88 protein-coding genes, 3 rRNA genes and 1 riboswitch (2 of these 92 only partly in view) are annotated in these 115,343 nt (G+C 72.5%); of the genes, 46 read left to right on the top strand and 45 right to left on the bottom strand.

Translation table 11 applies throughout. The features are described 5' to 3' along the window. A protein-coding gene (locus ACI1MP_RS29710) for an FtsX-like permease family protein (RefSeq protein ID WP_404869883.1) crosses the window boundary here: on the bottom strand, positions 1 to 2,361 show its 5' portion. It extends 885 nt beyond the left edge of the window; 2,361 of the gene's 3,246 nt are visible here — the first part of the coding sequence; its start codon is at positions 2,359 to 2,361; its stop codon lies beyond the left edge, outside the window. A gap of 150 nt (positions 2,362 to 2,511) precedes the next feature. On the opposite strand from ACI1MP_RS29710, the gene ACI1MP_RS29715 reads away from it, so the two are divergent. Then, positions 2,512 to 3,228 (top strand): ABC transporter ATP-binding protein, encoded by a 717-nt coding sequence (locus ACI1MP_RS29715; protein ID WP_380341319.1) that lies wholly within the window; start codon positions 2,512 to 2,514, stop codon positions 3,226 to 3,228. A gap of 68 nt (positions 3,229 to 3,296) precedes the next feature. Here the strand turns inward: ACI1MP_RS29715 and ACI1MP_RS29720 are convergent, their stop codons facing one another. Beyond that, complete coding sequence (locus tag ACI1MP_RS29720) at positions 3,297 to 3,896, bottom strand: hypothetical protein (protein ID WP_100589336.1); 600 nt, start codon at positions 3,894 to 3,896, stop codon at positions 3,297 to 3,299. Positions 3,897 to 3,983: 87 nt separating this feature from the next. Here ACI1MP_RS29720 and ACI1MP_RS29725 point away from each other — a divergent pair, with 87 nt between their 5' ends. The 3 genes from ACI1MP_RS29725 (at position 3,984) to ACI1MP_RS29735 (ending at position 11,523) form a co-directional block, all read left to right on the top strand. Next, positions 3,984 to 5,573, top strand: a complete 1,590-nt coding sequence (locus ACI1MP_RS29725) for a hypothetical protein (protein ID WP_380341315.1) — start codon at positions 3,984 to 3,986, stop codon at positions 5,571 to 5,573. 469 nt (positions 5,574 to 6,042) lie between these two features. Beyond that, a complete protein-coding gene (locus ACI1MP_RS29730; protein WP_100589337.1) occupies positions 6,043 to 6,924 on the top strand; it encodes a hypothetical protein in 882 nt (293 codons plus the stop codon). A gap of 51 nt (positions 6,925 to 6,975) precedes the next feature. After that, positions 6,976 to 11,523 carry a hypothetical protein gene (locus ACI1MP_RS29735; RefSeq protein WP_404869885.1) on the top strand — a complete coding sequence of 1,516 codons (4,548 nt, stop codon included), beginning with the start codon at positions 6,976 to 6,978 and terminating at the stop codon, positions 11,521 to 11,523. Positions 11,524 to 11,582: 59 nt separating this feature from the next. On the opposite strand, the gene ACI1MP_RS29740 is transcribed toward ACI1MP_RS29735, so the two are convergent. The 3 genes from ACI1MP_RS29740 to ACI1MP_RS29750 all read right to left on the bottom strand — a co-directional run bounded on the left by ACI1MP_RS29740 (position 11,583) and on the right by ACI1MP_RS29750 (position 16,769). Continuing rightward, a complete protein-coding gene (locus tag ACI1MP_RS29740) occupies positions 11,583 to 14,414 on the bottom strand; it encodes an acyltransferase family protein (RefSeq protein ID WP_404869886.1) in 2,832 nt (943 codons plus the stop codon). Between the two features lie 14 nt (positions 14,415 to 14,428). Further along, positions 14,429 to 16,093, bottom strand: coding sequence for a glycosyltransferase family 2 protein (locus tag ACI1MP_RS29745; protein ID WP_404869887.1), 1,665 nt, complete (start codon positions 16,091 to 16,093; stop codon positions 14,429 to 14,431). Positions 16,094 to 16,394: 301 nt separating this feature from the next. Further along, a complete protein-coding gene (locus tag ACI1MP_RS29750; RefSeq protein WP_380344005.1) occupies positions 16,395 to 16,769 on the bottom strand; it encodes an ArsR/SmtB family transcription factor in 375 nt (124 codons plus the stop codon). 127 nt (positions 16,770 to 16,896) lie between these two features. Here ACI1MP_RS29750 and ACI1MP_RS29755 point away from each other — a divergent pair, with 127 nt between their 5' ends. Beyond that, positions 16,897 to 17,991 carry an NADH:flavin oxidoreductase/NADH oxidase gene (locus ACI1MP_RS29755; protein WP_404869888.1) on the top strand — a complete coding sequence of 365 codons (1,095 nt, stop codon included), beginning with the start codon at positions 16,897 to 16,899 and terminating at the stop codon, positions 17,989 to 17,991. 69 nt (positions 17,992 to 18,060) lie between these two features. Here the strand turns inward: ACI1MP_RS29755 and ACI1MP_RS29760 are convergent, their stop codons facing one another. Next, positions 18,061 to 18,396, bottom strand: a complete 336-nt coding sequence (locus ACI1MP_RS29760; protein WP_380343993.1) for a hypothetical protein — start codon at positions 18,394 to 18,396, stop codon at positions 18,061 to 18,063. A 164-nt stretch (positions 18,397 to 18,560) separates the two neighbouring features. Then, on the bottom strand, positions 18,561 to 19,259 hold the full coding sequence (locus ACI1MP_RS29765; protein ID WP_100589345.1) for a FadR/GntR family transcriptional regulator: 699 nt from the start codon (positions 19,257 to 19,259) through the stop codon (positions 18,561 to 18,563). Between the two features lie 169 nt (positions 19,260 to 19,428). Here ACI1MP_RS29765 and ACI1MP_RS29770 point away from each other — a divergent pair, with 169 nt between their 5' ends. After that, positions 19,429 to 19,953: a gluconokinase gene (locus ACI1MP_RS29770; protein ID WP_404869889.1), complete on the top strand. Its 525-nt coding sequence runs from the start codon at positions 19,429 to 19,431 to the stop codon at positions 19,951 to 19,953. A 66-nt stretch (positions 19,954 to 20,019) separates the two neighbouring features. Further along, positions 20,020 to 21,420, top strand: a complete 1,401-nt coding sequence (locus tag ACI1MP_RS29775; protein WP_380343985.1) for a gluconate:H+ symporter — start codon at positions 20,020 to 20,022, stop codon at positions 21,418 to 21,420. 80 nt (positions 21,421 to 21,500) lie between these two features. On the opposite strand, the gene ACI1MP_RS29780 is transcribed toward ACI1MP_RS29775, so the two are convergent. The 6 genes from ACI1MP_RS29780 to ACI1MP_RS29805 all read right to left on the bottom strand — a co-directional run bounded on the left by ACI1MP_RS29780 (position 21,501) and on the right by ACI1MP_RS29805 (position 28,578). Continuing rightward, positions 21,501 to 23,084 (bottom strand): glycerol-3-phosphate dehydrogenase/oxidase, encoded by a 1,584-nt coding sequence (locus ACI1MP_RS29780; protein ID WP_380343982.1) that lies wholly within the window; start codon positions 23,082 to 23,084, stop codon positions 21,501 to 21,503. A 76-nt stretch (positions 23,085 to 23,160) separates the two neighbouring features. Next, positions 23,161 to 24,684: a glycerol kinase GlpK gene (gene glpK, locus ACI1MP_RS29785; RefSeq protein WP_404869890.1), complete on the bottom strand. Its 1,524-nt coding sequence runs from the start codon at positions 24,682 to 24,684 to the stop codon at positions 23,161 to 23,163. Between the two features lie 258 nt (positions 24,685 to 24,942). Then, positions 24,943 to 25,707: an IclR family transcriptional regulator gene (locus ACI1MP_RS29790; RefSeq protein WP_404869891.1), complete on the bottom strand. Its 765-nt coding sequence runs from the start codon at positions 25,705 to 25,707 to the stop codon at positions 24,943 to 24,945. Between the two features lie 102 nt (positions 25,708 to 25,809). Further along, on the bottom strand, positions 25,810 to 27,015 hold the full coding sequence (locus tag ACI1MP_RS29795; RefSeq protein ID WP_404869892.1) for a serpin family protein: 1,206 nt from the start codon (positions 27,013 to 27,015) through the stop codon (positions 25,810 to 25,812). Positions 27,016 to 27,061: 46 nt separating this feature from the next. After that, a complete protein-coding gene (gene mmuM, locus ACI1MP_RS29800) occupies positions 27,062 to 28,009 on the bottom strand; it encodes a homocysteine S-methyltransferase (RefSeq protein WP_404869893.1) in 948 nt (315 codons plus the stop codon). 53 nt (positions 28,010 to 28,062) lie between these two features. Then, positions 28,063 to 28,578: a carboxymuconolactone decarboxylase family protein gene (locus ACI1MP_RS29805; protein WP_380343971.1), complete on the bottom strand. Its 516-nt coding sequence runs from the start codon at positions 28,576 to 28,578 to the stop codon at positions 28,063 to 28,065. 341 nt (positions 28,579 to 28,919) lie between these two features. Here ACI1MP_RS29805 and ACI1MP_RS29810 point away from each other — a divergent pair, with 341 nt between their 5' ends. Next, the gene (locus ACI1MP_RS29810; protein WP_100589351.1) at positions 28,920 to 29,459 is read left to right on the top strand and encodes an EF-hand domain-containing protein; all 540 of its coding nucleotides are present in this window, start codon (positions 28,920 to 28,922) and stop codon (positions 29,457 to 29,459) included. Positions 29,460 to 29,585: 126 nt separating this feature from the next. Here the strand turns inward: ACI1MP_RS29810 and ACI1MP_RS29815 are convergent, their stop codons facing one another. The 6 genes from ACI1MP_RS29815 to ACI1MP_RS29840 form a co-directional block, all read right to left on the bottom strand. After that, positions 29,586 to 30,038 carry a DUF6917 domain-containing protein gene (locus ACI1MP_RS29815; RefSeq protein WP_380343967.1) on the bottom strand — a complete coding sequence of 151 codons (453 nt, stop codon included), beginning with the start codon at positions 30,036 to 30,038 and terminating at the stop codon, positions 29,586 to 29,588. Further along, entirely contained in the window at positions 30,035 to 30,970 is a 936-nt protein-coding gene (locus ACI1MP_RS29820) for a Gfo/Idh/MocA family protein (RefSeq protein WP_404869894.1), read from the bottom strand. Before ACI1MP_RS29820 ends, ACI1MP_RS29815 begins: the two co-directional genes overlap by 4 nt. Further along, positions 30,967 to 32,106: an Ldh family oxidoreductase gene (locus ACI1MP_RS29825; RefSeq protein ID WP_404869895.1), complete on the bottom strand. Its 1,140-nt coding sequence runs from the start codon at positions 32,104 to 32,106 to the stop codon at positions 30,967 to 30,969. Before ACI1MP_RS29825 ends, ACI1MP_RS29820 begins: the two co-directional genes overlap by 4 nt. Positions 32,107 to 32,197: 91 nt before the next feature. After that, on the bottom strand, positions 32,198 to 33,538 hold the full coding sequence (locus ACI1MP_RS29830) for a M20/M25/M40 family metallo-hydrolase (RefSeq protein WP_404869896.1): 1,341 nt from the start codon (positions 33,536 to 33,538) through the stop codon (positions 32,198 to 32,200). After that, positions 33,535 to 34,521, bottom strand: a complete 987-nt coding sequence (locus ACI1MP_RS29835) for a sugar phosphate isomerase/epimerase family protein (RefSeq protein WP_404869897.1) — start codon at positions 34,519 to 34,521, stop codon at positions 33,535 to 33,537. Before ACI1MP_RS29835 ends, ACI1MP_RS29830 begins: the two co-directional genes overlap by 4 nt. Further along, positions 34,518 to 35,600, bottom strand: a complete 1,083-nt coding sequence (locus ACI1MP_RS29840) for a hypothetical protein (protein ID WP_404869898.1) — start codon at positions 35,598 to 35,600, stop codon at positions 34,518 to 34,520. The genes ACI1MP_RS29835 and ACI1MP_RS29840 overlap by 4 nt, the downstream gene beginning before the upstream one ends. 408 nt (positions 35,601 to 36,008) lie before the next feature. Here ACI1MP_RS29840 and ACI1MP_RS29845 point away from each other — a divergent pair, with 408 nt between their 5' ends. Continuing rightward, positions 36,009 to 37,172 (top strand): DegT/DnrJ/EryC1/StrS family aminotransferase, encoded by a 1,164-nt coding sequence (locus tag ACI1MP_RS29845; protein ID WP_380343950.1) that lies wholly within the window; start codon positions 36,009 to 36,011, stop codon positions 37,170 to 37,172. Further along, positions 37,169 to 38,320 carry a DegT/DnrJ/EryC1/StrS family aminotransferase gene (locus ACI1MP_RS29850; RefSeq protein ID WP_404869899.1) on the top strand — a complete coding sequence of 384 codons (1,152 nt, stop codon included), beginning with the start codon at positions 37,169 to 37,171 and terminating at the stop codon, positions 38,318 to 38,320. Before ACI1MP_RS29845 ends, ACI1MP_RS29850 begins: the two co-directional genes overlap by 4 nt. Before the next feature lie 52 nt (positions 38,321 to 38,372). Here the strand turns inward: ACI1MP_RS29850 and ACI1MP_RS29855 are convergent, their stop codons facing one another. The 7 genes from ACI1MP_RS29855 to ACI1MP_RS29885 all read right to left on the bottom strand — a co-directional run bounded on the left by ACI1MP_RS29855 (position 38,373) and on the right by ACI1MP_RS29885 (position 50,714). After that, positions 38,373 to 40,022, bottom strand: a complete 1,650-nt coding sequence (locus ACI1MP_RS29855) for a class I adenylate-forming enzyme family protein (protein WP_404869900.1) — start codon at positions 40,020 to 40,022, stop codon at positions 38,373 to 38,375. A gap of 3,315 nt (positions 40,023 to 43,337) precedes the next feature. Continuing rightward, positions 43,338 to 44,909: a CoA transferase gene (locus tag ACI1MP_RS29860; protein WP_404869901.1), complete on the bottom strand. Its 1,572-nt coding sequence runs from the start codon at positions 44,907 to 44,909 to the stop codon at positions 43,338 to 43,340. A 132-nt stretch (positions 44,910 to 45,041) separates the two neighbouring features. Next, positions 45,042 to 45,860 carry a class I SAM-dependent methyltransferase gene (locus ACI1MP_RS29865; protein WP_404869902.1) on the bottom strand — a complete coding sequence of 273 codons (819 nt, stop codon included), beginning with the start codon at positions 45,858 to 45,860 and terminating at the stop codon, positions 45,042 to 45,044. Beyond that, positions 45,860 to 47,419 (bottom strand): protoporphyrinogen/coproporphyrinogen oxidase, encoded by a 1,560-nt coding sequence (locus ACI1MP_RS29870; protein WP_404869903.1) that lies wholly within the window; start codon positions 47,417 to 47,419, stop codon positions 45,860 to 45,862. The genes ACI1MP_RS29865 and ACI1MP_RS29870 overlap by 1 nt, the downstream gene beginning before the upstream one ends. An 83-nt stretch (positions 47,420 to 47,502) precedes the next feature. Further along, positions 47,503 to 49,164 (bottom strand): class I adenylate-forming enzyme family protein, encoded by a 1,662-nt coding sequence (locus tag ACI1MP_RS29875; RefSeq protein ID WP_404869904.1) that lies wholly within the window; start codon positions 49,162 to 49,164, stop codon positions 47,503 to 47,505. A gap of 35 nt (positions 49,165 to 49,199) precedes the next feature. Beyond that, positions 49,200 to 50,186 carry a UbiA family prenyltransferase gene (locus tag ACI1MP_RS29880; RefSeq protein ID WP_404869905.1) on the bottom strand — a complete coding sequence of 329 codons (987 nt, stop codon included), beginning with the start codon at positions 50,184 to 50,186 and terminating at the stop codon, positions 49,200 to 49,202. A gap of 246 nt (positions 50,187 to 50,432) precedes the next feature. Continuing rightward, positions 50,433 to 50,714 (bottom strand): hypothetical protein, encoded by a 282-nt coding sequence (locus ACI1MP_RS29885; RefSeq protein WP_229848435.1) that lies wholly within the window; start codon positions 50,712 to 50,714, stop codon positions 50,433 to 50,435. A 276-nt stretch (positions 50,715 to 50,990) separates the two neighbouring features. On the opposite strand from ACI1MP_RS29885, the gene ACI1MP_RS29890 reads away from it, so the two are divergent. Next, complete coding sequence (locus ACI1MP_RS29890) at positions 50,991 to 51,554, top strand: NUDIX domain-containing protein (protein WP_380343929.1); 564 nt, start codon at positions 50,991 to 50,993, stop codon at positions 51,552 to 51,554. A gap of 217 nt (positions 51,555 to 51,771) precedes the next feature. Here ACI1MP_RS29890 and ACI1MP_RS29895 read toward each other — a convergent pair whose 3' ends face one another. Beyond that, on the bottom strand, positions 51,772 to 53,442 hold the full coding sequence (locus tag ACI1MP_RS29895; RefSeq protein WP_404869906.1) for a phytoene desaturase family protein: 1,671 nt from the start codon (positions 53,440 to 53,442) through the stop codon (positions 51,772 to 51,774). A gap of 246 nt (positions 53,443 to 53,688) precedes the next feature. Between ACI1MP_RS29895 and ACI1MP_RS29900 the strand changes: the two genes are divergently transcribed. Further along, entirely contained in the window at positions 53,689 to 55,734 is a 2,046-nt protein-coding gene (locus tag ACI1MP_RS29900; protein ID WP_404869907.1) for an acetoacetate--CoA ligase, read from the top strand. 102 nt (positions 55,735 to 55,836) lie between these two features. Here the strand turns inward: ACI1MP_RS29900 and ptsP are convergent, their stop codons facing one another. After that, positions 55,837 to 57,507, bottom strand: a complete 1,671-nt coding sequence (ptsP, locus tag ACI1MP_RS29905; RefSeq protein WP_404869908.1) for a phosphoenolpyruvate--protein phosphotransferase — start codon at positions 57,505 to 57,507, stop codon at positions 55,837 to 55,839. Positions 57,508 to 57,536: 29 nt separating this feature from the next. Continuing rightward, positions 57,537 to 57,986, bottom strand: a complete 450-nt coding sequence (locus ACI1MP_RS29910) for a PTS glucose transporter subunit IIA (protein ID WP_380343921.1) — start codon at positions 57,984 to 57,986, stop codon at positions 57,537 to 57,539. 661 nt (positions 57,987 to 58,647) lie between these two features. Here ACI1MP_RS29910 and ACI1MP_RS29915 point away from each other — a divergent pair. The 14 genes from ACI1MP_RS29915 (at position 58,648) to ACI1MP_RS29980 (ending at position 75,185) form a co-directional block, all read left to right on the top strand. Further along, positions 58,648 to 60,164: ribosomal RNA gene (locus ACI1MP_RS29915) — 16S ribosomal RNA — on the top strand. Positions 60,165 to 60,443: 279 nt separating this feature from the next. After that, positions 60,444 to 63,549 (top strand): 23S ribosomal RNA (locus ACI1MP_RS29920). A gap of 97 nt (positions 63,550 to 63,646) precedes the next feature. Next, positions 63,647 to 63,763 (top strand): 5S ribosomal RNA (gene rrf / locus ACI1MP_RS29925). The 16S, 23S and 5S rRNA genes sit together here, the layout of an rRNA operon. A 100-nt stretch (positions 63,764 to 63,863) precedes the next feature. Then, positions 63,864 to 64,475 carry a CDP-alcohol phosphatidyltransferase family protein gene (locus tag ACI1MP_RS29930; protein ID WP_189272793.1) on the top strand — a complete coding sequence of 204 codons (612 nt, stop codon included), beginning with the start codon at positions 63,864 to 63,866 and terminating at the stop codon, positions 64,473 to 64,475. A 125-nt stretch (positions 64,476 to 64,600) separates the two neighbouring features. Continuing rightward, positions 64,601 to 67,096 (top strand): sugar phosphate nucleotidyltransferase, encoded by a 2,496-nt coding sequence (locus ACI1MP_RS29935; protein WP_380344262.1) that lies wholly within the window; start codon positions 64,601 to 64,603, stop codon positions 67,094 to 67,096. Between the two features lie 125 nt (positions 67,097 to 67,221). Further along, complete coding sequence (locus tag ACI1MP_RS29940; RefSeq protein WP_380344263.1) at positions 67,222 to 68,256, top strand: DUF881 domain-containing protein; 1,035 nt, start codon at positions 67,222 to 67,224, stop codon at positions 68,254 to 68,256. Further along, complete coding sequence (locus tag ACI1MP_RS29945; protein ID WP_043908904.1) at positions 68,253 to 68,585, top strand: small basic family protein; 333 nt, start codon at positions 68,253 to 68,255, stop codon at positions 68,583 to 68,585. The genes ACI1MP_RS29940 and ACI1MP_RS29945 overlap by 4 nt, the downstream gene beginning before the upstream one ends. A 10-nt stretch (positions 68,586 to 68,595) precedes the next feature. After that, positions 68,596 to 69,540 carry a DUF881 domain-containing protein gene (locus tag ACI1MP_RS29950; protein WP_404869909.1) on the top strand — a complete coding sequence of 315 codons (945 nt, stop codon included), beginning with the start codon at positions 68,596 to 68,598 and terminating at the stop codon, positions 69,538 to 69,540. 502 nt (positions 69,541 to 70,042) lie between these two features. Next, complete coding sequence (locus ACI1MP_RS29955) at positions 70,043 to 70,585, top strand: FHA domain-containing protein (protein ID WP_043908899.1); 543 nt, start codon at positions 70,043 to 70,045, stop codon at positions 70,583 to 70,585. A gap of 65 nt (positions 70,586 to 70,650) precedes the next feature. Continuing rightward, on the top strand, positions 70,651 to 71,391 hold the full coding sequence (locus ACI1MP_RS29960; protein ID WP_043908897.1) for a MerR family transcriptional regulator: 741 nt from the start codon (positions 70,651 to 70,653) through the stop codon (positions 71,389 to 71,391). A 90-nt stretch (positions 71,392 to 71,481) separates the two neighbouring features. Continuing rightward, positions 71,482 to 71,955 carry a bifunctional nuclease family protein gene (locus ACI1MP_RS29965; RefSeq protein ID WP_043908895.1) on the top strand — a complete coding sequence of 158 codons (474 nt, stop codon included), beginning with the start codon at positions 71,482 to 71,484 and terminating at the stop codon, positions 71,953 to 71,955. Between the two features lie 342 nt (positions 71,956 to 72,297). After that, positions 72,298 to 72,975: a MerR family transcriptional regulator gene (locus ACI1MP_RS29970; RefSeq protein ID WP_100589931.1), complete on the top strand. Its 678-nt coding sequence runs from the start codon at positions 72,298 to 72,300 to the stop codon at positions 72,973 to 72,975. 64 nt (positions 72,976 to 73,039) lie between these two features. After that, positions 73,040 to 73,753, top strand: a complete 714-nt coding sequence (locus ACI1MP_RS29975) for a vancomycin high temperature exclusion protein (protein WP_380344270.1) — start codon at positions 73,040 to 73,042, stop codon at positions 73,751 to 73,753. Between the two features lie 37 nt (positions 73,754 to 73,790). Then, positions 73,791 to 75,185 (top strand): DNA polymerase IV, encoded by a 1,395-nt coding sequence (locus tag ACI1MP_RS29980; protein ID WP_404869910.1) that lies wholly within the window; start codon positions 73,791 to 73,793, stop codon positions 75,183 to 75,185. A 199-nt stretch (positions 75,186 to 75,384) separates the two neighbouring features. Here ACI1MP_RS29980 and ACI1MP_RS29985 read toward each other — a convergent pair whose 3' ends face one another. Both ACI1MP_RS29985 and ACI1MP_RS29990 read right to left on the bottom strand, forming a co-directional pair. After that, positions 75,385 to 76,854, bottom strand: coding sequence for an MFS transporter (locus tag ACI1MP_RS29985; RefSeq protein WP_380344276.1), 1,470 nt, complete (start codon positions 76,852 to 76,854; stop codon positions 75,385 to 75,387). A 156-nt stretch (positions 76,855 to 77,010) separates the two neighbouring features. Beyond that, positions 77,011 to 78,060 carry a DUF2382 domain-containing protein gene (locus ACI1MP_RS29990; protein ID WP_404869911.1) on the bottom strand — a complete coding sequence of 350 codons (1,050 nt, stop codon included), beginning with the start codon at positions 78,058 to 78,060 and terminating at the stop codon, positions 77,011 to 77,013. A gap of 187 nt (positions 78,061 to 78,247) precedes the next feature. Then, a riboswitch (glycine riboswitch) is annotated at positions 78,248 to 78,352 on the top strand. 217 nt (positions 78,353 to 78,569) lie between these two features. Here ACI1MP_RS29990 and gcvP point away from each other — a divergent pair. Then, the gene (gene gcvP, locus ACI1MP_RS29995; RefSeq protein ID WP_380344281.1) at positions 78,570 to 81,440 is read left to right on the top strand and encodes an aminomethyl-transferring glycine dehydrogenase; all 2,871 of its coding nucleotides are present in this window, start codon (positions 78,570 to 78,572) and stop codon (positions 81,438 to 81,440) included. A gap of 99 nt (positions 81,441 to 81,539) precedes the next feature. On the opposite strand, the gene ACI1MP_RS30000 is transcribed toward gcvP, so the two are convergent. Then, a complete protein-coding gene (locus ACI1MP_RS30000) occupies positions 81,540 to 81,914 on the bottom strand; it encodes a DUF1844 domain-containing protein (protein ID WP_100589936.1) in 375 nt (124 codons plus the stop codon). 462 nt (positions 81,915 to 82,376) lie between these two features. Here ACI1MP_RS30000 and infC point away from each other — a divergent pair, with 462 nt between their 5' ends. From infC to pheT, 7 genes are all read left to right on the top strand, one after another. Next, positions 82,377 to 83,093: a translation initiation factor IF-3 gene (gene infC, locus ACI1MP_RS30005; RefSeq protein WP_100589937.1), complete on the top strand. Its 717-nt coding sequence runs from the start codon at positions 82,377 to 82,379 to the stop codon at positions 83,091 to 83,093. Between the two features lie 133 nt (positions 83,094 to 83,226). After that, entirely contained in the window at positions 83,227 to 83,421 is a 195-nt protein-coding gene (gene rpmI, locus ACI1MP_RS30010) for a 50S ribosomal protein L35 (RefSeq protein ID WP_030268653.1), read from the top strand. Between the two features lie 104 nt (positions 83,422 to 83,525). Next, on the top strand, positions 83,526 to 83,912 hold the full coding sequence (gene rplT / locus ACI1MP_RS30015) for a 50S ribosomal protein L20 (RefSeq protein WP_043908885.1): 387 nt from the start codon (positions 83,526 to 83,528) through the stop codon (positions 83,910 to 83,912). A 125-nt stretch (positions 83,913 to 84,037) separates the two neighbouring features. Continuing rightward, positions 84,038 to 84,892 carry an RNA methyltransferase gene (locus ACI1MP_RS30020; protein ID WP_043909513.1) on the top strand — a complete coding sequence of 285 codons (855 nt, stop codon included), beginning with the start codon at positions 84,038 to 84,040 and terminating at the stop codon, positions 84,890 to 84,892. 50 nt (positions 84,893 to 84,942) lie between these two features. Continuing rightward, the gene (locus tag ACI1MP_RS30025; RefSeq protein WP_380344286.1) at positions 84,943 to 86,037 is read left to right on the top strand and encodes an ATP-binding protein; all 1,095 of its coding nucleotides are present in this window, start codon (positions 84,943 to 84,945) and stop codon (positions 86,035 to 86,037) included. Positions 86,038 to 86,183: 146 nt separating this feature from the next. Then, positions 86,184 to 87,305 (top strand): phenylalanine--tRNA ligase subunit alpha, encoded by a 1,122-nt coding sequence (gene pheS / locus ACI1MP_RS30030; protein ID WP_100589939.1) that lies wholly within the window; start codon positions 86,184 to 86,186, stop codon positions 87,303 to 87,305. Continuing rightward, positions 87,305 to 89,815, top strand: a complete 2,511-nt coding sequence (pheT, locus tag ACI1MP_RS30035) for a phenylalanine--tRNA ligase subunit beta (protein ID WP_404869912.1) — start codon at positions 87,305 to 87,307, stop codon at positions 89,813 to 89,815. The genes pheS and pheT overlap by 1 nt, the downstream gene beginning before the upstream one ends. 73 nt (positions 89,816 to 89,888) lie before the next feature. Here the strand turns inward: pheT and ACI1MP_RS30040 are convergent, their stop codons facing one another. Next, positions 89,889 to 90,281 (bottom strand): hypothetical protein, encoded by a 393-nt coding sequence (locus tag ACI1MP_RS30040; protein ID WP_380340907.1) that lies wholly within the window; start codon positions 90,279 to 90,281, stop codon positions 89,889 to 89,891. Positions 90,282 to 90,431: 150 nt separating this feature from the next. Here ACI1MP_RS30040 and ACI1MP_RS30045 point away from each other — a divergent pair, with 150 nt between their 5' ends. Continuing rightward, positions 90,432 to 91,664: a hypothetical protein gene (locus tag ACI1MP_RS30045; protein WP_404869913.1), complete on the top strand. Its 1,233-nt coding sequence runs from the start codon at positions 90,432 to 90,434 to the stop codon at positions 91,662 to 91,664. On the opposite strand, the gene ACI1MP_RS30050 is transcribed toward ACI1MP_RS30045, so the two are convergent. Continuing rightward, entirely contained in the window at positions 91,645 to 92,133 is a 489-nt protein-coding gene (locus tag ACI1MP_RS30050) for a GNAT family N-acetyltransferase (protein ID WP_388001016.1), read from the bottom strand. The genes ACI1MP_RS30045 and ACI1MP_RS30050 overlap by 20 nt on opposite strands. Before the next feature lie 190 nt (positions 92,134 to 92,323). Between ACI1MP_RS30050 and ACI1MP_RS30055 the strand changes: the two genes are divergently transcribed. Together ACI1MP_RS30055 and ACI1MP_RS30060 are read left to right on the top strand one after the other, a co-directional pair. After that, positions 92,324 to 93,139, top strand: coding sequence for a chitosanase (locus ACI1MP_RS30055; RefSeq protein ID WP_404869914.1), 816 nt, complete (start codon positions 92,324 to 92,326; stop codon positions 93,137 to 93,139). A 181-nt stretch (positions 93,140 to 93,320) separates the two neighbouring features. Next, on the top strand, positions 93,321 to 93,707 hold the full coding sequence (locus ACI1MP_RS30060) for a hypothetical protein (RefSeq protein ID WP_100589945.1): 387 nt from the start codon (positions 93,321 to 93,323) through the stop codon (positions 93,705 to 93,707). A gap of 59 nt (positions 93,708 to 93,766) precedes the next feature. Here ACI1MP_RS30060 and ACI1MP_RS30065 read toward each other — a convergent pair whose 3' ends face one another. Continuing rightward, positions 93,767 to 94,630, bottom strand: coding sequence for a 3-hydroxybutyryl-CoA dehydrogenase (locus ACI1MP_RS30065; RefSeq protein WP_063856517.1), 864 nt, complete (start codon positions 94,628 to 94,630; stop codon positions 93,767 to 93,769). A gap of 237 nt (positions 94,631 to 94,867) precedes the next feature. On the opposite strand from ACI1MP_RS30065, the gene ACI1MP_RS30070 reads away from it, so the two are divergent. Continuing rightward, on the top strand, positions 94,868 to 95,686 hold the full coding sequence (locus tag ACI1MP_RS30070) for an SDR family NAD(P)-dependent oxidoreductase (RefSeq protein WP_380340643.1): 819 nt from the start codon (positions 94,868 to 94,870) through the stop codon (positions 95,684 to 95,686). Between the two features lie 36 nt (positions 95,687 to 95,722). On the opposite strand, the gene ACI1MP_RS30075 is transcribed toward ACI1MP_RS30070, so the two are convergent. The 3 genes from ACI1MP_RS30075 to ACI1MP_RS30085 all read right to left on the bottom strand — a co-directional run bounded on the left by ACI1MP_RS30075 (position 95,723) and on the right by ACI1MP_RS30085 (position 98,738). Beyond that, positions 95,723 to 96,733, bottom strand: a complete 1,011-nt coding sequence (locus tag ACI1MP_RS30075; RefSeq protein ID WP_404869915.1) for a ketopantoate reductase family protein — start codon at positions 96,731 to 96,733, stop codon at positions 95,723 to 95,725. A gap of 166 nt (positions 96,734 to 96,899) precedes the next feature. Then, positions 96,900 to 97,778, bottom strand: coding sequence for a polysaccharide deacetylase family protein (locus ACI1MP_RS30080; protein WP_404869916.1), 879 nt, complete (start codon positions 97,776 to 97,778; stop codon positions 96,900 to 96,902). Positions 97,779 to 97,850: 72 nt separating this feature from the next. Continuing rightward, positions 97,851 to 98,738 carry a DMT family transporter gene (locus ACI1MP_RS30085; RefSeq protein WP_404869917.1) on the bottom strand — a complete coding sequence of 296 codons (888 nt, stop codon included), beginning with the start codon at positions 98,736 to 98,738 and terminating at the stop codon, positions 97,851 to 97,853. A 328-nt stretch (positions 98,739 to 99,066) separates the two neighbouring features. Between ACI1MP_RS30085 and ACI1MP_RS30090 the strand changes: the two genes are divergently transcribed. Next, the gene (locus tag ACI1MP_RS30090) at positions 99,067 to 100,437 is read left to right on the top strand and encodes a PLP-dependent aminotransferase family protein (protein ID WP_404869918.1); all 1,371 of its coding nucleotides are present in this window, start codon (positions 99,067 to 99,069) and stop codon (positions 100,435 to 100,437) included. A 7-nt stretch (positions 100,438 to 100,444) separates the two neighbouring features. Here the strand turns inward: ACI1MP_RS30090 and ACI1MP_RS30095 are convergent, their stop codons facing one another. Both ACI1MP_RS30095 and ACI1MP_RS30100 read right to left on the bottom strand, forming a co-directional pair. Beyond that, positions 100,445 to 101,392 (bottom strand): rhomboid family intramembrane serine protease, encoded by a 948-nt coding sequence (locus tag ACI1MP_RS30095; protein ID WP_404869919.1) that lies wholly within the window; start codon positions 101,390 to 101,392, stop codon positions 100,445 to 100,447. A 323-nt stretch (positions 101,393 to 101,715) separates the two neighbouring features. After that, entirely contained in the window at positions 101,716 to 102,885 is a 1,170-nt protein-coding gene (locus ACI1MP_RS30100) for a methyltransferase (protein WP_380340629.1), read from the bottom strand. Between the two features lie 63 nt (positions 102,886 to 102,948). On the opposite strand from ACI1MP_RS30100, the gene ACI1MP_RS30105 reads away from it, so the two are divergent. Beyond that, the gene (locus tag ACI1MP_RS30105) at positions 102,949 to 103,926 is read left to right on the top strand and encodes an ADP-ribosylglycohydrolase family protein (RefSeq protein WP_404869920.1); all 978 of its coding nucleotides are present in this window, start codon (positions 102,949 to 102,951) and stop codon (positions 103,924 to 103,926) included. 85 nt (positions 103,927 to 104,011) lie between these two features. Here ACI1MP_RS30105 and ACI1MP_RS30110 read toward each other — a convergent pair whose 3' ends face one another. Both ACI1MP_RS30110 and ACI1MP_RS30115 read right to left on the bottom strand, forming a co-directional pair. Further along, the gene (locus tag ACI1MP_RS30110; protein ID WP_380340599.1) at positions 104,012 to 105,253 is read right to left on the bottom strand and encodes a beta-ketoacyl-[acyl-carrier-protein] synthase family protein; all 1,242 of its coding nucleotides are present in this window, start codon (positions 105,251 to 105,253) and stop codon (positions 104,012 to 104,014) included. A 195-nt stretch (positions 105,254 to 105,448) separates the two neighbouring features. After that, the gene (locus ACI1MP_RS30115) at positions 105,449 to 106,045 is read right to left on the bottom strand and encodes a TetR/AcrR family transcriptional regulator (protein ID WP_404869921.1); all 597 of its coding nucleotides are present in this window, start codon (positions 106,043 to 106,045) and stop codon (positions 105,449 to 105,451) included. Positions 106,046 to 106,250: 205 nt separating this feature from the next. Here ACI1MP_RS30115 and ACI1MP_RS30120 point away from each other — a divergent pair, with 205 nt between their 5' ends. Together ACI1MP_RS30120 and ACI1MP_RS30125 are read left to right on the top strand one after the other, a co-directional pair. Further along, positions 106,251 to 107,759, top strand: a complete 1,509-nt coding sequence (locus tag ACI1MP_RS30120) for an APC family permease (protein ID WP_404869922.1) — start codon at positions 106,251 to 106,253, stop codon at positions 107,757 to 107,759. 41 nt (positions 107,760 to 107,800) lie between these two features. Continuing rightward, positions 107,801 to 109,396, top strand: coding sequence for an amidohydrolase (locus tag ACI1MP_RS30125; RefSeq protein WP_404869923.1), 1,596 nt, complete (start codon positions 107,801 to 107,803; stop codon positions 109,394 to 109,396). Here the strand turns inward: ACI1MP_RS30125 and ACI1MP_RS30130 are convergent. After that, entirely contained in the window at positions 109,387 to 110,094 is a 708-nt protein-coding gene (locus tag ACI1MP_RS30130) for a MerR family transcriptional regulator (protein ID WP_404869924.1), read from the bottom strand. The two genes, ACI1MP_RS30125 and ACI1MP_RS30130, sit on opposite strands and share 10 nt — an antisense overlap. Before the next feature lie 78 nt (positions 110,095 to 110,172). On the opposite strand from ACI1MP_RS30130, the gene ACI1MP_RS30135 reads away from it, so the two are divergent. From ACI1MP_RS30135 to ACI1MP_RS30150, 4 genes are all read left to right on the top strand, one after another. After that, positions 110,173 to 111,408, top strand: a complete 1,236-nt coding sequence (locus tag ACI1MP_RS30135; RefSeq protein WP_404869925.1) for an erythromycin esterase family protein — start codon at positions 110,173 to 110,175, stop codon at positions 111,406 to 111,408. A 127-nt stretch (positions 111,409 to 111,535) separates the two neighbouring features. After that, positions 111,536 to 113,029, top strand: coding sequence for a hypothetical protein (locus ACI1MP_RS30140; RefSeq protein WP_404869926.1), 1,494 nt, complete (start codon positions 111,536 to 111,538; stop codon positions 113,027 to 113,029). Positions 113,030 to 113,219: 190 nt separating this feature from the next. Next, positions 113,220 to 113,951, top strand: coding sequence for a hypothetical protein (locus ACI1MP_RS30145; RefSeq protein ID WP_404869927.1), 732 nt, complete (start codon positions 113,220 to 113,222; stop codon positions 113,949 to 113,951). Further along, the gene (locus tag ACI1MP_RS30150) at positions 113,935 to 114,465 is read left to right on the top strand and encodes an SMI1/KNR4 family protein (RefSeq protein ID WP_404869928.1); all 531 of its coding nucleotides are present in this window, start codon (positions 113,935 to 113,937) and stop codon (positions 114,463 to 114,465) included. The genes ACI1MP_RS30145 and ACI1MP_RS30150 overlap by 17 nt, the downstream gene beginning before the upstream one ends. Before the next feature lie 52 nt (positions 114,466 to 114,517). Here ACI1MP_RS30150 and ACI1MP_RS30155 read toward each other — a convergent pair whose 3' ends face one another. Continuing rightward, a complete protein-coding gene (locus ACI1MP_RS30155) occupies positions 114,518 to 115,108 on the bottom strand; it encodes a hypothetical protein (protein ID WP_404869929.1) in 591 nt (196 codons plus the stop codon). Between the two features lie 28 nt (positions 115,109 to 115,136). Next, positions 115,137 to 115,343 carry the final stretch of a hypothetical protein gene (locus ACI1MP_RS30160; protein WP_404869930.1) on the bottom strand. Its footprint extends 954 nt past the window's final position, so only the last 207 of its 1,161 coding nucleotides appear in the window; its start codon lies beyond the right edge, outside the window; it ends in the stop codon at positions 115,137 to 115,139.

The raw sequence follows: 115,343 nt of genomic DNA on the forward strand, positions 1-115,343 counted from the left end.
GGTCCCGGCGGGGCCGTCGGTCACCCGGACCGGGGAGTCGGCCGTGGCGCTCCAGGAGCCGGCGGGCGCGGGGACGGGCGTGGCCGGTCCGGCCGCGGTGTCGGAGACGGCCAGGCGGCGGATCGTCAGCTCATTGGCGGCCAGGCTCGCGTTGGAGCCGTACGTCAGCTCGAAGCCGGTCAGGGTCAGCGGTGCGGCGATCGAGCCGAGCGGGGCGGCGGTCTGGGCGCTCAGGTCGACCGAGACGGTGACCTCGCCCCGGCCGGGGAGCTGCGGCATCAGGACGCGGTAGGCCGCCCCGAAGCCGTCCCGCAGGTGCAGCCAGACGTCGGGCGCCGTCGGCGGCGGCATCCAGGCGGGGAACGAGGAGTCGACGGCGCCGACCTGGACCGCCACGGTCAGGTCGATCCGGGTCGGCTTCCCGGGCAGCCGCAGGCCGGCCGGCTGCGGTTCGGCCAGCGGGCCGAGCAGGTCCTCGACCGGCCGGTCGTCGAACAGGTCGGGGCGGACGTGCAGTTCGGCGGCGGCGCGGGCGGTGTCGGTGAGCAGCACCCGGCCCCGCTTGTCGCCGGGGAGCCACTGGTCGAACCCGGCCACCGGCAGCAGCCGGTCGCCGCCGGGCAGCGCCGCGTACCGGCCGCCCTGGCCGAGTGCGGGCAGCGCCGAGCCCTGGATCCGCAGGCCGCCCGCCGAGGCGAAGTCGGCCTGGTCGTGCTGAGAGTCGCGCCAGGCGGCGTGCTGGCCGAGCGCCAGCACGCCGGTGGCGACCGCCAGCACCAGCAACAGCACCGGACCGTTCGCCCGGCCCGGGCGGCGGGCCAGCTGCCAGCCGGCGAGCGCCGGTCCGAGGCCGCGGCCCCGGGCCGCCAGCCGGGCCCCGAGCCGGGCCGCGAACGGCAGCACCCGCAGCACCAGCAGCGTTCCGGCGCCCAGCGCCAGGGTGGGCGCCGCGACCAGCACCGGGTCGATGCCGAGCTGCCCGGAGGCGTCCGCGGAGAGGCCGCCGGTGCGGGCGTCGAGCTGCTGGTAGGCGATCACGGCGAGGACGAGCAGGGTCAGGTCGGCGCCGGAGCGGGCCACCGTGCTGACCACGGCCTGCCGGCGGGACACCACCCGCTCGCCGCCGCGCCGGAGCACGGCGGGCAGGGCGGTGAGCGCGACGCAGGCCAGCGCGCAGGCCGCGGCCACCGGCCAGCGGACGGCGGTGTCGGTGTGCTCCAGCGGCAGCCCGGCCAGCGGGCCCCAAGAGGTGAGCAGTCGCAGCAGCGGCCCGGTCAGCAGGGGAGCGAGTACGGCGGCGGGCAGGGCGAGCAGCAACGCCTCGACGGCCGTCCAGCCGGCCAGCCGGCGCCGGGTCGCGCCCCGGGAGGTGAGCAGGGCGTTCTCCTGGCTCTGCCGCTCCGACACCAGGTGCACCACCAGCAGCAGCGCGGCCGCGGCCAGCACCGCGAGCTGCAGCGCCCCGATCGTCAGGCTGGACCTGGCGACCAGCATCGACGACTGCAACTCGCCCAGCAGGGCGGGCAGTTCGGTCTGCGGCTGGAGGCCGGCGGCGTACTGCTTGGTCAGGTCCGCCAGGTGGTCGGCGCGGGCCCGGACCCGGTCGACGCGCTCCGGGTCGGCGGCGGAGAAGTCGGCGGTCAGCAGCACGCTCCGGCCGCCCTGCGGCAGCGGGCCGGCGGTGAAGACGGCGTCGTCCACCACCATCGGCCCGTAGGTGGTGAAGCCCTTGACCTGGATCTCGCGGCCGCCGAGCGGGTCGAGCCGCCAGTACGGGGCCTCCCGGTCGGCGATCTGGTAGACGCCGGTGATCCGGACGGTGAGCGGTCGGCCGCCGTACCGGTCGGAGAGCGTGACCTGCGCGGGCAGCGCGCCCTCGGTCAGGCCGAGCCGGCGCAGGGCGCTGCCCGGGACGGCCGCCTGGACCGTTCCCGCGGTGTCGGGGCCCGCGGGGGCACCCTCGGCGGTCGGCCACTGACCGGCCGTCAGCTTCAGCCGGCTGCGGTCCGGCGACGCCAGCACCGTCAGGTCCGGGTCGTTGGCGCCCGTTGCTCCGGGCAGCCCGTACGAGCGGCTGTGCGCGAGGGACTGCACGTCGACCGGCAGCCCGTCGAACAGCTGGGCGCCGAGCGCGGCGGCCTTCGCGTCGTCCGCCGTCCGGGCGTCCGCCGCGTGGTCGGAGCGCAGCTCCACACCGACCCGGGTGCCGCCGTCCAGGTTCCGCCGCAGGCCGGCCTCGGCCACGGTGCGGTTGAAGGCGACCAGCGTGGTCAGCACCGTGGTGGTGATCAGCACCGTGAACAGCACGGCAGCCGCCAGCGGCAGCCGCCCGCGCAGTCGTCGCAGGACAAAGCCGAACATGTTTCCCCGTACCCCCGTTCCGGTCAGCGTGTACCGGATGGCGGACGACTCTGTCAGATTCGAACGATCAGCGGAAGGGCCTTGCGCGAACCGTTGTCGTAGTGCGCAGAATCGAGCACCATCACTCAACTGCCAACGGGGGACAACGAGATGACCGAGTCAGCGGCGCCCATGGTGGTGGTCGAGGACCTGTGGCGCAGCTTCGGCGCCGGACCGCGCACCGTGCACGCGCTGCGCGGGGTGTCCTTCACCGCGGCCCGCGGCCAACTCACGGCCCTCAAGGGCCGGTCCGGCTCCGGCAAGACCACCCTGCTCAACCTGGTCGGCGGCCTCGACACCCCGACCAGCGGCCGGATCTCGCTCGACGGCACCGACCTGTCCGGTCTCGACGAGGCGGGACGGCTCGCGCTGCGCCGGGACCGGATCGGTTTCGTCTTCCAGTCCTTCGGCCTGCTGTCGACGCTCACCGCCGCCGAGAACGTCGGCGTCCCGATGCGGCTGCGCCGGCTGTCCGCCGTCGAACGCGAGGAGAAGGTCCGCACCCTGCTCGCCCTGGTCGGGCTGGCCGACCACGCCGAGCAGCGGCCGAGCGAGCTCTCCGGCGGCCAGCAGCAGCGGGTCGCGATCGCCCGGGCGCTGGCCAACGACCCCGCGCTGATCATCGCGGACGAGCCCACCGGCCAGCTCGACTCCGAGACCGGCCTGGCCGTGATGGAGCTGCTCCGCGCGGTGGTCCACTCCCAGGGCGTCACGGCCCTGGTCGCCACCCACGACCCGGCCCTGATGGCCCAGGCCGACCGGGTGATCTCGCTGCACGACGGCACCGTGTCCCGGCCGGAGGCCGAGCCCGAGGTCGCCGCGGGCTGAGCCGGGACGGGTCACCGGCGGCGGGGAGCCGCGGGTGACCCGGTGGGTCGCGGTGACCCGACGGGCGGTCAGGGGGAGGGGACGACCCGGGCGAAGTCGTGGTGGGTGCGGACCGCCTGGTCCCACTCCAGGGCGCGGATCAGGCGGTGCACGATCAGCAGCGGAATGACGCCGAATACACCGAACGACATGTCGACGAATTGCCAGAACAGCGGAATCTCGCGCAGCGGCCCGCAGATCAGCGCGAGCGGGATGACGGCGCCGCAGGCGAGCATCGCCCAGCGGATCACCCAGATGTTGCGGACCGGATCCCGCAGCGGCCCCCAGAACGCGGCCGCGATCACCAGGTGCGCGAAGGCCAGCCAGTCGGTGCCGTAGGCGAGGAACGGGTGGCTGCCGAAACCGTCGGCGATGCCGTCCCGGGTCAGCACGGCCCAGTCGCCGAGGGCGGGGAGCGCGGAGCTCAGACCGGTGGCGTCCAGGGCGCGCACCAGCAGCGTGGTCTCGCTCTGCAGCGGGAAGGCGGTCAGCCCGCTGAGCGCGAGGCAGACGATGAACAGCCAGAGCCAGCGCCTGATCCGGCGTCGGACCAGCGCGGTGTCGGTGACGGTGGTGGGGCCGGGGCCGGCGGTGGTGGAACCGGTCGGGGCGGTGGCGATGTCGGACATGGGGAGTCCCCCTCCATGACGCGGGTGCCGCAGACGGCACGCGGTGTCGCGAGAAGGACTCTAGACCTGAATTTGAACGCGTTCAACATGCCGGAACAGGCTGTCCCAAAGGGGGCGTTTCGGACCTGTCCACGGAAAGCCCTAATCTTGTCCACCGTGACCGCCATCGCAGACCAGCCCACCAGGCCCGCCCCCGGACCGGCCGCCGACGAGGGACTCGCCCGCCGGCTCAAGGCGCTCGCCTGCACCGCGCCACTGCACGACCTGGACAGCCGCAAGGTCAACCTGGCCGGCGAGTACGCCTCGTACACGATGGCCGAGATCGGCCTCGCCGCGATCGACCTGGTCACCCTCAACATGGACTTCGACACCGGAGCCGACCGCGACATAGTGCTCGGCCGGCTCCAGCCCCGGATCGCCGCGCAGAACCCCGGGCGGGCCGTCACCGAGCACGAGCGGGTGGCCCGCTGGGTGCTGGAGTCGCTGATCAACGTCGGCAGCGTCGACCGCGGCTTCCGCGCCGTGTACGGCACCTTCGGGCCGGACGGCGCGTACACCCGCCGCGACTACGACTTCAAGCTGATCGAGGAAGTCCCCGGCCAGGACGGCGGCGTCTACCTGCGCACCACCGACGAGGCGGTCAACGTCCTGGTCGGCGCGCTGGACACCGACGTGACGAGCGCTCAGATCGCCGCCGAGGTCAAGCTGGAGGTGCTGATCCGCCGCGGCCGCCTCGCCGACGCCCAGCTCGCCGCCGAACAGGCCCGCTACCGCACCGTCCAGTACGCCGAGACGCTGCGCCGCGCACTGGAGGCGACCCGCCGCAACGTCCGCGCCGTGGACTGGATGGAGACCGTCCCCGACCTGATCGACGAGGCGCTCGACCACATCGCCGACCGGTACCGGCACGAGAACGCGATCCTCACCAACATCCGCAAGGCCCGCGACGAGAGCACCGACGCCGAGCACAAGCGCCGCGCCGCCGAGCTCGTCGACATCGTCAAGGACTGCATCCGCCGGCACACCCAGCTGCAGACCCGCCTGCTGGAAGCCGGCCCGCTGTTCCGCGCCGAACAGGACCGGCAGGCGTTCTCCGCACCCACCGCGCGCACCGGCATCGACCTGTACGGTCAACTCCTCGCACCCGTCCTCACCCTCCCGCTCGCGGACGCCACCCGGCCCACCGACGCGTTCTTCGCCCGCGGCACCGGCCTGCGCACCCCCGTCTCGGTCCGGGTCGGCGACCTGGTCGACCTGCTGCTCACCCCGCCCGTGGAACGCGAGCACCTCGGCGCCGAACTGCCCGAGCCCGACCTGGTCGCCACCCCCGACGACAGCCGGTTCTCCGAAGCCCAGCTGGAGGCCGCGCTGGACCTGCTGGACCTGCCCGCCGACGCGCCCCGCCGGCTGTCCGGCCTGCTCGCCGACGCCCGCGCCCGCGGCACCGAACTCGCCGAGGACGGCGAGGAACTCGCCTACCTGGTCGCCCTGTTGGCCGTGCACGCGGCCAGTCCGCCGGTCGGCACCGCGTACCGGCAGGGCGAGGAGCGCCTGCTGTTCGCGGTGGACGACGGCACCCGCCTGGACGACCCGGGTTTCGGCGGCGCGGACCTGATCGTCGGCAGCGCCCTGCTGGACGCCGCGGGCATGGCCGCCGACCGCCGGGACGCGAAATGACCGGCCGGGCCGGGGACGGTGCGAGTCGCGCCTGCGGCGCCGGCAGCGCGAGCGGGACGGGTTGCGCCTGCGGCGCGGGCATTGCCGGTGGCGCGCATGGTGCCTGCGGCGCAGGCGTCGACCGCCGCACCGGTACCGCCCGCGCGGCTCGCAGCGCCGGCGGCAAGCGCAGCGGGCGCAGCACTGGCGCTGCCTGCACCGCTCGCGGCATGCGCAGCGCTTGCACCGCCCGCAGTATCGGCACCGCCCGCACCGCTCGCGGCATGCGCAGCGCTTGCACCGCCCGCAGTATCGGCACCGCCCGCAGCGCTCGCGGCATCCGTAGCACCACTGGCACTGCCCTTGTCACTCGCATCGCCCGTAGCGCGCACAGCGCCCGCGTCGTCCGTACTGCTCGCGGCACTTGCGTCGCCCGTGGCGCGCACAGCCCTCGCAGCACGCGCAGCATTTGCACCGAAGGAGCACCCGCATGACCACCAGCGCCGAGGCGTGGGCACCGCAGGACGCCGAGCCGGCCGCCCCCGCCCACTCGCCGATCAGCCCGGCGGACGTCGCCGAGGCCGCCCGCCTGGTGTCCTTCGGCCTGCAGGCGAAGCTGCTGCCCTCCCGGGACGCGGAGTACGCCGAACTGGTGCGCCGCTACCGCGACGACCCGCAGTTCGGGCGCCTCGCCGACGCCGTCGCCACCGGCATGGGCCTGGTGGTGCTGGAGGTCTCGCCGCGGGCCGGCATGGCGGTCGCCGCCGCCGAGGACTCGGTGTTCGCCGTCCGGATGGGCGACTACTCGCGCCGCGCCGCCTCCGAGTCCACCGACCGCTTCCTGCACGGCCTCGCGCACCTCGCGGTCGCCGCGCTCGCCTTCCCCCGCCCCGAGGACCTCGCCGACGACGGCTACCTCGGCCGGGTCACCGTCAACGGCGTGGACGCGTTCGTCCGGCAGGCCTGCCGCCGCCTGGAGGAGCGCGCCGAGGCCGAGGGCAGCAACACCGACCCGGCCAGCTCCGCCCCCGGCCTGGAGGCGGCCTGGCGGGTGTGGGCGCGCCGCTCCGCGACCGGCGCCACCAAGGACGCCCGCCGCCTGGCCGGCTCCACCACCGGCATCGTCTCCAAGGCGGTGTCCTTCCTGGTCGACTCCGGCTTCCTGCAGAAGACCTCCGACGACGCCGGCGGCACCTACCGCACCACCGCCCGCTACCAGTTGCAGGTCCGCGACCTGGCCGGCAGCGCCGCCATGGGCGAACTGCTCGACCTGGGCGTCGTCCCGGTCAGCGACGGCACCGCCACCCTGCTGCCGCCCGACGACAGCGACGAGCTGGTCGCCGACGCCGGCCTGCCCTTCCACGCGCTCTGACGATCCGTCACCACACTTTCTGAACTGACCGCTCCAGGAGAACCACCGCACATGTACGAGCTGAACCGGGTCCGCCTGTACTCGATCGGACCGGCGGGCGCCCGCTACGCCGACACGGTGCTCGACCTGCGCGGCGTCGGCGATCCGGTCCCCGAGCCGCAGCCCCAGCAGATCGGCCTGTTCGGCGAGGAGCCCGAGGGCCCGCAGCGCCGCCCCGCGCCCGCCGGCGTGCTGTTCCTGGAGAACGGCGGCGGCAAGTCGGTGCTGCTCAAGCTGATCTTCTCGGTGATGCTGCCCGGCCACCGCAACACCCTGGGTGGCGCGTCGTCCGGCGTGCTGCGCAAGTTCCTGCTCGCCGACGACTGCGGCCACGTCGCCCTCGAATGGCAGCACACCGTCACCGGCGAACTCATCGTGGTCGGCAAGGTCAGCGAGTGGCGCGGCCGCCAGGTCTCCTCCGACCCGCGGAAGTTCGCCGAACTCTGGTACTCCTTCCGCCCCGGCCCCGGCCTCACCCTGGACGCGCTGCCGGTCGCCGAACGGCCCAGCCTGGCCGGCGACCAGAAGGCCCGCGGCCGCCGCCGCACCATGAAGGGCTTCCGCGACACCCTCACCGAGGCCGCCAAGGCCCACCCGCACCTCGACGTCACCTTCGAGGAGATCCACGACCGCTGGAACGAGCACCTCGGCGCGCTCGGCCTCGACCCCGAACTCTTCCGCTACCAGCGCGAGATGAACGCCGACGAGGGCGAGGCCGCCGGCCTGTTCGCGGTCCGCAACGACGCCGACTTCACCGACCTGCTGCTGCGCGCCGTCACCGACACCCGCGACACCGACGGCCTCGCCGACCTCGTCCACGGCTTCGCCGCCAAGCTCGGCCGCCGCGCCGAACTCACCGCCGAACGCGACTTCACCGCCGGCTCCGTCGACCTGCTGCAGCGCATCGTCGACGCCACCGCCGGCCGCGAGACCGTCCGCGAGGGCCACCGCGCCGCCGAACGCCGCACCCGTAGGCTCGCACTCTCGCTGTCCGCGCGCTCCACCGTCGAGCGCGACCGGATGCACGACCTGGCCGTCGAGGTCGCCGCCGCCGCGAGCGCCGTCACCGCCGCCGAGACCGACCGCACCCGGCACGCCCTGATCGTCGCCGAACTCGGCTACCGGCACGCCACCCTCGGGCTGGAGGCCGCGACCGCCGAAGCCGGCCGACTGCGCCGCGAACTCACCGACGCCCGCGCCCAGTTCGCCGCCTGGCAGGCCGCCGAGGCGGTGCTGCGGCACCGCGCCGCCGCCGACCGGGCCGGCCGCGTCGCCACCGCCATCCGGGAAGCCGAACTCGACGCCGCGCCCGCCCTCGCCGCCCGCGACCGCGCCGCCGGCGCCCTCGCCCGCGCCCTCGAAGGCGCCGCGCTGAGCGCCGAGACCCGCGCCGACCAGGAAGAGCTGCGCGCAGGCGAGTTGCAGCAGGACGGCTCGGCCGCCCAGGCCGAAGCCACCGCCGCCGCCACCGCCGCGCAGAAGGCCCGCTCCGAGGCCGAACACCTGCGCCAGCGCCTCACCGAGGTCGAGCAGGAGACCGCCGCCGCCGTCGAAGCCGGCTGGATCGACGACTCCGGCGCCGAACCCGACCCCGCCCGCGCCGCCCTGCACGCCGCCGACGCCGAACGCGCCGCCACCGAAGCCCTCGAACTGGCCCGCACCGCCGCCGAGTCCAGCGCCGTCCGGGCCCGCGAGTCCGCCGCCGCCGAGGCCCGCGCCGAACTCGCCGCCGCCCGCGCCACCGACGCCCGCACCGCCGCCGAACGCACCCTCGCCGCCGAACAGCGCACCGCCGCCCAGCTCGCCGCCGAACCCCGGCTCGCCGAACTGCTCTCCCTCTCCCCGTACCAGGACGGCGCGGACGAGAGCGAGGGCTTCCTGACGCCCCGTCAGCTCGACGCCTCCGCCGAGGACCTGCGCGAACTCCTCGACCAGGCTGTGGCCAACGCCGAACGCACCCTGTTCGACCTGCGCACCGCCGCCGCCGACGACTCCCGGATCCTCGCCGCGCTCGGCGACGGCGGACTCCTCCCGCCCGGCCCCGACGTCCTCGCCACCGTCGAGCACCTCGGCGAACAGGGCATCCCCGCGCTGCCCGGCTGGCGCTACCTCGCCCAGTCCGTCGACCCCGCCGACCACGACGCCATCCTCGCCGCCCGCCCCGAACTCGTCGACGGCGTCGTCGTCACCGACCCCGCCTCGCTCGACCGGGCCCGCGAAGCGCTCGCCGCCGCCGCCCTGCTGCCCCGCTCCACCGTCGCCGTCGGCACCGCCGCCGCCCTGATCGCCCCCATCGAGGGCGAACCCGGCTTCTTCCTGGTGCCGCCGAACCCGGCCATGCACAACGAGACCGCCGCCGACGACGAACGCCGCGAACTGCGCGCCCGCGCCACCGCCCGCGAGGAGCACATCCGCGAACTCGCCGCCCGCCTCGGCGGCGACCGCGCCCTCGCCGCCCGCCTCGCCTCCTGGCACGCCAGCTGCCCGCCCGGCACCCTCGCCGAACTCGCCGAGGCCGCCGCCGCAGCCGCCGACCACGCCGAAGCCACCGCCGCCGAACTCGCCACCCTGCGCGCCGAACGCGCCGAAGCCGACGCCGACCACCAGGCCGCCGCCGCCCGCCACGAGGAGTGCCGGGAGACCGCCCAGCGCACCCGCCGCCGCGCCGACGCCCTCGCCGGCCTCGCCTTCCGCCTCCGCGAACGCGCCAACTGGACCCGCCGGCAGCGCGAACTCGCCGACGACGCCACCGAGTGCGAACGCCGCCAGGCCCTGTGCACCGAACGCGCCCGCACCTGCGACGAGGACCGCCGCGCCGCCCAGCGCGCCGCCGACGACGCCCGCCGCACCGCGCGCACCCTGCGCGGCGAACGCGCCGAGATCGCCGCCGCCGACACCAGCGCCGAGCCCGACGACACCGTCACCCCCATCTCGCTGCCCGCCCTGCGCGAGGCCTACCGGGCCGCCGCCCAGCTCTACGAGAAGGTCGGCGTCGGCGCCGACCTGCGCGCCGAACAGGCCCGCGCCGAAGGCGACGAAGCCGCTGCCGCAGCCGAGTTGGAGCGCCTCAGCAACAAGGTCAAGGCCCGCGCCGAGGAACTCCTCGCCAGCCCCGACGGCGCCGACGGCCCCGCCCGACAGGCCGCCGCCGCCCGCGCCGAAGAGCTCGTCACCATCATCGAGGCCCGCTCCGGCGCCGCCGCCGAGGAGGTCGGCCGCCTGCGCGGCGACGCCGAGCGCTCCGCGCCCGTCAACGGCGAAGCCCACACGGAGCTTCCCGAGGACCTCCTCCCGGCCGACCCCGAGCACGCCCAGGTCCTGCTGCGCACCGCCACCGCGCTGCTCGCCGAACGCCGCGAACGCGTCGACACCGCCCGCACCGAACACGCCGACCTGCAGCGCACCCTGGACCAGGCGCAGGCCGCCGCCACCGACTTCGAGGAACTCGCCGGCCAGCTCCGCGACGCGCTGCGCGACAACGGCGACGAGACCGAGACCGCCGACACCTACCTCGGCGGCCTCGCCGCGGCCCGCGCCGCCGCCGCCGACACGCGGCGCGCCATGCGCACCGCCGCCACCGAACTCACCGGCGCCGAACTCGCTGTCCGGGACGCCTCTGACGCCCTCGTCCGGCACGCCAACGCCGCCCGCTACGAGGCCGTCCGCACCCCCGCCCGCCAGCAGATCCGCGAACTCCCCGCCGCCGCCCTGCCCGACCACGCCGCCGCCTGGGCCGCCGCGTTCGCCCCCCGCCTGCGCGTCCTCACCGACGAACTCGCCCAGCTGGAACGCAACCGCGCCTCCATCGTCGACCGCCTGCGCGGCCTGGTCGAGTCGTCGCTGGCCACCCTGCGCGCCGCGCAGCGGCTCTCGCGCCTGCCCGAGGGTCTCGGCGAATGGTCGGGCCAGGAGTTCCTGCGCATCCGCTTCGACGACCCCGACCACGCCGTCCTGGTCGAACGCCTCGGCGAAGTCATCGACGACGCCACCCAGTCGGCCGTCCGGAAGAACTCCGACCTGCGCCGCGACGGCATGTCCCTGCTGCTGCGCGGCGTCGCCGCCGCGATCGGCCCCAAGGGCGTCTCGGTCGAGATCCTCAAGCCGGACGCGGTGCTTCGCGCCGAACGGGTCTCCGTCGGCCAGATGTCGGACGTCTTCTCCGGCGGCCAGCTGCTCACCGCGGCCATCGCCCTCTACTGCACGATGGCCGCCCTGCGCGCCAACGACCGCGGCCAGTCGCAGCTCCGCCACGCCGGCACGCTCTTCCTCGACAACCCGATCGGCCGCGCCAACGCGACCTACCTGCTGGAACTCCAGCGCGCCGTCGCCGACGCCCTCGGCGTCCAACTCATCTACACCACCGGCCTGTTCGACACCACGGCGCTCGCCGAGTTCCCGCTCGTCATCCGCCTCCGCAACGACGCGGACCTCCGCGCCGGCCTCAAGTACATCTCCGTCGAGGAGCACCTCCGCCCCGGCCTCCCGTCCCCCCAGGACCCGGACGGCCCGACCATCCACGGCGAGATCACGGCGACGAGGATGTTCCGCAAGCCCGAGTAGGGCGGGAGAGGGTGCGAGAACAGGGGCGCGGGAGGGTGCGAAACCGGGGGCGCGTGGGGTTACTGTTTCGCCGAAACGGTGACGGACGCGACCTTCATCGGATGCCCCGGCTCCGTCGCCGTCGTCACCGGACTCCCGTACGCAGTGGGCAGGTTGCCGCCCATCGCGACGTTCAGGATCAGGAAGATCCCGTGGTGCACCGCCTGGTCCCACGCGGCCGGCTCGACCTGGTCGGACGTCACCGCGAAGTACTCCTGGCCGTCGCGCAGCCAGCGGACCTTCTCGGGAGAGGCTGAGCGGTCGACCTCCAGCGTCCAGGTGTGGAACGCGCCCCAGCAGTCCGCGCAGGACTGTTCGCCGGAGCCCAGCCCGTTCGGCTCCTTGCAGGGGCCGCCCGGCGTGGTGCCGCAGTGCATGGTGCCGAAGACGCCGCGGCCGCCGACCGATTCGAGGACGTCGAGCTCGCCGACGCCCGGCCAACCGGTGTACCCGTCACGGAGTTTGCCGCCCAGCGCCCAGAACGCGGGCCAGTACCCGGACGCGGCAGGCCCCTTGACGTCCGGGAGGGCCAACTTGGCCTCCACCCGCAGGACTCCGCCGGCCGGTGCGGCGAAGTCCGCGCGCTTGGACTCGATCCGTCCGGAGGACCAGCGGCCGGCGCCGTCCCGGGTGGGAACGATCTCCAGTGAACCCCGGCCGTCCAGGCGGACGTTCGCGGGGGAGTCGGTCATGGTCTCGATCTCGCCGGTGCCCCACTGCGCGGCGGGGCAGCCGGGGTAGCAGGTGCCCACGTCGTACTGCCAGTTGGCGGGGTCGGGCTTCGCGCCGGCCGGGCCGTCGAACTCGTCGTGCAGCAGGGTGGTCCAGCCGGTGGTGAACACGTTCGCGTCGATGAGCAGTTGGTCGAGCCGGGAGGTCAGGACGACGGCTGCCGCGTTGGTCAGGTGCGAGTCGTCGCGGTACAGCAGGACGTGCTCCAGGACGGCGGGGCAGGTTCGGCCGTCGCCGGGGCAGAGCACCGAGTTGACGCCGATGGTGCGGACGCCGGGGACGCGACCGGCGGCGATCTCCTCGGCCAGCGGGTCGGCCCACAGGCCTTCGCTGCGCGGGAAGTCGCAGGCGGAGGTGGTGTCGGGGTGTCCGGAGACGCAGGCGGGGACGTCGCGGCCGGGGATGGGAGTGTCCTGCAGGTAGACGATCGGGACGCCCAACTCCCGCAGCGGGGCGAGGGTCTGCTCCCAGCCGTGCAGCAGTGTCGCCCGGTCGGCGGTGTAGCGGTTCAGCGTGGAGACGATGATCAGCTTGGGCCTGGGCCCGTCCTTGAGCCGGGTCAGCGCGTTCGTCCGCCAGGTGTCGCACTCGTGGTAGGTGCGTCCCAACTGGGGGTTGGTGACGGTGAGTTCGGGCAGCGGGCAGCCCTGCTTGACGAGTTCCTCGACGGACATGCGGTGCTGGGCGGCGATGCCGAGCAGGGCGGAGAACCACTGGCCGGCGTGCGAGTCACCGAGCAGCACGATCCGGTCGTCGCCGGTGCCGAAGCGGCAGGGCGGGCTGACGGTGTCCGCCGGGTCGACCTCGCAGGCGCCGTCCGGCGGGAAGTCCTGCCGGGCCTGGACGGGGTTGGGCACGGTCGGGCTGTGCGCGGGCGGGGCGGCGGCGAGCAGGGAGCGGCCGTCGCGGGCGCCCGGTGGCAGGCCGGACGGGTCCGGGGGAGTGGCCGGGCCGAGCATCCGGATCGTGCCGGTGCCGACGACCAGCGCCAGCACCACCGGCATCACCACCGCGGTGAGGCCCAACGACAGTCCGCGGCGCGGGATCTCACCGAGCACCCGGCTGCGGCGCAGCGGCTGCTCCAGCCAGTTGAGGGCGGCCAGCGCGGGCAGCGCGGCGGCCGCCGTCAGGGCGACCTTCACGCCCCAGTGCAGGGCGCCCCACTGGGCTTCGGCGAGCACCAGCACCGGCCAGTGCCACAGGTACAGGTTGTAGGAGAGCCGGCCGATCGCGCGCGGCGCGCCGAGCGACAGCACCCGTCCCACCAGGTGCGTCCCGGAGCCGGCCAGGATGATCGCGGCGGTGCCGACGGTGGGCAGCAGCGCGGCGTACCCGGGGTAGGGCGTGCGGGCGTCGAAGACCAGGACCGCGCCGAGTACCGCCGCCATGCCGCCGAGCCCCAGCAACTCCCGTATCAGTCGCGGTATTTCGCGTATCGGCAGCAGTGCGATGACCGCGCCGGCGGCGAACTGCCAGGCCCGGGTGGGCGTGGAGAGGTACGCGCCGGCGCTCCAGTGCAGGGAGAGCCAGAACGAGCCGGCGCCGAGCAGCACGGTCAGGCCGAGCAGGGTGCGCCGCTTCCAGACCCAGCGGGCGGCGAGCGCCATCAGCGGGGCCCACAGCAGGTAGAACTGCTCCTCGACGGCGAGCGACCAGAAGTGCAGCAGCACGCTGGGGTCGCGGCCGGCCGCCAGGTAGTCGGTCTGTTCGGCGATGAAGCGCCAGTTGGCGACGGACAGCGCGGAGGCCAGGACGTCGCGTTCCAGGTCGGCGCGGCGCAGCGGCGCGGTGAGCAGGGCGCCGAGGACGGCGACCACGGCGAGCACCACGGCGGCGGAGGGCAGCAGGCGGCGGGCACGGCGGGAGTAGAACTCGGCCAGCCGGACCTTCCCGGTGGCGGCGCTCTCGCTGCGCAGCAGCCCGGTGATGAGGTAGCCGGAGATGACGAAGAAGACGTCGACGCCGACGAAGCCGCCGGCCAGGCCGGGGACGGCCGCGTGGAACGCGAGCACGGCGAGCACGGCGACGGCCCGCAGGCCTTCGATGTCGGGTCTGAACCTGGGCCGTTCGACGGGTGGTTGCCCGAGAACGACGGTGAACGGGGCGGTGCTGGTGGACACGGGAGGTGGACCTTTCAGCCCAGCCAGGGCAGCATCGGCGCCACCCAGCCGGAGGCGAGCAGGGCGATCAGGGCGAGCGTGCTCGTGACGGCGAGGGCCTCGGGCCAGCGCCTGGGCCGCATCGCCGGGCGTGCCCCGGATTCGGTGTTCTCGGTGGGGTGCGGCCGCAGTTCGGCGTACAGGTCGCGGATCAGCGGGACGCCGGCGTGCAGCTGCACGGCCAGGTACAGGGCCAGGCCCCAGGTGTAGTGCCAGCCGTGCATCGCGGTGGCGACGGCCACGCCGGCGGTGGTGGCGATCAGGGTGCCGGCCGTCCACACCAGGGAGACCAGCAGCACCTTGCGGGCCATGCCGCCGGAGCCGCCGGGCTTGGCGACGCCGGTGGGCACCCAGGCGGCGCTGCGGCCGCGCAGGGTGTGCCAGTAGGCGGTGGCGGCGGCGAAGCTCATCAGCACGTTGGCGCGCAGCACTTCGGTGCGCCAGCGGGTGCGGCTGACCCGGGGCAGCAGGACGTGCCAGAGCCACAGCAGGGAGAGCATCGGCAGCACGTACCAGGCGCGGACCTCGCCGGGGAAGGCGAACAGGATGACCAGCGGCGGCAGCGGTGCGGTGAGCACGTTCACGGCCGCGGCCAGGTAGCCGACGATGCCTTCGTCGAAGCAGCGGCGCATCCGCCAGGTCATCGCCTTGCGGGCGGCCCGGTCGCCGATCAGGTGCAGGTTGCCCATCGTCCAGCGGTACTGCTGGTTGACGAAGCTGGTGGTGGAGTCCGGCGAAGTGCCCTTGGCGACCAGCACCGGCACGTACCGGGTGGTGAATCCCCGTTCGTGCAGGGCGAGTCCGGTGTACATGTCCTCGCTGTGGTCGAGCCGGGCGAAGCCGCCGGCGGCGTCGATCGCGGAGCGCCGGTACACGGCGTTGGAGCCGCAGCAGATCGCCGCGTCGGAGGCGTCCCGGCTGGGCTGCACCCAGCGGAAGAACCACTCCTGGGAGGCGCCGGCGGCGCGCTGCACCCAGCCCATCGAGGCGTCGGTGTCGAAGCACTGCGGGCTCTGGACGATGCCGACCCGGTCGTCGCCGAAGTACGGCAGCAGGTGCTGCAGCAGGTCGGCGCGCGGCGCGAAGTCGGCGTCCAGGATGGCGATGTACTCGGCCCTGCTCAGGGTGAGCGCGTGGTTGAGGTTGCCGGCCTTCTTGAACTCGCCGCGGTTCGGCCGTACGACGTAGTGGTAGCCGAACTCCGCGGCCAGCGCGGCCACTTCGGGCCGGTCGGCGTCGTCCAGCACCCAGACGTCGAGCTGTCCGGGGTGGTCGAGCCGGGCGACGGCGCGGTAGGCGTTCGCGAGGATGTCGAGCGGTTCGCCGCAGGTCGGCAGGTAGAGGTCGACGGACGGCGGTTCGGCGGGCTGCCAGGCGGCGACCAGCAGTTCGTGGCCGGCCCGGGTGAAGCGGCGGCGACGCAGTCCGTTGAGGCAGGTCAGCGCGAGTGCAACGAGGTTGACGCCGAGGACGGCCAGGAACGGCCAGAGCGCGGGCGTCCGGAGGGAGAAACTGAACATGGTGGCCGCGCTGAGCACGAAGGCGAACGCGGAGAGCAGCGGGACCCAGCGACGCTGAGGTCCGAAATACCAGTAGAGCTCCTGATCGGAGGGTGGCGACGGAAGGTGATTGACAGTCATTGGGCCCCCCACGGCCGGTCATTGACACCTGTCGTCGGTCAGATTACCCGATTGGTATAGACCAAATGACCACGTGGGATGAACGCTGGGGCAACTCCGGTGAAGCCCGTGTGACCAGGCATGACCATGTCGGACGGAGGCCCCCGGCATCCGCCGGGCGAGGTTTCCGAGGCGGTTGACGAGCAGGGTGACGAGACGGTTCCACACTTGAACTGGCGAAGGGTCGCCGGATCCCATGGCGGGTACTCGCCGCGGGAATTGACGGATCGTCAGGCTCGTGGCCGGAGGCTCGGTCGAAGGATCAGCGGGCGGCCGGCTTCGAGGTGTCGAGGCACGGCTCGGCGGCGTCGAGCACCGCGTCCAGCAGTCCGGGAAAGCGCGCGGCAAGATCAGCGGCGCGCAGTGTGTTCATCTTAGAGGTGCCGCGACGGTGCTGACGGATCAATCCGGCCTCGCGCAGGACACGGAAGTGGTGCGTCAGTGTCGACTTGGTGACAGGAAGCTCGAACGCCAGGCAGTTCCGCTCGTCGCCGCCCGCGTCCGCGAGCTCGGCAACGATCCGCAGCCGGATCGGGTCGGCGAGCGCGTGCAGCACGGCCTCCAGCCGCAATTCGGCGGCGGTCGGCTCGGGCAGCAGCCCCGGGCACTCCGGGTCGCCCGCACAGTCCTGGTCGATGGTCACGCTGCCATAGTACGAGAACCCTCGTAGTTTGACAGATGTCGTAGTACGGCAGCTATCGTACGAAGCGAAGAGACCGTCGAAGCGACCGTCACGGTCGGGACCACAGGAAGGACGGGCCCTCGTGAGCGCCCTGTTCGAGCCGATCACTCTCCGTTCGCTGACCATCCCCAACCGGATCTGGCTCAGCCCGATGTGCATGTACTCGGCCGCCGCCGAGGGCCCCGAGACCGGCGTCGCCACCGACTTCCACCTCGCCCACCTCGGCTCCCGCGCCGCCGGCGGCGCCGGCCTGGTGATGGTCGAGGCCACCGCCGTCCGCCCCGACGGCCGGATCTCCGCCTGGGACCTCGGCCTGTGGAACGACCGCCAGCAGGACGCCCTCGCCCGGATCGCCGCCCTGATCGGCCAGCACGGCGCGGTCCCCGCGATCCAGCTCGCCCACGCCGGCCGCAAGGCCTCGACCGGCAAGGCCGGCTCGGGCGGCGGGCCGGTGGCGGTCGAGGACGGCGGCTGGCCGGTGGTCGGCGCCTCCCCGATCCCGCTCCAGGACGGTTACCCGACGCCCCTCGAACTGACCGAGGCCCAGATCGCCGACGTCGTCGAGGACTTCGCCGCCGCCGCCCGCCGCGCCCTCGCCGCCGGCTTCCAGGTGGTCGAGGTGCACGGCGCCCATGGCTACCTGATCCACCAGTTCCTCTCCCCGCTCACCAACCACCGCACCGACGGCTACGGCGGCGACTTCGCCGGCCGCACCCGCCTCGCCCGCGAGATCACCGCCGCGGTGCGGGCCGTCTGGCCCGCCGACCTGCCCGTGCTGTTCCGCGTCTCCGCCACCGACTGGATCGCCGACGAGCCGAGCTGGACGGTCGAGGAGAGCGTCCTGCTCGCCAAGGAACTCCACGCCCTCGGCGTCGACCTGCTCGACGTCTCCTCCGGCGGCCTCGTCCCGCACGCGACCATCGTCGCCGAACCGGGCTACCAGGTCCCGTTCGCCGCACGGATCCGCCGCGAGGCGGGGCTCCCGGTCAACGCCGTCGGCATGATCACCGAGCCGGCCCAGGCCGAGCAGGTCCTGACGGACGGCGACGCGGACGCGGTCATGCTCGGCCGTGAGCTGCTCCGCGACCCGTACTGGCCGCTGCACGCGGCGAAGGCGCTCGGCGTGCAGCGCAACTGGCCGGCGCAGTACGGCTTCGCCGTGGGCAGCAGGGGGTGAGCAGGCAGGGGCGCGGGGAACTGCGCGCGGCGGAAGGCATCGGCCGGCAAGGCCGCGGGACAGTGCGACTCACCATCCTGCGCGGCGACCTGGCTGCGAGTGCGCGGCCGGCCGCGCAGTTCCCCGCGCCCCTGGCTTCGTCTTCGCTCCCGTCATCGGATTCGCCGATCTCTGGTCGCGGCTCGCCGCAACCTGGCGGGAGACGACGATGTCGATCAGGCACCAGGCCGTGACGAAGACGCCCATCGCCATCATCGCCAGCGCGGGCACGATCAGGGTGGTGTGCGACCAGGAGGCCAGGACCGCGACTATCACCGTCACCACCGTGAACGCGAACGCGAGGCCTGCCCGGACGGCGGCGGCCCGCACCTCGTCCGGCAGCCTGCTGCGCCGACGACGCGCCATCGCCCACCCCCTGTGCACCCCAGGTTTCCCCGACAGGGGTGAAGGTATGCCGCCACCCGACTGAATTCCACTCAAACCGGGCGTGTTGCGCCGACGGACCGTCAACCCCCCGTCCTGGATCGTATTCCGCCCGGCAAGAGGGCCTGTCGGGCCGGGGCTGACGGTCAGTCCGGCAGGGTGGCGTCCAGCTCCTCCAGCGCGCCGGCCACGATGGTGCGCATCGCCCGTTCGGCCAGTTCCGGATCGCCCGCGCAGATCGCCTCGGCGACGTCGCGGTGGAGCTGCACCGCGTACTCGCGGGGCCGGTGCGGCATCAGACGGTGTTCGGTGCGGCCGGTGAGGACCGCGCCGACGGTGTCCTTCAGATGCGCGAACATCTCGTTGCCGGAGGCGCGCAGGACCGCCGCGTGGAACGCGATGTCGTGTTCGAGGAAGGCTTCGAGGTCCGCGGCCCGGGCGGTGACGGTCAGTTCGACGGCCAGTGCGCTGAGTTCCCGCCGGTCGTCGTCGCTGGCGTTGCGGGCGGCCAGCGCCGCCGCGGCGGGCTCGACCGCGACCCGCAGCGAGCCGAGCGAGCGCAGCTGCGCGGAGCGGCCCGCGCCGGCCAGGCGCCAGCGGATGACCAGCGGGTCGAAGACGTCCCAGTCGGACTGCGGCCGCACCGTGGTCCCGACCCGGCGACGCGGCTCGACCATCCGCATCGACTCCAGGATGCGCACCGCCTCCCGCACCACGGTGCGGGACACCCCGTGCTGCGCCTCCAGCTCCTCGGCGCGCAGCACGGTGCCCGCGGGCAGTTCCCCGGAGGCGATCGCCGGACCGAGGTGGGCGAGCAGTCGGCCGGGCAGGCCCTGGATCTCCATCCCGCCAGCCTATCGGCGAGGTCACGGCGGCCACGGGGGCGGGGGAGCGGTGAAGGGCTCTCACCTGCGATAACGCATATATGTATGACGATTAGGTTTCGGCGGCTTGAATAAGTCATACCTTTGGGTCTACCTTGCCCGTGACCAGGCAAGGACAGGAGCACCACCCATGGCTCTCAGCGTCGAGAACCAGCAGCCGCCCGTCATCGTGGTGATGGGCGTCTCCGGAGTCGGGAAGACCACCGTCGCCCGACTGCTCGCCCACCGTCTCGGCCTCCCGTACGCCGAGGCCGACGACTTCCACCCCGCCGCCAACATCGCCAAGATGAGCGCCGGGACACCGCTCGACGACCACGACCGCGAACCCTGGCTGCGCGCCCTCGGCGCCTGGCTCGGCGAACGGGCCGCGGCCGGCACCGGCGGCGTCGTCACCTGCTCCGCCCTCAAGCGCAGCTACCGCGACCTCCTGCGGGACGCCTGCCCCGAGGCGTTCTTCCTGCACCTGACCGGCAGCCACGAGCTGGTCGGCGACCGCATCGCCCACCGCACCGGCCACTTCATGCCGCCCTCGCTGCTGGACTCCCAGTACGCCACCCTCGAACCGCTCCGGGCGGACGAGAGCGGCACCGTGCTGGGCGTCGACGCCGACCCCGACACCCTCGTCGACCGCGCCGTCGCCGCCCTGTCGAACTGACCCCCGCCCGACCTGTCACACCCGCCGCCGCGCACCCGAGACCCCCGGGGCGGCGACGGCCCGTCAATGGAGACTCGCGTGACCCCCACCCTGCTGGCCGCCGCCGCGCCGGCGCTCCCCCACACGTCCAGCAACGGCCAACTGCTGGTCGCGGTGCTGCTCAGCATCGGCGCGATCGTGCTGCTGATCACCAAGTTCAAGCTGCACCCGTTCCTCGCGCTCACCCTCGGATCGGGCCTGCTCGCCGCCGTCGCCGGCGCGCCGTTCGACAAGCTGCTCAGCAGCTTCTCCACCGGCTTCGGCTCCACCGTCGCCTCGGTCGGCCTGCTGATCGGCCTCGGCGCGATGCTCGGCAAGCTGCTCGCCGACTCCGGCGGCGCCAACATCATCGCCGACACGGTGCTCGCCCGGACCGGCCCGAAGATGCTGCCCTGGGCGATGGCGCTGATCGCCGCCGTCCTCGGCCTGCCGCTGTTCTTCGAGGTCGGCGTCGTGCTGCTGATCCCGATCGTGCTGCTGGTGGCCCGCCGCGGCAACGTCCCGCTGATGCGGATCGGCATCCCCGCGCTGGCCGGCCTGTCGGTGCTGCACGGCCTGGTGCCGCCGCACCCCGGCCCGCTGGTCGCCGTCGACGCCCTCAAGGCCGACCTCGGCGTCACCCTGGCGCTCGGCCTGCTGATCGCCGTCCCCACCCTGATCGTGGCCGGCCCGCTGTTCTCCCGGTTCGCCCAGCGCTGGGTCGGCCCGCTGGAGATCCCCGCCGACACCACGCCCGCCGAGACCGTCAAGCACGAGAAGACCCCGCGGTTCGGCGCCGTCCTGGCGACCATCCTGCTGCCGGTCGTGCTGATGCTCGGCAAGGCCCTCGCCGACGTGGTGATCGACGACCCGAAGGCCACCGTTCAGCGGTTCTTCGACTTCATCGGCTCCCCGCTGATCGCGCTGCTCGCCGCCACCCTGCTCGCCATGGTCACCCTCGGCAGGGCCGCCGGGTTCGACAGGACGAAGATCTCCGCGACGGTCGGCAACTCGCTCGGCCCGATCGCCGGCATCGTGTTCATCGTCGGCGCGGGCGGCGGCTTCAAGCAGACCCTGATCGACGTCGGCGTCGGCCAGGCCGTCAGCGACTGGTCCGGCAAGTGGCACATCTCGGCGCTGCTGCTCGGCTGGCTGATCGCCGTGCTGATCCGCCTCGCCACCGGCTCCGCCACCGTCGCCACCATCACCGCCGCCGGCATCGTCGGCCCGCTGGCCGCCGACATGTCGACCACGCACGCCGCGCTCATGGTCCTCGCCATCGGCGCCGGCTCGCTGTTCCTGTCGCACGTCAACGACGCCGGCTTCTGGCTGGTGAAGGAGTACTTCGGGATGAGCGTCGGCCAGACCCTGAAGTCCTGGTCGGTGATGGAGACGGTGATCTCGGTGGTCGCGATCGCCCTGATCCTGCCGCTCAGCCTGATCATCTAGCGAGCGACACCCCCCAGACCGCGACGCCCTCCGGATCCCGCTTCTCTCTCCCGGAGGGCGTCGTCGTGTCCCCGGACGCCTCAGCGCGCCAGCAGCTCCGCGGTCCGCTTGCGGACCTCCTCGGTGTCCAGCCCGCGCACCGTCAGCGTGGTGCGCCGACGCAGCACGTCGTCCACCGTGTACGCCCACTCCTGCTCGGCCGCGTACGCCACCTGCGCCCAGATGTCCGGCCCGCCCGGGTGCACCCGCTCGCCCAGCTCGGGCCGCTCGGCGATCATGCGGGCGATCTCGAACGACAGGGTGCCGTAGTGGGTGGCCAGGTGGCGGGCCACCAGCGGGTCCATCCGGGAGCCCGGCTCGCGGTCCATCAGCAGGCGGTGCGCGACGGCCTGCGGGGCGCCGATGCCGGGCAGCGGCACGGTCGCCGGGATGGGCGAGACGTCCTCGGCGAGGCCCACACCGCGCGCGTGCTTCAGCTTCTCCAGCACCACCCGGCCGATGTGCCGGTAGGTGGTCCACTTGCCGCCCGCCACCGACAGCATCCCGGCCCGGCCCTCGGTCACCACCGTCTCCCGCTTGGCCGCCGCCGTCGCCCCCGGACCGCCCGGCAGCACCCGCAGACCCGCGAACGCGTACGTGATGTCCTCGCGGCGCAGGTGCTCCTCGCGCACCGCGTGCCCCGCCTCGGACAGGATCTGGTCGATGTCGGCGTCGGTGGCCCGGACGTCCAGCGGGTCGCCGGTGTACTCCTCGTCGGTGGTGCCCAGCAGGACGTGGTCCTCCCACGGGATGGCGAAGGACACCCGGTACTGGTCGATCGGAATGGTCAGCGCGGCCCGCCACGGCGCCTGCCGGCGCAGCACCACGTGCGCGCCCTTCGACAGTCGGATCGACGGCGCGGCGCCCGCGAACTCCATCCGCCGCAGGTGGTCCACCCACGGGCCGGTGGCGTTCAGCACCAAGCGGGCGTCGATGCCGAACTCGGCGCCGTCCAGGCGGTCGCGGACCTCCGCGCCGGTCACCCGGCCGCGGGTGAAGCGCAGCCCCGTCACCTCGGCGTGGTTGAGCACCACCGCGCCCGCGTCGACCGCCGCGCGGACCGTCATCACGGCCATCCGGGCGTCGTTCATCTGGTGGTCGCCGTACACCGCGACGCGGCGCAGGCCCTCGGTGCGCAGCCCCGGCACCGCGCGGGCCGCCTGACGGGGGGAGACCACCCGGCCCAGACCGTCGCGGAACGCCGACAGCGCCGAGTACAGGAACACGCCCGCGCCGAGCTTGGGCGCCGAGTGCGGGCCGCCCTCGTAGACGGGGACGAAGAAGGTCAGCGGGTTGACCAGGTGCGGGGCCACGTCGGTGGCCAGCGCCCGGCGCTCCTTGTGGTTCTCGGCGACCAGCCGGACCGCGCCGGTCTGCAGGTAGCGCAGCCCGCCGTGGACCAGCTTCGAGGACGCGGAGGAGGTGGCGTTCGCGAAGTCCCCGGCGTCCACCATGGCCACCTTCAGCCCGGCCTGGGCGGCGGTCCAGGCGGTGGCGGTGCCGAGGATGCCGCCGCCGATGACCAGCAGGTCGTAGCGGGCCCGGCCGAGCAGCTCGCGGGTGGCGGCGCGGGAGGCGACGCGGCCGGCGGCGCGCTCGGCGCCCAGGGTCGGGATGCTTGCCATGGTGTGTGCGGCGGGCCCGGTTTCGCGGCCGGTCCGCGTCTCCTTCCGATCGGGAATGCGGACTCTGACTGAGGTGTCAGAGTTGCGGCTGCTCGTCGTCCTGCTCGATCCAGCCCATGGTGCGCTCCACCGCTTTCAGCCAGTTGCGGTGCTCGTGCTCGCGGGTCGCGTCGTCCATCCGGGGCGTCCACTCGGCGGCCCGGTGCCAGTTGGCGCGCAGGGTGTCCAGCCCGTCCCAGAAGCCGACCGCCAGGCCGGCCGCGTAGGCCGCGCCGAGAGCGGTGGTCTCGGCGACGTACGGGCGCTCCACCGGGACGTTCAGCACGTCCGCGATGTTCTGCATCAGCAGGTTGTTGGAGGTCATGCCGCCGTCGACCTTCAGCGCGGTCAGCGTGACGCCGGAGTCCTTCTGCATGGCGTCCACCACCTCGCGGGTCTGCCAGGCGGTCGCCTCCAGCACCGCCCGCGCCAGGTGGCCCTTGGTGACGTACCTGGTCAGGCCGGTGATCACGCCGCGCGCGTCGGATCGCCAGTACGGCGCGAACAGGCCGGAGAACGCGGGCACGAAGTACGCGCCGCCGTTGTCCTCGACGGTGCCCGCCAGGGTCTCGATCTCGGCCGCTGTCGAAATGATCCCGAGCTGGTCCCTCAACCACTGCACCAGCGAGCCGGTGACCGCGATCGACCCCTCCAGGGCGTACACCGGCGGCCGGTCGCCGATCCGGTAGCCGACCGTGGTGAGCAGCCCGTGGTAGGAGTTGACGATCCGTTCGCCCGTGTTCAGCAGCAGGAACGTGCCGGTGCCGTACGTCGACTTCGCCTCGCCGACGTCGAAGCAGGTCTGGCCGAACAGCGCGGCCTGCTGGTCGCCGAGCGCCGCCGCGACCGGCACGCCCGCCAGCACGCCGACCGCCTCGCCGTACACCTCGGCGGAGGAACGGATCTGCGGCAGCATCGCCATCGGCACGCCGATCGACTCGGCGATCCGCTCGTCCCACTCCAGGGTGTGCAGGTTCATCAGCAGCGTGCGCGAGGCGTTGGTGACGTCCGTGACGTGCCGGCCGCCGGTCACACCGCCGGTCAGGTTCCAGATCAGCCAGGTGTCCATGGTGCCGAACAGGATGTCCCCGGCCTCGGCGCGCTCGCGCAGGCCCTCGACGTTGTCCAGCAGCCAGCGGACCTTCGGCCCGGCGAAGTAGCTCGCCAGCGGCAGCCCGGTCTCCCGGCGGAACCGGTCCTGGCCGACGTTGCGGCCCAGCTCCCGGCAGAGCGCCTCGGTGCGGGTGTCCTGCCAGACGATCGCGTGGTGCACGGGCTCGCCGGTGTGCCGGTCCCACAGCACCGTGGTCTCGCGCTGGTTGGTGATGCCGACCGCCCGGATGTCCTCCCGGGTCAGCCCCGCCTTGTCCAGCGCGCCGCGCACCACGGCCTGCACCCGGGTCCAGATCTCCGCCGCGTCGTGCTCGACCCAGCCCGGCTGCGGAAAGATCTGCGCATGCTCCTGCTGCTCGACGGCGACGATCCGGCCGTCCGCCCCGAACAGGATGCACCGGCTGGACGTGGTGCCCTGGTCGATCGCGGCGATGTAGCTGGCAGTCATGCGGTTCCTCGGCTCGGCTCGGCTCAGGGGGTCGTCAGGGGAGCGGGGCTGACCCTTCGTCAGTCCCCGTGCGCGCAGGTCCGGCAAACCAGGCGGGCGGCGCGGAACGCCCGGACCCTCCAGCCGTCGTTCGACAATGTCGACCGACGTTTGGAAGCCAACAGCAGCCGGACGCCCGACGTCAAGGCGTTGTGACCCGCGACGCCCCGACGGCCACCCACCGACGCCGAACGATCACCCGCTGCCCACGGCACCCCCTCAGAACCGGTGCGCCCCGAGGTCGCGGGAGATCGCCCGGGCCGCCGTCCGCACCGACGCCACCAGCGACGGCCGCACCGCACCGCCCTCGCACACCGTCTCCACCGCGCCGCTCACGCACACCGCGCCCACCGGGTTGCGCCGCCGGTCCTGGATCAGTGCCGCCACCGACGCCACGCCCTCCCAGGTCTCCTCCACCGCGTCCGCCCAGCCCCGCTCCCGCACCAGCGCGCACTGCGCGTCCAGCGCAACCGGCTCGGTCACCGTCCGCGGCGTGAACGCCTCCCACGGCCCGTCCCCCAGCTCGCCGCGCGCCACCGGGTCGTACGCCAGCAACACCTTGCCCAGCGCCGTCGCGTGCAGCGGCTGCATCGAACCGACCTCCAGCACCTGCCGCGAGTCGTCCGGCCGGAACACGTGGTGCACCACCAGCACCCCCCGCTGGTGCAGCACCCCCAGGTACACCGTCTCGCCGGCCGCCCGCGCCAGGTCGTCCGCCCACACCAGCGCCCGGGCCCGCAGCTCGTGCACGTCCAGGTAGCTCTGGCCGAGCCGCAGCAGCTCCGCGCCCAGCTGGTACTTGCCGCTGTCCGGGTCCTGCTCGACGAAGCCCTCCTGCTGCAGGGTGCGCAGGATGCCGTGCGCCGTGCCCTTCGCCAGCCCCAGCCCCGTCGCCACCTCCGACAGGCCGAGCCGCCGCTCCCCGCCCGCCAACAGGCGCAGGATCGCGGCCGCCCGCGACAGCGACTGGATCGCACCGGGCACCGGCCCACCTCCACTGACCACCGGTCGGCCATGCCGACCCCACCTACCGTGCTCCGACCGTACTACCCCGCCGCCACCACCCGGACGCCCGGCACCGGACGATCAGGCCGTCGTCGCGGCCGGCTCCGCCACCCAGCCCGCCAGCAGCACCAGGCCCGAGGCGCGGTGCACCGCCAGGAACGCGAACGGCCGGTCGAACCGCGCGGCCGCCCGGCGCACCCGGAACCGCTTCGGGGCGGGCATCGCGCCGCCCCTTCGCATCGACACCGCCGTCACCGCGCCGCCCTTGAAGCCCTCCGCCGAGAACTCCGCCACCGCCGCCTGCCGCGCGCCCGAGACCTTCAACGGAAGGCTCCGGCTGATGCCCCGGAACCAGTCCTCGTGCGCCGTCGCCGTCCGCAGCCCGAACAGCTCGGCGGCCGCCAGCAGGTCGTGCTCGGCGCGGACGGCGAACCCGGCCGTCCGCAGCGTGCCGGTGTTCCCCGGCACGGCCGAGTCCACCGAATCCAACTCCAGCCCCGGCCAGGACTCCCCGTCCGACAGCCCCTTCAGCGGCATCCGCCACGACTCGCCCGACACCAGCTCGAACCCGGCCGCCACCACCGCGCCCGGCGCCGCGTCCGGCTCGCCCAGCACCAGATGGACGTCCACCTCGCCGTCCCCGACCACCCGGACCTCCGTGACCGGGCCCGCCGAGGTCTCCGACACCGAGATCCGCTCGAACAGCTCCGGACCCGACACCTCCAACTTCACGAACTCCCGCCACGACCACGGGCCTTCGAGCACCCGGAAGCGGCTCGGCACGAACCGCTTCGCCCACCTGGTCCGCACTGTGACCGCGGACGCCAGCACCAGCAGCACCTCGGTCAGGTCCACCGGCATCCGCTGGATCAGGCCACCGGTCTGCTCCTTCGCCCACTGGTCCAGCACCGCCCGGTCGGTGTCGGTCCCGCCCGTCAACCGCCCCCACAGCGAAGGGCCCAACTGCCCCAGCCAGCCGGGCTCCACCTCGACCTGCTGAGCCGTCCACAGCCCGAGCGCCGCCGCACAGCCCGGCGTCCGCCGCACCAGCGCCAGCAGCTCCCGGGCCGCCGCCGGGGCTTCCTCGGCCGGCACCCCCAACGCCCGCTCCAACTCGGCCCGCACCGGCCCGTCGGCCCCCGCCGCCAGCATCGCCAACAGCGGCCACACCCCCACCGCCGTCCACACCTGCCCGGCCTCGAACGCCAACTCCCGCCCCCAGCGCGCCCCGAGACCGTTCACCAACCCGACCGCCTGCACCGCAGCCCCTCTCCGTCCGTCGATCACCGCCCCATCCTCCCGTCCCGCGCCGGGACTCGCAGTAAATCGAGGGTCACCCGGAGAGCACCGCCGCCAGCTCCGCGATCCGGCCCGAACCCACCCGGCAACAGCCGCCCACCAGCCGGGCGCCCGCCGCGACCCAGCGCGGCGCGTCGGCGGCGTCGAAGGCGGCCGGACCCGCCCAGTCACGGGCCGTCGCGTCCCAGCCCTCGCCGCTGTTCGGGTACGCCACCGCCGGGCGGCCCGTGACCTCCACCGCCAGCCGCACCGCCGACGAAACCTCCTGCGGCGCGCAGCAGTTGACGCCCACCGCCACCACCTCCGGGACATCCGCCAGCAACGCGAACGCCTCCGCCAAGGGCTCCCCGCCCCGGGTCCGGCCGTCCGCCGCGCCGAACGAGAACCACACCGGCACGCCCAACCCCCGGACGCACTCCGCCAGAACGGACGCCTCCAGCAGATCCGGCACCGTCTCCACCGCCAGCACATCCGGCCCCGCCGCCGCCAACACCTCCAGCCGCGGACGGTGGAAAGCGGTCAACTCGGCGGCGGACAGGCCGTAATGGCCCCGGTACTCGGAACCGTCCGCCAACACCGCCCCGTACGGCCCCACCGACGCCGCCACCCAGCGCGCCCGCCCGTCACCCGACTCCGCCGACGCCTCCTCGGCCGCCTGCCGCGCCAACTCCACACTCGACGCCAGCAGCCGGTCCGCCGTCGCCGCACCCACACCGCGCCCCGCGAACCCCGCCCGACTCGCCTGGTAGCTCGCCGAGGTGGCCACCTGCGCCCCCGCCGCGAAGAACGCCCGGTGCGCCGCCACCACCTGCCCCGGATCGTCCAGCAGCAGCCGCGCCGACCACAGCGCATCCGACAAGTCGCATCCCTGCGCCGCCAGTTGGGCGGACAGGCCGCCGTCCAGCACCACCGGACCGGCCGCCGGCGCGGACGCGAAGCCCGCGGTGGCGCCGGGAACGTTCGAGCCGTCGACCGCTGCCATCCCTCCAGCCTGCCGCACCACCCGCCGCGCGGCGAACCCGTGGCACCCGGGCCTCAGCCCCCGGCCGCCGGCACCGGCCTGGAGGTGACCGCGATCCGGTTGTACGCGTTCACCACCGTCGCCGCCCAGGCCACGAACGCCGCCTCCGGATCCGACAGCACCGCCCTCGCCACCCGCTGCGCCCGTGCGCCCTCCGCATGGTCGGGGAGCCGGGTGACCGCCTCCGCGAGCGCCAGGGCGGCCTGCTCGCGGGGCGTGAACAGCGGGCCGGACTCCCGCCAGGCCGCCAGCCCGTCCAGCCGCTCGGCCGACTCGCCGGCCTTCCGTGCGGCCGAGGTGTGCAGCTCCACGCAGTACGTGCAGCCGTTCAGCTGCGAGCAGCGCAGCCGCACCAGCTCCAGCAGCAGCGGCTCCAGCCCGGCCGCCGCCGCGGCCTGCTCGACGGCGCCGTGCAGCGCGTGCACGGCGGCGAAGGCCTGCGGGGCGAGTTCGATCAGCGGAAGCGGCGGGAGCGTTCCGGCTGCGGCGGTCTTGGTCGCGGCCGTCCTGGTCGCGGAGGTGTCGGTCACGGAGCGAGGCTATGGCTCCCGTGCGGGCCCGCGGCCGTCGACTCGCGCGGCGATCACCCACCCGGGAGACAGGTCTCGAAACCGTTGACCGTGTCCCCAAATCGTGGTGCAGGCCTTGGAGTTCAACGGCCATCGGCCTGACGGTCGGTCAATACGCGAGGTATGTCACCCGGTTGGCGGTACGCAGCCGAACCGGAGCGCGTCTCGCCGGTAGTGTGACGTTCCGTGGCCGACCGCACCGATTGTGTGATGGCCACTCATTCGAACCCCGGCGGGCGACACCCCGTCGGCCCTGTCCCTGGACCGGCCGCCGCCCGCCACAGACTCACGTGGAGACATCGATGACCAGTTCCGTGCAGGCCGACCGTACCCAGAAGCGCTTCGACCTCTGGGACGTGAACGGCGACGGCCAGATCGACCGCGCCGACTGGAACGCCGAGGCCACCCGCATCCTGCAGGCCTTCGGCGAGGCCCCGACCTCCCCGGCCGGCCGCCAGCTGACCGAGGCCTACCTCGGCATGTGGAGCTTCTTCGCCGACAAGGCCGGCATCGACGAGCACGACGGCGCGCTCACCCCCGAGCAGTTCAACCACATCGCCGAGGAGCACGTCCTGGAGAACGGCGGCGCCGGCTTCGGCCGCGTCGTCAAGCCCACCATCCAGGCCATGGTCGAGCTGGTCGACGTGGACGGCGACGGCCAGGTCAACCCGGCCGAGTTCAAGACCTGGCTGGACGCCATCGGTGTCGAGGGCGTCGTGCCTGCCGAAGCGTTCCGCCAGATCGACACCGACGGCGACGGCCAGCTGTCCGTCGACGAGCTGGTCCACGCCGTCCGCGCCTACCACGTGGGCGAGCTGGACGTTCCGCTGCTGGGCCGCTGAGCCCCCACCGCGGCGAGGCCGGTGACGGTCTGACGCAGTTCGGGCCCGGAACGGGGAAGGCGCCCCCCGATCCGGGCCTTTCAGCATGCCGCGAGGACGTCGCCGCCCGCCCGCAGCTCCGATCGCTCAGAACTCCGGGGCCGCCGGGACGAACCGCACCGGCAGTTCCGGCCGCAGGTCCAGCTTCTCGCCGGTGAGCAGCCGGTCGGCCGCGATCAGCACGTTGTAGTGGTTGGGGAAGTGGCAGGCGTCGAAGCCCAGCACCGTCCCCACCCGGTGCTCCCCGACGAACACCTCGTCGCCCCGGTCCAGCACCCCCGCCGCCGAGATCTCCGCGAAGCCGAGGAACCCCACCCGGTCGATCCGCGCACCCGGCGCCGTGTCCCGCTGATCAGTGGTGACCAACTCGTGCACCTCGCCGACCCGGACGCAGCGGCTGGCGAACGACTCCAGGCTCATCCCGCGTTCCGTCCGACTGTGCAGCAGCACCTTCACCAGGATGCCCGTCACCGTCCGCTTCGGCCCGTTCTCCCGTACCGCGCCCGGCAGTTGGGTCGGAGCGTTCCGCTGCCGGATCATCCGCGCACCCCAGCCCGCTCGGCCCGGTACGCCGCCTCGACCACGCACAGCGCATCCACCCCGTCCGGGCCTCGGCCGTCGTCGCCCGCCACCAGGATGCCCGCCAGCAGGGCGGCGAACTCGGTGACGATGCCGACGTACTCGTGCCACAGCGACTGCTTGAACCCGTCGTGCCCGGACAGCAGATCCGCGCGCAGCGTCGAGCCGTCGGCCAACTCCACGGTGACGTCCTTCAGTTCGCCCGGGTACGACCAGTCCAGCTCGATCCGGCCGCGCACCCCGCCCGCGCCCGACAGCTCCAGCACCGCGGACCGGTCCACCCCGTTCCCGTCCCGCCGCACCTCCGCGGAGCCCAGACTCATCGGCCCGGCCAGCAGCCGCAGCAGGTCGTACGCGTTCGGGCCGTTGTCGGCGACGCAGCCGCCGCCGCACCGCTCCGGCTCCAAGTACCAGCGGTCCCGGCCGACATGATCCTCGATCAGCTCGAAGTACCGCGCCGTCACCGACCGGACCGGCGCCGCGCCGTCCAACGTTCGGCGCAACTCCCGCACCGCCGTGTTGTACCGCCGGTGGAACGCCGTGAACAGCGGCACCCGGCGCTCCACCGCCAGGGCCGCCAACTCCGCGCCCTCCGACGCTCGCAGCGACAGCGGCTTCTCCACGCACACCGGCAGCCCCGCCCGCAGCGCGTCCCGACAGATCGGCAGGTGCTGGTCGTTGGGGACGGTCACCACCACGGCGTCCAGCCCGCCCGCCGCCAGCAGTGCCCGGTGGTCCGTGAAACGTCCGACGCCGTCGGGGAATTCACGCAGCAGCTCCGCGTCCCGGTCGCAGACCGCCGCCAACCGCACCCCCGGGACCTGCTCCAGTGCGGCCAGGTAGAACCGCGAGATCACCCCGAGACCGATCACCCCCACCCGCAGGCCGCTCACCGCGCCACCTCCACGGCCACCGGTCGGACACCGAACTGCTCTGCCACTGCCGCCAGTTCGACCAGCAGCGGGGCCGCCAGCGGCACACCGTCACGGTGCGCCTCGGCCGTCCTCCGCGCCTCGTGCCAGCCCGGGTAGACGACCGGCCCGGCCTGGCCGCCGGCGGGCGGACAGTCCAGCACCGTGGCGAACAACGTCCGTGCATCCGCAGCCACTTGGGCCGGATCGCGAAGCGTCGCCGGGGCGATCGCCAGGGCGAACAGGCCGATGTCGTCGTCCCGGCCGGTCGGACCGCCGTCGCCGTCCAGCGCCGCCGGCTCCGGGCCGAGCCCCGCGCCGGGCAGCATCGCCGCCAGCACCTCCACCATCAGCCCCAGCCCGAACCCCTTGAACTCGGCGCCCGAACCCGACCCCAGCCACAACAGATGCGCCTCGCCCCGGTCGAACGCGGCCGGGTCCGTCACCGGCCGACCGTCCTCGTCGGCCAGCCACCCCGCCGGAATCGTCCGCCCCGCCCGCGCGGCCGCCCGCACCCGCCCCGTCGGGACGGCGGTCGTACTCATGTCCAGGACGTACGGCGGCAGTTCACCCGCCGGCGCGGCCACGCTCCACGGATTGGTGCCCAGCAGCGCGACCGCGCCACCCGGCGGACGGGCGATCCGCTGCCGTCCGCAGTTCGACGCCAGCAGGCCGACCATGCCGCGCCCCGTCACCCGCGCCGCATGGTGCCCGGCACACCCGAAGTGCGTCGCCCGCCGCACCGACACCAGCCCGACGCCGAACCGCTCCGCCCGGTCCGCCGCCAACTCCATGGCCGCGCCCGCCTGCCACAGCCCGAGCGCGTTCCCCGCGTCCACCAGCACCGCCGCCCCCCGATCGGCCACCACCACCGGCTCGGCCGCCGGATCGGCCCGCCCCTCCGCCAGCAGCGGCAGATAGAGCCGGGACAGATTCACCAGCCCGTGCGAGTCCATCCCCGCCGCGTCCCCGTAGCACAGCGCCTCCGCCGCCGAGCGCGCCCGATCCGGCGGCAGTCGGTGCGCGACGAAGACATCGGTGGTGAAACGGATCAACTCGGCGTACGGGACGCGAACGGTACGGGCGGTGGAAGTGGGCGCGGACGCCACGGAGCTCATGGGCGGCGGTCTCCTGGAGGTGGGAACGACGGGTGGTCGAGTGGTGCTGATTCGGTCGTGCGGCTGCCGTCCTGCCGGGGGATCGGCACGGTCAGTGGCGCGGCCGGTGACGGGCGAAGGCCACCAGCAGGCGGGCCACCGCCGAGGCGAAACCGTCGAGTTGGGCGAGCTCGGCGAACTCGCCCGCCGCGTGCGCCCGGTTGGCACCGAGGTCGCCCGGGCCGAGCACCACGGTGAACGCGTCCGGCAGGCCCGCCGTCCAGATCGCGTCGCAGGTGAACGCCGGTTCGTGGTCCGGGAACCGGTGGATGCCGGCCTGTCGGGACAGCAGCTCCTCGAAGGCGGGATGCCGGTTGTCCAGGACGGGCAGGCCGCGCTTGGGCCAGTCCAGCCGGGTGATCCGCGCGCAGTCGGCGGCCGTCCGAACGAACTCCGGCAACCCGGCGAACTCCCGCCGGAACGCGGCCAGTGCGGCATCGACCGCCGCCTGCACGGTCTGCTCCGCGCGACGGCCCGAACGGGCATCCCGATAAGGGAGGTTGAGCAGCAGCTCGCCGGACCCGTACACCCGGTTGTGCAGCGGACCGGTGCTCAGGCCCGCCACGCACACCGGGTCGCGCGGAGCCGGGACGGTGCCCAACTCCCGGGCCAGGTACTGGGCGAGGAAGCCGAGCAGCACCGTCGCGTTGTGACCCTCGCCCGGACAGTCGTCGATCGCGTCCTCGCCGCGGACCCGGAGCCGGGCAGTGGCGGCCGCGGTGGCCCGGGGCAGATACCGCAGCCCCGTCGGCTCGCAGAACACGTTCAGCGCGCCCACGTACCCGGCCTCCACCAGCGGACGGGTGCCGAACACGCCCATCGCGCCGCCCTCTTCGCCCGATACGGCCTGCACCAGCACCCCGACCGCAGTGCCCACCCGGGGCTCCGCCGCGACCGCCGCCCGAATCCCCGCCAGCAACGCCACCGCCGGGCCCTTGGCGTCGATCGCACCCCGCCCGGTGAACCGCCGCCCGTCGAAGCCGACCGGCTCCAGGCCCGCCACCGTGTCCAGGTGCACGTTGAACATCACCGTCGCCGACCGGGGCAGCTCCGCGCCGAGCCGCAGCACCAGACTCGGCTGACACGCCAAGAACGCTGCGTCGTCGGCCCGTTGGCGCACGGTGAGCGGCACGTCCGGCCGGTCGAGCTCCGCCGCGCGGGGTGCGCCGCGATGCACCTCGGCCAGGCCGGCCGCCTCCGCCGCCCGGGCGTACACCGTGAGCGCCTCGGGGAGCCGCGGGGGCGGTGCGCCGGGGCCGGTCTCCAACGGGCCGGCGGTCGGCAGGGCCAGCAGATCGAGCAGCAACTCCCGATCCTCGGACCGGAGTCGGGCCCCCATGGCGGCCGGAGTGCGGGCGACGCCGACAGCGGTGGGCGCGGTCTCCCGGCTCACACGACACCGCCGATGCGTTCCAGGCCGCCCGGCACGGCGCGCCAGCCGGCCGCGAACGGCAGGATCTCGTCCGCCACCAGCGCGCTCAACGCCCGCCCGGCGGCGACGAATCCGCTCACGGCGGTGCCGTCCGCCGCCAGGCCCTGGTGCGGGCGGGTGGCGAGGTGGGGCTCCAGCGACCAGCCGCCGCTCCAGCCCCGGTCCACCAGGAAGCGCAGGCTCTCCGCGAGCCGCGCCACCCCGGTGCCCGGCAGCACGTACTCGGTGCGGTTGCCGCCGCCCACCGCGTCCTTGATGTGCACGTGGGCGACGTGGTCGACCACCTCGCGGAGCATCAGGTACCCGTCGTAGCCGTGCGGGACGCCGTTGCCCACGTCGAACAGCAGGCGCAGCGCCGGGCTGTCCACCGAGGTGACCAGGTCGAGTTGGCGTTCGGCGGAGGCGCCGGCCCAGCCACTGCAGTTCTCGTGCAGCAGGGTCAGGGCGCTGCGGCCGGCCAGCTCGGTCAGGCGGGTCAGCCGTTCCAGCGCGCGGCGGCGCCAATCCGCCTCCGACAGGCCGGCGTTGGGGTAGGACATGACCCGGATCCGGTCGGTGCCCAGCAGCGCGGCGCGGACGGCGAGAGCGGAGAGCTCCGCCAGGTCGCGGTCGAGATCGTCGGTGATCCGGCTGGCCCAGTTCCCGATTCGGGAGGCCAGGCCGGTCACCCGGGTGCCGCGGGCGGCGAGCGTCTCGGCGATCCGGCGGACCCGGTCGAGCGGCAGCTCGGCGATCCACTTGCCGTCCACGGTCCGCAACTCGAGGTCGTGCCAGCCGAGTTCGTTCAGCGCGTCGAGCTGCCCGGGCAGGTCGGGGGCGGCCTCGTCGCCGATGCCGCCGAAGCTGATCGCGGCGAGTGCCTCCCCCGGCGGGCGGAGCCGACGACGGCCGAGCGGCGCCCCGGGCGGAGTGGTGTCGACGGTCGGTGCGGCCGGGCCGGTCATCGGGCGGCCGCCGGGCGGCGCTGGGCATCCCGAGCCCGGGCATCCCGAGCCTGGGTGTCGCGGACCTGGGTGCCGCCGACCTGTGGCTCGCGGGCCGGTGCATCGCCGACCTGTGCGTCGCCGACCTGTGCGTCGCGGGCCTGCGCGGCGATCGTCTTGGCCTGGTCGAGCAGCCGCACCACCTGGGAGTTGACCGCCAGGTCGGGGTGCGGGTGGTGGGCGCCGCCGGCCGCGCCGCCCGCCGCGAAGTAGGCGTAGACGCGGTGCAGGAAGGTGCTCAGCGAGTCGTCGTGGAGCAGCTCGGTGCTCTCGCCCTGGTGATCGATGACGGTCAGCCGGGCGTAGGCGTCGGCCTCGCTGCCGGGGAAGTGGCCGATCAGGGTGCCGTGGGCGAGTTCCAGGGTGACCCGGCGCTCGCGGACGGGGGAGGTGAGGTCGGAGCGGATCCGGGTCCACGCGCCGCTCTCGTGCTGGAGGTTGAGCCAGGCGGTGCCCAACCGGGGCAGCACCTGCCCGCCGACCACCATGTCGGTGCCGCCCGCGCCGGTGACCCGGCCGGGCCCGGCCAGCGAGAGGCAGAGGCCGAGGGAGTGTGGCAGCTCGATGTCGAACGCGGTGGGGTGGCCGTCGCCGGCCAGCGAACGGGAGAACCGCGGCTTGCGCTGCACCACGTGGATGGTGCGCAGCGGGCCGTACGCGCCGCTCGCCAGTGCGGCGCGCAGCCGGTCGGTCAGTCGACTGCCGAGCCACTGGGCGACCACCACCAGGTCCAGCCCGTGGCGCTCGCGGAGCGCGAGCAGCTCGTCCAGCCCGGCCGCGTCGGCGGCGAACGGCTTCTCCAGCAGGATGCGCCGGTAACCGAGCCGGCCCAGGGTGTCCAGCGCGGCGACCCGTTCGGTCGGCGGGGTGCACAGGTGGACGACGGTCTCGGCGGGGTCGGCCAGCAGGGGTGCCTCCGCGAGGCTGACTGGCCGCAGATCGGCCGCCGCCCCGGGGCGGCGGCGCGGGTCGACCGCGAGTATCGGGGCGGGCGCGAACAGGTGTCCGGAATCGGCGGCGGTGCGCAATCGACGCAGCACCGGCAGATGGAGTCCGCTGCCCGCCCGCCCCATTCCGACCAGTAAGGTCCCGAGTCCGTTCGACATGGCGAGCCGTCCTTCCGTCCGATTCGCGGGGATCGCGTCGCCGGGTATTCAACCAGCACTTGCGACCAGACCTGTCAGAACGTCAACTCACTTACGTATCAAGCCATTCGAACGAGTGAAGCGAACCATTCGGCGCAGTGGACGGCGGTGACGGCGGCATAGATTCAGCGGGGTGCATCGAACCGCTGCGCCGGAGATTCACCTGCGCCCGTACGCCGGTCGCGAATCGGACGGGGCAACCGGAAAGCGCTTTCAATCTCCCTCTGCAGTGCTGATCGGAAAGCGTTTTCCGACTGCGGTCGGCCACCCGTCCGTCACCGCCCACAATCCGATGAGAGTTCCATGGGTGCCTCCTCCGGCGTCTCCTTCTTCGACCAGACCGAGACCTTCGAATCCCTCTGGCCCACCACCCGGCGCCACCTCGACGAACTGATGGACCGCGGCAAGTACTCGCACGGCCCCAAGGTCGCCGAACTCGAGGCCGCGCTCGCCGCCTGGACCGGCGCCCGACACGTCGTCGGCGTCAACAGCGGCACCGACGCGCTGGTCCTGCTGCTGCGCGCGGCCGGCCTGCAGCCCGGCGACGAGGTGATCGTCCCGACGTACACCTTCGCCGCGTCCGCCACCGCCGTGGTACTGGCCGGCGGCCGCCCGGTCTTCGCCGACATCGACCCGCACAGCTACAGCCTCGACCCGGCCAGTGCGGAAGCCGTCCGCACCGAGCGCACCCGCATGGTCATGCCGGTCCACCTGTTCCACCAACTCGCCGACCTGAACGCCCTGCTGGACTTCGCCACCCGCCACCGACTGACCGTGGTCGAGGACAGCGCCGAGGCGTTCGGCATGCGCTGGGACGGCGTCCACGCCGGACTGCACGGCGCCGGCGGCGTGCTGTCGTTCTTCCCCACCAAGACCCTGGGGGCGATCGGCGACGCCGGGGCCGTCCTCACCGACGACCCCGCCCTCGCCGACGCCGTCGCCGCGATGCGCCACCACGGGCGCACCGGCGCCACCGTCGACGACTTCCCCGCCATCAACCGACCCACCGAACTCCTCGGCACCAACAGCAAGATGGACGACATCCAGGCCGCCGTCCTGCTCGCCAAGCTCGACCGCGCCGACCAATGCATCGCCCGCCGGGCCGAGCTCGCCGCCCGCTACACCGAGCGCCTGGCCGACACCCCCGGCCTGACCCTGCCCACCGTCGTCCCGCGCACCGCCGCCACCAACCCCGTCTGGTACGTCTACCTGATCGAGTCCGACCACCGCGACGAACTCGCCGCCCACCTCGCCCGGCACGGCGTCCAGACCGAGACCTACTACCCGACGCCGCTGCACCTGCAGCCCTGCTTCGCCGAACTCGGCCACCGGCCCGGTGAGTTCCCCAACGCCGAGGCCGCCTGCTCGCGCGCCCTCGCGCTCCCGCTCTACCCCGACCTCGCCGACCACGACCTGGACCTGGTCAGCGACCTGGTCCGCGGCTTCCAGCACGGAAAGCACCGATGACCACCACCACGCCCCCACCGATCCCGTTCTTCCCGCCCGACCTCTTCGAGGACGACCGCGACCTGCTGCTGGACGTCGTCCACGAGGTCGCCACCGACCCCGCCCAGCGCTTCATCCTCGGCGAACGCACGGCCCGCTTCGAGGAGTTGCTGCGCACCGACCTCGGAGTCGCCGACGTCGTCGCCTGCGGCAGCGGCACCACCGCGCTCACCCTGATCCTGCGCGCCATGGGCATCACCGCCGGCGACGAGGTGATCGTCCCCGCGTTCGGCTGCGCCCCGCTCGCCAACACCGTCCTCGGCGTCGGCGCCACCCCCGTGTTCGCCGACATCGACCCGCACACCCTGGTCGTCGACCCGGACGCCGCCGAAGCCCTGATCACCGCCCGCACCAAGGCGTTGATGCCCGCCCACATGTTCTCGGTGATGGCCGACATGCCGCGCCTGCGCGCCCTCGCCGACCGCCACGGCCTCCGCCTGATCGAGGACTCCGCCGTCGCCCAGGGCGCCATCCTGGACGGCCGGCCCGCCGGCACCTGGGGCGACGCCGGCCTGTTCTCGTTCGTCCAGGTGAAGTCCTTCGGCGGCCCCGGCGAGGGCGGCGTCGTGGTCACCGACGACCCCGAACTCGCCCGCACCGTACGGATGCTGCGCAACCACGGGCAGGACGGGGTGCACCGCTTCCGGCACCACCTGATCGGCCTGAACAGCCGGTTCGACGAAGTCCTCGCCGCGTTCCAGCTGCGCCGCCACCCCGGCCTCGCCCGTCGACTGGCCCGCCGGGCCGAGATCGCCGCCCACTACACCGAACAGTTCGCACCGCTCGCCGCGCACGGCATCACGCCGCCGCCACCCGGCACCAACGGCCGCTGCTACTACGTCTATTCACTGCTCGCCGAGCCCCGCGACCAGCTCCGGAAGCACCTCGCCGCGCAAGGCGTCGACAGCCACGTCTACTACCCGCGCGCGCTGCCCCACCAGCCCGCCTTCGCCTCCGCAGCCCCCGCCGACGGCCGCTGGCCGAACGCCGAACGAGCCGCCCGCCAGTGCCTGTCCCTCCCGATCTACCCCCACCTGACGGACGCCCAGGTCGAGCGGATCACGGCTGCCGTGCTCTCCTTCGCCGGCGCACCCGCGCCGGTGAGCTGAACCGCAGGGGTCCACCACCTCGCCGCCGTGGTGGACCTCCGCCGTCCTGGCATCAACTCACCACAACCGCCGTCTCCTGCTCGCGAGTCGAGGACGTCGCCAGCTCGGTGAGCGCCAACCGGTCCGGCTTCCCGGACGCACCCAGCGGCAACCGCTCCAGCAGAACCAGTCGCTCCGGCCACTTGTACTTCTCCAGACCGCAGAACTGGCCCAGATAGTCCGTGAGCTCAACGAGTGCCAGCCCGCCCGCGGGCTCCCGCGGCACCGCGCACACGCACATCCGCTCCCCGAGATCCGGATCCGGCACCGGCACGCACACCGCCTCCACCAGCCCCGGGTGCCCCTCCAGCAGGCGCTCCACCTCCGACAGGCCGATCGACACCCCGCCCCGGTTCACCATCTGCTTGATCCGCGCCACCACCCGCAGCGACCCGTCCGCCTCCAACACCCCCCGATCGCCGGACCGCACCCACCCGCCGTCCACCCGCAGCCGGGCGTCCAACTCCGGCTCCCCGACGTGGCACAGCGGACTCATCGGCCCCCGCGCCTGCAACTCGCCCGCCACCCCCGCCGGCACCGGACGCCCGTCCGGCCCGCACACCCGGAACTCCGCCACCGCCGGATCCGGCCGCCCCACCCGCAGCACATCGGCGTCCGAACTCGTCCACCGGGTATGACAGTTCACCCCGTCACTCGCCCCGTACACGTTCACCACCGGACGTCCGAACCGCTGCAACGTCGCACCCAGCACCGCCGACGACAGCATCGCGGAACTCGACACCACCGCCTGCAAGGACGACAAGTCCTCACCCGGAGAAGGCGATCGATCCGCCAGGCGACGCAGCATCGTCGGCACCGCCGCCAGGTGCGTCGGCCGCCAACGCCCCACCGCCGCCAGCGCGTCCGCCGGATCGAACCGCTCCCGCAACACCACCGTCGCCCCGCACCGCAGCAACGACACCACCGCCAACGAGCCGTACGCCGTCGCCGGATGCACCAACAGCAACACCCGCGGCGGCGTCCCGTCCGCAGTCCCCAACGCCCGCTCCACGTAGCGTCCCCGGCCCCCCGTCAACGCATTGTGCGAGTACGCGATCAGCTTCGGTGCGGACTCCGACCCCGAGGACACCAGAATCCGCACCGGCGCCTCCGCATCCACCGCCACCGGCTCCCACCCCGCCCGCTCCGGCCACGGCTCCGGCCCCAGCACCACCACCTCGTGCAGCCACGGCAGTTCGGGCCGCAACCCGTCCACCAACGCCTTCCACTCCGGCACCGTCACCACCGCATCCGCCCGCGACGTCCCCAACAGCGCCAGCAGATCCCGCCGCCCGTGCCCCGGCACACACGGCAGCACCACCGCCCCCAACGCCGCCACCGCCAGATCCACCGCCACCGCCCGCCAGTCCGCCGGCACCTTCGTCGCCACCACCGACCCCGGCCCCACCCCCCGCGCCGCCAACCCCGCAGCCAACCCCCGCACCCGCCGGGCAAGTTCTCCGAACGTCACCTCACCCCCGTCGTCCACCACAGCCACCCGCCCCCCATCGACCCTCACCCGCTCCACGAACAACTCGTACAACCCCCGCCCCGGACACCACCCCCGAGCCACCCACTCCTCACGCAACCCTCGCCCCACTTGATCCGGAAACTCCACTCCGGCCACCGAGACCCACGTACCGTCCACAATCACCACTCCCATTCACTGATCGATTCATCCACTGAAAACCCCGCCCCCGGGGTGAGGCCCGACGATCTCCGCGACCGGCACAGGGGTGTCCCTCACTGCCGGGGCATGCCCGTCCCGCAGCTGCTGTGCAGTGCCCGGACGGGGGACGCGGGCAACCGGCCTCGAAACACCGCCGTGTCCGGAGCCGGCCTGTTGCCCGGGCCTACGCAGTCCGGGGCATGCCTGTCCGTGGAGGCTGCGCCGGCGGGGTGCTGCGTAGCTCGCAGGTGCTGTGCGGCGCAGATATTCCGCGCACGGCGGGGCGTCGGCACCGGCCGCGAGGTGGGCGCACCCACGTCGTGGCCACGCGGTTCCGGCTGCGTCTGCCCACCGCCGACACGCGGCTCCGCGGTCCTCGCCGAAGCCCGCAGCGCGCGGTGGGAGGCACCCGGGGGAGTTCGCTCGCCGGGTCGGGCGCGCCCGCTGTCGCCGGCAGCGTGTGGCGGGTCCGTGATGGCCTGCGGCAGCCATCAACTGACGTGCGGGCGCCGACTGGTGAAGAGCTGCTTTGCTCTGCGACCGATGCGTGCGACGGGACGCCCGGTGGGCTGTCGGATGCACCTACGCGGAGCCCCCAGCCCGCTCCACCTGCGCGCCGCTCTCGGACCGTCAGAGTGCAGAAGGCTTTGCCGTCACGCCCCTGCCTTGCGCCCGTCATTCGAGGTACCTGAGCACGGCACACCCACCGTCGCCGGAGTCGGCCACCGGACGCGCTTCCGCCCGCGTCGCAGCCGCATGCTGACGTGACATCCCGCCACCTGCCGGTGCTGCGCGGGGCTCTCGGCAGGCCCCGGCGCACGACGTGCGATCGCCCTGCCCCGCTGGGAGGTCGGAGACAGTCCCGCTGGGGGATGCTCGCCGTTGTCCTCATGCCGGTTGGCGACACGGATCCGGGCTGTTCAATGCCTGCTCGACTGTCGGGCGTACGTAGTGTCCGGGTCCTGTCGCCCGACTGGTGGTCCGGTGCTCCTGGCCGGCCAGGGTGGATGTGCGACCGTTGATCAGAGCTGTCAGCGAGGGTGGACGAGGGCTGTTCCGATGTCGGTGCCGCGCTTGTGGGCGGCGCACAGCGCCGTGGTGAGCGTTCGCGCTGCACACGGCCGACGCGTGATCGGGCATCAGGAGTGCGTCGTGCGGTAGCCGAGGCCCCGGGTCCGCAGGTGCTGCGCGGCCGGTCGGGGTGCATGGGCGATCGCCGACCTGCTCCACGAGGTCCGGGGTCGGCAGCTGGTGACCGCTCGGACGGTTCGCTGCCGATGCCGGGCCCGCCATCGGGCGTCCAGGATGTCCGAGGTCCGGTGCGTCGGCCGGTTCCGTCTGGGCAGGAGTCGAAGGCCGTCCAGGCCCGGGGGCCGCAGCTGTCGCGCGGTTGGTCGCCCGGTGCTCCCGGGCGGCCCGCGTGCATGCGCGATCGTCGATCCGTTCCACGACGTCCGCGACTGTCACTTGCCGGGGCCGGTTCGGTGCCGCGGCTTCGCCGAGGCTGTGCCGTTGTTGCCTTCACGCTGGTGGGCAGTGTGCGGTGCCGTGGTGAGCCGGTGTTCGGTCGGCTGTCGGGCATGCGTGGCGTTCGAGTTCTGTGGCGTCGGCCTGTTCGACCTGGCTGGGCGGCCGCAGCCGTCGAAGTGCCGGGGCCGCGGTTGCTGCGCCGGGAGCCCCTGTACGTGGGGAGTGATGCGGCGCGGCAGCGGCGCCCGGGTGCGTCAGTCGTCCCGGCAGGTACTGTGCGACACCTGCGCGCGTGCCCGGAGTTGCTCCCAACCGGTCCCGGCGAGAAGAGCGGTGGGGCATCAGAGGAGCGCCCCCGAGGCCCGCACCGCCGACCCGCTGCGCCTGCACGGCCGAGCTCGATCGCCGAGGCGCAAGAGACGCCGTGGGCTCGTCCACGCGGTGCCGACGAGCTCGCGGCAGCGTGCCGGACGCCCCTCGCCCCGGGTGTCAGAGCGCGGCACAGCGGTCGTTGCCCAGCGCCATCTCCCCTCCAGGAGCCGGCCGCCGCCGAGCCGCCGAGTCGTCCGCACTTGCTTCGCGGCGGACCCACCGGAGCTCCCGGAGGCGAACCACCCCGAACGCGCAGATGCGGCCCCACTCCACAAGGCCCACTCGTCGAGGCAGGTACAGCGACGCGCCGCCCATTCGCGCCGGAAGGCTGTGAGCAGCGCTCCCGGCACCCAGCGGCCCGACGCGGGACCGGTGGCGAACCTGCAGATGTACGCCTCCGCGTCCCGCAGCGACGGCCACGTCCGCCCTGCCGGACGCCGTCAACTCCGCAACCTCGACCAGGTCCTGTCACCACCACCGCACTCGCGGCACTGCGCCCGCCGCCTGTCGTCTCCGGTGTCAGCGCACCGCACACTCCCCGATCGGTAGGCGGCACGCAGCACCGCTCCCGCCTCCGGGCGGTCCGACGTGGAGCCGGTGACGAGTCGGCAGGTGTACGTCTCTGCGTCGCGCAGTGACGACCACGTCCGGTTCCGCGGCTGCGCCCTTTCTGCCGGGCTCCATCAACCTCGCAACCCCGGCCACGTTTTGCCGTCCCCGCCGCACTGCGTCCGCCGCCCGTCGTCTTCGGCGTCAGCACACCGCACGCCCTCCGATCGGCAGGTGACATGCAGCGCCGCCAGAGGCGCCCCCGCCGCAGGGTGGTCCGACACACGCCCGGTGATGAAGCGGTGGGTGTACGCCCCCGGATTCCGTACCGACGACCGGGTCTGCCTCCACGGCAGTGCCGGACCGAGCGGGCTTCACCAACTCCGCAACCCCGCCAAGGTCTTGCCACCGTCAATCCGCTCGCGCCGCCGCGCCCGCCACCCACCGCCTCCGGCTTCAGCGCACAGCACACCCTCCGACGCCGAGCCCCAGCCTCACCGTTCGCCCCGGAAGAGGCTGGTGGCAGAACAGCATGCCGCCCGAGCCCGCGGCGCGCCGAGCCGGCAGTCGCCCACCTGCCCGCCGCCCCGGGGTGAGCAACGCCATGCCGATCCACTCCCACTTCCGGTGCGGGCACCCCACCACCCGCCCGCCGGCACCGACCCGTCGCACAGCCCCGTCGTCCACCCGAGCCGCCGAACCGCAGCGTCTCGGCTCCCCACCGACCGGGCCCCGTCGACCACGTCCCGCTGCGCCCGGGTCCGTCCGCCACGCCCTCCCCGGGCGGGCAGCAGCGGCACCAACGTCCGTACGTGCAGCGCCTGCGGGCCCGGCCGGCGGAGCCTTTGGGGCGGGACGTCCTTCGGCCCGAGCGTCCGCACAGCGGCCGGGGGCGTCGCTCGCGCCACCGCCACCCGCTCATGTGCGGAACTCCCAGGGGGCGCGTACGACGGCGCACCCCGAGCCGTCCAGCGCCGCGGCGAATCGCGGGTCGCGGGCCAGCGCCGACAGATCCGTACAGACCTCGACCCCGTCCCCGGGGCGACGCTCGGGCGTGCCGACGGCCCCGCACAGCAGCCTCGCCGCCGACAGCAGCGACGACTCCACCCGCTGGGCCCGCCCGGTCCGGGACCGCGCCGTCAGGCCGGCGACGGTCGCCGTCGCGCAGACCAGGCCGCCCAGGACGTCGCACACCGTCAACAGCGTCGCCTGCGGCGGCAGGCCGGGCGGAGCCAGCAGCGCGGCAAGACCGGAGTGCGCCTGTACGGGGAAGTCGGTGTTCACCCCGGGCGCGCCCCCGGACGCCTGCGCGTACACCAGGCCGGGCCGGACCGCGTCCAGCGACTCCGCGTCCAGGCCCAGGTCGGCCACCTTCGACGGCGCGAGACTGTGCAGCAGGACATCGGCCCCACGCACCAACTCTCGTACCGCAGACCGCCCTTCCACCGAACGAAGGTCCGCCTCCAGCACCTCCTTGCCACGGTTGAGCGCAGCGAACCGCGCCGACACCGGTTCTCCGTCGAGCGTCGTCATCGGCGGCACGCCCCGCAACGGGTCCCCACCGGGCGGTTCGACCCGCACCACTCGTGCGCCCAGCAGGTTCAACACCCGCCCGGCCATGGGGCCTTGTACGCGGCGCGCCACCTCGACCACCGTGACGCCGTCCAGCGGGCCCCGCCCGCCCGGCGCGGCCTCGCGCAGTGAGGCCCCGGCTGCGCCCTCCCGCCGCCGCCACGGCACCCCGCCGACCACCGGCGGCCGCGTCTCCGTCGGCGTCACCGTGACGCCGCACCGCTCGGCCGTCGCCGCCACGTCCCGGAACGTCAACCGGTCGGCCGCAGCGAAGAGTTCGTCCGGCAGCGGGCAGGTCGCCGTCCCGTACCGAGCCTGGAACGGGAGCCACGAACGGCCCACCAGCCGTCGGTCGACGCCGAGTTCGGTCCAGAACCGCAGCCAGCCGTCCGGTGTCAGGGTCTCCAGCTCGAACCAGACCCCGTCCGACGAGCGGAACGGCGGACCGCCGACCCCGACCGGCTCCGCGCTGGGCTCCTCCGCCGTGGCCGCTGCCAGGTACTGCGACAGTCCGAGCAGCGCGGCCTGCGCCACCGAGACCTCCGCCTCGCGGTACGGCGCGCCCAACTCCCGGGCCCGCAGCGCCGCGAGAGCGCCGCCGGCGGCCAGCACCCCGGCCGCTACCGACGCGAAGTCCACGCTCAGCAGTCGCGGACGGCCGTACCTGCGCCCGTGGACGTGCATCACCCCGCAGGCCGCCTGGACGTCCGCCTCGCTCCGCAACGGGAGCGCGACCGGTCCCGCCCACGACAGTCGGCAGGACACCGTCCGGTCGATCTCCAGCGTGCCGTCCGCCGGCTCCGTCACCTCCGCCCCGGCAGCCCGCAGCAGGCCGGCCGCCACCCGGGAAGCGACCTGCGGCCGGGTATCCCGGTCCTCCACCACCTCGGACGTGCAAAGCAGTTGATGGCCTGTCACTCGAACCTCCCAGAACCGTCGCGGGCCAGCCGCACCACCCCGCCCCGCCTCACCGAGAGGCCTGCCACATCACACTCGACCGGCCCGTCCGCCCGCCCGAACCGGGCGGCCGGACCAGCGCCCTCCCCACCGTCACGGCCTGCGGCCGTGCACCGCGTACACCACGTTCGAGCAGGCCCGGAACATCGGATCGGTGAACAGGGCGCGCAGCTCGGCGAGTTCGTCGTCCGTCAGGCCCTCTCGCAGCAGGGCTTCACGCAGGTGCCAGGTGTTGTGCACCTGCATCTCCAACTGCGGCGTGCCCGGCCCGAGCGTGTCCAGATGCGGCGACGCCTCCACACCGACGAAACCGGCGCGCACCATCGCCGCGGCGCACTTCCGACCCCACCCCTGTTCCGACCCGCGCGTCCGGAAGGCTCGCAACTTGGCCTGCTGGTACCGCCGGTAGAGGTCACCGGCCCGCTCGTCCGGGACGGTCAGGACCGGCGCGTACTCGGCGTCGAACTCCAGCAGATGCAGCACGCCGCCCGGCCGCAGGGCCGCGAACAGGCGCGCCAACACGGCCTCCCGCTCCGGCAGGTGGGACAGCACCAGCCGGACGTGCACCAGGTCGAACGCGACCTCCGGCAGGGCGTCCCGCACCACGTCGTGGCGAAGCACCGTCAACGCGGGCCGGTCGGCCATCGGCAGCGGAACCAGGTCCGTGGCCAACACCGCACCACCGGGCCCGACTTGATCCGCGAGCCAGACCGCAATGCTGCCGGCTCCGGCCCCCACGTCCAGGCAGCTCATCCCGGGCTGCACCCCGACCCGGCTCAGCTCGCCGATGCTGATCCGGTCCAACCACCCGGCCAGGCAGCGGTGTTGTCCACGCGCATGCGCACTGGCGTTGTCGAACAGGTACGAGCGCCCACCGCCCCCGGACGCCGACTCCCGCACCGCCCCGGCCATCAGACCGCCCCAGCCGTCTCGCCGCCACGGTCGCCCGCCGGGAGATCTTCCGGCCCCGCAGCCTCCGACGCCGCGGCACCAGTCACTGCAGCCTCCTCCGAGGCGGCCTGATCCGACTCCGGAGTGCGAGGCCCGGGCACCGAGACCGGCCCGGCCGGCTCCGCCATCGCCACCGACCCTGACACCGCACCCGACCGCTCCGCCGCGAACGCAAGCACCCGCTCGGCCGCCAACTTGCCCGAACGGACGGCGCCTTCGCTGCTCGGCCGGAGCATCACCCAGTCACCGGCGTACTCCACGGCCCGGGTCGGCCGGGCCAGGAACGCGGCCCGCTCCCGCACCGCCGCCGGCGAACCCTGCGGCAGGCCGAGCCGGAACCGGTGCACCAGTGTGCGAACGGTGGCGTCCCGCAGGCCCGGCAGGAAGCGTTCGGCCTCCGCGCAGACCGTCTCCACCACCTGTTCGTCGGGCTGGTCCAGCAGCTCGGGGGAGATCCACGGGGACGCGAAGACGCTCGCCAGGCCCCGCCCCTCGGGGGCGCGTCCCTCGGCCTTCAGGTGGTCGAGAATCAAGCCGGTGCACAGCCGGCTCTCGCTCTCCGGTACCGACAGCGCGTAGCTGGGAGAGCGGGTCGGACTCGGCAGCGGGCGGTCCAGCAGGCACGCGACCTTGAGCATCGGCGTGTAGGTGCTGGCCGCCAGGTACGGTCGCGCGTCCGCCGCGGCGTCACTGTGCAGCTCCAGCGCCAGCGGCGCGGGCACCGCCAGCACCACCTGCCGGGCCACCACCTGCGCACCGTCGGCGAACTCCAGCCGTGCACCGGCCCCGCCGGGCAGCTCCCGGACCGCCACCACGCGCGAGCCCAGCTCCACCCGGAGGCGCTCCGCCAGGCGGCGGGCCAGGGTGTCCATGCCGTCCCGGTAGGTCATCCAGCGGGCGCCGGCCCCGCCGACCGACATCAGCGTGGCCACCATCGGCGCGATCGCGGAGCTCTCCGGCCGCCAGCCGAAACAGTGACTGGAAAGCGGTTGCAGCATCGCCGCCAGCAGCTCCTCCCGCCCGCTGGAACCGGCGCAGAACTGGCTCAGGGTCAGGTCCCGGCTGGGCGCGGTCTCCGGACGGTCCGGGTCGAAGCCGCGCCAGGACGTGGCCAGTTCCACGGCGAACCGCAGCCACGCCGCCCGGCCCCGCCAGGACAGTCCGGCACCCGTCAACAGGCCCTTCGGGTGGCCCAGATGGGCGTGCGCGCGGCCACCCCGCCAGAGCGCGAAGCCCGGCTCGATCACCGGCACTTCCGACTCCTGGATGCCGACCGCGCGAATCAACTCCCAGGTCGCCTCGTACCCGGCGCCCGCGATGGTCTCCGCACCCTCGTCGAGCAGCCAGCCGTCCACCCGGGTGGACGCCATCCGCCCGCCGACCCGGTCGGCACCCTCGAAGACCCGCACCTCACGCCCGGCGGCCGCCAGTCGGTGCGCCGCGGACAACCCCGCGATCCCCGCACCGACCACCGCAACATCGAGCTCGTCCACGCCCAACTCCTCCATCCGTTCCGCCATCCGCCCGCAACCCCGTCGCGCTACCCGGCCCGCCACCTGACCAGGCCGCCCACCGACCCGTCGGCCTGCTCAGCTCGGCCGGCTCACGTCCACCGGCCCGTTCCGATCGGCGAGCTCCCCGCCAGCACCTGTTCGCGCAGTTCGTGCCGCCGCACCTTCCCGGTGGCCGTGCGCGGCACCGCCTCCCAGGGAACGAGCAACGGCTCGGCCAGCGGCGGCAGATCACGCACGGCGTCCCGCCAGCGCTGCGGGTCGAGGTCGCCTGCGGCGGTGACCAGCACCGGCTGCGGGCGGCCGTCCGCCACCGAGAGCAGTACTGCTTCCTCGACGTCCGGCAGGCGCTCGTGCAGCACGTCCTCGATCTCGACGCAGCTCAGCCCGGGAACCATGTCCACCTCCCGGTCCAGCACGAAGATCCGACCGTCCCGGGTGTGCACCCCGAGGTCGCCGGTGTTGAACCATGGACCGTCGACCTTCTGCGCCCACCGTTCCGGCTCGCCGAGGTAGCCGAGGCACAGCGCACCGGTCCGGGCGTACAGCAGGCCCGTCTCACCGCGCCGCACCGACCGTCCGGGCCGCTCCGGATCGGCCACCTTCACCCGCACCCACCCGGGCACCGGGCGTCCCAGATCACGCGTGGTCGGATGCCGGCCGGTGGGTGCGGAAAGCGTTTTCCGAGTCAGGAACCGGAAGCTCAACGGACCGGTCTCGCTCTGCCCCCAGCCCTGCATCCACAACGGCCGCCGCCGCTGACTCGCGTTCAGGAAGGCTCGCACCGTCGGCGGGTGCATCGCATCGAAGGTCGAGATGAACAGCCGCACATCCCGGAACGGATTCGCCCCTGCCGCCGCAGAAGTCGCCGGTTCCGCCTCCGTGCCCGTCGCCCCGCCGTCGGCCAACTGCTGCCACCGCACATAGGTGGACGGCATCGCCTCCAGCACGGTCGGCGGGTGGCTGCGCAGCAGCGCGGCGGCCGTCGACAGGTCGGAGTCCGGCAGCAGCGCCACCGTGCGCGGGGCGCGCCAGAACGCGCTGACGGTCCAGGTCAGGGCGCGGCCGTGGGCGAAGGAGATCGCGCTGGCGACGGTGTCGTCGCCGCGCACCGACAGCACCGGCCACGGGCGTGCCTCGAACGCGGACAGCCGCCGGATCAACGTCCGGCTGGAGTGCACCACCAGCTTGGGCACCCCGGTGGTGCCCGAGGTGTGAATGATCGCCAGCGGCTCGTCGTCCCCGCGCGAGTGCACCGGCGGGACCGCCCCGCCGCGCAGGTCGTCCGGCGTCAACGCCCCCTCGGCGGGCCCGTCCAGGCACACCGTTCGGACGGCCAGCTTGTCGAGGTCGTGCCCGGCCGCCCGGGCACCCGCCAGGACGTCCCGCTGGGTGACCAGCACGTCCGGGCGCAGCCGGTGCAGCAGCGCGACCAGCCCGTCCGGCGCGACCCGGTCGGACAGCAGCGCCGGCACCGCGCCGAGCCGGGCCGCCGCGGACGCCAGCAGCACGTAGTCCCAGTGGTTGCGCTTCACGATCGCCACCGACGACCCCGGACGTGCCCCCGCGGCCGCCAGCCAGCCCGCGGTCTCCCGTACCAACTCGGCCAGTCCGGCGGTGTTCCAGCAGCTGCCACCGTCCGGCGCCAGGTCCAGCGGACGCCCCAACCGGACGTCCACCGAAGGGCGTTGCTCGGCCAGCGTGTCGAAGAGCGGACCCAGGTCGAGCGGCAGCCGCCGAACCAGGGACGCCACGCCGGCACCGCGCCGGGTCGCCCGGCCCGGCCCCGTCACAGCCCGCCGCCGAACACCGCCACCGCCAGGTCCACACCCACCAGCAGTGCGCAGCACAGCCGGTGCAGGCGGATGCCCAGTCGGCGTGCGATCAGGATGTCACCCCGGACGAAGCCCAGCACCCACTGCCGGGCCCGCAACGCCATCACCGGGGCCATCACCAGCGGGAACCACCACGGCGCGATCCCGGCGACCGCCGAACCCACCAGCAGCACCGCCTCCAACGCCGAACACCCGGCCACGAACCAGGAGTTGCCGCGCGGCGACGCCAGCACCGCGACCGTCTTGCGGCCGACCGCCCGGTCGCCCGGGATGTCATTGGTGTTGGAGTACACGCCGAACAGCAGCGGACCCAGCCCGAACACCAGCGCCTGCACCGCGACGAAGCCGTCGAACCGACCGGTCAGCAGACCGTACAGGGGCAGCACGAAGAGCCAGCCGAGGGCGGCGAGGAAGAACTCCTGGAAGCCGTTGTAGCTGATCCGCAGCCACCACGAGTACTGGAATCCGCACACCGCCAGCGTGACCACCCCGGCCACCGCCCAGGCCGGCCGGGTCGGCGCCAGCGCGACCGCCGCCAGCCAGAACAGCACGCACGCCGCCACCGTCGCCCAGCCGAACCTGATCGCCTGCGGCTCCGTCAACGTGCCTGCCACCAAGGGCTTTCGAGCCAGTCGGCGGGCCGGCGCGTCCGGCCCGTAGTTCACCGCGTCGCTGCCGTCCCGGTAGCCGGTCACGTCGTCGAAGGTGCACATCGCCGCACTCATCGCGACCTCGCCGCCGAGGAACAGCACCAGCACCGCCAGCGTGCTGCCGACGCCCGTTCCGGCCCCCGCATCCGATCCCATTGCCACCACCATCGCGGCCACCAGCGGGACGCTCAAGTAGTAGTCGTAGATGTCGAGTTTGGCCAGCCTGGCGTACGCCCGCCAGGCGGCCGGGGCCGACCCGCGGGCGGTTGCCGCCCCAGCGGCAGCGGACACAGCGACGTGCTCCACGGAAGCAGTCCTCTCAATGGCGGCCGCAACCCCGGAACGTCAGTGCGCCGGGGGGCCTCAGACAACGAGCCGACCGCGCTGACGGCGCGCCAATTCGCCACGACAGGCGAAATAGTCGGCGACCACCATGATGACACAGAGCCACCGGGTTGATGTATTTCTGTGATAAGCGCAAAAGGCGGACGGGCGGCCATTCCGCCACCCGTCCGCCTGCATTTTCGATTCACCCGATCAGGCGGAGAAGCTCCCCGCTCCGCCCGGCACGTGCGTCCCGCGCCCGGGCTGAACCGTCACCGACGGGCCGAGGCAGAACGGATTGCCGTACACCTGCACCGGGCGGTCCGTCTGATTGTTCAACACATGGGCGATGGCGGGGAGTTGCTGGCATCCGGACGGGTCGCGGTAGACGTCCAGCGGCTGCGCCTCGGTGGAGAACACCACGACCTCGCCGCTTGCCGCCCGCGGCGCCGCAGGGGCGGGAGCCGCCAGACCGATCACCGAGGCCGCAGCCACCAGGGAAACGAGAATTGCTCGCACAATAATCCTTAAACATGCTCAACGCCCATGTCTGTCATGGGCCCGCCCCATCGCTATCGCGCCCGCACGCCGGAATTCCAACAGCATGCTCCCCATTCACCCGCTCGGCGGGAGCGCGACGCCGCCGGGCCGCCCGACTCGCACCACCGCGCGCCGCAGAGCGGGTAGCCCGGGCTCCGCTGTCATCCCTCGGTGGGGTCCGGCTTCCGGCTTCGCGCCCGACCCATCACCCGATCGAACTACCATCCCTGCATGACGACCCAGCCGTCCGCCCGCCCCGCCCTGTTCGGTCCGAACACGCACTGCCACTGGTGCGGAACGCCGTACCCGGCCGGCACCGCGACCTGGCCGCGCAGTTGCCCCGGCTGCCAGGAGATCAGCTACCGCAACCCGCTCCCGGTCACCGTCGCACTGCTCCCGATCCACCACCCCGACGGGGACACCCGGCTCACCGTCATCCGCCGCACCATCGAACCCGGCTGCGGCGAACTCGCCCTCCCCGGCGGCTACGTCGACTTCGGCGAGAGCTGGCAGCAGGCCGCCGTCCGGGAACTGCGGGAGGAGACCGGCATCCTGGCCGACGCCGCCGACGCCCGCCTGGTCTCCACCGACTCCGACACCCGCGGCGGCTTCCTCTGCCTGTTCGCTCTCCTCCCGGCCCGCAACCTCGCCGACCTCCCCCCGTCCGTCCCCACCGACGAGACCGAGGGCTGGCAACTCGCCACCGCCGACACCCCGTTGGCCTTCCCCTTCCACACCCGCGTCGCCCGCTCCTGGTTCAACGGGGAGTTCACCCACCCGCTGAGCTCGCGGTAGCGGGGGAGCAGGCAGCAAGGGGAGTAGACAGCAGCGGGAGCAGGCAGCAGGGGGAGCAGGCAGCAGGGGGAGAGGGAAAGCGCTTACCGTTCGGCGGACCGGAGAGCGACCGGACCGGCCGGAAAGCGCTTACCGTTCGGCGACTTGGAAACGGTCGAGCCAGTCGGTAAGCGCTTTCCCTCCTGCCGCCGTCCCCGTCGCCCCACCCGCCCCGCGCCTACCTCCCCAGCACCGCCATGGCCGCGTTGTGTCCCGGAATCCCGCTGACCCCACCACCCCGCACCGCTCCGGCCCCGCACAACAGGACCCGAGCCGCCGAGGTCTCCACGCCCCACCGGCCGGCCCCTTCCGCCAGGCCCGCGCCCACGCCCCCGGTCCCGTCCTCGCCCTCAACCCGGAACGGGAACGCCAGATCCCGGTGGAAGATGTTGCCGCCCGGCAGCCGGAGATCGGCCTCCAGGTCCAATGGGCTCCGTACCTCCAAGCACGGCCGACCGTCCGCATCGACGGCCAGGCAGTCCGCGAGCGGTTCCGCCAGCACCGCGTCGAGCGCGGCCAGGACTCCCTCCAGTGCGGTCTGCCGCGCCCCGTCCGGATCGCCGACGAACAGCCGCGCCGGCAGGTGCAGACCGAACAGTGTCAGCGTGTGCCAGTCGGCCGGCACGTCCGGGCCCAGGATGGAGCGGTCCGCCAGCGAGTGGCAGTAGATCTCGGACGGCGCGGGGGAGGGGAGCCGGCCCGCCGAAGCCGCTCGGTAAGCGTTTTCCAACTCCCGGTACGACTCAGCGATGTGGAACGTCCCCCCGAAGGCGTCCCGCACGTCCACCGCCTGGTCCCGCAGCCGGGGAAGCCGACGAAGCAGCATGTTGACCTTCAGCTGCGCCCCCTCCGGACCACCCTCACCACCCGCCACCCCGGTCCCGGCTCCGGCAGCGACCCCAGATCCGGCCCCCGCCCCAACCCCGGCCGCCGCCCCGCCGCCCGCACCCAGCAGGCGCGCAAGCTCCACCGGTGCCGCGTTGCACAGCACCCACCGCGCCCCGACCTGCCGCTCCACCCCGTCCGCGTCCAGGTACCCGACCTCGGCCGGCCGCCCCGGCCCGCCCGGGTCCACCGCGACGACCTCGCACCCCGTCCGGAACTCCGCCCCACCCGCCCGGGCCGCCTCCGCCAGCGCACCCGTCACCGCGCCCATGCCGCCCACCGGCACGTCCCAGTCGCCCGTGCCGCCGCCGATCACGTGGTACAGGAAGCACCGGTTCTGTCGCAGCGAGGGATCATGCGCATGGGTGAACGTCCCGATCAGGGCGTCCGTCAGCACCACGCCCCGCACCACGTCGTCCGTGAACCGCCGCTCCAGCGACTCGCCCAACGGCCGCTCGAACAACTCCGCCCAGGCCACCGGATCGTCCACCCGCGCTCGCAGTTCCGCCCGCGACGGCAGCGGCTCCGTCAGCGAGGGGAACACCCGCTGCGCCACCCGCCCGGTCATCCCGTAGAACTCCTGCCAGGCAGCGAACTCCCGTTCTCCACCCGTCAGTTCGCGGAACGACTCGGCCGTCCGCCGCCCGTCCGAGGCATCCACCAGCAGCCCGCCGGACCGCCCGTCCCGCTCCCACGGCGTGTAGGAGGAGATCCGCCGACGCCGCAGCTCCACCCGTACGCCCAGCTCCGCGAGAATCCGTCGCGGCAGCAGACTCACCAGGTACGAGTAGCGCGACAGCCGCGCGTCCACCCCGGGGAACGCCCGCTCCGAGACCGCCGCCCCACCCACGTGCCCGAGCCGCTCCAGCACCAGCACCCGCAATCCGGCACGCCCCAAGTACCCGGCCGCCACCAGCCCGTTGTGCCCGCCACCCACGATCACCACGTCATAAGCCACCGTCATCCCGCCGTCCTACCACCCGCTGGCGCCGCCCACCACCCACCGTGCAGACCCCACCGCCGGCCTCTCGCCGCGCACCGACATCGCAGCTCCCACCACCCACGACCGTCACATCGACCCCTGGACTGTCCACCACCAGGGCGAACCCTGGACCCCCGGACGATCACGTGGCATGGTCAGCACCGTCAGCACCCCACGGACGGCCCGCCACAAGCCCAGCCGTCCCCCCACCGGCCTGGAGATCATCACGTGAGCACCCCTCCGACCCCCCAGGACCAGCAGCCCCCGCACCCCGAGCCGCTCTGGCGTCCGGACCCCGCCCGCGCCGCCGCCAGCCGGCTGGTCGCCTTCCAGCGCTGGGCCGCCGAGCACCACGGCGCCCCCGCCGCCCCGCTCGCACCGGTCGCCACCGACACCGAGGCCGCCACCCGCTACGCGGACCTCCACCGCTGGTCCGTCGAGGACCTCCCGCGCTTCTGGACCGCCGTCACCGAGTACTTCGACGTGCGCTTCCACACCCGTCCCACCGCCGTCCTCGCCGAGCCGGCCACCATGCCGGGCGCGGACTGGTTCCCGGGCGCCACCCTCAACTACGCCGAGCACGCCCTGCGCGCCGCCGAGGACCCGGCCAACGCCGACCGCCCGGCGATCCTCCACCTCGACGAGCGCACCGCCGAGCCCGTCGCCACCAGCTGGTCCGAACTGCGCTGCCAGGTCGGCTCGTTGGCCGCCGCCCTGCGCGCCAACGGCGTCCGCCCGGGCGACCGGGTAAGCGCTTACCTGCCGAACATCCCGCAGGCTGCCGTCGCCCTGCTCGCCACCGCCGCCGTCGGCGCGACCTGGACCAGCTGCGCCCCCGACTTCGGTGCCCGCAGCGTCCTCGACCGCCTACAGCAGATCGAGCCGACCGTCCTGTTCGCCGTCGACGGCTACCACTACGGCGGCAAGAACCACGACCGCACCGAGGTGGTCGCCGAGATCCGCCGCGAACTCCCCACCCTCCGCACGGTCGTCCACATCCCGTTGCTCGGCACCCCCGCCCCCGACGGCACCCTGCACTACGACGACCTGGTCGCCGCAGACACCGCGCCGGTCTTCGAACCCGTCCCGTTCGACCACCCGCTCTGGGTGCTCTACTCCTCCGGCACCACCGGCCTCCCCAAGGCCATCGTGCAGAGCCAGGGCGGCATCCTGGTCGAACACCTCAAGCAGGCCGCCCTCCACCTCGACCTCGGCCCGGACGACCGCTTCCTCTGGTACACCTCCACCGGCTGGATGATGTGGAACTTCCTCCTCGCCGGCCTGCTCACCGGAACCACGATCGTCACCTACGACGGCAGCCCCGGGCACCCCGACACCGGCGCCCTCTGGTCGGTCGCCGCCCGCACCCGCGCCACCGTCCTCGGCACCTCCGCCGCCTACGTCATCGCCAGCCGCAAGGCCGACCTGCACCCCGGACGCGACCTCGACCTGTCCGCCGTCCGCTGCATCGGCACCACCGGCTCCCCGCTCCCGCCCGACGGCTTCCAGTGGATCTACGACGAGGTCAAGCCGGACGTCTGGCTCGCCTCCGTCAGCGGTGGCACCGACGTCTGCTCCTGCTTCGTCGGCGGCGTCCCCACCCTCCCCGTGCACCTCGGCGAGATCCAGGCCCCCTGCCTCGGCGCCGCCGTCGAGTCCTGGGACCCCGCCGGCCACCCCCTCACCGACGCGGTCGGCGAACTCGTCGTCACCAAGCCGCTCCCGTCCATGCCGACCGGCTTCTGGAACGACCCCGACGGCGTCCGCTACCACGACAGCTACTTCGACACCTACCCCGGCATCTGGCGCCACGGCGACTGGATCACCGCCACCGACCGCGGCACCATCGTCATCCACGGCCGCTCCGACTCCACCCTCAACCGGCAGGGCGTCCGGATGGGCTCCGCCGACATCTACGAGGTCGTCGAACGCCTCCCCGAGATCGCCGAATCCCTGGTCATCGGCCTGGAGGAGCCCGACGGCGGCTACTGGATGCCGCTCTTCGTGGTGCTCGCCCCCGGCGCCGTCCTGGACGACGACCTCACCGGCCGGATCCGCACCTCGCTGCGCACCGAACTCTCCCCGCGTCACGTCCCCGACGAGGTGATCACCGTCCAGGGCCTGCCGCACACCCTCACCGGCAAGCGACTCGAAGTCCCCGTCAAGCGCCTGCTGGCCGGCACCCCCCTCACCAAGGCGGTCAACCCCGGCTCCGTCGACAACCTCGACCACCTGCGCTTCTTCGAACAGCTCGCCACCACCCGCAAGCACTGACCGACCCGCCCTCAAGGCCTCGAAAGGCCCCGAAAGGCCCCGAGGGGCCGCCGCCAACCCCCACGGTGGCAGCGACCCCTCGGGAGTCGAAGGTCCGGACGCCTACCCTCCGGACAACACCTGCCGCGCCGCCGTGCGGGCCTCCGCCGCGGAATCCGCCGCCCGCGCCGCCTCCGCCGCCTGCCGGCACTCCACCAGCGACGCCTGCGCCAAGGCCGACCGCACGTACGGGATCGCCGCCGCCCCCATCGACAGACTGGTCACTCCGAGGCCCGTCAGCACGCACGCCAGCAGCGGGTCCGACGCCGCCTCCCCGCACACCCCGCAGCTCTTCCCGGCCGCCGTCGCCGCCTCCGCGGCCGACGCGATCAGATCCAGCAGCGCCGGCTGCCACGGATCCTGCAGCCGCGCCAGCGAACCCACCTGCCGGTCCGCCGCGAACGCGTACTGCGCCAGGTCGTTCGTCCCCAGCGACAGGAACTCCACCTCCCGCAGCAGCGATCCCGCCCGCAGAGCGGCCGACGGAATCTCCACCATCGCCCCGTACTTGGCGTCCAACCGCGCCTCCCGGCAGGCCTCCGCGAACGCCCGCGCATCCTCGCGGTCCGCCACCATCGGAGCCATCACCTCCAGACGCGTCGACAACCCCTCCGCCGCCCGCGCCAACGCCCGCAACTGCGAACGCAACACCTCCGGGTGCTCCAGCAACGACCGCAGCCCCCGCACCCCCAGCGCCGGATTCGGCTCGTCCGCAGGAGTCAGGAAGTCCAGCGGCTTGTCCGCCCCCGCATCCAGCACCCGGACCACCACCCGGCCGTCCGGGAACGCCTCCAACACCTTCCGGTACGCCTGGACCTGCTTGTCCTCACTCGGCGCCTTCGCCGAATCGTCCAGGAACAGGAACTCCGTCCGGAACAGCCCGACGCCCTCCGCCCCGTGCTCCAACGCCGCCGGCAAATCCGCCGGACCACCCACGTTCGCCAGCAACGGCACCATGAACCCGTCCGACGTCCGCCCCGGCCCCGAGGACGCCGCCAACGCGGCCTGCCGCTCCGCCGCAAGTCGACGCAGCTCCTCCTGCCGCTCCACCGACGGCTCCACCACCACCTCACCGGTCGACCCGTCGACCGCCACCACCACCCCCTCCGCCAACTCCGTCGCCCGCGGCATCGCCACCACCGCCGGCACCCCCAGTGCCCGCGCCAGAATCGCGCTGTGCGAGGTCGGCCCACCCTCCTCGGTCACGAACCCCAGCACCAGCGACGGATCCAGCAGCGCCGTGTCCGCCGGCGCCAAGTCCCGCGCCAGCAACACGTACGGCTCATCACTGTCCGGCACCCCCGGCATCGGCACGCCCAACAGCCGCGCCACGATCCGGTTCCGCACGTCGTCCAGGTCCGCGACCCGCCCCGCCAGGTACTCGCCCGCCGCGGCCAACAGGGTCCGGTACGCCGCGAACGCGTCGTACACCCCGCGCTCCGCGCTGTTGCCCTCCGAGATCCGCCGATTCACATCCGCGATCAGCTCCGGATCCTGCGCCATCAGCGCCTGGGCCTCCAGCACCGCCTGCGCCTCACCGCCCGCCAGATTCCCGCGCGCGTTCAGATCCGCCGCCACCGCCTCCACCGCGGCCTGCGCCCGGGCCTGCTCCCGCGGCGCCTCCGCCGTCGAGATCTGCGTGGACGGCGGCTCCAGCACCGCCGTCCCCATGTGCCGCACCGGCCCGACGGCGACCCCATGACTCACGCCCACACCGCGCAGCATCCGCTCCATGGCCCGAACCCTTTCGTCCGTCGTCGCCGTCAGTTCCAGACGAACAGCTCGCCGCCGGCCGTGACCTCGCCGGACTCCGCCACCCCGCTCAGCTGCTCCGCGGACGCCTCCAACGCCACGATCGGCGAGATCGGCGACTTCCCCGCAGCCTCGACCACGGCCGGATTCCACTTGATCACCGGCTGCCCCCGCTTCACCCGGTCCCCCTTGTGCACGAGCAGCTCGAACCCCTCCCCATTCAGCTGCACGGTGTCGATCCCCAGATGCGTCAGCACCCCGTGCCCGTTCTCGTCCATCACCACGAATGCGTGCGGGTGCATCGACACCACCTGCCCGTCCACCGGCGACACCGCCTCGATCGGCTCCCGCAGCGGATCGATCGCCGTCCCCGGTCCCACCATCGCTCCCGCGAACACCGGGTCGGGCACATTGGCGAGGCCGACAGCACGTCCGGCGAGCGGCGACGTCACAGTGGTCATGGTGGAGCCTCCCAGGTACGGAGTACATCGCGTGCGGCCGCGAGGCAGCGGCCCGGTGATCGACTGAACCCAAATTACGTCAACTCGGACATTTCATGACGTAACGCCCACGAGTCGCCCGAGTGAAGATCGATCCCGACGTCGACCCCGCCGCACACGAACCGACCGTCGCGCCCCCTCCCCCCCGGGTCGTCCACCCCCAAGTGGTCTAGTCCTCTTGGCCAACGCGCCGCACTCTACGGCATCCGGGTAGGCCCCCCTCGGCCCTGCCCGCACGGGCAGATCGCTGCCGTCCGAGTGATCCATCCCGGCTCGATTAGGCGCTCGACCGCCGACCCGCTATCGTTGCTCAGGTCGCCGCGCAACGGCGGTAAACAGAGCAAGTCGAGAACGTAAAGCCGCGGTCAACGCCGAGGAAACGGTCTGATAAGCTCGAAACACGAACGAAGCGCCCGGAGGGTTCGCAGGAATGCGGCTCAAAGGAAGTGTCCGTTCCTTGAGAACTCAACAGCGTGCCAAAAGTCAACGCCAGATATGTTGACATCCCCGGCCGGTCCTTCTGGATCGGTTGGAGATTCCTTTATGAAGTATCACTAGCGAGGACGCAGTGCGCAGGGCCACCTTATTCCGGTGGTTGCTGTGCCGCTCTTTCGTGGAAGCATTCACGGAGAGTTTGATCCTGGCTCAGGACGAACGCTGGCGGCGTGCTTAACACATGCAAGTCGAACGGTGAAGCCCTTCGGGGTGGATCAGTGGCGAACGGGTGAGTAACACGTGGGAAATCTGCCCTGCACTCTGGGACAAGCCTTGGAAACGAGGTCTAATACCGGATATGACCTGCTCCTGCATGGGAGTGGGTGGAAAGCTCCGGCGGTGCAGGATGATCCCGCGGCCTATCAGCTTGTTGGTGGGGTAATGGCCTACCAAGGCGACGACGGGTAGCCGGCCTGAGAGGGCGACCGGCCACACTGGGACTGAGACACGGCCCAGACTCCTACGGGAGGCAGCAGTGGGGAATATTGCACAATGGGCGAAAGCCTGATGCAGCGACGCCGCGTGAGGGATGACGGCCTTCGGGTTGTAAACCTCTTTCAGCAGGGAAGAAGCGCAAGTGACGGTACCTGCAGAAGAAGCACCGGCTAACTACGTGCCAGCAGCCGCGGTAATACGTAGGGTGCGAGCGTTGTCCGGAATTATTGGGCGTAAAGAGCTCGTAGGCGGCCTGTCGCGTCGGATGTGAAAGCCCGGGGCTTAACCCCGGGTCTGCATTCGATACGGGCAGGCTAGAGTGTGGTAGGGGAGATCGGAATTCCTGGTGTAGCGGTGAAATGCGCAGATATCAGGAGGAACACCGGTGGCGAAGGCGGATCTCTGGGCCATTACTGACGCTGAGGAGCGAAAGCGTGGGGAGCGAACAGGATTAGATACCCTGGTAGTCCACGCCGTAAACGTTGGGAACTAGGTGTTGGCGACATTCCACGTCGTCGGTGCCGCAGCTAACGCATTAAGTTCCCCGCCTGGGGAGTACGGCCGCAAGGCTAAAACTCAAAGGAATTGACGGGGGCCCGCACAAGCAGCGGAGCATGTGGCTTAATTCGACGCAACGCGAAGAACCTTACCAAGGCTTGACATACACCGGAAACTGGTAGAGATATCAGCTCCCTTGTGGTCGGTGTACAGGTGGTGCATGGTTGTCGTCAGCTCGTGTCGTGAGATGTTGGGTTAAGTCCCGCAACGAGCGCAACCCTTGTTCTGTGTTGCCAGCGAGTAATGTCGGGGACTCACAGGAGACTGCCGGGGTCAACTCGGAGGAAGGTGGGGACGACGTCAAATCATCATGCCCCTTATGTCTTGGGCTGCACACGTGCTACAATGGCCGGTACAAAGGGCTGCGATGCCGTGAGGCGGAGCGAATCCCAAAAAGCCGGTCTCAGTTCGGATTGGGGTCTGCAACTCGACCCCATGAAGTTGGAGTTGCTAGTAATCGCAGATCAGCATGCTGCGGTGAATACGTTCCCGGGCCTTGTACACACCGCCCGTCACGTCACGAAAGTCGGTAACACCCGAAGCCGGTGGCCTAACCCGTAAGGGGAGGAGCCGTCGAAGGTGGGACCAGCGATTGGGACGAAGTCGTAACAAGGTAGCCGTACCGGAAGGTGCGGCTGGATCACCTCCTTTCTAAGGAGCACATAGCCAGATCCGAGCGAACGTCTCGGATTGGTTGCTCATGGGTGGAACGTTGACTATTCGGCACACACGGTGATGACCGCAAGTACTGCCCCTCGGGGTGTGGAACGCGGGTTCGGAGTCGGGTGTGTCGGGCACGTTGTTGGGTCCTGAGGGAACGAGTGATCGTTTCTTCTGGGATGCCGGCCTCATGCGAGGCGCCCGCAAGGGTTGCCGAGTTTGGGTGTCTGGTCGTTGTTTGAGAACTGCACAGTGGACGCGAGCATCTGTGGCCAAGTTTTTAAGGGCGCACGGTGGATGCCTTGGCACCAGGAACCGATGAAGGACGTGGGAGGCCGCGATAGGCCCCGGGGAGCTGTCAACCGAGCTTTGATCCGGGGGTGTCCGAATGGGGAAACCCGGCAGTCGTCATGGGCTGTCACCCGCTGCTGAACACATAGGCAGTGTGGAGGGAACGCGGGGAAGTGAAACATCTCAGTACCCGCAGGAAGAGAAAACAACCGTGATTCCGGGAGTAGTGGCGAGCGAAACCGGATGAGGCCAAACCGGCATGGTGTGAGACCCGGCAGGGGTTGCCATGTTGGGGTTGTGGGAAAGTTCTTCAGTCGTCTGCCGGCGGCTGGGCGAGTCAGAAACCGTATGGGTAGTCGAAGGACATGCGAAAGGTCCGGCGTAGAGGGTAAGACCCCCGTAGACGAAATCTGTACGGCTCGCTTGAGCTTCTCCCAAGTAGCACGGGGCCCGAGAAATCCCGTGTGAATCTGGCGGGACCACCCGCTAAGCCTAAATATTCCCTGGTGACCGATAGCGGATAGTACCGTGAGGGAATGGTGAAAAGTACCGCGGGAGCGGAGTGAAATAGTACCTGAAACCGTGTGCCTACAAGCCGTGGGGGCAGCCTTCGGGCTGTGACTGCGTGCCTTTTGAAGAATGAGCCTGCGAGTTTGCGGTGTGTAGCGAGGTTAACCCGTGTGGGGTAGCCGTAGCGAAAGCGAGTCCGAACAGGGCGTTTGAGTTGCATGCCCAAGACCCGAAGCGGAGTGATCTAGCCATGGGCAGGTTGAAGCGCGGGTAAGACCGTGTGGAGGACCGAACCCACCAGGGTTGAAAACCTGGGGGATGACCTGTGGTTAGGGGTGAAAGGCCAATCAAACTCCGTGATAGCTGGTTCTCCCCGAAATGCATTTAGGTGCAGCGTCGTGTGTTTCTTGCCGGAGGTAGAGCACTGGATAGGCGATGGGCCTCACCGGGTTACTGACCTTAGCCAAACTCCGAATGCCGGTAAGTGAGAGCACGGCAGTGAGACTGTGGGGGATAAGCTCCATGGTCGAGAGGGAAACAGCCCAGAACACCGACTAAGGTCCCTAAGCGTGTGCTAAGTGGGAAAGGATGTGGAGTCGCAGAGACAACCAGGAGGTTGGCTTAGAAGCAGCCACCCTTGAAAGAGTGCGTAATAGCTCACTGGTCAAGTGATTCCGCGCCGACAATGTAGCGGGGCTCAAGCACATCACCGAAGTCGTGTCATTGCAGCAATACTCCCAACGGAGGCTGTGATGGGTAGGGGAGCGTCGTGTGCCGGGTGAAGCAGCCGAGGAATCGAGTTGTGGACGGTTCACGAGTGAGAATGCAGGCATGAGTAGCGATACAAGAGTGGGAAACTCTTGCGCCGATTGACCAAGGGTTCCTGGGTCAAGCTGATCTGCCCAGGGTAAGTCGGGACCTAAGGCGAGGCCGACAGGCGTAGTCGATGGACAACGGGTTGATATTCCCGTACCCGCTTTGAAGCGCCAACGCTGAACCAGGTGATGCTAAGGCCGTGAAGCCGGCCCGGAGTCTTCGGACAATGGGACGTGGTGGAGCCGCCGATCCAAGTCTGCAGTAGGTGAGCGATGGGGTGACGCAGGAAGGTAGTCCAGCCCGGGCGGTGGTAGTCCCGGGGTAAGGGTGTAGGACGTTGCGTAGGCAAATCCGCGCAACACATAGTCTGAGACCTGATGCCGAGCCGATTGTGGTGAAGTGGATGATCCTATGCTGTCGAGAAAAGCCTCTAGCGAGTTTCATGGCGGCCCGTACCCCAAACCGACTCAGGTGGTCAGGTAGAGAATACCGAGGCGTTCGGGTGAACTGTGGTTAAGGAACTCGGCAAAATGCCCCCGTAACTTCGGGAGAAGGGGGGCCATTGCTGGTGATGGGACTTGCTCCTTGAGCTGGTGGTGGCCGCAGAGACCAGCGAGAAGCGACTGTTTACTAAAAACACAGGTCCGTGCGAAGCCGTAAGGCGATGTATACGGACTGACGCCTGCCCGGTGCTGGAACGTTAAGGGGACCGGTTAGTCCGATTTCGGTCGGGCGAAGCTGAGAACTTAAGCGCCAGTAAACGGCGGTGGTAACTATAACCATCCTAAGGTAGCGAAATTCCTTGTCGGGTAAGTTCCGACCTGCACGAATGGCGTAACGACTTCTCGACTGTCTCAACCACAGGCCCGGTGAAATTGCATTACGAGTAAAGATGCTCGTTTCGCGCAGCAGGACGGAAAGACCCCGGGACCTTTACTATAGCTTGATATTGGTGTTCGGTTCGGCTTGTGTAGGATAGGTGGGAGACTTTGAAGCCGTGACGCCAGTCATGGTGGAGTCGCCGTTGAAATACCACTCTGGTCGTGCTGGATGTCTAACCTGGGTCCGTGATCCGGATCAGGGACAGTGTCTGGTGGGTAGTTTAACTGGGGCGGTTGCCTCCTAAAGAGTAACGGAGGCGCCCAAAGGTTCCCTCAGCCTGGTTGGCAATCAGGTGTTGAGTGTAAGTGCACAAGGGAGCTTGACTGTGAGACTGACGGGTCGAGCAGGTACGAAAGTAGGGACTAGTGATCCGGCGGTGGCTTGTGGAAGCGCCGTCGCTCAACGGATAAAAGGTACCCCGGGGATAACAGGCTGATCTTCCCCAAGAGTCCATATCGACGGGATGGTTTGGCACCTCGATGTCGGCTCGTCGCATCCTGGGGCTGGAGTAGGTCCCAAGGGTTGGGCTGTTCGCCCATTAAAGCGGTACGCGAGCTGGGTTTAGAACGTCGTGAGACAGTTCGGTCCCTATCCGCTGTGCGCGTAGGAGTGTTGAGAAGGGCTGTCCCTAGTACGAGAGGACCGGGACGGACGAACCTCTGGTGTGCCAGTTGTCCTGCCAAGGGCATGGCTGGTTGGCTACGTTCGGGAGGGATAACCGCTGAAAGCATCTAAGCGGGAAGCCTGCTTCGAGATGAGCACTCCCACCTCCTTGAGAGGGTAAGGCTCCCAGTAGACGACTGGGTTGATAGGCCGGATATGGAAGCCCTGTGAGGGGTGGAGTTGACCGGTACTAATAGGCCGAGGGCTTGTCCTCAGTTGCTCGCGTCCACTGTGTTGGTTCTGAAACCACGAACAGAATCCCGCCCCGCCTTGTGGGGTGTGCGGGTTCCGGTTCGACAGTTTCATAGTGTTTCGGTGGTCATAGCGTGAGGGAAACGCCCGGTTACATTCCGAACCCGGAAGCTAAGCCTCACAGCGCCGATGGTACTGCAGGGGGGACCCTGTGGGAGAGTAGGACGCCGCCGAACAATTTTTCTGGAGAAGCCCCCTGACGGGATGTCAGGGGGCTTTTCTGTTGTAAGGTCAATTCCGCACACTTGTCGTTGGTACCACAGGAGGCTCCGCACAGTGGAGGTCCAGGAGACGCGCGTCCAGACCGACCGGGTCCTTACGATCCCCAATCTGCTGAGCATGGCTCGGCTGGTGGGCGTACCGATCTTTCTCTGGTTGGTGTTGTGGCCGGTCTTCGGGGGGCCGAAGAATGACGGGTGGGCGATTGTCGTCCTGATGCTGAGTGGGGTCAGCGACTACCTGGACGGGAAGCTGGCTCGGCGGTGGGGGCAGGTCAGCCGGCTGGGGCAGTTGCTGGATCCGGCGGCGGACCGGCTGTACATCGTGTCGACGCTGGTGGGGCTGACGTGGCGGGAGATTCTGCCGTGGTGGCTGACGGCGTTGCTGGTGGCCCGGGAGGCGTTCGTCGGGGTGGTGCTGCTGAGGCTGAACCGGGCGGGTTACGGGCCGTTGAACGTGAGCTTTCTGGGGAAGGCGGCCACGTTCAATCTGATGTACGCGTTTCCGCTTCTGCTGCTGGGGGTCGGCGACGGGTGGGTGCACCAGGTTGCGAAGGTCGTGAGTTGGGCGTTCATCTGGTGGGGGACGACGCTGTACTGGTGGGCCGGCGCCTTGTATGCCGTGCAGGCTCGGCAGATCCTGCAGGCGGAGCGTTCGGCTGCCGTTTGAGATCAGCCTGAGACGTTTCACACGGCCTCCACGGTGAGTCGGATCATTTCTTCCGGGTAGACATGCGTCGGACCGGTTTGATGGACCCGCAGGGGTTCACCACCGCGAAGGAGGACGCACCCGTAATGAAAGCCGTTGTGATGGCGGGCGGGGAGGGCACTCGACTCCGCCCGATGACTTCCAGCATGCCCAAGCCGCTGTTGCCGGTCGCCAATCGGCCGATCATGGAGCACGTGCTGCGGTTGCTGAAGCGGCACGGCCTCACTGACACCGTGGTGACTGTGCAGTTCCTGGCGTCGCTGGTGAAGAACTACTTCGGCGACGGTGAGGAACTGGGGATGCACCTCACCTATGCCAACGAGGAAACACCGCTGGGAACGGCCGGCAGCGTCAAGAACGCCGAGGACGCGCTGCGGGACGACTCGTTTCTGGTGATCTCCGGTGATGCACTGACCGACTTCGATCTTTCCCGGTTGATTGACTTTCACCGGGAGAAGGGCGCACTGGTGACGGTGTGCCTGACCCGGGTGCCGAATCCGTTGGAATTCGGTATCACCATCACGGACGACGAGGGCAAGGTCGAACGCTTCCTGGAGAAGCCGACCTGGGGGCAGGTGTTCTCGGACACCGTGAACACCGGTATCTACGTGATGGAGCCGGAGGTCTTCGACTACGTGGCCGCGGGGGAGTCGGTCGACTGGTCGAGCGACGTGTTCCCGCAGTTGCTCAAGGAGGGCAAGCCGGTGTTCGGCTATGTCGCCGAGGGCTACTGGGAGGACGTGGGCACCCACGAGAGCTACCTGAAGGCCCAGGCGGACGTGCTGGAGGGGAAGGTCCAGGTCGAGCTCGACGGGTTCGAGATCTCGCCGGGCGTGTGGGTGGCTGAGGGCGCCGAGGTGGACCCGGAGGCGGTGCTGCGCGGGCCGCTGTACATCGGTGACTACGCCAAGGTCGAGGCCGGCGTGGAGCTGCGTGAGCACACCGTGCTGGGCTCGAACGTGGTCGTGAAGCGCGGGGCGTTCCTGCACAAGGCGGTGGTGCACGACAACGTGTACGTGGGGCCGCAGTCGAATCTGCGCGGGTGCGTGGTCGGGAAGAACACCGACGTGATGCAGGCGGCGCGGATCGACGAGGGGGCGGTGATCGGTGACGAGTGCCTGATCGGCGAGGAGTCGATCATCGCGGGCAACGTCCGGGTCTACCCGTTCAAGACGATCGAGGCCGGCGCGTTCGTCAACACCTCGGTGATCTGGGAGTCCCGCGGCCAGGAGCACCTGTTCGGGGTGCGAGGGGTGTCGGGCATCCTGAACGTGGAGATCACGCCGGAGCTGGCGGTGCGGCTGGCGGGGGCGTACGCGACGACGCTGAAGAAGGGCGCCACCGTCACCATCGCGCGAGACCACTCGCGGGGTGCGCGGGCGTTGAAGCGGGCGATGATCTCGGCGCTGCAGACCAGTGCGATCGACGTCCGGGACTTGGAGAACGTGCCGATGCCGGTGGCCCGGCAGGCGACGGCGCGGGGGAGTGCGGGCGGGATCTTCCTGCGGACCACGCCGGGGGTGCCGGACTCGCTGGACATCCTGTTCTTCGACGAGCGCGGCGCGGACCTGTCGCAGGCCGGGCAGCGGAAGCTGGACCGGGTGTACGCGCGGCAGGAGTTCCGGCGGGCGTTCCCGGGCGAGATCGGCGACCTGCTGCACCCGGCGAGCGTGTTCGACTCGTACGCGACGAACCTGCTGCGGGAGGTGGACACCACCGGGGTGCGGGAGGCCGGGCTGAAGGTGGTGGTGGACGCCGCGCACGGCAGTGCGGGGCTGGTGCTGCCGAGCATCCTGGGCCGGCTCGGGGTGGAGACCCTGACGGTGGCCGGCGGCCTGGACGAGGCGCGGCCGACGGAGGGCGCGGACGAGCGGCGGGCGGCGCTGGCCAGGCTGGGCGAGCTGGTGGCGTCCTCGCGGGCCGCGTTCGGAGTGCGGTTCGACCCGGTCGGCGAGCGGGTGTCCTTCGTGGACGAGCAGGGCCGGGTGATCGAGGACGACCGGGCGCTGCTGGTGCTGCTGGACCTGGTGGCGGCGGAGCGGCGGGCCGGGCAGGTGGCGCTGCCGGTGACGACGACGCGGATCGCCGAGCAGGTGGCGGCGTACCACGGCACCCAGGTGATCTGGACGACGACCTCGCCGGACGACCTGGCGAAGGCTGCGGCGGCGGACGGCACGATCTTCGGTGGCGACGGGCGCGGCGGTTTCGTGGTCCCGGAGTTCTCCGGGGTGCTGGACGGCGCGGCGGCGTTCGTGCGGCTGGTGGGCCTGGTGGCGCGGACGCAGCTGACGTTGAGTCAGATCGACGCGCGGATCCCGCAGGCGCACATCCAGAAGCGGGACATCGCGACGCCGTGGGCCGCGAAGGGCATGGTGATGCGTTCGGTGGTGGAGGCGGCGGGCAACCGCAAGCTGGACACCACGGACGGGGTGCGGGTGGTCGAGGCGGACGGCAGGTGGACGCTGGTCCTGCCGGACCCGGCGGAGGCCGTGACGCACCTGTGGGCGGAGGGCCCGGACGACGAGGCGACGGAGCGGCTGCTGGACGAGTGGGCCGCAGTTGTGGACGGCGCCGGGAGGTAGTGCGGAGACGTTAGGTGGGGGCGGGCCTGCGGGTCCGTCCCCTCCGGTCGTTTGTCACGATCGTGTGCCGAAAGGGTCCTGCGGGCCCGGGGGCTGGTCGTGGGCCGCTGTACGGTCGTGAAACGATGTGGCGCATGCCAGCAACGCCGACGCCGAGTGACCCGAACGGGCGGTTCCGCCGTCCGGACGCCTCGATGTCCCTGCTGACCACGGTGATGGACCACTCGCTGGACGACGGGTACGCGGAGGCGGCCCGGGCGCGCGGGGCGGAGGGCCGGTCGCGGCTGCCGGCGACGGCGAAGGGGCGGCTGGTGCTGGCCCTGGGGCTGGCGCTGGCGGCGACGGTGGTGACGGTCGGGGCGGTGAACACCCAGGAGGCGGCGCCGGTCCTGGCGCAGGAGCGGGACGCCCTGGTGAGCCGGGTGAACGACGCCAACAAGGCGGCGGACGCGTTGCAGCGGCAGGTCGAGAAGGACCGTGACAGGGTCGCGGACGCGCAGGCGCAGGCCCTGCAGTCGGGGGACGACGGCGGGGTGGCGCAGCTGGCGGCGCAGGCCGGGACCGGGGCGATCACCGGGCCGGGGGTCAAGCTGGTGATCGAGGAGGCGTCCGGCGTCGGCTCCGGCGGCAATGTGAGCGACCCGCGGAACGCGGAGGGCTTCGCCAACAAGGGCCGGGTCCAGGACCACGACCTGCAGTACGCGGTGAACGGCCTGTGGCTGGCGGGCGCGGAGGCGGTGTCCGTGAACGGGCAGCGGCTGACGGCGCTGTCGGCGATCCGGGCCGCCGGTGACGCGATCCTGGTGGACAACCGGCCGCTGGTGCCGCCGTACACGCTGCTGGCGATCGGGGACGGGCCGCGGCTGGCGCAGGCGTTCCAGGACAACGAGGGCGGCCACTACCTGAAGGTCATCCAGGACAGCTACGGGATCCGGTCGACGGTGTCCGCGCAGAAGTCGTTGACGCTGCCGGCCGCGCTGGGCGTGACGCTGCGGGTGGCCGGGACGCCGTCGCCGGAGCCTTCGCCCGGGCCGTCGCAGTCGCCCGCGCCGTCGTCGTCGCAGGCCGCGAAGTCGCCGTCCCCGTCGGCGGGGGCGTCGAAGTCCCCGCGTTCGACCGTGAAGTCCACTCCCTCCGGAACAGGAGCAGCTACACCGTGATTGCCGTACTGGGTCTCGTGATCGGCGTGGTCGTCGGTGTGTTCGTGCAGCCGGAGGTGCCGAACGCGGTGGTGCCGTATCTGCCGATCGCGGTGGTGGCGGCGCTGGACGCGGTGTTCGGCGGCGTGCGGGCGATGCTGGACGGGATCTTCGACGACAAGGTCTTCGTGGTGTCGTTCCTGTCGAACGTGGTGGTGGCGGCGCTGATCGTGTTCCTGGGTGACCAGTTGGGCGTGGGTTCGCAGCTGTCCACCGGCGTGGTGGTGGTGCTGGGCATCCGGATCTTCTCGAATGCGGCGGCGATCCGTCGGCACGTGTTCAGGGCTTAGGGGATCGGTTGTGAGCGAGGAGAAGAAGCCGCAGGAGCCGGAGCAGCCGGGCGAGGCGGAGACCGGGAAGCCGAAGGCGCCGGAGCAGCCGGAGGCCGTCGAGCCCGAGGTCGTGCCGGAGCCGGAGCCCGTCGAGCCGGAGCCCGTCGAGCCGGCGGTGGAGCCCGCGCCGGTGGTCGAGGAGCCGGTGACGGCCCGTCAGAGTGCCCCGATACCGGTGGCGTTGCCGTCGGACGGGCGTGAGCGGCTGAAGGCGGCGCTGTGGCCGCCGCGGGTGTCCCGCGGTCAACTGGTGGTGGCGCTGCTGCTGTTCGCGCTGGGGCTGGCGCTGGCGATCCAGGTGCGGTCGACGAACGACCACAGCCAGCTGCGCGGCGCGCGGCAGGAGGACCTGGTGCGGATCCTGGACGAACTGGACGGTCGCCAGCAGCGTCTCCAGTTCGAGAAGACGCAGCTGGAGCAGAACCTGGCGCAGTTGGAGAACTCGTCCAACCAGGCCAAGGAGGCGCAGGAGCAGACCAGGAAGAAGGCGGCCGAGCTGGGCGTGCTGGCGGGGACGGAGAAGGCGGCCGGTCCGGGGATCGTACTGACGATCGATGATCCCCAAGGGCAGGTGAAGGCGGATATGCTGCTGGACACCCTGCAGGAACTCCGAGCGGCGGGGGCGGAGGCGATTCAGATCAACGACGTGCGCGTGGTGGCCGGGACGTATTTCACCGACAACGCGTCGGGCGGCGGTGTGCGGATCGACGGGAAGAACGTGTCGCAGCCGTTCCGTTTCACCGTGGTGGGCAACCCGCAGGATCTGACTCCGGCGCTGAACATTCCCGGTGGTGTGGTGCGCAGCTTGGAGAAGCAGCAGGCGCGGGCGACCATCGTCCAGCAGCAGAAGGTGGTGGTGGACGCGTTGGCCACCCCGCGGCCGTTGCAGTACGGCAAGCCGGCGGCGAAGTGACGGGGCGCGCTCCGTACGGTTCGTCAGCTGCGGGTCGCCCCCGGTGGTGGGTGCCCGCAGGGCGTCGGCGACACTGGGTCTTGTCGATCGTCAGTTTCCGGCCGGATGCCGGGCTTACCGCCACACCGAGCCCTGAACCCTGCCCCGCGGGCGGTTCTGTCACACGCAAGGGGATTCGCCCGTGAGTTTTTTCTCGAAGCTTTTCGGCCGTAACAAGAAGGCGGCGGAGGCGCCGACCGCCCAGTACCGGCAGGACGACGCCGGGGTGCCGCCGATGCGTTCGTCGGCGGACGGGCAGCGTCCGCTGTACCGGGAGGACGTGACCCAGGGGGCCGGCGTGCCGACCGGGCAGTTCGACGCGGGTTACGGCGCGTCGGTTGATTCCGCGGGCAACCCGCGCATAGGTTTCCCGTCAGGACCCTCAACCTCCGGTGGAGGGTTTGCCCCGGACACCTACGCCGGGCACCCCCAGTCGGGTGTGCCGCGCCAGGAGGCTGTGAACATGGCTGGCACCAGCCCGTGCCCGCGGTGCGGGAACCAGAACCCGGCGCAGGCCCGGTTCTGCTCGAACTGCGGTACTCAGCTGCGTGGCGGCGGTTTCCCGGAGGGCGCGGCGGAGACCACGTCGACCATTTCGATCTCCGGCATCGAGTCGTACGACCCGACCGCGACGTCGACGGGCGCCACGCCGACGCTGTCGGCCGAGGTGATGGCGGCGATCGACGCGCTGCCGCCGGGCTCGGCGCTGCTGATCGTGCAGCGCGGCCCGAACTCGGGCAGCCGGTTCCTGCTGGACTCGGACGTGACCACGGCGGGTCGGCACCCGCAGGGCGACATCTTCCTGGACGACGTGACGGTGTCGCGTCGGCACGTGGAGTTCCGTCGGCAGCCCGACGGCGGCTTCTCGGTCGCGGACGTGGGCAGCCTGAACGGCACCTACGTGAACCGGGAGCGGATCGACGAGGTGCTGCTGAGCAACGGCGACGAGGTGCAGATCGGTAAGTACCGGCTGGTGTTCTTCGCCAGTCACCACCGGGGGTACTGACCACTTCTCCGTTTGGAGCCCGAGTGACCCCACAGACTCCGACCCCGTCCCTCGGGTCCTCGCCCGTGCCGGCTTCGCGCCGCGCGGGCGAGGCGCGCCGGCGGGGTGACGAACTGCTGTCCATCGGCGCGGTGCTGGCCTTCCTGCGGGACGACTTCCCGGAGGTGACGATCTCGAAGATCCGCTTCCTGGAGGCGGAGGGCCTGGTCGAGCCGCAGCGCACCCCGTCCGGCTACCGGAAGTTCTCGGCGGCGGACGTGGAGCGGCTGGCGTACGTGCTGCGGATGCAGCGCGACCACTACCTGCCGTTGCGGGTGATCCGCGAGCACCTGGACGCGATCGAGCGCGGCGAGCAGCCGCCGGCGCTGCCGGGTGCGGAGGCGCGCCCGGGGCCGCTGGAGGAGGCGGACCGGGAGCTGGCGGGGTCGTCGGCGACGGGCGGGGTGCGCCTCGGCCGGGCCGAGCTGATCGCGGCGGCGGAGGCGCAGGAACGCGAACTCGTCGAGTGGGAGGCGTACGGGCTGGTGCAGCCCGGGCCGGACGGCGGGTACGACGGCGAGGCCCTGCAGATCGCGCGGCTGGTGGCGGAGCTGGGCCGGTTCGGTCTGGAGCCGCGGCACCTGCGGGCGGTGAAGGCGGCCGCGGACCGCGAGGTGTCGCTGGTGGAGCAGGTGGTGGCGCCGCTGCGCCGGCACCGCAATCCGCAGACCCGGGCGCACGCGGAGGCGACGGCCCGGGAGCTGGCGACGCTGTCGGTGCGGTTGCACGCGGCGATGGTCCAGGCGGGGCTGCGGGCGCTGTCCTGAGCGGGCGGCCCGCGATCGGCGCGTCCGGATCGCGGCGGCCGCTGCCTGCTGCGCTTTCCTATCGGGGGCGCGCGCCATAGGGTTGCTGGTGTGAATGAGCTCGACGTCGTGGGTGTCCGGGTGGAGATGCCCTCCAACCAGCCGATCGTGCTGCTGCGGGAGGTCGGCGGTGACCGCTACCTGCCGATCTGGATCGGGCCGGGGGAAGCCACCGCGATCGCTTTCGCCCAGCAGGGCATGACTCCGGTGCGGCCGCTGACGCACGACCTGTTCAAGGACGTGCTGGAGGCGCTCGGCCAGCAGCTGACCGAGGTGCGGATCAACGACCTGCGGGACGGTGTGTTCTACGCCGACCTGGTGTTCTCGGGCGGCGCCGAGGTCAGTGCGCGCCCTTCGGACGCGATAGCGCTGGCGCTGCGCACCGGCACGCCGATCTTCGGGAGCGAGGAGGTGCTGGCGGAGGCCGGCATCTCGATCCCGGACGAGCAGGAGGACGAGGTCGAGAAGTTCCGGGAGTTCCTGGACCAGGTCTCGCCGGAGGACTTCGGCGGCGGCCCGCAGTAGCCGGCCGTTGCCGTCCATGCCTGTCCTTGCCCGCACCCGTCCCGTCTTGTCCCCGTCCCGGGCGACCACCGGTGACCGGTGGCGGACGCTCTGCTAGCGGGGCAGGCCGTGGGCCGCAACTCGGCTGTGGTAGAAATCCATTCCGCTACCCGCACTTGGGGCACGAATAACCACTCGATGGGGTGAAGTTTGTGCGAGGCCCCGGCGTGGCGATCGTTGACGGTGCTCGGGCGACTGCCTACCGTCAGGTGATGGCCCGCCGGACGGGCCGCCCGCAGCCTGGGCCCGCCGGGTCCGTGCGGGGCCATGGGGGCCTTGAGGCGGAATGGACGGAGGTTGGCGATGAGCGGCACCGGCGACGAGACGCGTTCCGGAGCCCTGTGCGCGGTGCACGTGCCGCGCGCCGGCCGCGGTCCGATCGGGCGGCCCTGGCGGCCCGAACCGGACGGTGACGAGCTGCCCCGAGTCGGCCGGTTCCCGGCCGTCCAGCCCGGGCAGCCCGCGATCGAACGGCTCACCCCCACCTCCGCACTGGTCGGCTACCGCGGCCCGACGGCCTGCGCGGCCGCCGGCATCACCTACCGGCAGCTCGACTACTGGGCCCGCACCGGCCTGCTGGAGCCCTCGGTGCGCTCCGGGTACCCGGCCGGTGCGCAGCGGCTGTACAGCTTCCGGGACATCCTCCTGCTGAAGATCGTCAGGCGGCTGCTGGACGCCGGCGTGTCGCTCCAGAACATCCGGGTGGCCGTCACCCACCTGCAGTCCGCCGACCAGGCCGGCCTGACGGGGCTGACCCTGATGTGCGACGGCGCGACGGTCTACGAGTGCACCTCCCCGCAGCAGGTCGTCGACCTGCTCAACGGCGGCCAGGGCGTGTTCGGCATCGCGGTCGGCGCGGTCTGGCAGGAGTTGGAGGCCACGCTCGGCCGGCTGCACGGCGAGCGCACCGACACCGGCGAGACGCTGGTCGGCCACGACCCGGGGGACGAGCTGGCGCAACGCCGCAACCGCGCGGTCTGACCGCCCGCCGACCGGCGGGAACCGGTCGGGCGGACGGATCGTCAACTCCCCTGTGTGGACGATCATGCAGGGGCTCGGGCGGCGCTGGCGGTGGCTGCTGACGCGGCGGCCGCCCGGCTGGGGCAGCAGGCGCGGGCAGCGCCGCTGGTTCCAGGCGCTGGCGGTGTGCGCGGCCCTGGGAGTGACCCCCGACGCCTGGCTGTTCGTGACCCAGGCCCACAAGATCGGCACCGTGCAGAGCGTGCCGGCCGCGCCGGTCGCGGTGGTGTTCGGCGCCGGCCTGATGGACGGCAGACCCTCCCCTTACCTGGCGCACCGGCTGGACGCCGCACTGGAGCTGTACCGGGCGCGCAAGGTGCAGGCGATCCTGGTGACCGGCGACAACGGCACCCGTGAGTACGACGAGACCGACGCTATGCGGACGTACCTGATCGAACGCGGGGTGCCCGGGGTGCGGGTGGTCGGCGACTACGCGGGCTTCGACACCTGGGACTCCTGCACCCGTGCGCACCGCGTATTCGGCGTCGACAGGGCCGTGCTGATCAGTCAGACCTTCCACGTGCGCCGGGCGTTGGCGCTGTGCCGGGCGGCCGGGATCGACGCGTCCGGTGTCGGCGTGGAGGAGTGGCACGACACCACCTGGCACTACGGCGAGGTGCGGGAGATCGGCAGCGCGGCGAAAGCCTTCCTGAACGTGGTGGTGCGACCCGACCCGACGTTCCTCGGACGGCACGAGGACGGGGTGGCGAAGGCGCTCGCGGACGCGGCGCGAGGTTAGGACCGGGATTGTCGGTGGTGCGCGGGATGATCGAGCAGTGCGATCCGTGCCGAGCATCATCCATCTCGACATGGACGCCTTCTTCGCGGCGGTGGAGCAGGCGTCCAAACCGAGCCTGCGCGGAAAACCCGTCATCGTCGGCGGCCTCGGCGGGCGCGGCGTGGTCTCCACCGCCTCCTACGAGGCCCGGAAGTTCGGCGTGCACTCGGCGATGCCGATGGCGCAGGCCCGGCGGCTCTGCCCGAACGCGGCGTTCCTGACCGGCCGGTTCGAGGCGTACCGGGCCAACAGCGAGATCGTCATGAGCCTGCTGCGGGAGCGGTCCCCGCTGGTCGAACCGCTCAGCCTGGACGAGGCGTTCGTCGACCTGGAAGCCGGGCCGTACGGGCCGGCGCTGGCCGCTGCGACGCCCGCCGAGGGCGCGCAACTGGTGCTGGCGCTCGCCGAGGACCTGCGGGCGGACATCGTGGAGCGCACCGGGCTGACCGCCTCGGTCGGCGCCGCCGCGTCCAAGCTGATGGCGAAGATCGCCTCCGAGCAGGCCAAACCCGACGGGCTGGTGCTGATCGAACCCGGCTCCGAGAAGTCCGTGCTCGCCCCGATGCCGGTGCGCGCGCTGCCCGGCATCGGGCCGGCCACCGAGCAGGCGCTGCGCCGGGCCGGGCTGACGAGCGTCGCGGACCTGGCGGAGGCCGGGTTCGAGGAACTGGTCGGACTGCTGGGGAAGGCGCACGGCGCGGGCGTCTTCCAGATGGCGCTCGGGTGGGACGAGCGGCCGGTGGTGCCGGACCGGGACGCCAAGTCGGTCTCGGTGGAGGACACCTTCGAGGTCGACCTCGCCGACCGGGACCGCATCCTGCGCGAGATCGACCACCTGGCGGCGCGGTGCGTACGACGGCTGCGCGCGGCCGGGCGCTCCGGGCGGACGGTGGTGCTGAAGGTCCGGCGGTTCGACTTCTCGACGCTGACCCGGTCGGAGACGCTGGGCGGGCCGACGGACGAGCCCGAGGTGATCGCCGCGACGGCGCGGCGGCTGGCGATGCAGGTGGACACCACCGGCGGGGTGCGACTGCTGGGGGTGGGGGTCACGCAGCTCGCGGACTACACGCAGGAGGATCTGTTCGCGCAGCTGGAGCGGGAGGAGAAGGGGGAGGCGGACGGCGAAGGAGAAGGGGAGGGGGAGGACGGGATCGAGGAGGCGGAGGGGGTTCCCGGGGAGCCTGCTGTCCGGCGGTGGTGGCCGGGGCAGGACGTGACGCATCGTGAGTTCGGGCCGGGGTGGGTGCAGGGGAGCGGGGTCGGCCGGGTGACGGTGCGGTTCGAGACGCCGTACTCGGAACGGCCGGGGCGGGTGCGGACGTTCGCGGTGGACGACGAGGAGCTGGCGGCTTCGGGGGCACTCCCGCTCAGGCCTCCGGCGAGTGAGGGGTGAGCCGCCTGCTCCGGTCGCCTCCGGGGGTGGGGGCGGGGTGGCGGCGGCGAGTTGGGGGCGGTGGGGGGCTGGGCGCGCAGTTCCTCGCGCCCCCGGTTTCGTACCCGCTCGCGTGAAAATGACGGACACCCCCCGCCGATGCCCGTGGCGGGGGGTGTCCGTGGTGACTCGCGTGTGTCCAGTACGCGAGGGGACGCCGTCAGGCGTCGGTCTTGGCGAGGGCCGGGGTGGGCTGCTCGGTGGGGGTGGCGGCGGGGGCGGTGCGGCGGATGGCGAAGGGGACGACCGCGGCGACCAGGCACATGGCTCCGGCGACCCAGAACGCGTTCTGGTAGGCGTTGAGGGTGGGGAGGTGCACCGGGATGGGGAGCTTGAGGGTGTCGCCGGTGAGGATCGCGGCCATCACGGCGGTGCCGATGGCACCGCCGACGGTGCGCAGGACGGCGTTCATGCCGTTGGCGATGCCGGACTGCTCGGCGGGGACGGCGCCGTTGATGTAGGCCGGCATGGCGGCGTAGGCCAGGCCGACACCGAGGCCGAAGACGGCAGAGGAGAAGTAGATGTCGAACTCGGCGCTGTGGCGCAGGGCCAGGTAGCCCATGGAGACGGCGCCGAGCAGGCCGCCGAGGACCAGCGGGAGACGGGGGCCGCGGCGGGCGATCAGCAGGGCGCCGACGGGGGCGGCGACCATGGAGCCGATCGCGGAGGGCAGCAGCATGATGCCGGCGTGCAGGACGGTGGCGGTGAAGCCGTAGTGGGTGAACTTCTCCGGGGTCTGCGCGAAGTTGCTGATCACCATGAACGAGCCGTACATGCCGAAGCCGATGAGCAGGCCGGAGATGTTGGTGAAGGCGACGGCGGGGCGGGCCATCATCTTCAGGTCGACCAGCGGGTGGGCGACCTTGGACTCGACCAGCAGCCAGATGAGGGCGACGACGGCGGCGACGGCGAACAGGCCGAGGGTGCGGGTGGAGCCCCAGCCCCACTCGTTGCCGCGGCTGACGGCGATCAGCAGGGCGGACAGCCAGCCGGCCAGGGTGAGCGCGCCGAGCGGGTCGGCGCCGCCGTTCTTGTCGACGACCGGGTCGCTGGGCACCCGCAGGACCACCAGCGCAACGGCGGCCAGACCGAAGATCAGGCCCATCCAGAAGATCGACTTGTAGTCCCAGTGCTCCAGCAGCAGGCCGGTGGCGACCAGACCGAGGCCGGAGCCGACGCCCATCGAGGCGGAGATGGCGGCGACACCGGCGGTGACCTTCTGCTTCGGCAGCTCGTCACGGACGATGGCGATCGCCAGCGGCAGCACGCCGCCGCCCGCGCCCTGGAGCACCCGGGCGACGACCAGCAGGCCGAAGGAGTGGGTGCAGACCGCGAGGCCGGAGCCGAGCACCAGGCCGGCCAGCGAGATCAGCAGCACGGGCTTGCGGCCGCGCAGGTCGCCGAAGCGGCCCAGCAGCGGGGTGAGGACCGCCGCGGAGAGCAGGTTGGCCGTCATCAGCCAGGTGATGTCGGAGCCCGACACCTTCAGCTCGGCGGCCAGGCTCGGAAGGATCGGGACGACCGCGGTCTGGACCACGCTGTAGGCCAGCATGGCGAGGATCAGCGCGGGCAGGACCCTGGCGCTGGTGGGCTTGGCGGCCGCGGCGGTGGGCTGTGGTGCCTCACTCACGGGAAATCCTCCGGTTGCTTCATACGGCGATAGTGCAGGAACTGAAGTAACGATCCAGGGGGATGCTTCAATCTGTCAAATATCTAATGGTGAAGCTTTGGCAAAGTCGAAGCCCCGGCCCGCCGAGGCGGACCGGGGCCGGGAGTTGGCGATTCGTCAGACCGGCGACGTCGCCGGGGGCGACGGCTGCGCGTTCCACGGCTGTTGCTGTTGCTGTTGCTGTTGCTGTTGCGCGGCCGCGCCGTCGTCCGCACCCGCGCCCGCGCCGTCGGTCGCGCCGTGCACCTGCACCTGCTCGCGGCGCAGCTCCTCGCGGATCACCTGCTCCTCGGTGTACCGCTCCACCACCAGCCGCACCCGCTCCACCGGGACCAGGTACTTGCGGACCACCGGACGCTCCTCGCGCAGCGTGACCTCCTCCATCGCCTCGGCGATCTCCTGGTCGCTCAGCGCCTCCCGCTCCGCGTCCGACACCGGGAACCGCTCCACCCGCACCCGTTCCCGCACCACCGGCACCCGGCGCTCCACCACCTCGGTGGTCACGTACTTGCGCAGCCGGGTGGTGCCGGTGTTGTGCCACTGGGTGGTGATGTCCAGGCGCTCCTCGCGGCAGGTGATCTCCAGCGCCTTCTGCCGGTCCGCCCGGGCGGCGAGCGGCTCGGCGGGCCGGGCCGCGGGCCGTTCGGTGGGCCGGGCCGCGGGCGGCTCGGGGGTCGGGTCGGGCCGAGTGAAGCCCAGGGGCGCGGGGGCCGGGCCCTGGGCCGGGCCCTGGACCGGGCCGGGGGAGGAGGCGACCTCGCCGAAGTCGCGGTCGGCCACCTGCTCCGAGTGCTCCTTCGGGGCCGGCTCCGGGGCGGGCCCGGCGGTGAACCGGACGGACGGCTCCTCGTCGCCCGAGGTGTTCAGCCCGTAGTAGCGGTACAGCTCCAGCTCCTGCTCCGGGGAGAGGTGCTGGCCCACGCCGAAGTCCGGGGACTCCTTGATCAGTGACTTGTCGTACGGGACGTGCAGCTCGTCGCCGGAGAACTCGCTGGTGGCCAGCGGGACGAAGGCGTCCCGGCCGAAGATCCCGGTCCGGACGGCCGCCCACTCCGGTTCGCCGGTGGCGTCGTCCAGGTAGACCTCGTCGACCGTGCCGATCTTGTCACCGTTCCGGTCGACCGCCTTGTGTCCGATCAGGTCGCGCGGATCGATATCGGTCTGCACGCTGTCCTCCCGCCGCTGCTCCTGGGGGACCCGTCGGGGGAGCGGCCGGAGGAGCGTGCCGGGCCGCTATTCCACACCAAAAGCCACGTAACGGACGGTGTCGCCCCGGGTGCCGCCGTCCGGGGTCGATCGCAGGGCCGTCACGGTGATCGACCAGGTCGGCGCTGGTACCCTGGGCGGCGACCGCCGAGCCCGCTCGGGAGAGTCCCGGCCCCTGATCAAGGGGGTTGCGGGACGCCGAAGGAGCAACCCCTCCCCGGAATCTCTCAGGCATCCGTACCGAGTGGGACCAGGTCACTCTGGAAAGCAGGGCAGGACCGTCGGCACCGAAGCCATCGGACGCTGCCCTCGCCGACGGTGCAAGCCGACCGGGGCACCACCCGGGCGCGCGAAGCTCTCAGGTACCGATGACAGAGGGGGAGGCTGACGGGTTCGTGCGCCCCGACGCCCCACAGCGGCCGGCCGGCGTGCGTACCACCGCCGGTCCGCGACCAGGAGGCCCGACCCCCATGAACGCCCAGCCGACGCTCAGCGACCTTGAGCAGGCCAGCCCCTTCGAGCACCGCCACATCGGCCCCGACAGCGACGCCCAGCAGAAGATGCTGGCCCAGGTCGGCTACACCTCGCTGGACGAACTGTCCGACGCGGCCGTGCCCGACGCCATCCGCAGCCTCACCGCGCTCGGCCTGCCCGCCGGCCGCAGCGAGGCCCAGGTGCTCGCCGAGCTGCGCGAGCTCGCCGGCCGCAACCAGGTCCTCACCTCGATGATCGGCCTCGGCTACTACGGCACCTTCACCCCGCCGGTCATCCTGCGCAACGTCCTCGAGAACCCCGCCTGGTACACCGCGTACACCCCGTACCAGCCGGAGATCTCGCAGGGCCGCCTGGAGGCCCTGCTCAACTTCCAGACCATGGTCGCCGACCTGACCGGCCTGGCCACCTCCGGCTCCTCGCTGCTCGACGAGGGCACCGCCGCCGCCGAGGCGATGGCCCTGGCCCGGCGCGTCACCAAGGTCAAGGGCGGCGTCTTCCTGGTCGACGCCGACACCCTGCCGCAGACCCTCGCCGTGATCCAGACCCGCGCCGAGCCGACCGGCGTCGAGGTCGTCACCGCGGACCTGTCGAACGGCATCCCCGCCGAGATCGCCGAGCGCGGCGTCTTCGGCGTGCTGATCCAGTACCCCGGCGCGTCCGGCGCGGTCCGGGAGATCGAGCCCGTCATCGAGCAGGCCCACCAGCTCGGCGCGATCGTCGCCGTCGCCGCCGACCTGCTCGCCCTCACCCTGCTGCGCTCGCCCGGCGAGCTCGGCGCCGACATCGCCTGCGGCACCTCGCAGCGCTTCGGCGTCCCGATGGGCTTCGGCGGCCCGCACGCCGGCTACCTCGCCGTCCGCGCCGAGTACGCCCGCAACCTGCCCGGCCGCCTGGTCGGCGTCTCCGTCGACGCCGACGGCAACCGCGCCTACCGGCTCGCCCTGCAGACCCGCGAGCAGCACATCCGCCGCGAGAAGGCCACCTCCAACATCTGCACCGCGCAGGTGCTGCTCGCCGTGATGGCCTCCATGTACGCCGTCTACCACGGCCCCGACGGCCTCGCCGACATCGCCCGCCGCACCCACCGCTACGCCGCCGCGCTCGCCGCCGGCCTGCGCGCGGGCGGCGTCGAGCTCGCCCACGACGCGTTCTTCGACACCGTCACCGCCGTGGTGCCGGGCCGCGCCGACGAGGTCGTGGCCGCCGCCCTGGCCGGTGGCGTGAACGTGTACCGGGTGGACGCCGACCAGGTGTCGGTCTCGTGCGACGAGACCACGACCCGTGAGCACCTGGCGGCCGTGTTCGCCGCGTTCGGCATCTCCGCGGAGATCGCCGAGGACGCCGACGCGCTGCCCGCCGCGCTGCTGCGCGAGGACGAGTACCTCACCCACCCGGTGTTCCACAGCCACCGCTCCGAGACCGCCATGCTGCGCTACCTGCGCCGCCTGTCGGACCGGGACTACGCGCTCGACCGCGGCATGATCCCGCTGGGCTCCTGCACCATGAAGCTCAACGCGACCACCGAGATGGAGCCGATCACCTGGCCCGAGTTCGGGCAGCTGCACCCGTTCGCGCCGGTCGACCAGGCCGAGGGCTTCCTGACCCTGATCCGCGGGCTGGAGCAGCAGCTCGTCGAGGTCACCGGCTACGACGCCGTGTCCATCCAGCCGAACGCCGGTTCGCAGGGCGAGCTGGCCGGCCTGCTGGCCGTCCGCGCCTACCACCGCGCGAACGGCGACACCCAGCGCGACGTCTGCCTGATCCCGTCGTCCGCGCACGGCACCAACGCGGCCTCGGCGGCGATGGCCGGCATGCGGGTCGTCGTCGTCAAGACGCTGACCGACGGCGACGTGGACGTCGAGGACCTCAAGGCCAAGATCGAGCAGCACCGCGAGCAGCTGGCCGTGCTGATGGTCACCTACCCGTCCACCCACGGCGTGTTCGAGACCCAGATCACCGACATCTGCGCGCTCGTCCACGAGGCCGGCGGCCAGGTGTACGTCGACGGCGCCAACCTGAACGCGCTGGTCGGCCTGGCCAAGCCCGGCAAGTTCGGCGCGGACGTCTCGCACCTGAACCTGCACAAGACCTTCTGCATCCCGCACGGCGGCGGCGGCCCCGGCGTCGGCCCGGTCGCGGTGCGCGAGCACCTCGCGCCGTACCTGCCCAACCACCCGCTGCAGGCCGAGGCCGGCCCCGCGACCGGCGTCGGCCCGATCTCGGCCGCGCCGTGGGGCTCGGCGGCGATCCTGCCGATCTCCTGGTCGTACGTGCGCCTGATGGGCGGCGAGGGCCTCAAGCGCGCCACCCAGGTGGCCGTGCTGAACGCCAACTACATCGCCAAGCGGCTCGCCCCGCACTTCCCGGTGCTGTACACCGGCCCCGGCGGGCTGGTCGCGCACGAGTGCATCATCGACCTGCGCCCGCTCAGCAAGGAGACGGGCGTCAGCGTCGACGACATCGCCAAGCGCCTGATCGACTACGGCTTCCACGCGCCGACCATGTCGTTCCCGGTGGCCGGCACGCTGATGATCGAGCCGACCGAGTCCGAGGACCTGCACGAGATCGACCGGTTCTGCGAGGCGATGATCGCCATCCGCGGCGAGATCGCGAAGGTCGGCGCGGGCGAGTGGGACGCGGACGACAACCCGCTGCGCAACGCCCCGCACACCGCGGCGATGCTGACCGGCGAGTGGGCGCACGCCTACACCCGCGAAGAGGCCGTCTTCCCGGCGGGCGTCAACCCGGCGGACAAGTACTGGCCGGCGGTGCGACGCATCGACGGCGCGTACGGCGACCGGAACCTGGTGTGCTCGTGCCCGCCGCTGGACGAGTACGACGCGTAGTCGCACAGCGAAAGCCGCCCGTCGGGGGAGTTCCCCCGGCGGGCGGCTTCGGCGTGGGCGTCTTCCGCTCGGTGCGGGAAGGGGGGCGGGCCGGGTGGGTCAGGAGTAGACCGGGCCGGTGAACTTCTCGCCGGGGCCGGAGCCCGGGGCGTCCGGGATCAGGGAGGCCTCGCGGAAGGCGAGCTGGAGGGAGCGGAGGCCGTCGCGGAGGGGGGCGGCGTGGAAGTTGGAGATCTCGGGGGCTCCGGCGGTGACCAGGCCGGCCAGGGCGGTGATCAGCTTGCGGGCCTCGTCGAGGTCCTTGTCGGCCTCGCCGCCCTCGGCCAGGCCGCACTTGACGGCGGCGGCGCTCATCAGGTGGACGGCGACGGTGGTGATGACCTCGACGGCGGGGACCTCGGCGATGTCGCGGGTCAGGTCGTCGAAACCGAGGGCCTGGTCGGACTCGGACGAGTGGTCGGGCTGGCTGGTCAAGGTGTCACTCCGGGGTGCTGGTGCGAAAGCGCAGTACAAAGGGAGCGTACAAGGCGGGCGGAGGCGGGCCGGAATACCGGTCGGCCCCGGAACGCTGGTATGCTTCGAGACTGACCGGCCAGGAACCCGATTCGGGTGCCCGGCCAGCAAGTGGAGGCTCCACTTCAGGAGGCCCGAGAGGGCAACTGCGACAGTCTCCCACCCGAGCGGCCGAAGGGTCGACGGGTCCGGTCCGTGGCGAGCGCCGCAAGGAATGCTTGCTGCCAGTGGTGTCCGACAGGGCACCCCGGAACGTGTGGAGCCCCGCCTGTACCGTGCGGGGCTTTTTTCGTGCGTTCGGTGCTTCTGCCAGACGGCGGAGGGGCAGCGAAGCATGAATGAAGCCCCGCCCAGTGGTCGAAACCACTACGTGCGACCGCCGTCCGACGGCCGCATCGAAGAAGGTGCAACCGAGGAGGCCCCATCAGCACCGAGCCCCGCATCAACGACCGGATTCGCGTCCCCGAGGTGCGACTCGTCGGTCCCAGCGGCGAGCAGGTCGGCATCGTCCCGCTCGCGAAGGCGCTGGAGCTTGCCCAGGAGTACGACCTGGACCTGGTCGAGGTCGCCGCCACGGCGCGCCCGCCGGTGTGCAAGCTCATGGACTACGGCAAGTTCAAGTACGAGTCGGCCATGAAGGCCCGTGAGGCGCGCAAGAACCAGGCGCACACGGTCATCAAGGAGATGAAGCTCCGGCCGAAGATCGACCCGCACGACTATGACACCAAGAAGGGTCACGTCGTCCGGTTCCTCAAGCAGGGCGACAAGGTCAAGATCACGATCATGTTCCGCGGTCGTGAGCAGTCCCGCCCCGAGCTGGGCTTCCGACTGCTGCAGCGGCTCGCGGAGGACGTCCAGGAGCTCGGCTTCGTGGAGTCCGCGGCCAAGCAGGACGGCCGAAACATGATCATGGTTCTCGGCCCGCACAAGAAGAAGACCGAGGCGATGGCCGAGGCCCGCGCCGCCGCTGACGCCCGCAAGGCGGAGCGGCTCGGCCGCGGCCCGGCCGCGGAGCAGGCGGACGACGAGGTCGAGGTCGACGAGACCGAGGCCGCCGAGGTGGAGCAGGTCGAGGAGACCGAGACCGCCGCCGAGACCGCCGAGGTCGAGCAGCCCGCCGAGACCGCCCAGGACGCCTGAGCCTTCGGGCTCGGATTCCGAACGGGATCGGCACCGGACCCGGGGCAACCGTCCCGGAGACGAGATCCATCCAGTTCCGGCCCGCACCCCCGAGGTGCGGGCCGCGAACGGACCGACGAGGAGATACGGCGACATGCCGAAGCAGAAGACGCACAGCGGCGCCAGCAAGCGCTTCAAGATCACTGGCTCCGGGAAGGTGCTGCGCGAGCGTGCCGGCCGTCGCCACCTGCTTGAGCACAAGCCCTCGACGCTGACCCGCAAGCTGGCCGGCAACGCCGAGATGGCCCCCGGCGACGCCAAGAAGATCAAGAAGCTTCTCGGCAAGTGATCGCCCGCCCGCGGCCACGCCGCGGGCACAGCTGATCCTTACCGACCGAATCGAATAACGGACCGGCGGCACGAACCCGGGGTCCGGAACCAAGGAGTAATGAAGTGGCACGCGTCAAGCGGGCAGTGAACGCCCACAAGAAGCGCCGGGTCATCCTGGAGCGCGCCTCCGGCTACCGTGGCCAGCGCTCGCGCCTGTACCGCAAGGCCAAGGAGCAGGTCACCCACTCGCTCGTTTACAACTTCAACGACCGTAAGAAGCGCAAGGGCGACTTCCGTCAGCTGTGGATCCAGCGCATCAACGCCGCTGCCCGCAACAACGGCATGACCTACAACCGCTTCGTGCAGGGCCTGAAGGCCGCCGGCGTCGAGATCGACCGCAAGATGCTCGCCGAGCTCGCGGTCAACGACACTGTCGCGTTCGCCGCCCTGGTCGAGGTTGCCCAGAAGGCGCTGCCGGAGGACGTCAACGCCCCCAAGGTCGCCGCCTGATCCAGGCCGTGCCCTGACTGCTTTTTCCCGGACCCGCAGGCCGCCCGGCCTGCGGGTCCGTGCGTTGTGCCCCCGGCACGCCCTTGTCCTCCCGCCCCTCCGTGACGAAGAACGTGAGCATGAGCATCGAGACCCCCCTGCTGACCTCCCTGCGTTCCCCGCGCGTCGTCGCCGCCCGCCGTCTGGCCAAGCGCAACCAGCGGAGCAAGGAGCGGCGATTCCTGGCCGAGGGCCCGCAGGCCGTGCGGGAGGCGGTGGCGTTCGGGCGGCTGGCCGGCGGGGAGCACGCCGTGGTGGAGGTGTACCTGACCCAGGAGGCCGCCGAGCGGCACGCCGAGATCGTGACCACCGCGCGGGCCGAGGGGCTGCCGGTGCTGACGGCCACCGAGGAAGTGATCGCGGAGATCTGCGACACCGTCACCCCGCAGGGCATCGTCGCGCTGTGCCGGTTCATCGACACCCCGTTCGAGCAGGTGCTGGCGGCCCGGCCGAAGCTGGTCGCGGTGCTGGCGCACGTGCGCGACCCCGGGAACGCGGGCACCGTGCTGCGCACCGCGGACGCGGCGGGCGCGGACGCGGTGGTGCTGACCGACGCGTCGGTGGACCCGTACAACCCGAAGGCGGTGCGGGCGTCGGTGGGCAGCCTGTTCCACCTGCCGTTCGCCACCGGGGTGCCGGTCGAGGAGGCGGTGGCGCGGCTGCGGGAGGCCGGGGTGCGGGTGCTGGCCGCGGACGGCGCCGGGCAGCGCGACCTGGACCAGGAACTGGACGAGGGCACCCTTGAGGGGCCGTGCGCGTGGGTGTTCGGCAACGAGGCGTGGGGCCTGCCGGAGGAGACCCGGGAGCTGGCGGACGAGGTGGTGCGCGTCCCCATTCACGGGCACGCGGAGAGCTTGAACCTCGCCACGGCCGCCGCCGTGTGCCTGTACGCCTCCGCGCGCGCCCAACGCTCCCCCGGCGGGTGTCGCGGCACGGCCTGAGCGCGCTAGGGTCGGTCCTCAAAGCCGGTGCGGGGCGGGGGAGGACACCCATGGGCGGCGACGACGGCTTGGCGACCCTGGATCCGGACGACCTGCCGGACGGGCTGGTGGTCGCGGACGGACAGGGCCGGGTGGTGGTCTTCAACCGGGCCGCCGAACGGCTCACCGGCCGGTCCGCGCACTGGGCGATCGGCGTGGCACTGGAGCAGGCGCTGCCGCTGGAGGACCTGGACGGGCGGCGCTGGTGGCAGCTGACCGACCCGTACGGGGGCCTGGCGGTGCGCAGCGGGCAGCCGGAGCGGAACCTGCTGCTGCCCGGAGGCCGCGAGGTGCTGGTGTGCGTCCGGTACGTGCGGGAGCGGCCGGGCGGGACGGTGCGGCGGGTGGTGGTGACGCTGCGCGGCACCGAGGCGCGCCGGCGCACCGAGCGCAGCCACGCCGAGCTGATCGCGACCGTCGCGCACGAGCTGCGGTCGCCGCTGACCAGCGTGAAGGGGTTCACGGCGACGCTGCTGGCGAAGTGGGAGCGCTTCAACGACGGTCAGAAGCGGGTGATGCTGGAGACCGTCGACGCGGACGCGGACCGGGTGACCCGGCTGATCGCGGAGCTGCTGGACATCTCGCGGATCGACGCGGGCCGGCTGGAGATCCGCCGGCAGCGCCTGGACCTGGCGGCGGCGGTGCGCCGGCACGTGGAGGGGAAGGTCGCGGCGGGCATCCCGCAGGAGCGGTTCGACATCCGGGTGGCGGGGCCGCTGGGCGAGCAGTGGGGCGACCCGGACAAGATCGACCAGGTGCTGGCGAACCTGCTGGAGAACGCGGTGCGGCACGGCGAGGGCACCGTGACGATCGAGCTGGGGCCGGCGAAGGACGTGGTGGAGGCCGCCGGTTCGCCGCCGCGGCCGATCGAGGGCACCGCCGTCACCGTCAGCGACCAGGGCACGGGCATCGCGGAGGAGGCGATGCCGCGGGTGTTCACCCGGTTCTGGCGGGGTTCCAAGCGCGGCGGGACGGGCCTCGGCCTGTACATCGTGAAGGGCATCGTGGAGGCGCACGGCGGGGTGATCCGGATCAGCCGGGCGGAGGGCGGCGGCGCCAGGTTCCGGTTCGTGCTGCCCGCGGGGATTCCCGACTTCATGCTGTGACCCCGACTTCCCGCGCCGGGGGGCCGCTGCGCGGTCGTCCAGCGTGGCCGGTCGCGGCCTGCGACTACACTCGACCCTTGGCGTTCTCGCGGACGCCCGGCGAGGCAGCAGACCTGATCACGAGCAGGAGCACGGGAAGCATAGAGATGTCGGCACCCAACAAGTCGTACGACCCGGTCGAGGTCGAGGCCCTCAAGCCCGAGGTGGTGGAACAGGCCCGGGACGAGGCGATCGCCGCCTTCGCCGCCGCCGCCGACCTCGACGAGCTCAAGCAGGCGAAGGTCGCGCACACCGGCGACCGTTCCCCGCTCTCGCTCGCCAACCGTGAGATCGGCGCGCTGCCCCCGCAGGCCAAGGCCGCGGCGGGCAAGCTGATCGGGCAGGCCCGCGGAGCGGTGAACCAGGCCCTCGCCAAGCGGCAGACCGAGCTGGAGGCGGAGCGCGACGCCCGGGTGCTGGTCGAGGAGGCGGTGGACGTCACGCTGCCCTACGGCCGTGTCCCGCGCGGCGCCCGGCACCCGCTGACCACGCTCGCCGAGCGCATCGAGGACACCTTCGTCGCGATGGGCTACCAGGTGGCGTCCGGCCCCGAGGTCGAGGCGGAGTGGCTGAACTTCGACGCCCTGAACCTGCACGCCGACCACCCGGCCCGCTCGATGCAGGACACCTTCTTCGTCGAGGCGCCCGACGGCACCGCCGACTCCGGCATGGTGCTGCGCACCCAGACCTCGCCGGTGCAGATCCGGGCGATGCTGGCCGGCGAGCCGCCGCTGTACGCGGTCAGCCCGGGCCGGGTGTACCGGACCGACGAGCTGGACGCCACGCACACCCCGGTGTTCCGCCAGGTCGAGGCGATCGCGGTGGACGAGGGCCTGACCTTCGGCCACCTGAAGGGCACCATCGAGGTGCTGGTGGAGAAGCTGATCGGCGGCGGCCTGGAGCTGCGCTGGCGGCCCTCGTACTTCCCGTTCACCGAGCCGAGCGCCGAGATCGACCTGCAGTGCTTCGTGTGCCGCGGCGCCTCGGTGGGCAACCCGGACCGTCCGTGCCGGACCTGCTCCTCGGAGGGCTGGATCGAGCTGGGCGGCTGCGGCGTGGTCAACCCCCGCGTGCTGGTCGCCGCGGGCATCGACCCGAACCGCTACAGCGGATTCGCGTTCGGCCTGGGCCTGGAACGGATCCTGATGAACCGTCACAACGTCGCCGACATGCGCGACATGGTCGAGGGTGACGTCCGCTTCACCCTCCCGTTCGGGATGGAGATCTGATGCGCGTCCCGCTTTCCTGGCTGCGCGAGTACGTCGACCTGCCGGCGGGCGAGACCGGACGCGACGTCGCGGCCCGGCTGGTCCGCGCGGGTCTCGAGGTCGAGACGGTCGAGCAGCTCGGCACCGACATCAAGGGCCCGCTGGTGGTCGGCGAGGTCCTCTCCATCGAGGAGCTGCCCGGCTTCAAGAAGCCGATCCGGCACTGCTTCGTCAACGTGGGCGCCGCCAACGGCACCGGTGAGCCGCAGGAGATCGTCTGCGGCGCGACCAACTTCCGGGTCGGCGACAAGGTCGTGGTGATCCTGCCCGGCGGCGTGCTGCCCGGCCCGTTCCCGATCTCCGCCCGGCAGACCTACGGCCACACCTCGGCCGGCATGATCTGCTCCGCCCGCGAGCTCGGCATGGGCGACGACCACGACGGCATCATCGTGCTGCCGCCCGAGTACGAGGCCGGCACCGACGCGATCGAGCTGCTCCAGCTCGCCGACGAGGTCCTCGACATCGCCGTCACCCCGGACCGCGGCTACTGCCTGTCGATGCGCGGCGTGGCCCGTGAGGCCGCCGCCGCGTACGGCCTGCCGCTGGCCGACCCGGCGCTGCTGGACGTGCCGCCGGCGAACTCGTACGGCTACCTGGTGAAGGTCGCCGACCCGGTCGGCTGCGACCGGTTCGTGGCGCGCACCGTCACCGGCGTCGACCCGGCCGCGAAGTCGCCGATCTGGCTGCAGCGCCGCCTGCAGAAGTCCGGGATCCGCCCGATCTCGCTGGCCGTGGACATCACCAACTACGTGATGCTGGAGGTCGGCCAGCCGCTGCACGCGTACGACCGCGAGCGGGTGGACGGGCCGATCCAGGTCCGCCGCGCCGCCGAGGGCGAGACGCTGACCACGCTGGACGGCGTCAAGCGCAAGCTGTCCGCCGAGGACCTGCTGATCTGCGACAACTCCGGTCCGATCGGCCTGGCCGGTGTGATGGGCGGGGCGACCACCGAGATCCTGGAGCCGGCCTGCGACCCGGAGACCGGCGTCGTCACCGGCACCACCGAGATCATCGTCGAGGCCGCGCACTTCGAGCCGGTCGCGATCGCGCGTTCCGCCAAGCGCCACAAGCTGCCCTCCGAGGCGTCCAAGCGCTTCGAGCGCGGCGTCGACCCGGAGGCCGCCCGGGCCGCCGCGCAGCGCGCCGTGGACCTGCTGGTGCTGATCGCCGGCGGCACCGCCGAGGCCGGGGTCACCGACATCGCCGCCCCGCGCCCGGTGCGCACCATCGCCATCGACGCCGGCCTGCCGGACCGGGTGGCGGGCGCCGAGTACGGCCGCGAGACCGTCACCCGCCGCCTGCAGGAGGTCGGCTGCTCGGTCGTCGGCGCGGACGTCCTGGAGGTCACCCCGCCGTCCTGGCGGCCCGACCTGACGGACCCGTACGACTTGGTCGAGGAGGTCGTCCGGCTGGAGGGCTACGACAACGTCCCCGCCCGGATGCCGGTCGTCCCGCCGGGCCGCGGCCTGAGCGAGGCGCAGCGCTTCCACCGCCGGGTGGGCGTGGCGCTGGCCGGCGCCGGCTACGTGGAGATCAACGCGTACCCGTTCGTCGGCGAGGCCGCGTTCGACGGTCTCGGCCTGGACGCGGACGACGCGCGCCGGCGCACCGTGAAGCTGGTCAACCCGCTGAACGACGCCGAGCCGGCGCTGCGCACCACGCTGCTGCCGGGTCTGCTGGGCGCGCTGCGCCGCAACGTGGGCCGCGGCAACACCGACCTGGCGCTGTTCGAGACGGGCACGGTGTTCCTGCCGAAGGCGGAGCCGAAGGTCGCGCCGCGGCTGCCGGTGGACCGCCGTCCGACCGAGGAGCAGCTCGCCGAGCTGAACGCGGCGCTGCCGGACCAGCCGCGCCGGGTCGCCGTCGCGCTGACCGGCGAGCGGCTGCCGTCGGGCTGGTGGGGCAAGGGCGCGCCGTCCGGCTGGGCGGACGCGATCGAGGCGGCCCGTACGGTCGCCGCGGCCGCGGGCGTGGAGCTGACGGTCCGCCAGGCGCAGTACGCGCCGTGGCACCCGGGCCGCTGCGCGGAGCTGCTGGTCGGCGAGGTCGTCGTCGGTCACGCCGGTGAGCTGCACCCGCGGGTCGTCAAGGCGCTGCACCTGCCGGAGCGCACCAGCGCGATGGAGCTCGACCTGGACCTGGTGTTCGAGGACGGTCGCCGGGTGTCCGGCCCGCCGGTCTCGTCGTACCCGGTGGCGACGCAGGACGTGGCGCTGATCGTGGACGCGGGCGTGCACGCGGCGGACGTGGAGTCGGCGCTGCGCGAGGGCGCGGGCGAACTGCTGGAGTCGCTGCGGCTGTTCGACGTGTTCACGGGCGAGCAGGCCGGTGCGGGCAGGAAGTCGCTGGCGTACACGCTGCGCTTCCGTGCCGCGGACCGGACGCTGACCGCGGACGAGGCGTCGGCGGCCCGCGAGTCGGCGGTCGCGGTGGCCGCGGAGCGCACCGGCGCGGTGCTGCGCGGAGCCTGACGGTACGACCGGAGCCCCGCCGCGCCCCGGACCTTCGGGTCCGGGCGCGGCGGGGCTCCGTCGTGTCAGGGCGTCACTTGCAGTTGGCCTTCACCGCGGTGACGATCCGGTCGCCCTGCTGGGGGGTGAGGCCGCTCTTGAGTTCGGCGAACTTCGTGACGGCGACCTGTCCGAGGCCCGCGCTGTCGCTGCTGGGCTTCTGGATCTCCTTGCAGAGCTCGGCGGCGGCGTCGATGGCCTTCTGCTGGTCGTCGATCAGATGGGGGTCGATGTCCTTCAGCGCGCCGAGCATGGTGATCTCGGCGTCGACGGCCTGGTCCCAGTTGTCGTCCTCGGAGGGGGCCGCGGTGGCGGCGGGCTTCTTGGCGTCGCTCTTGGAGCCGCCCGGGAAGTCGCACGAGCTGAGGGTGAGGGCGACACCGAGGGCCAGGCAGCCGAGGGCGGTTCGCGTGATGACGGATCGCATGGGGGACACTGTGCCAGACCGCCGACGGACGGCGGGTCCGGTCCCGAAAAGGTGTGCGGGACGCCACGGTTGACGCTTCGGGCGGCCGTGCTGCTATGGTCCACCGGTCAGCCTTCGAACGCGCCCGCGGCAGCGTCGGAGGCTTTTTTCATGACTTCTGACACGGTGTGGGGTGCGGGGGGCGGCGGTTCCGCCCGTCCGGTGGGCTACTCGGCGTTGCTGCGGCAGCGGGAGTTCGCCGGGCTGTACGCGAGTTTCTCGCTGACGGCGGCGGCGGGGACGCTGTCGGGTTTCGCGCTGGGTTCGCTGGTGCAGGCGCGGACCGGGTCGCCGCTGCTGACGGCGCTGAGCATGTTCGGGTCGTCGTTCGCGGCGGTGGCGGGCGCGGTGACGCTGATGTCGGTCGCGGACGGCGGCCGGCCGCGGCGGACGCTGGTGGCACTGCACGGCCTGTCGCTGGCGGCGGTGGCGGCGCAGGCCGTGCCGGGGCTGCCGTTGGCGGCGCGGTTCGGGCTGCTGCTGGTGGTGGGGTTCTTCCAGTCGCTGGGCACGGGCGCGCGGATGGGGCTGCTGGCGGAGATCGTTCCGGCCTCCGGGTACGCGCCGGCCAGGTCGCTGATGAACATCACGGCGGGCGGCGCCTCGGTGCTCGGGTTCGGGCTCGGCGGGGCGCTGCTGGCGGTGCTGAGCCCGTATCAGGTGTTCGGCCTCGCCGGGGTGTTGGCGGCCGCGGCGACGATCGTGGTGGCGGCGACGGTGCGGGAGCGTTCGGTGCGGGCGGCGCGCCGGCCGGGGGTGCGGGAGACCTGGCGGGGCAACGCGGCGCTGCTGGGCCGGCCCGGGCGGCGGGCGCTGCTGCTGAACCTGTGGGTGCCGAACGGGCTGGTGGTGGGCTGCGAGGCGGTGTTCCTGCCGTACGCGCCGGGCTGGGCGGGCGTGCTGCTGGCGGCGGCTTCGGCGGGGCTGCTGCTGGGCGACCTGGTGGTGGGCCGGCTGCTGGACGAGGCCGGGCGGGCCCGCTGGGCGTATCCGCTGCGGCTGCTGCTGGCGGGGCCGTTCCTGCTGTTCGCGCTGCATCCGCCGGTGGTGGTGGCGGTGTGCGCGGCGGGTGCGGCCGGGGCGGGGTTCGCGGCGACGCTGCCGCTCCAGGAACGGCTGCTGGCGTTGACGCCGGACGCGGAGCGCGGCCAGGTGCAGGGCGTGGAGTCGGCGGGGCGGATCACCTGGCAGGGCGTCGGCGCGGCGTTCGGCGGTGCGCTCGCCCAACTCCTGGAGCCGGGTTGGGCGATCGCGGTGCTGGCGGCGCTCTCGCTGGCGGTGACGGCGGTCTCCCGCCGGGCGGTGCGGCGGGAGGCCGGGGCCGTCACAGCGGGCGGTGCATGATGTGCAGTCCGACCGGGCCGTGCACGGGGTGGCGGAAGCCCTCGGGGACGGTGCCGAGGACGCGGAAGCCGAGGGACTCGTACAGGTGCACGGCGGGTGCGTTGGTGGCGACCACGGCGTTGAACTGCATGGCGTGGAAGCCCTGTTGGCGGGCCCACTGGAGGGCGTGCTCGCACAGGGCGCGGCCGGTGCCGCGGCCGGTGCGGTCGGGGTCGACCATGAAACTGGCACTGGCGATGTGCGCGCCGTTGCCCCACTGGTTGTTGTTCATCTTGGCGGTGCCCAGGACCGTGCCGTCCTCGTCGACGGCGACGACGGTGCGGTTGGGGGCGGTGAGCAGCCACCAGTCGCGGGCGGTGTCGGCGGCGAGGTCGACCGGGTAGGTGAACGTCTCGCCGGCGCGGACGATGCGGTGGAAGAACGGCCAAATGGCCGTCCAGTCCTCGGGGGTGGCGTCGCGAATCATCATCCGGTCCAGCTTGGCGGGCCGGGCAGTGGTGGGCCAGCGGTTTTTCGCCGCATCTTCTGGCGAGTACCCGTCGGATGCGGTCGGACGTCTTGCGGGGCTGCGCGGCGGACGCTTCAATCCCTGTTAGGAAACTTTCCTAACCCTCTCCTGCGGGCACCCTCATGCCCGCAGCCGGCCGACGGAGCGTCAGATGCAGACCAAGCACCGCACCACCCGCGCCGCCCTCGCGATCCTGTTCGCCGCCCTCCCGCTCACCCTGGCCGCCGCCGGGACGGGCACCGCCGCCGCGGCGTCCGTCGGCCTGGACGACGCCCACAAGAAGGAGATCGCCATGGAGCTGGTCTCCTCGGCGGAGAACTCCTCGCTCGACTGGAAGGCCCAGTACAAGTACATCGAGGACATCGGCGACGGCCGCGGCTACACCGCCGGCATCATCGGCTTCTGCTCCGGCACCGGCGACATGCTGGACCTGGTGCAGCACTACGCCGACCTGAAGCCCGGCAACGTGCTGGCGAAGTACCTGCCCGCGCTGAAGAAGGTCAACGGCAGCGACTCGCACTCCGGCCTCGGCACCGCCTTCGTCAACGACTGGAAGACCGCCGCCAAGGACACCGTCTTCCAGACCGCGCAGAACGACGAGCGCGACCGGGTGTACTTCAACCCGTCGGTCAAGCAGGCCAAGTCGGACGGGCTGCGGGCGCTCGGCCAGTTCGTCTACTACGACGCCATCGTCATGCACGGCCCCGGCAACAGCTCCGACTCCTTCGGCGGCATCCGCGCGGCCGCCATGAAGAAGGCCAAGACGCCCGCCCAGGGCGGCGACGAGGCGACCTACCTGAACGCCTTCCTGGACGCCCGCAAGGTGATCATGGAGCAGGAGGAGGCGCACGCCGACACCAGCCGGGTCGACACCGAGCAGCGGGTGTTCCTGAACGCCAAGAACTTCGACCTCAACCCGCCGCTGAAGTGGAAGGTCTACGGCGACCCGTACCAGATCAACAGCTGACCGGCCGCCCGCGGCGGCGCCCGGCTCCCGCTCCGTGCGGGGCCGGGTGCCACTGCGTTGTCGATCGTTCGTCAACACACGTGCTGCGCACCGTTATTACAACTCGGACACAACCGGGCCGCTGCGCCCCGGTCGGTCGATAGCCTCGGCCTCGACCCGCGCCCGTTTCCGAGGGGGAGCCATGCGCATCCGAGCGACCGTCACCGCCGCCTGCCTGGCCGCCGTCCTCGCGGCGGGCGGCTGCGCACCGGCCGCCGACCGGTACGGCCTGGCGTTCGACTCCGACCGGGGCAGCGGCGACGTCGAACTGACCGCCTGCGGCGTCGACGACCAACTGCACTGGCCCGCCGCCACCGTCAGGATCACCAACCACTCCGCCACCACCAGCAACTACGTGGTGCAGGTCGCCTTCCTCGACCGCGCCGGCCGCCAGGTCACCGAGGGCGTCGCCGCCGCCAGCACCCTCGCCCCCGCGCAGGACGCCCTCGAACAGGCCCAGGGCACCGCCGACCCGGGCGGCCCGGTCAGCTGCCGGGTCGTCGACATCGCCCGCTACGCCACCCCCTGAAACGCCTCCGGCCGCCCCCCGCGCGAAGCAGAGGGCGGCCGACGGGGGGTGACGGAAGGTCAGGCCGTGTAGTCGTAGAAGCCGCGGCCGGACTTGCGGCCCAGCAGGCCCGCGTCCACCATCCGCGACAGCAGCGGCGGCGCCGCGTACAGCGGTTCCTTGTACTCCTCGTACATCGACTCGGCGATCGACACGATGGTGTCCAGGCCGATCAGGTCGCACAGCCGCAGCGGGCCCATCGGGTGGGCGCAGCCGGCCTCCATGCCCTTGTCGATGTCCGCGGCCGTCGCCACGCCCGACTCGAACATCCGCACCGCCGACAGCAGGTACGGCACCAGCAGCGCGTTGACCACGAAACCGGCCCGGTCGCGGGCCCGGATCGGCTCCTTGCCGAGCGCCTCGACGGCGAACTGCTCGGCCCGGGCGGTGGTCTCCGCCGAGGTGGTCAGCGTCGGGATGACCTCGACCAGCTTCTGCACCGGCGCCGGGTTGAAGAAGTGCAGGCCGATGACCTGCTCCGGGCGGCTGGTCGCCGCCGCCAGCTTCACGATCGGGATCGAGGAGGTGTTCGACGCCAGGATCGCGTCCCGGCGGGCCACCACCTGGTCCAGCGTCTGGAAGATCTTGACCTTGATGTCCTCGCGCTCCGCGACCGCCTCGACCACCAGGTCCCGGTCGTGGAAGTCCGCCAGGTCGGTGGTGAACGCCAGCCGCGACAGCGCCTCGTCGCGCTGCTCCTCGGTCAGCTTGCCGCGCCGAACAGCGGTCTCCAGCGAGTTGGTCAGCCTGGTCCGGCCGAGCTCCAGCGCCTCGCCACTGGCCTCCGAGACCAGCACGTCCAGGCCGGAACGGGCGAAGACCTCGGCGATGCCCGACCCCATGAGGCCGCAGCCGACTACTCCGACACGCGCGATGTCACTCACTCAGATGCCCTTCACGTGGAGCTGGGGGTCACCCAGCCGGTGGTGTCACGGCCGCCACGCCCCGGTCGGGGCCGGACGGTCCGCCCGGACGACGGTACTACCTGCCTTAACGCTCGTTCACCTCGGACCGGTCCCGGCAGCTATCACCCGAACGGGTGAGCCTCGGCGGGTGCGCCCACCCCCGCTGCGCGGCCGGGACCAGAATGCGAACGTCCAGCCGCAGGAGGGAGCAGGCAGATGGGATCCGGATCACTCGACGGTCAGGTCGGACTGGTCACCGGCGCCGGGCGGGGCATCGGACGGGAGATCGCCATCGGCCTCGCCGCCGAAGGCATGGCCGTCGCCCTGATCGGCCGCACCCGGCAGACACTGATCGACACCCTCAAGGAGTGCGTCCACCACGGTGCGCGCGGCGTCGCCGTCACCGCCGACGTCAACAACCCCGGCGCCGTCCGTGAAGCCGTCCGCGCCGTCGAACGCGACCTCGGCCCCGTCGACCTGCTGGTCAACAACGCCGGGCAGATCGACCGCGCCGAGGCCCCGATCTGGGAGACCGACCCCGTCCAGTGGTGGCAGGTCGTCGAGACCAACCTGCGCGGCCCCTACAACCTGCTGCGCCACGTCCTGCCCGGCATGGTGGAACGCGGCCGCGGCCGCGTCGTCAACCTCAACAGCGGCTTCGCGCTCCGCCCCGACGGCCGCTACACCGCGTACGCCACCTCCAAGGGCGCGCTGCTGCGGCTGTCCGACAACATCGCCGACTCGGTCGCGCCGCACGGCATCGTGGTGCTCGACATCAGCCCCGGCGCCGTCGAGACCGACATGACCGCCGACCTGCCGATGTTCCGCGGCAAGAAGGACTGGGCCTCCCTCCCCTACATGGTCGCCGTCACCGTGGAGGCCGCCCGCGGCCGCTTCGACGCCCTGCACGGCCGCTTCCTGCACGCCGAACGCGACGACCTGGAGACCCTGGTCGGCTCTGCCGAGGCCATCCGTGCCGCCGATGCACGCACGCTGCGCCTGCGGCCGTACGGGCCGGACGATCCGATGATCTGACGATGCGTCAGTTGTGCGGTGTCAGGGTGTGCGGTGTCAGGGTGTGCGGTGCTGGAGGTCGAGCAGGGCGGCGAGGTCTGCCTCGGGGAGCGAGCCCGCCGGGCGGCCCTCGCGGGCGAACGCCCCCGACAGCTGCTGCAGGGCGGAGTTGAGCGGCGTCGGCACGTCGTGCAGGCGGCCGAGCAGCACGATCTCGCCGTTCAGCCAGTCCGTCTCGATGTCGCCGGTGCCGCGGGTCAGGCTCTGCCAGGACGAGCCGCCGCCGCGCTCGACGCCCTCCAGCGGCATCAGCGTCACCCGGTCGCCGCGCAGGGCCCGCTGCTCCTCCGCCGACGGGTACTCGATCCCCGCGGCCGCCAGTACCGCCCGGCCCTCCTCCTGGACGCGCTCCCACAGCGCCGTCCGCAGCTCGCCGTCGATCGGGCCGCCGACCGCCTCCAGCGCGTTGCCGAGATTGCTCAGCAGCTTCGCGTACTTCCACTCCATCACCCGGTCGGTCACCGGCGCGTCGAAGAACGAGGCGGTGAGGTCGGCCGAGAGCTGCTCCACCAGGCTGTCCGTCCCCTGCGGGTAGCGGCCCACGTGCAGCACGCCCGAGCGCGGCGCGCCCGCCGCCGAGACCCGGCCCGGCTCCAGGTGCGTGCACGGCAGCCAGACGCGCATCCCGTACACCCGGGCGAAGCGGCGCAGCGCGAGCCGCTCGTTCTCCACGCCGTTCTGCGCGCACACCAGCGGCAGCCGCTCACCGGCCGTGCCGCCGCCCGCGACCGGGCGGGGCGCCCACTGGTCGAGCAGCGCGGTCGAATGCTGGGTCTTCACCGTCAGCACCAGCACGTCGTCCGGCCGGAGGTCGATCTCCTCCGGCCCGCCGATCGCCGGGACGGGCAGCAGCCGCGCGCCGTCCGGGGTGGTCAGGTGCAGGCCGTCCTTGCGCAGCGCCGCGAGGTGCGGGCCGCGGGCGACCAGGACCACGTCGTGGCCGCTCTGGTGGAGACGTCCGCCGATGGTGCCGCCGACCGCGCCGGCGCCGAGGAAGAGGTAGCGCATGGGGTCGAGCATCGCACGGGCGAGGGCCGGGAGTTGAGGGCGGATCGGAAACGGGGGCGCGGGTCTGCTGCGGGCAGAGCGGCGGGGGGCGGGCCGCTGGGGGCGGAGCGGCGGCGGGCGGGGCTGAGCGGCGGCGGGTGGGGCTGCTGGGCCGGGAAGGGGGCTGCTACGAGCAGAGTTCGGAGGCCGTCACCGCGTGCAGGCCCTTGGCGTCCAGGCCGTCGAGGATGGCGGGCAGGGCCGCCACCGTGCCCTGGTGGCCCATGTGGAGGGCGACCACGGAGCCGGCCGCCGCGGACTTCAGCACCCGCCTGGTGACGGTGTCCGCGCCCGGGTCGGTGTAGTCCAGCGGATCTATGTCGAACGAGAGTATGTGCTGGTAGCCGACCTGCTGGGCCTGGTCCTTCACCATCTGCGTCGCGTACTGCGCGGCCGAGGGCCGGAACCAGCGGCCCATCGACCCGGTCAGGCGCTCCAGTCGCTGGGCGCACTGGGCTATCTCCTCGCGCGCCTGGTCCGGACGCATCGCGGATATGTCCAGGTGGTTCTGGGTGTGGTTGCCCAGCTCGTGACCGCCGTCGAGGATCCGCCGCGCCATCTGCGGCTGCTCGTCCAGCCAACTGCCCACCACCAGCACGGTCAGCCGCGCCCCGCGCTGCTCGGCCGCCGTCAGCAGCGCCGTCGCGACCGCCGGGTCGCCCTGCCCGTGGAACGTCAGGGCGAGCTGCGGGCGGCTGTGCGGGCCCGTCACCACCTCCAGCGGGGTGTCCGGGGCGAGCGGCGGCTGCGACGGCGTGGACTCCCCGGCGGACGGTTCGGACTCCTCGGGGGACGGACCCGGACCCGGACCCGGGTTCGCGCCCGAATTCGGGTTCGGGCTCGGGCTCTCGGCGAGGTGGGAGGGCTGCGAGCGGGCCGCGACGGAGGCGTCCCCGCGCCGGTCGCCGCCGGTGGCGGCGCTGCACGTGGCGGTGAGGCCCACGGTGGCGGTGAACGCGGCCAGGCGGGCGGAGGAACGCAGAACACTGCGGCGGTCGAGTGTCATCGCGGCCACCCTATGCGGACCCCTCGGCGACGCGACACCGGCCAACGGCCGGACGAGTGGGGCCCCGCGGCCTCAGGCCGGATCGGTGCGGCCCGGACCGAGGACGAGGGCGGCGGTGACCAGCGTGGCGCCGACCAACTGGAGCGGAGTGGGGGCGGTGGAGGTGAGAACCGCGCCCGACAGGGTGGCCGTGAGCGGGATCAGACCACCGAACAGGCCGGCGTGCTCCGGGGCGAGACGGCTCAGCGCCGAGTACCAGAGCAGGAAGGCGACACACGTCATCAGCAGCGACAGGAACAGCAGGGCCAGCAACTCGGCGAGGGTCGGCAGACGGAGGGAAGTGGGGCCGACCGCGGCCGTCACGGCGAACATCGGCACCGCGAGCGCCGTGGTGTACGCCGAGACCCGGACCGGTCCCAGCCGGGGCAGCAACGGCACCGCGAGCAGCGAGAACGCGGCCTCGCAGAGCAGCGTCCCGGCCGCGCACACCAGGCCGACCGTGTCCCCCGAGCCGAAACCCTGAGTGAGCGCCGCCCCGACCACGACCAGCCCCGCCGCCACCAGCAGCCGGACGGCCGGCCGCCGACGGGCCAGCAGCGGACCGAGAACCCCCAGCAGGAGCGGCGTGCAGCCGACGATGCTGCCGACCACGGCCGGGTCGGTGTGCCGCAACGCGGTGATCATCAGCAGGTTGAACGCGAAGAGGCCGGTGGCGGCGAGAGCGAGCAGGAGCGCTGCGTCGCGGACGGTCAGGCGGGTGATGAGCTTCTTCTGACGGCGGGCCAGGGGAAGGAGCACCGCGGCGGCGATCGCGTAGCGGAGGGCCTGGCCGGCGGCGACCGGGTACGAGGAGAAGGTGGCGGTGACGCCGGTGGAGCAGCCGAGAAGGGTCATTGCGGCGGCGGCCTGCAAGGTGCCTGCGGCGCGAGCGGGAGCGGGCGCGGCGGTGGTGGTGGACATGAGGGCGACGCTAGGAGGGAAGTGGTTCGGATCCCAGGGCCACTGGCGGGCTGCTGGAGAGGACCAAAGGCTGGGGGTGCGAGATCAGGGGACTGGGAGGTGCGAATTCAGGGGGCTGGGGGGTGAGAATTGAGGGGCTCGTGGGGGCACCTCCCGGCCCGCCAGGGCTGGGGGAGAACGGCGAGGTCCTGTTGCTGGTGGCCGGAGACAGCGGGTGGTCATGGCTGCGGCGGGTTGAAGACAGGTACCCGAAACGGCGGACCGCTTTGTGCCCTATTGATCACTCGCAGACATGACCCCTACCTGGTCGGTTGCCATGATGAGCCCCATGCGGGAGTTGCTGATCGAGCTGGGAGACGGGCCGGGAGGCCTTGCGGGGCGGTTGACGTGGGGGTTGCGGGCGGCGGTGCGGGACGGGCGGTTGGGGGTGGGGGAGCGGTTGCCGGCGAGTCGGGTGCTGGCGGCGGAGTTGGGGGTTTCGCGGGGGGTGGTGGTGGAGGCGTACGAGCAACTCGCCGCGGAGGGCTACCTGGTGGGGCGTCGCGGGTCGGGGACGCGGGTCGCGGCGGGGGTGGTGGCGGTGGGCCCGGGGCCGGTGTCGCGGGTGGCGCCGGTGGAGGTGAGGTACGACCTGAAGCCGGGAACGCCCGATCTCGGGGCGTTCCCGCGGGCGGCGTGGGCGGCGGCCGTACGGCGCGCGTTGCTGGGGGCGGCGAACAGCGATCTGGGGTATCCGGATCCGGCCGGACTTCCGCAGCTGCGTGGGGAGTTGGCGGCGTACCTGGGGCGGGTGCGGGCGGTGGTGGCGCGGCCGGAGCGGGTGGCGGTGGTCAGCGGGGTGGGGCAGGGGCTGGCGCTGCTGGTGCAGGTGTTGGCGGCGGGCGGGCGGCAGCGCATCGCGGTGGAGGACCCGGGTTCGCCGGGCGCGCTGGAGTTGCTGCGGGCGCACGGGGTGCGGCCGATCGGCGTCCGGGTGGACGAAGAGGGTTTGGTGGTGGGGGAGTTGGCGGCCAGTGGAGCGGACGCGGTGCTGGTCACCCCGGCGCACCAGTATCCGACGGGCGTGGTGCTGTCGGCGCGGCGGCGGACCGAACTCGCGGCCTGGGCGCGGGCCGGGGGGCTGGTGATCGAGGACGACTACGACGCCGAGTTCCGCTACGACCGTGAACCGCTGGGCGCCGTCCAGGGGTTGGCGCCGGAGCGGACGGTGTACCTGGGGTCGCTCAGCAAGACGTTGGCGCCCGGGCTGCGGCTGGGCTGGGCCGTCCTGCCGGACCACCTGGTGGAGGAGTTCGCCCAGGCCAAGCTGTACGCCGATCTGGGGACCGGCGCGATCGACCAACTCGCCTTCGCCGCCCTGCTGGAGAGCGGCGGCTACGACCGCCGCCTGCGCACCGTCCGCCCCCGTTACCGGGCCCGCCGCGACGCCCTGGTGGCCGCGCTGCGCCGGCACCTGCCGCGGGCCGAACTGCGGGGCGTCGCGGCGGGGTTGCACCTGTGCGCGGACCTGCCGGACGGCGTGGACGAGCAGGCGGTGGCGGAGGCGGCGCTGCGTCGCGGGGTGCGGGTGGCGACGGTCGGGCCGGGTCGGCTCGTCCCCGGCCGGCCGTCGATCGCGCTGGGATACGCGGGAGTTGCCGAACGGCGGCTGCAGGACGCGGCGGCGCTGCTCGGCGAGGCGGTGCGGGAGGTCGGCTGACGCTCCGTCAGCTTCCGGTCAGGTGACCGGTGGCGGCGTATATCAGGGTGGCGAGCAGGAGCAGGACGGCGGACAGGAGGATCGTCTGGACCAGGCCGCGCTGCTCGCGTGGGGCGTGGGCGATGGCCGCGCCGGCGGCGATGCCGGTGAGCATGCCGCCGAGGTGGCCCTGCCAGGAGGCGAAGGTCCCCGAGACGACCATCCACACCAGCAGGGTGACCATCATCTGGTTGCCGCCGAGCGGGTCGTAGCCCTGGCGGCGGCTGAGGATCCAGTAGCCGCCGGCCAGGCCGAAGATCGCGCCGGACGCGCCGACCGTCAGGGTGTGCGGGGCGATCAGGTAGACCAGCGTCGAGCCGCCGAGCGCGGACAGCAGGTACAGGCCGAGGAAGCGCAGCACGCCGAGGCGGTCCTCGACGACCCGGCCGAGCGACCACAGCCAGTACATGTTGAACACGATGTGGACGACCGCCATCGGGCCGAGGAAGGTGTCGGAGTTCGGCGACAGGTGCAGGAACGTTCCGGTGAGCAGCCGGTACCACTCGCCGTGCGCCACGCCGGCCTGGTGGAACAGCATCGGCATGTCGTACGGGTCGCTGTTCGGGTTGTCCGGCAGCATCGCCGCGCCGAGCATGCCGAACTGCTGGACGGTCTCCGGTCGGACCACCTCGACCACGTACGCGGCGATGTTCAGCGCGATCAGCACGAGGGTGGCGTACGGCCGGGAGGTGATCCGTCCGCCGAACGCGGTGCGGGCCTGCCGGACGCTCTGGTGGCCGGACTTGACGCACTCCACGCACTGGTAGCCGACGGCCGCGTCGCGGCGGCAGTCCGGGCAGACGCTGCGGTCGCAGCGGCTGCAGCGGATGTACGACTCGCGGTCGGCGTGCCGGAAGCAGGTCGGCGACGGGGCCGCGGGAGCGGGGGCCCCCGAGGCGGGTTCTGCGGCGTCCAAGACGGGCCCTCCCTGAGCGGTGGTGCTCGGCCGCGACGGCGTCCACGGCGATGATCCACGGCGAAACGGCGCTCACCCTAGAGCACTGCTCGGACGGGCCGCACGTCAGGCCTGCCCGGCCTCCCGGCGTCCGCTCCGCCGGGGTGCGCCGGGCCGGTGCGGGCGGCAGCTGTTGCCGGCGGTCCGTACCTCGGGCCGGTCCCCGGCGCGGGCACGCGACTGCTGGTACGGCGAAGCCGGGTGAGGGGTGGACTGCCCGTTCTCGTAGGGCAGTTCACCCCGTGGTGTCGTCGGCCCCCGGGCTCGTTCGCGGCGTGGCCGGGTCAGCGGCGGGTCGCGCTGAGGACGGCGAACTTCGGACTGCCCGCCACCGTACGGCAGTTGCCGAAGAGGCGGCGGAGCTTGACGTGATAGGCCAGGTGGCGGTTGCCGACCACGCGCAGTTCGCCGCCGGGGCGCAGGACGCGGCGGGCGCCGGTGAACATGCGCCAGGCGATGGCGTCCGTGGTGGCCTGGTGGGAGTGGAACGGCGGGTTCAGCAGGACCACGTCCACCGAGGCGTCCGGGACGTCCGCGAGGGCGTCGCCGACCAGGAACTCGGCGCGGGCGTCCGGGCCGAGGGCGGTGCGGAAGGTCTCCTCTGCGGAGGCCACCGCCTGGAACGACTCGTCCACGAAGAGGAGTTCGGCGTGCGGGGCGGTCAGGGCGGCGGCGGTGCCGACGATGCCGTTGCCGCAGCCGAGGTCGACCACCCGGCGGGCGTCGCCCAGGTCGGGCAGGTGCTGGAGGAAGAACCGGGTGCCGATGTCGAGGCGGTCCGCGCAGAACACGCCCGCCTGGTTGGCGACCTGACGGCCCGACAGGACGCCGATGCCGTCGGGGAGCCGGTAGCGCAGCGGCCACGGGTTGGTCGGGCGGTCGAGCGCCGGCTGCGGGGCGGTGTGGATCAGGCGGGCCTTGCGGACCGCCAGCGAGGTGCGGGTCGGGCCGAGGATCCGTTCGAACAGCTGGAGGGTGGAGGTGTGGATCTCGGTCACCATTCCGGTGCCGACCACCACCGTGCCCTCGTGCAGTGCGGGCGCCAGGCGGTGCAGCTGGTCCTCCAGCAGCGCCAGGCTCTTGGGCACCCGCACCAGCAGCACGTCGATCCGCGACGGCGGCTCCTGCTGCGTGGTGCGGACGTCCACCGCCTCCGGGTCCAGCCCGTTGCGGGCCAGGTTCGCGGCGATCGCCCGGGAGGCCAGGTACGAGTCGGTGATCGCCGTCAGCGAGCCGGCCGCCCCCGCGAGCGCCGTCGAGACGGCGCCCCAGCGGTCGCCCAGCACCACCACCGCGCCGTCCAGCGCGACGGGGCCGCCGCTGTCCGGCCCCTCCTTCAGGTACCGCAGCAGGTACTCGTCGGCGGCGTCCCAGGCGCGCAGCTGCTCACGCGGGTTCTCCGGGAACCGGGCCAGCTCGAAGGCGCCCCAGGCGGTGGTGAAAGAGTCGTTCATCGTGCCCCCAGGCTATCCGAGGGGGCGGGGGCCGCCGGACGGCGGCGGAACGGGAGGAGCGCCATGCGGCGACGGGACAGGGTGGTCGGGGCGGTCCTCGGGTCGGCGGTCGGCGACGCGCTGGGCGCACCGTTCGAGTTCGGTCCCGCGGGAGTGTTCGGAAAGCGCTTCCCGAACACCCCTGGAATGCGCTTTTCGTACGCTGCGTCGATGTGCGGAGGCGGCGGCTGGGAGCCGGGCGAGGCCACCGACGACACGCAGCTGGCCGTCCACCTCGGCGAATCGCTGCTCGACGCGGGCGGCCTCGACCTGCCGGGGATCTTCGAGCGGTTCCGGGCGTGGGCCGCCGCCGACCCCAAGGACATCGGCATCCTCACCGAGTGCGTCCTCGGCAGCGGTCTGCCCTGGGACCTCGCCGCGCAGATCCACTTCCGGACCGAGGGCCGGGCGGCCGGAAACGGCGCCCTGATGCGCGCCGTCACGGCCGCCGTCCGGTTCGCCCCACAGGGCCGGGCGGCCACCATGGACGCCGCCCGCCGGATCACGGCCCTCACCCACGGCGACGGCGCGGCCTGGGAAGGCACCGCGATCCTGCACGAACTGCTGCGCCGCGCGCTCGACGGCGAGGACCCGCTCGCCGCGCTGCCGTCGACGCTGGCCGCCGTCCGGGCCGAGCACCGCGAACGCTGGGTGCGCGTCCTCGCCGAGGACTGGCACCCTGCCCTCGCCACCGAGAGCAACGGCGCGGTCTGGCCCTGCCTGGGCTCCGCAGTCTGGGCGGTGCGCACCACCGGGGGCTTCCCGGACGCGCTGCGCGCCGTCGTCGACCTCGGCGGCGACACCGACACCACCGCAGCCGTCACCGGGGCCCTCGCGGGTGCCGTGTACGGCGTGGACGCGATCCCCGAGGAGTGGCTGACGCCGCTGCACGTCCCGCTCCCGCCGACCGAACGGGTGCTGCGGGCAGGGGAGTTGACGGTGCTGGCGGAGGCGCTGGATGCGGCGGGGCGTTCGGCGGCGGACGAGGCGCCGGCGCGGTGACGGAGCGGTGACGGGGTGACGGCGGTGGCCTGCAACGCGCGGCCGCCGGCTCCCGCAGGCCGGGCCCGCGGTCGCCTGCGGTCGGTCAGCTTTCGGTGAAGACCAGGCTCGCGTTGTGGCCGCCGAAGCCGAAGGCGTTGGTGAGGGCGGCTTCGGCGTGGACGGTGCGGGCGGTGGCGGTGACCAGGTCGAGGTCGGCGGCCGGGTCGGGGGTGGTCAGGTTGCGGATCGGGGGGACGAGCTGGTCGTGCAGGGAGTAGGCGGTGGCGAGGGCGGCGAGGGCGCCCGCCGCGCCGAACAGGTGGCCGGTCATGGACTTGGTGGCGGTGACGGCGGGGCGGTGCGGGCCGAAGACCCGGGCGAGGGTCTCGGCCTCGGTGAGGTCGCCCTTGGGGGTGGAGGTGGCGTGGGCGTGCACCATGCCGATCCGTTCCGGGGTGACGCCGGCCTCGGCGAGGGCGCGGCGGACGGCGCGGGTCTGGCCGTCCGGGTGGCCGGCGGTGATGTGGTGGGCGTCGGAGGTGACGGCGGCCCCGGCGAGCGTCGCGTAGGAGTGGCGGCCCGGGCGCAGCGAGGCGCGTTCCAGGACCAGGACGGCCGCGCCCTCGCCGATGACGAAGCCGTCGCGGTCCAGGTCGAACGGGCGGGAGGCGTGCTCCGGGTCGTGGTTGCGCAGCGAGTGCGCGCGGGCCTGGGCGAATCCGGCGAGCGGCAGCGGGTGCAGGCAGGCCTCGGTGCCGCCCGCGATCACCACGTCGGCGCGGCCGAGGCGGATCAGGTCCAGGCCGAGCGCGACGGCCTCCGCGCCGGACGCGCAGGCGCTGACCGGGGTGTGGGCGCCGGCCTTGGCGCCGAGGTCGATCGAGACCCAGGCGGCGGGGCCGTTGGCCATCAGCATCGGCACGGTGTGCGGCGAGACCTTGCGGACGCCGGAACGCTCCAGCACGTCGTCCTGGTCCAGCATGGTCACCGCGCCGCCGGTGCCGGTGCCGATCACCACCGCCAGCCGTTCGCCGTCCACCTCCGGCCGGCCCGCGTCCGCCCATGCCTCGCGGGCCGCGATCAGCGCCAACTGCTCGCTGCGGTCGAGGCGTCGGGCCTCCACGCGGTCCAGTGCCTCGGACGGTTCGACGGCGAGCTGCCCGGCGATCCGGATCGGCAGTTCGACCATCCAGTCCCGTTCGATCGCCCGGATGCCGTTCCGGCCCTCCAGCATCGCCTGCCAGGTGGCGGGGGCGGTGCCGCCGAGCGGGGTGGTGGCTCCCAGCCCGGTGACCAGGACGCGGTCGGTGACGCCGCCGGTGACGCTGTCGGATTCCGTGCGCACGGTGGAACTCCCTTTGTGATGAGGGCACAACGAATGCCGCCCCGGCGGTCGGCCAGGTCGGTCGGTGATGGCCACTCTGCCAAGCAGTGATCGCGAGTTCAGGTACCGGACGGGACTGATTCACGTCCGCGCGTTTTGGAGGGATCGGACAGATTGATCTGACGGTCCGTCGGGAAATGCCGGGCGTCCGGACGGTCAGGGGAGCAGCGTGCGGGCCTGCGTGAGCAGGGCGGCGAGGGCCAGCTCGAAGGCGGTGTCGGCGCGGGACGGCCCGGCGGCGTCCATGGCCTCGGCGAGCAGCGGGGTGTCGGCGTCGGTGTCCCAGACCGTGGCGGGCGCGGCCAGGTCGAGCGCCGAGCCCAGCACCAGGTTCTCCACGGCGGTCAGCAGGGGCATCACCGCGGGCAGCGGGAAGCCGGCCTCGCGCAGCAGGGCGACCGTGCGCTCGTAGTGGACCAGCACCTCGGGCGCGGCGACCTGACTGATCGTCAGCAGCGGGATGGCGCGCGGGTGGGCGGCGAACGCGGCCCGGTAGGAGCGCGCCCAGGCGTCCAGGGCGACGTCCCACGGGCGCAGGTCCAGGGCGGTGAGGTCCATGGCCGAGGAGACCTGGATGCGCAGGAGTTCGACGATGCCGGTGCGGCCGTCCACGTGGTGGTAGACGGAGGCGGTCTGCACGCCGAGCCGGCGGGCGATCTGCGGGACGCTGAAGTCGCCCTGCTCGTCGACCAGGGCGAGCGCGGTCGCGCCGATCCGCTCGCGGTCGAGCAGGGCCTTGCTGGGGCGTCCCACCGGTGGGCCCTCCTCGTCGGGTGCGTCGCGGCCGGCGCAACTGCCGTCCTGACCTCGGAAATCGCTGCGGACGGGTGCGAAATCGGGTCTTCCCAGAGGGTAGTCGGCCGGGCTATGGTGCCGAAACCAACGGAAACCATCAACCTTTAGGTTTATGGTCCCCGGAGCCGGACCCCCACCATCCGGCCGCGCGAAGGGCTCCCCCATGACCGAATCCCGCACTGCCGCGCCCACGCTGCGCAGCGGCAGTCTCGGCACCGCCGACATCGCCTTCTTCGTGGTCTCCGCCGCCGCCCCGCTCACCGTGATGGCCGGCGTCGCCCCGCTCGCCCTGCTGATCGGCGGCATCGGCGCCCCGGCCGGCTACCTGGCCGCGGGCGTCACGCTCGCCGTCTTCGCGGTCGGCTTCACCGCGATGAGCCGACACGTCCGCAACGCCGGCGGCTTCTACGCCTACATCACCCGGGGCCTCGGCCGGCCCGCCGGATTCGGCGCCGCCCTGCTCGCCCTGCTCGGCTACCTCGGCATGAACATCGGCGTGTACGGCCTGCTCGGCACCGCCACCCACGACACCGTGAAAGCGCTTACCGGGTACGACGTTCCGTGGCTGCTGCCCGCGCTGCTCGGGCTGGTCGTCATCTGGTACGGCGGCTTCCGCTCGATCGACTTCGGCGCGAAGGTGCTCGGCGTCCTGCTGCTCGCCGAGACCGGCATCCTGGTGCTGCTGGCCGCCGCCGTGCTGTTCAAGGGCGGCGCGCACGGCCTGAGCCCGCAGGCGTTCGCCCCCGGGAACGTGCTGACCAACGGCACGCCCGGCGTCCTGGCGCTGGCGTTCGCCGCGTTCACCGGCTTCGAGTCCACCGTCATCTACCGCCGCGAGGCCCGGAACCCGGACCGCACCGTCCCGCGCGCCACCTACCTGGCCGTCGCCTTCCTCGGCCTGTTCTACGCCTTCGTGGTGTGGACCGTCATCCAGGCCTACGGCGACGCCGAGGTGGTCGCGGCCGCCGCCGCCGATCCGGGCGGGCTGTTCTTCACCGCCATCGACCAGTACGTCGGCGGCTGGGCCGCGGACCTGATGCACGTGCTGATCGTCACCAGCATCCTGGCCTCGCTGCTCGCCTTCCACAACGCCACCAGCCGCTACGGACTCGCCCTCGCCGAGGAGGGCCTGCTGCCCCGGGCGCTCGGCCGGATCCACCCCCGCCACCGCTCCCCGTACGTCGCCGGCCTCGCCCAGACCGGCCTCGGACTGCTCGTCGTCGTCGCGTTCGCCGCCGCCGGGGCCGACCCGTACACCCAGCTGCTGCTCTGGGTGAACACGCCCGGCATGCTCTCGCTGGTCGCGCTCCAACTGCTGGCCGCGATCGCCGTGCCCTGCTGGTTCCGCCGCCGCAGCCACGGCGAGGGCGTGCTGCGCACCGTGGTCGCCCCCCTCGCCGCCGCCCTGCTGCTGGCCGGCGCGCTCTGGCTGGTGGTCGACCACATCGAGCTGCTCACCGGCGCGTCCCCCGCCGTCAACCGGGTGCTGATCGCGATCGTCCCCGCCGTCTTCGCGGTCGGCGTGCTGTACGCGCTGCGCACCCGCGCCCGGCGTCCGGAGGTCTACGCGGCCTTCGCCGCCGAGCCGTCGGAGGAGCCCGCCGGCCCCGCCCCGGCGCAGTCCGCGGACGCGCCGCCGACCCTCGACTCCCCGGTGCACAGCGCCGCCTGACCCAGACTCGGACCACATCCCCGTACCACCAGGAGCCCACCGTGTCGCCCGACACCATCGTCCTCGCCCGCACCGTCCACACCCTGGACGCCGCGCACCCCGCCGTCACCGCCGTCGCCGTCGAGGCCGGGCTGATCACCGCCGTCGGTGACGCCGCCGACGCCCGCGACTGGGCCGGGCCCGGCACCGAGACCATCGACCTCGGCGACGCCGTCCTCGTCCCCGGCCTGGTCGACGGGCACAGCCACCCCGCGTTCGGACTCGAACTCTCCGAAGGCGTCGACCTGTCCGACGTCCAGGACCTCGACGGGCTGCGCGCCGCCCTCGCCCGCGCCGAACGCCTCGACGGCTGGCTGCTCGCCTGGAACCTCGACCACAACGTGTTCGGCGACCGGCCCGTGCACCGCGCCCTGATCGAGGACGTGCTCGGCCCCGACGTGCCCGCGTTCATCCGCCTCTACGACGGCCACTCCGCGCTCGCCACCGGCGCCGCCCTGCGCGCCGCCGGCATCACCGGGGCGCGCCGCTTCGCGCAGCGCGCCACCGTGGTCTGCGACCCCGACGGCACCCCCACCGGCCACCTGATCGAGTTCGCCGCGATGGACCCGGTCGCCTCCGTCATGCCCAGCCGCCCGCTCGCCGAACGCCGGGACGCCCTGCACGCGTTGCTGCTCGACATGGCCGCCGGGGGCCTGGCCGGCGCGCACGTGATGGACGCCGGCGGCGACATCCTCGACCTGGTCCGCGCCATCGAGGCCGACCGCCCGCTGCCGCTGCGACTGCGCATCGCCCCCTGGTGCATGCCCGGCGCGAGCGCCGCCGACCTGCGCCGACTCGCCGACCTGCAGGGCGAGTCCGGCCGCAACTGGCTGGTCGGCGGAGTCAAGCTGTTCATGGACGGCACCGTCGAGGGCGGCTCCGCCTGGCTGGAACGCCCCGACTGCCACGGCGAGGGGACCGCCGCGCTCTGGCTCGACCCCGCCGAATACACCGACGTGGTCCGGCAGTTGGACGCGTACGGGGTGCGCACCGCGACCCACGCGATCGGCGACGCGGGCGTCCGCCATGTCCTCGACACCATCGCCGACCTGCCCTACACCGCCCGGGGCCGGCACCGGATCGAGCACATCGAGACGCTCGGCGACGAACAGGCTCTGCGCTTCGCCGAGTTGGGCGTCCACGCGTCCATGCAGCCCACCCACTCCGCGTACACCCGGGCCGACCACACCGACGCCTGGTCCACCCGCCTCGGCGTCGAACGCGCCGAACGCGCCTGGATCTGCCGCACCCTGCGCGACAGCGGCGCGACCCTCGCCCTCGGCTCCGACTGGCCGATCGCCCACCACGACCCGCGCGGCGTCCTCGCCTACGCGCAGCTGCGCCGCCACGCCGGCAGCGACACCCCGCCCGTCGCACCCGAGCAGGCGCTCACCCCGCTGATGGCGCTGGAGGGCTACACCACCCACGCGGCCCGCGCCGCGGGCGAGTTCGACCGCACCGGCCGCATCGCGCCCGGCCTGCGGGCCGACCTCACCGCCTTCGCGCTCGACCCGCTGACCGCGCCGGCCGACGAGTTCGCCACCACGGCGGTGCCGCTGACCATGTCCGGCGGCGTGGTGACGAACCGTCAGGTCTGAGCGCCCTCGGGACGGTCGAGGTAGGAGTGGAGGGCGGCCGCGCCCGAGAGCAGGGCGCGGCCGCGGGCAGTGAGGCGCTCCTGCCAGGCGGTCAGGGTGGGGCGGACGGCATCCGGGTGGCCGGCCGTGCGCAGGCGGTGCAGGATCTCGGCGGTGCGGGCCAACCCGTGGCCACCGCGCCGCAGTTGCTCGGCGATCAGCAGCTCGCGCACCTGGTCCGAGGTGTACGTCCGGTAGCCGGTGCGGGTGTCCCGGGACGGGGTGACCAGCCCCGCGCGCTCCCAGGCGCGCAGTGTGGCCGGGCGCAGTCCGAGACGGTGGGCGACCGGGCCGATGCTGGTGAACTCGGCACCGGCGACGGCCGGTCGGGGCGGGAGAAGGTGCTCCAGGGCGGTGCGCACCGCGTCCAGGGTGCGGCGGTCCTCGGCGAGCAGGGCGTGGCCCTCGTCGATCAGCCGCAGTGCGACGTCCGGCTCCCCGCCGTTCACGGCGCTCAGGATCGCGGTGGCCGCGCGGTGGCCGTGGCCCGGCAGCAGGGCGAGGAACGCGCGGAGCGCGGCCGCGTGCCGCTCCCCGTACTGCCGGTACCCGTGCGGGGAGCGGTCGGCGGGCGGCAGGATCCCCGCCTCCTCGTAGTTGCGCACCGCCTGGGTGGACAGGCCGTGCTCCCGGGCCAGATCGATCGGCCGCAGCGCCATGATTGAGACTTTTCTGCTCGATTCTCGGGTGGAGAGCAGAAAAGCTTACACCGTCACTTCAGCGATACGGTGAAAGTCATGACTGTCTCGCGCTCACTCCGGGATGCCGCTCGTCCCTTCTCGCCGTCCGCCGTCACCGACCTGCTCCCGCCCCGGACCCGGGTGCTGGCCCTGGGCGAACCCACCCACGGCGTCGAGGCCTTCCTCGACCTCCGCAACGAGCTGTTCCGGCACCTGGTCGCCGAACACGGCTACCGCTCGGTCGCGGTCGAGAGCGACTGCCTGGCGGCGCTCGCCGTCGACGCCTACGTGGGCGGTGCGACGGACGGTGAGCTCGACGACGTGGTGCGGGAGGGGTTCGGCCACGGCTTCGGCGAGTTCGCCGGGAACCGCGAACTGGTGCGATGGATGCGGGAGTTCAACAGCGGATTGGGGGAGCGGGAGGAGCGGCTGCGGTTCTACGGTGCGGACGGACCGCTGGAGATGGCGGGTGCGGCGGCGCCCGGGCCCGCGCTGATCCGGCTGCGGGACTTCCTGGGAGGGCACCTTCCGGTCGAACTCCTGCCGCCGGAGGGCGAGTTGCTGCGGTTGTGCGGGCCGGGGGGCCGATGGACCGAGCCGGCGGCGGCGTTCGATCCCGGGCGGTCGGTGGGGCGATCGGCCGACGCCGTCCAACTGCGGCTGATCGCGGATGAGTTGGTGGTGCTGCTGGCTGCGTACGAGCCGCAGCTCGCGGCCGAGGCGGACCCCGAGGCGTACTGGCGGGCGCACCTGGACGCGCGGACCGCGATCGGGCTGCTGCGGTACCACGCGGCAATGGCGGACACCGGGCCGGACCGGTTCAACTCGTTGATGCGGCACCGGGGTCTGATGATGGCCGACAACCTGGAAGCGATCACGCGGCGCGAGGTGCGGCGAGGTCCGACGCTGGTCCACGCCCACAACCGCCACCTCCAACGCGAGGCCGGTCGGCTCCCGCTCGGCGCCCACCAGCTGCGCTGGTGGACCACCGGCTCCCTGCTCGCCACCCGCCTCGGCGAGAGCTACGCCTTCGTCGCCACCACCTTCGGCCACCGGGCCCCTGACGACCACCCCGACCCCGAGACCTTCGAGGGGCGCCTCGCCGCGCTCCCCGAGGCCTGCACCGTTCTCGACCCGCGTGTGCTGGCGCAGACGCCGGCGGGTCGGGCGAAGCCGCGGGTTCCGGCGGACCACACGTACTTCGGGATCGATCCGGGGGCGTTGGGACTGATGGAGGGGGTGGTGTTCGTGCGGGAGATCCCGCGGCAGGCGGGGGCGTTCGGCGGCGGGTGAGGAGATGCCTGGCGGCGGCGGGCGAGGGGGTGCGCCGGCCGGGTGGTGGCGGGTGGGGCGAACCGGTCGGGCCTGGCGCGGAGCGTAATTCGCGGTGGGGCGCGCCGTGTTCGGGGAGGATGCGGGGATGCATCGTCATGTGTGGGCCGGGTTGGCCGAGAATCCTGCGCTGCCGGTGGAGGCGGTGGACCGGTTGGTGATGATGCCGGAGCTGTCGATGGAGTTGGCCGGGCGGGTCGAGCTGACGGAGCGGCAGGTCGAGGTGTTGGCCGGGCGCGGTGTCGTGGAGGCCAGGGGCCTGGTGGCGAGCGGGCTGCTGACCGTCGAGCGGGTCGACCCGTCGCGGCAGCCCGTCGCGGCGCTCGGGTTGTTGTGGGCCGGACTCGCGCCCGTGGAGTGGGCCCACGCGGTGCTCGAACGGCCGGAGCTGCGCGTGGAGTTGGCGGCCTGCCCGGTGCTCCCGGCCGAGGTGTCGCGGCGGCTGGCGGGTGACGCCGATCCCGCCGTTCCGACCGCGCTCGCCGGGGCGACGACCGATCCGGAGATCGCCGCGCTGCTGGCCGCCCACCCGTCGGAGCACGTCCGTGCGGAGCTGGGGTTCAACGAGGGCACGCCGTCCGCCGTGCTGGCCGACCTCATCGACGACCGGCCGCCGCTGGATGGTTGTGAGGTCTGTGCGCGCCACGCCGTCCCGTGGGTCCACCCGCCGGACTGTCCGGACCGGGACTGCACCCTGCCCGGCGGGGCGGCGTGCGACGGGAGCCACCAGTACGCCCGGCACGGGATCCTGCAGGCCGTCCTCGGTCACCCGGCCGCACCCGTCGTCGACGTGCTCCGCCACCTCGACACCCCGTCACCGCTCCTGCGGGCCCAACTCGCCCGGCGCACCGACCTTCCCGCGTCCGCGTACGCTGCACTCGCCGTCGGACCGGAGAGCTGGGCGCGGGAGGAGTTGGCGGGCAATGCCGCGATCGGGGAGGAACTGATCCGGCAACTGGCAGCCGACCGGTCCGACGAGGTGCGGCGGAGTGTCGCCCGGAATCCGCAGGTCCCGCTGGACGTCCTCGACCAGGTGTGCGGCGTCGTCCGGCAGTTGCCGCCACGGATCGCCGCCGCCACCCGCGCCGAACTGGACGCGCTCGCCACCGCCGCCGACCCCGAGCTGCGCCGCGTCACCGCGCTCCACCGCGACCTGCCCGCCCCCGTCCGCGACCTGCTCGCCGACGACCCGGTCGCCAAGGTCGCCGCCGCCGTCGCACCCCACCCAGGCCTGGACGAGGGGCAGTTGCGCGCCATGCACCGGCGCCACGGACGCGCCGTCGCCGCCGGAATCGCCGCCAATCCGAGCGCCACCCCCGCCGTGCTCGCCGAACTCGTCCGCGCCGACCACAACGTCGCGACGCTGCGCGCCCTCGCCACCCACCCCGCCGCCGACGGCCCCACCCTCACCGCCTGCCTCCGCGACACCCGAGCCCGCCGCAACGTCGCCTCCCATCCGGCACTTCCGCTCGACCGACTCCGTTCCCTGCTTGAGGATTCGGACCCGGTCACCGTCCAGAGGGCCGCCGCCAACCCGGCACTGCCGGTGGCGGACCTGCTGCGCCTGATGCCGCCGGGGTAGTCGAGCAGGGCCGCTGACGCAGAGAAGCCCGGAGTGCTCGGCCGGGCGGACGAAGCGCATCCGGCAAGCGCCGACGGGGCCCGGTCGGATGCTTCGAACGTGCTTCCGTCGGGCTCCGGGGACCCCCGAGTCGACGTCCGGCAGCGCCCGAGACTGTCAATTCCGTTCTGCGACAGGGACGATGACCTCCATGAGTCCTCAACTCCAGAACGACGACGTCGCCGACCGGCTCGCCCACGTGCGCTGGATCGTCGGTGGCTGTGGGGCCGGGAAGAGTACGGTGGCGCGCGCGTTGGCCGAGCGGTGCGGGGCCGAGGTCTACAACGGCGATCGTGCGGAGCACAGTTGGCTCGCGCGGTGCACGCCGCAGCGGCATCCGCGCCTGGCCGCGCTGCGGGGGACGGCGGCGGGTGGGATGTGGGAGGGGCGGACGTCGGAGCAGGTGTTCCGGTCGATGGCGAGTCTGTACGGGGAGACCGCGGGCTTCCTCGCCGAGGATCTGCGGACCGGGCCGGGCGATCGGGTCGTGCTGGTGGACTATTTCGGGATCCTGCCCCGCGACCTCGTGCCGTTGCTCGCCCGGCCCGAGCATGCGGTGTTCCTGCTGCCCACTCCGGAGTTCCGCGAGGCCGCCCTCCGTGCGCGCTACGCGGATCGAGGCCGTGCGCAGGCCACTTGGGGCGGCGGCGACCCGGCCGGCATGCTGGCGCTGAGGCTCGGCCGTGATGCGCTCTGGGACGCGGAGGTCCGCCGCCAGGCGGAGGAGCACGGGCTGGATGTCGTCACGGTGGACGGCACCGTCCCGGTGGCGGACCGGGTCGAGCAGTTGGCCGCGCGCTTCGGACTCGGCCTGGGTGGCCGGGCGGAGGATGCCCCGGCCGAAGCGCGAACTAGGCTCACGACCTGTGAACCACACCGATGATCGACAGTTCCCCGCTGCCCTTGCCGCCGCGTTGGCCGTGCCGTTCGACTACGACGGCGGGGACGGGATCGACTTCGAGCCCTTCCCGGCGTTCCGGTCCGCCGAGGACACCGCCTTCTGGTGGCGGGCCTGGACGGGCAACGAGGAGGCGGACGGCGGCGAGTTCCGGGTGTTCGGACAGGACGGCTCGGGCGGGTGTGCGGCGTTCTGGCTGGTGCGGCCGGGGCGGTCGGTCGTCGATCAGCCGGTGGTGTTTCTCGGCTCGGAGGGTGAGACCGCAGTGGTGGCCCGTGACCTGGGGGCCTTCCTGTGGCTGTTGGCCGGTGGGTTCGGTCCGGGCGAGGCCGCCACGGTCGGGCGGCGCGGTGGGTGGACGGGCCGGCCGTGGGGCGAACTGTCGGCTGTCGCCGAGGAGTTCGCCCCGGAGCGGCGGCAGTCGGCGGCCGAGGTGATCGAGGACGCGGCCGCGGAGTTCCCCGAGTTCGAGGACACCGTCATGGAGTCCTGCCGCTGACGGTGCGTCCCGGGCGGTCGGCAGTCAGTGGTCCGGGGTCAGTGGTCAGGGGTCAGTCGTGGCGGTGGGCCGGCGGGACGAGCAGGCGGGCCGTCAGCTGGCGGGCGGCAGCGCGGTGGTCCTGGCGGGGGTAGCGGATGCGGGGGCCCTGGAGGCGTTCGTCCGGGATGGAACGGCCAAGGGCGGCCGTCCAGTTGGGGTGCTCCAGGACGACCACGTGGGCGTCGTGATGGGCGGCCTCGTCCTCGTCGTCGTCGTGCGGGGCCAGGTGCAGGCGCAGTCGGGTCCGGTCCAGCCACTGGGCGGCGAGTACCTGGCGGCCCCAGGTCTCGGCGAACATCGCCCGCTCGGCGGCGTTGTCGAGGTTCACCAGCAGCAGTTGGCCCTCGAAGTGGTAGCCGCCGTCGTAGTCGCCGACGCCCACCGCGAGCAGCGGGCTGCTCGGGTGGAACGCCAGCGCGTTGACGTGGTACGGAAAGTCGATCCGCCGCAGGAGTCGGGGGCGGTCACCGGTCTCGAACAGGCCGAGCGTCGTGGCCTCGCCGTACATGTCGGCGCACGCCACGGCGAGCAGCCGGCGGGCGGGGTCGGCGACGGCGAGGACGGGTTCGCCGAGGGCGGCGAGCTCGGAGACGGCGGTCATGCGGGGTGAACTCCGTTGGTGCGGTGGGTCAGCGGGGTGCCGGGCCGGCCCAGATGACGTCCTTGCGCTCCATCCGGGTGCCGTGGGTGAACTGGAGCGTGAACGGGTCTGCCGAGGCGTTCGGCAGGGCGAACTCCTCCAGCGCGGTGGCGTCCTGGCCCGGGCCGAGGGTCTGCGGGAGCATCTTGAACCGGTCGCCGCTGAACACCGGACGGGCGAGGCTGCCCCGGGAGTC

This window comes from Kitasatospora griseola, from assembly GCF_044999035.1.
In the GTDB taxonomy this organism is placed as follows: domain Bacteria; phylum Actinomycetota; class Actinomycetes; order Streptomycetales; family Streptomycetaceae; genus Kitasatospora; species Kitasatospora griseola.

Excerpts from the sequence above, each read along its gene's own strand:
- ACI1MP_RS29815 (WP_380343967.1), bottom strand. The coding sequence starts at position 30,038 with ATGATCCGGCAGCGGAACGCTCCGACCCAACTGCCGGGCGCGGTACGG.
- ACI1MP_RS30120 (WP_404869922.1), top strand. The coding sequence starts at position 106,251 with ATGACCGAATCCCGCACTGCCGCGCCCACGCTGCGCAGCGGCAGTCTC.
- ACI1MP_RS29850 (WP_404869899.1), top strand. The coding sequence starts at position 37,169 with ATGACCACCACCACGCCCCCACCGATCCCGTTCTTCCCGCCCGACCTC.
- ACI1MP_RS29855 (WP_404869900.1), bottom strand. The coding sequence starts at position 40,022 with ATGGGAGTGGTGATTGTGGACGGTACGTGGGTCTCGGTGGCCGGAGTG.
- ACI1MP_RS29890 (WP_380343929.1), top strand. The coding sequence starts at position 50,991 with ATGACGACCCAGCCGTCCGCCCGCCCCGCCCTGTTCGGTCCGAACACG.
- ACI1MP_RS29770 (WP_404869889.1), top strand. The coding sequence starts at position 19,429 with ATGGCTCTCAGCGTCGAGAACCAGCAGCCGCCCGTCATCGTGGTGATG.
- ACI1MP_RS30100 (WP_380340629.1), bottom strand. The coding sequence starts at position 102,885 with ATGAACGACTCTTTCACCACCGCCTGGGGCGCCTTCGAGCTGGCCCGG.
- ACI1MP_RS29735 (WP_404869885.1), top strand. The coding sequence starts at position 6,976 with ATGTACGAGCTGAACCGGGTCCGCCTGTACTCGATCGGACCGGCGGGC.
- mmuM (WP_404869893.1), bottom strand. The coding sequence starts at position 28,009 with ATGGCAGCGGTCGACGGCTCGAACGTTCCCGGCGCCACCGCGGGCTTC.
- ACI1MP_RS30145 (WP_404869927.1), top strand. The coding sequence starts at position 113,220 with ATGAGTCCTCAACTCCAGAACGACGACGTCGCCGACCGGCTCGCCCAC.
- ACI1MP_RS30060 (WP_100589945.1), top strand. The coding sequence starts at position 93,321 with ATGCGCATCCGAGCGACCGTCACCGCCGCCTGCCTGGCCGCCGTCCTC.
- ACI1MP_RS30075 (WP_404869915.1), bottom strand. The coding sequence starts at position 96,733 with ATGCGCTACCTCTTCCTCGGCGCCGGCGCGGTCGGCGGCACCATCGGC.
- ACI1MP_RS29780 (WP_380343982.1), bottom strand. The coding sequence starts at position 23,084 with ATGGCAAGCATCCCGACCCTGGGCGCCGAGCGCGCCGCCGGCCGCGTC.
- gcvP (WP_380344281.1), top strand. The coding sequence starts at position 78,570 with ATGAACGCCCAGCCGACGCTCAGCGACCTTGAGCAGGCCAGCCCCTTC.
- ACI1MP_RS29975 (WP_380344270.1), top strand. The coding sequence starts at position 73,040 with ATGCAGGGGCTCGGGCGGCGCTGGCGGTGGCTGCTGACGCGGCGGCCG.
- ACI1MP_RS29725 (WP_380341315.1), top strand. The coding sequence starts at position 3,984 with ATGCCGGAACAGGCTGTCCCAAAGGGGGCGTTTCGGACCTGTCCACGG.
- ACI1MP_RS30135 (WP_404869925.1), top strand. The coding sequence starts at position 110,173 with ATGACTGTCTCGCGCTCACTCCGGGATGCCGCTCGTCCCTTCTCGCCG.
- ACI1MP_RS29765 (WP_100589345.1), bottom strand. The coding sequence starts at position 19,259 with ATGGAGATCCAGGGCCTGCCCGGCCGACTGCTCGCCCACCTCGGTCCG.
- ACI1MP_RS29870 (WP_404869903.1), bottom strand. The coding sequence starts at position 47,419 with ATGGCGGAACGGATGGAGGAGTTGGGCGTGGACGAGCTCGATGTTGCG.
- ACI1MP_RS29730 (WP_100589337.1), top strand. The coding sequence starts at position 6,043 with ATGACCACCAGCGCCGAGGCGTGGGCACCGCAGGACGCCGAGCCGGCC.
- ACI1MP_RS29940 (WP_380344263.1), top strand. The coding sequence starts at position 67,222 with ATGTGGCGCATGCCAGCAACGCCGACGCCGAGTGACCCGAACGGGCGG.
- ACI1MP_RS30140 (WP_404869926.1), top strand. The coding sequence starts at position 111,536 with ATGCATCGTCATGTGTGGGCCGGGTTGGCCGAGAATCCTGCGCTGCCG.
- ACI1MP_RS30155 (WP_404869929.1), bottom strand. The coding sequence starts at position 115,108 with ATGACCGCCGTCTCCGAGCTCGCCGCCCTCGGCGAACCCGTCCTCGCC.
- ACI1MP_RS29715 (WP_380341319.1), top strand. The coding sequence starts at position 2,512 with ATGACCGAGTCAGCGGCGCCCATGGTGGTGGTCGAGGACCTGTGGCGC.
- ACI1MP_RS29865 (WP_404869902.1), bottom strand. The coding sequence starts at position 45,860 with ATGGCCGGGGCGGTGCGGGAGTCGGCGTCCGGGGGCGGTGGGCGCTCG.
- ACI1MP_RS29910 (WP_380343921.1), bottom strand. The coding sequence starts at position 57,986 with ATGACCACTGTGACGTCGCCGCTCGCCGGACGTGCTGTCGGCCTCGCC.
- ACI1MP_RS30050 (WP_388001016.1), bottom strand. The coding sequence starts at position 92,133 with ATGATGATTCGCGACGCCACCCCCGAGGACTGGACGGCCATTTGGCCG.
- ACI1MP_RS30130 (WP_404869924.1), bottom strand. The coding sequence starts at position 110,094 with ATGGCGCTGCGGCCGATCGATCTGGCCCGGGAGCACGGCCTGTCCACC.
- ACI1MP_RS30090 (WP_404869918.1), top strand. The coding sequence starts at position 99,067 with ATGCGGGAGTTGCTGATCGAGCTGGGAGACGGGCCGGGAGGCCTTGCG.
- ACI1MP_RS30040 (WP_380340907.1), bottom strand. The coding sequence starts at position 90,281 with ATGCGATCCGTCATCACGCGAACCGCCCTCGGCTGCCTGGCCCTCGGT.
- ACI1MP_RS29970 (WP_100589931.1), top strand. The coding sequence starts at position 72,298 with ATGAGCGGCACCGGCGACGAGACGCGTTCCGGAGCCCTGTGCGCGGTG.
- glpK (WP_404869890.1), bottom strand. The coding sequence starts at position 24,684 with ATGACTGCCAGCTACATCGCCGCGATCGACCAGGGCACCACGTCCAGC.
- ACI1MP_RS29760 (WP_380343993.1), bottom strand. The coding sequence starts at position 18,396 with ATGGCGCGTCGTCGGCGCAGCAGGCTGCCGGACGAGGTGCGGGCCGCC.
- ACI1MP_RS29935 (WP_380344262.1), top strand. The coding sequence starts at position 64,601 with ATGAAAGCCGTTGTGATGGCGGGCGGGGAGGGCACTCGACTCCGCCCG.
- ACI1MP_RS29955 (WP_043908899.1), top strand. The coding sequence starts at position 70,043 with ATGGCTGGCACCAGCCCGTGCCCGCGGTGCGGGAACCAGAACCCGGCG.
- ACI1MP_RS29845 (WP_380343950.1), top strand. The coding sequence starts at position 36,009 with ATGGGTGCCTCCTCCGGCGTCTCCTTCTTCGACCAGACCGAGACCTTC.
- ACI1MP_RS30105 (WP_404869920.1), top strand. The coding sequence starts at position 102,949 with ATGCGGCGACGGGACAGGGTGGTCGGGGCGGTCCTCGGGTCGGCGGTC.
- ACI1MP_RS29895 (WP_404869906.1), bottom strand. The coding sequence starts at position 53,442 with ATGACGGTGGCTTATGACGTGGTGATCGTGGGTGGCGGGCACAACGGG.
- ACI1MP_RS29810 (WP_100589351.1), top strand. The coding sequence starts at position 28,920 with ATGACCAGTTCCGTGCAGGCCGACCGTACCCAGAAGCGCTTCGACCTC.
- ACI1MP_RS30085 (WP_404869917.1), bottom strand. The coding sequence starts at position 98,738 with ATGTCCACCACCACCGCCGCGCCCGCTCCCGCTCGCGCCGCAGGCACC.
- ACI1MP_RS29825 (WP_404869895.1), bottom strand. The coding sequence starts at position 32,106 with ATGAGCTCCGTGGCGTCCGCGCCCACTTCCACCGCCCGTACCGTTCGC.
- ACI1MP_RS30055 (WP_404869914.1), top strand. The coding sequence starts at position 92,324 with ATGCAGACCAAGCACCGCACCACCCGCGCCGCCCTCGCGATCCTGTTC.
- ACI1MP_RS29720 (WP_100589336.1), bottom strand. The coding sequence starts at position 3,896 with ATGTCCGACATCGCCACCGCCCCGACCGGTTCCACCACCGCCGGCCCC.
- ACI1MP_RS30080 (WP_404869916.1), bottom strand. The coding sequence starts at position 97,778 with ATGACACTCGACCGCCGCAGTGTTCTGCGTTCCTCCGCCCGCCTGGCC.
- ACI1MP_RS30070 (WP_380340643.1), top strand. The coding sequence starts at position 94,868 with ATGGGATCCGGATCACTCGACGGTCAGGTCGGACTGGTCACCGGCGCC.
- pheT (WP_404869912.1), top strand. The coding sequence starts at position 87,305 with ATGCGCGTCCCGCTTTCCTGGCTGCGCGAGTACGTCGACCTGCCGGCG.
- pheS (WP_100589939.1), top strand. The coding sequence starts at position 86,184 with ATGTCGGCACCCAACAAGTCGTACGACCCGGTCGAGGTCGAGGCCCTC.
- ACI1MP_RS29745 (WP_404869887.1), bottom strand. The coding sequence starts at position 16,093 with ATGACTGTCAATCACCTTCCGTCGCCACCCTCCGATCAGGAGCTCTAC.
- rpmI (WP_030268653.1), top strand. The coding sequence starts at position 83,227 with ATGCCGAAGCAGAAGACGCACAGCGGCGCCAGCAAGCGCTTCAAGATC.
- ACI1MP_RS30045 (WP_404869913.1), top strand. The coding sequence starts at position 90,432 with ATGACTTCTGACACGGTGTGGGGTGCGGGGGGCGGCGGTTCCGCCCGT.
- ACI1MP_RS30025 (WP_380344286.1), top strand. The coding sequence starts at position 84,943 with ATGGGCGGCGACGACGGCTTGGCGACCCTGGATCCGGACGACCTGCCG.
- ptsP (WP_404869908.1), bottom strand. The coding sequence starts at position 57,507 with ATGGAGCGGATGCTGCGCGGTGTGGGCGTGAGTCATGGGGTCGCCGTC.
- ACI1MP_RS29835 (WP_404869897.1), bottom strand. The coding sequence starts at position 34,521 with ATGACCGGCCCGGCCGCACCGACCGTCGACACCACTCCGCCCGGGGCG.
- ACI1MP_RS29775 (WP_380343985.1), top strand. The coding sequence starts at position 20,020 with ATGGAGACTCGCGTGACCCCCACCCTGCTGGCCGCCGCCGCGCCGGCG.